Annotated in this window: 81 protein-coding genes and 14 pseudogenes (1 of these 95 running past the window's edge); 41 read left to right on the forward strand and 54 right to left on the reverse strand. The window is 59.2% G+C overall.

The genetic code is table 11. The features are described 5' to 3' along the window. Positions 1 to 278: 278 nt before the first annotated feature. Positions 279 to 479: pseudogene (locus FJ423_RS15170) on the reverse strand (IS21 family transposase); the annotation flags it as partial. A 267-nt stretch (positions 480 to 746) separates the two neighbouring features. Here FJ423_RS15170 and FJ423_RS15175 point away from each other — a divergent pair. From FJ423_RS15175 to FJ423_RS15185, 3 genes and pseudogenes are all read left to right on the forward strand, one after another. Then, on the forward strand, positions 747 to 1,994 hold the full coding sequence (locus FJ423_RS15175; protein ID WP_064994224.1) for an acetyl-CoA carboxylase biotin carboxylase subunit family protein: 1,248 nt from the start codon (positions 747 to 749) through the stop codon (positions 1,992 to 1,994). A 222-nt stretch (positions 1,995 to 2,216) separates the two neighbouring features. Next, positions 2,217 to 2,524, forward strand: a pseudogene (locus tag FJ423_RS15180) (IS21 family transposase); the annotation flags it as partial. A gap of 229 nt (positions 2,525 to 2,753) precedes the next feature. Continuing rightward, the gene (locus FJ423_RS15185) at positions 2,754 to 3,983 is read left to right on the forward strand and encodes an acetyl-CoA carboxylase biotin carboxylase subunit family protein (RefSeq protein ID WP_084015912.1); all 1,230 of its coding nucleotides are present in this window, start codon (positions 2,754 to 2,756) and stop codon (positions 3,981 to 3,983) included. A 615-nt stretch (positions 3,984 to 4,598) separates the two neighbouring features. Here FJ423_RS15185 and FJ423_RS34145 read toward each other — a convergent pair. Both FJ423_RS34145 and FJ423_RS15190 read right to left on the reverse strand, forming a co-directional pair. Then, positions 4,599 to 5,097: pseudogene (locus FJ423_RS34145) on the reverse strand (IS630 family transposase); the annotation flags it as partial. 272 nt (positions 5,098 to 5,369) lie between these two features. Further along, positions 5,370 to 5,699 (reverse strand): hypothetical protein, encoded by a 330-nt coding sequence (locus FJ423_RS15190; protein ID WP_064994219.1) that lies wholly within the window; start codon positions 5,697 to 5,699, stop codon positions 5,370 to 5,372. Between the two features lie 812 nt (positions 5,700 to 6,511). Here FJ423_RS15190 and FJ423_RS15200 point away from each other — a divergent pair. From FJ423_RS15200 to FJ423_RS15280, 17 genes are all read left to right on the forward strand, one after another. Further along, positions 6,512 to 8,119 carry an ABC transporter substrate-binding protein gene (locus FJ423_RS15200; RefSeq protein ID WP_064994218.1) on the forward strand — a complete coding sequence of 536 codons (1,608 nt, stop codon included), beginning with the start codon at positions 6,512 to 6,514 and terminating at the stop codon, positions 8,117 to 8,119. After that, entirely contained in the window at positions 8,119 to 9,060 is a 942-nt protein-coding gene (locus FJ423_RS15205; protein WP_064994217.1) for an ABC transporter permease, read from the forward strand. Before FJ423_RS15200 ends, FJ423_RS15205 begins: the two co-directional genes overlap by 1 nt. Position 9,061: 1 nt before the next feature. Next, positions 9,062 to 9,943, forward strand: a complete 882-nt coding sequence (locus tag FJ423_RS15210) for an ABC transporter permease (RefSeq protein ID WP_064994216.1) — start codon at positions 9,062 to 9,064, stop codon at positions 9,941 to 9,943. Between the two features lie 7 nt (positions 9,944 to 9,950). After that, positions 9,951 to 10,952, forward strand: a complete 1,002-nt coding sequence (locus tag FJ423_RS15215) for an ABC transporter ATP-binding protein (RefSeq protein WP_064994215.1) — start codon at positions 9,951 to 9,953, stop codon at positions 10,950 to 10,952. Continuing rightward, positions 10,949 to 12,022, forward strand: a complete 1,074-nt coding sequence (locus tag FJ423_RS15220) for an oligopeptide/dipeptide ABC transporter ATP-binding protein (RefSeq protein WP_064994214.1) — start codon at positions 10,949 to 10,951, stop codon at positions 12,020 to 12,022. Before FJ423_RS15215 ends, FJ423_RS15220 begins: the two co-directional genes overlap by 4 nt. 45 nt (positions 12,023 to 12,067) lie before the next feature. Beyond that, the gene (locus FJ423_RS15225) at positions 12,068 to 13,435 is read left to right on the forward strand and encodes a CapA family protein (protein ID WP_064994213.1); all 1,368 of its coding nucleotides are present in this window, start codon (positions 12,068 to 12,070) and stop codon (positions 13,433 to 13,435) included. A gap of 370 nt (positions 13,436 to 13,805) precedes the next feature. Further along, positions 13,806 to 14,801: a succinylglutamate desuccinylase/aspartoacylase family protein gene (locus tag FJ423_RS15230; RefSeq protein WP_064994212.1), complete on the forward strand. Its 996-nt coding sequence runs from the start codon at positions 13,806 to 13,808 to the stop codon at positions 14,799 to 14,801. Between the two features lie 81 nt (positions 14,802 to 14,882). Further along, a complete protein-coding gene (locus tag FJ423_RS15235; protein ID WP_064994231.1) occupies positions 14,883 to 16,133 on the forward strand; it encodes a methylaspartate ammonia-lyase in 1,251 nt (416 codons plus the stop codon). Positions 16,134 to 16,148: 15 nt separating this feature from the next. Beyond that, entirely contained in the window at positions 16,149 to 17,300 is a 1,152-nt protein-coding gene (locus FJ423_RS15240; RefSeq protein ID WP_064994211.1) for a CaiB/BaiF CoA-transferase family protein, read from the forward strand. A 118-nt stretch (positions 17,301 to 17,418) separates the two neighbouring features. Continuing rightward, a complete protein-coding gene (locus FJ423_RS15245; protein WP_086081362.1) occupies positions 17,419 to 18,333 on the forward strand; it encodes a CoA ester lyase in 915 nt (304 codons plus the stop codon). A gap of 116 nt (positions 18,334 to 18,449) precedes the next feature. Next, positions 18,450 to 19,376 (forward strand): LysR family transcriptional regulator, encoded by a 927-nt coding sequence (locus FJ423_RS15250; RefSeq protein ID WP_064994229.1) that lies wholly within the window; start codon positions 18,450 to 18,452, stop codon positions 19,374 to 19,376. A gap of 200 nt (positions 19,377 to 19,576) precedes the next feature. Beyond that, positions 19,577 to 21,010 (forward strand): NAD-dependent succinate-semialdehyde dehydrogenase, encoded by a 1,434-nt coding sequence (locus FJ423_RS15255; protein ID WP_064994228.1) that lies wholly within the window; start codon positions 19,577 to 19,579, stop codon positions 21,008 to 21,010. Then, a complete protein-coding gene (locus FJ423_RS15260; RefSeq protein ID WP_064994210.1) occupies positions 21,007 to 22,560 on the forward strand; it encodes a fumarate hydratase in 1,554 nt (517 codons plus the stop codon). The genes FJ423_RS15255 and FJ423_RS15260 overlap by 4 nt, the downstream gene beginning before the upstream one ends. A 70-nt stretch (positions 22,561 to 22,630) precedes the next feature. Next, a complete protein-coding gene (locus tag FJ423_RS15265) occupies positions 22,631 to 23,128 on the forward strand; it encodes an Lrp/AsnC family transcriptional regulator (RefSeq protein WP_064994209.1) in 498 nt (165 codons plus the stop codon). A 195-nt stretch (positions 23,129 to 23,323) separates the two neighbouring features. After that, positions 23,324 to 23,569, forward strand: coding sequence for a multiubiquitin domain-containing protein (locus FJ423_RS15270; protein ID WP_064994208.1), 246 nt, complete (start codon positions 23,324 to 23,326; stop codon positions 23,567 to 23,569). Continuing rightward, positions 23,569 to 23,991, forward strand: a complete 423-nt coding sequence (locus FJ423_RS15275; RefSeq protein WP_064994207.1) for an E2/UBC family protein — start codon at positions 23,569 to 23,571, stop codon at positions 23,989 to 23,991. The genes FJ423_RS15270 and FJ423_RS15275 overlap by 1 nt, the downstream gene beginning before the upstream one ends. Beyond that, positions 23,988 to 25,442, forward strand: coding sequence for a ThiF family adenylyltransferase (locus tag FJ423_RS15280; protein WP_064994206.1), 1,455 nt, complete (start codon positions 23,988 to 23,990; stop codon positions 25,440 to 25,442). Before FJ423_RS15275 ends, FJ423_RS15280 begins: the two co-directional genes overlap by 4 nt. 486 nt (positions 25,443 to 25,928) lie before the next feature. On the opposite strand, the pseudogene FJ423_RS34150 reads toward FJ423_RS15280, so the two are convergent. Then, positions 25,929 to 26,159: pseudogene (locus FJ423_RS34150) on the reverse strand (IS3 family transposase); the annotation flags it as partial. A gap of 315 nt (positions 26,160 to 26,474) precedes the next feature. On the opposite strand from FJ423_RS34150, the gene FJ423_RS15285 reads away from it, so the two are divergent. Together FJ423_RS15285 and FJ423_RS15290 are read left to right on the forward strand one after the other, a co-directional pair. Further along, positions 26,475 to 27,881, forward strand: coding sequence for an aminotransferase (locus FJ423_RS15285; RefSeq protein ID WP_064994227.1), 1,407 nt, complete (start codon positions 26,475 to 26,477; stop codon positions 27,879 to 27,881). Between the two features lie 656 nt (positions 27,882 to 28,537). Beyond that, positions 28,538 to 29,275, forward strand: a complete 738-nt coding sequence (locus FJ423_RS15290; protein WP_064994226.1) for a LuxR family transcriptional regulator — start codon at positions 28,538 to 28,540, stop codon at positions 29,273 to 29,275. A 503-nt stretch (positions 29,276 to 29,778) separates the two neighbouring features. Here the strand turns inward: FJ423_RS15290 and FJ423_RS15295 are convergent. Next, the gene (locus FJ423_RS15295) at positions 29,779 to 30,045 is read right to left on the reverse strand and encodes a DUF2285 domain-containing protein (RefSeq protein ID WP_064994205.1); all 267 of its coding nucleotides are present in this window, start codon (positions 30,043 to 30,045) and stop codon (positions 29,779 to 29,781) included. Positions 30,046 to 30,154: 109 nt separating this feature from the next. Here FJ423_RS15295 and FJ423_RS15300 point away from each other — a divergent pair, with 109 nt between their 5' ends. Beyond that, complete coding sequence (locus FJ423_RS15300) at positions 30,155 to 30,373, forward strand: helix-turn-helix transcriptional regulator (protein WP_013533400.1); 219 nt, start codon at positions 30,155 to 30,157, stop codon at positions 30,371 to 30,373. Between the two features lie 359 nt (positions 30,374 to 30,732). Here FJ423_RS15300 and FJ423_RS15305 read toward each other — a convergent pair. From FJ423_RS15305 to FJ423_RS15315, 3 genes and pseudogenes are all read right to left on the reverse strand, one after another. Further along, positions 30,733 to 31,159, reverse strand: a pseudogene (locus tag FJ423_RS15305) (OmpW family outer membrane protein). A 916-nt stretch (positions 31,160 to 32,075) separates the two neighbouring features. Next, entirely contained in the window at positions 32,076 to 34,205 is a 2,130-nt protein-coding gene (locus FJ423_RS15310) for a prolyl oligopeptidase family serine peptidase (protein ID WP_064994204.1), read from the reverse strand. Between the two features lie 1,165 nt (positions 34,206 to 35,370). After that, on the reverse strand, positions 35,371 to 36,042 hold the full coding sequence (locus tag FJ423_RS15315) for a GNAT family N-acetyltransferase (protein WP_084015908.1): 672 nt from the start codon (positions 36,040 to 36,042) through the stop codon (positions 35,371 to 35,373). A gap of 1,162 nt (positions 36,043 to 37,204) precedes the next feature. On the opposite strand from FJ423_RS15315, the gene FJ423_RS15320 reads away from it, so the two are divergent. Further along, a complete protein-coding gene (locus FJ423_RS15320) occupies positions 37,205 to 37,825 on the forward strand; it encodes a DUF2285 domain-containing protein (protein WP_084015906.1) in 621 nt (206 codons plus the stop codon). A 401-nt stretch (positions 37,826 to 38,226) separates the two neighbouring features. On the opposite strand, the gene FJ423_RS15325 is transcribed toward FJ423_RS15320, so the two are convergent. After that, complete coding sequence (locus FJ423_RS15325; RefSeq protein WP_064994202.1) at positions 38,227 to 38,991, reverse strand: HAD-IIA family hydrolase; 765 nt, start codon at positions 38,989 to 38,991, stop codon at positions 38,227 to 38,229. 501 nt (positions 38,992 to 39,492) lie between these two features. Next, positions 39,493 to 40,968: an NAD-dependent succinate-semialdehyde dehydrogenase gene (locus FJ423_RS15330; protein WP_064994201.1), complete on the reverse strand. Its 1,476-nt coding sequence runs from the start codon at positions 40,966 to 40,968 to the stop codon at positions 39,493 to 39,495. Positions 40,969 to 41,360: 392 nt separating this feature from the next. Here FJ423_RS15330 and FJ423_RS15335 point away from each other — a divergent pair, with 392 nt between their 5' ends. Next, complete coding sequence (locus FJ423_RS15335) at positions 41,361 to 41,645, forward strand: hypothetical protein (RefSeq protein ID WP_064994200.1); 285 nt, start codon at positions 41,361 to 41,363, stop codon at positions 41,643 to 41,645. A 171-nt stretch (positions 41,646 to 41,816) separates the two neighbouring features. On the opposite strand, the gene FJ423_RS33875 is transcribed toward FJ423_RS15335, so the two are convergent. Both FJ423_RS33875 and FJ423_RS15340 read right to left on the reverse strand, forming a co-directional pair. Then, a complete protein-coding gene (locus FJ423_RS33875; RefSeq protein ID WP_064994199.1) occupies positions 41,817 to 42,035 on the reverse strand; it encodes a hypothetical protein in 219 nt (72 codons plus the stop codon). A 1,915-nt stretch (positions 42,036 to 43,950) separates the two neighbouring features. Beyond that, entirely contained in the window at positions 43,951 to 44,127 is a 177-nt protein-coding gene (locus FJ423_RS15340) for a hypothetical protein (RefSeq protein WP_224655962.1), read from the reverse strand. Between the two features lie 781 nt (positions 44,128 to 44,908). Here FJ423_RS15340 and FJ423_RS15345 point away from each other — a divergent pair. Together FJ423_RS15345 and FJ423_RS15350 are read left to right on the forward strand one after the other, a co-directional pair. Then, positions 44,909 to 45,613 (forward strand): DsbA family protein, encoded by a 705-nt coding sequence (locus FJ423_RS15345; protein ID WP_064994196.1) that lies wholly within the window; start codon positions 44,909 to 44,911, stop codon positions 45,611 to 45,613. Positions 45,614 to 45,955: 342 nt separating this feature from the next. Beyond that, entirely contained in the window at positions 45,956 to 46,201 is a 246-nt protein-coding gene (locus FJ423_RS15350; protein WP_064994195.1) for a hypothetical protein, read from the forward strand. A 227-nt stretch (positions 46,202 to 46,428) separates the two neighbouring features. On the opposite strand, the gene FJ423_RS34795 is transcribed toward FJ423_RS15350, so the two are convergent. Beyond that, the gene (locus tag FJ423_RS34795; RefSeq protein ID WP_064994194.1) at positions 46,429 to 47,544 is read right to left on the reverse strand and encodes a response regulator; all 1,116 of its coding nucleotides are present in this window, start codon (positions 47,542 to 47,544) and stop codon (positions 46,429 to 46,431) included. Between the two features lie 155 nt (positions 47,545 to 47,699). On the opposite strand from FJ423_RS34795, the gene FJ423_RS15360 reads away from it, so the two are divergent. After that, positions 47,700 to 48,008 carry a hypothetical protein gene (locus FJ423_RS15360; protein WP_064994193.1) on the forward strand — a complete coding sequence of 103 codons (309 nt, stop codon included), beginning with the start codon at positions 47,700 to 47,702 and terminating at the stop codon, positions 48,006 to 48,008. A 936-nt stretch (positions 48,009 to 48,944) separates the two neighbouring features. On the opposite strand, the pseudogene FJ423_RS15365 reads toward FJ423_RS15360, so the two are convergent. The 10 genes and pseudogenes from FJ423_RS15365 to FJ423_RS34160 all read right to left on the reverse strand — a co-directional run. Next, positions 48,945 to 49,553, reverse strand: a pseudogene (locus FJ423_RS15365) (alpha-hydroxy-acid oxidizing protein); the annotation flags it as partial. Then, positions 49,553 to 49,762: pseudogene (locus FJ423_RS15370) on the reverse strand (hypothetical protein); the annotation flags it as partial. The pseudogenes FJ423_RS15365 and FJ423_RS15370, both read right to left, overlap by 1 nt. Then, positions 49,759 to 51,309: a hypothetical protein gene (locus tag FJ423_RS15375; protein WP_064994192.1), complete on the reverse strand. Its 1,551-nt coding sequence runs from the start codon at positions 51,307 to 51,309 to the stop codon at positions 49,759 to 49,761. The pseudogene FJ423_RS15370 and the gene FJ423_RS15375, both read right to left, overlap by 4 nt. Before the next feature lie 297 nt (positions 51,310 to 51,606). Next, the gene (locus FJ423_RS15380; protein ID WP_064994191.1) at positions 51,607 to 52,605 is read right to left on the reverse strand and encodes a polyprenyl synthetase family protein; all 999 of its coding nucleotides are present in this window, start codon (positions 52,603 to 52,605) and stop codon (positions 51,607 to 51,609) included. Between the two features lie 151 nt (positions 52,606 to 52,756). Next, positions 52,757 to 54,100: a cytochrome P450 gene (locus FJ423_RS15385; RefSeq protein ID WP_064994225.1), complete on the reverse strand. Its 1,344-nt coding sequence runs from the start codon at positions 54,098 to 54,100 to the stop codon at positions 52,757 to 52,759. An 8-nt stretch (positions 54,101 to 54,108) separates the two neighbouring features. Beyond that, entirely contained in the window at positions 54,109 to 54,234 is a 126-nt protein-coding gene (locus FJ423_RS34610; RefSeq protein WP_263483495.1) for a hypothetical protein, read from the reverse strand. Beyond that, complete coding sequence (locus FJ423_RS33550) at positions 54,231 to 54,659, reverse strand: SDR family NAD(P)-dependent oxidoreductase (protein ID WP_084015904.1); 429 nt, start codon at positions 54,657 to 54,659, stop codon at positions 54,231 to 54,233. Before FJ423_RS33550 ends, FJ423_RS34610 begins: the two co-directional genes overlap by 4 nt. Positions 54,660 to 54,707: 48 nt before the next feature. After that, positions 54,708 to 55,013: pseudogene (locus tag FJ423_RS33555) on the reverse strand (ferredoxin). Position 55,014: 1 nt separating this feature from the next. Beyond that, positions 55,015 to 56,307 (reverse strand): annotated as a pseudogene (locus FJ423_RS15395) (cytochrome P450). Positions 56,308 to 56,312: 5 nt separating this feature from the next. Next, positions 56,313 to 56,492, reverse strand: a complete 180-nt coding sequence (locus tag FJ423_RS34160) for a hypothetical protein (RefSeq protein WP_224684594.1) — start codon at positions 56,490 to 56,492, stop codon at positions 56,313 to 56,315. Positions 56,493 to 57,284: 792 nt separating this feature from the next. On the opposite strand from FJ423_RS34160, the gene FJ423_RS15405 reads away from it, so the two are divergent. Together FJ423_RS15405 and FJ423_RS15410 are read left to right on the forward strand one after the other, a co-directional pair. Then, positions 57,285 to 57,497: a cold-shock protein gene (locus tag FJ423_RS15405; RefSeq protein ID WP_008874821.1), complete on the forward strand. Its 213-nt coding sequence runs from the start codon at positions 57,285 to 57,287 to the stop codon at positions 57,495 to 57,497. 265 nt (positions 57,498 to 57,762) lie between these two features. After that, complete coding sequence (locus FJ423_RS15410; RefSeq protein WP_140698304.1) at positions 57,763 to 58,212, forward strand: prephenate dehydratase domain-containing protein; 450 nt, start codon at positions 57,763 to 57,765, stop codon at positions 58,210 to 58,212. An 831-nt stretch (positions 58,213 to 59,043) separates the two neighbouring features. Here FJ423_RS15410 and hemN read toward each other — a convergent pair. After that, the gene (gene hemN, locus FJ423_RS15415) at positions 59,044 to 60,399 is read right to left on the reverse strand and encodes an oxygen-independent coproporphyrinogen III oxidase (RefSeq protein ID WP_064994188.1); all 1,356 of its coding nucleotides are present in this window, start codon (positions 60,397 to 60,399) and stop codon (positions 59,044 to 59,046) included. A gap of 200 nt (positions 60,400 to 60,599) precedes the next feature. Then, positions 60,600 to 61,067 (reverse strand): MucR family transcriptional regulator, encoded by a 468-nt coding sequence (locus FJ423_RS15420; protein WP_064994187.1) that lies wholly within the window; start codon positions 61,065 to 61,067, stop codon positions 60,600 to 60,602. A 551-nt stretch (positions 61,068 to 61,618) separates the two neighbouring features. Here FJ423_RS15420 and FJ423_RS15425 point away from each other — a divergent pair. Further along, positions 61,619 to 62,620 (forward strand): annotated as a pseudogene (locus FJ423_RS15425) (cytochrome-c peroxidase). A 224-nt stretch (positions 62,621 to 62,844) separates the two neighbouring features. Here FJ423_RS15425 and tdh read toward each other — a convergent pair. The 6 genes and pseudogenes from tdh to FJ423_RS15455 all read right to left on the reverse strand — a co-directional run bounded on the left by tdh (position 62,845) and on the right by FJ423_RS15455 (position 68,962). Next, positions 62,845 to 63,879, reverse strand: coding sequence for an L-threonine 3-dehydrogenase (tdh, locus tag FJ423_RS15430; protein WP_086081359.1), 1,035 nt, complete (start codon positions 63,877 to 63,879; stop codon positions 62,845 to 62,847). Between the two features lie 651 nt (positions 63,880 to 64,530). Further along, positions 64,531 to 64,977, reverse strand: a pseudogene (locus FJ423_RS15435) (5-methyltetrahydropteroyltriglutamate--homocysteine S-methyltransferase); the annotation flags it as partial. A 74-nt stretch (positions 64,978 to 65,051) separates the two neighbouring features. Then, complete coding sequence (locus FJ423_RS15440; protein WP_086081358.1) at positions 65,052 to 66,044, reverse strand: adenosine kinase; 993 nt, start codon at positions 66,042 to 66,044, stop codon at positions 65,052 to 65,054. A gap of 109 nt (positions 66,045 to 66,153) precedes the next feature. Further along, positions 66,154 to 67,330 (reverse strand): annotated as a pseudogene (gene metK, locus FJ423_RS15445) (methionine adenosyltransferase). 54 nt (positions 67,331 to 67,384) lie between these two features. Continuing rightward, a pseudogene (gene glyA / locus FJ423_RS15450) lies at positions 67,385 to 68,047 on the reverse strand (serine hydroxymethyltransferase); the annotation flags it as partial. A gap of 84 nt (positions 68,048 to 68,131) precedes the next feature. Further along, entirely contained in the window at positions 68,132 to 68,962 is an 831-nt protein-coding gene (locus FJ423_RS15455; RefSeq protein ID WP_198327536.1) for a hypothetical protein, read from the reverse strand. Between the two features lie 126 nt (positions 68,963 to 69,088). On the opposite strand from FJ423_RS15455, the gene FJ423_RS15460 reads away from it, so the two are divergent. After that, positions 69,089 to 70,909 (forward strand): phospholipase D-like domain-containing protein, encoded by a 1,821-nt coding sequence (locus FJ423_RS15460; protein ID WP_064993351.1) that lies wholly within the window; start codon positions 69,089 to 69,091, stop codon positions 70,907 to 70,909. A gap of 123 nt (positions 70,910 to 71,032) precedes the next feature. Here FJ423_RS15460 and FJ423_RS15465 read toward each other — a convergent pair whose 3' ends face one another. The 3 genes from FJ423_RS15465 to FJ423_RS15475 all read right to left on the reverse strand — a co-directional run bounded on the left by FJ423_RS15465 (position 71,033) and on the right by FJ423_RS15475 (position 76,159). Further along, the gene (locus FJ423_RS15465; protein WP_064993350.1) at positions 71,033 to 71,491 is read right to left on the reverse strand and encodes a MucR family transcriptional regulator; all 459 of its coding nucleotides are present in this window, start codon (positions 71,489 to 71,491) and stop codon (positions 71,033 to 71,035) included. A 731-nt stretch (positions 71,492 to 72,222) separates the two neighbouring features. Beyond that, positions 72,223 to 73,269, reverse strand: a complete 1,047-nt coding sequence (locus FJ423_RS15470; protein ID WP_064993349.1) for a hypothetical protein — start codon at positions 73,267 to 73,269, stop codon at positions 72,223 to 72,225. A 115-nt stretch (positions 73,270 to 73,384) separates the two neighbouring features. Beyond that, positions 73,385 to 76,159, reverse strand: coding sequence for a caspase family protein (locus FJ423_RS15475; protein ID WP_140698301.1), 2,775 nt, complete (start codon positions 76,157 to 76,159; stop codon positions 73,385 to 73,387). Positions 76,160 to 76,552: 393 nt separating this feature from the next. Here FJ423_RS15475 and FJ423_RS15480 point away from each other — a divergent pair, with 393 nt between their 5' ends. Continuing rightward, entirely contained in the window at positions 76,553 to 76,732 is a 180-nt protein-coding gene (locus tag FJ423_RS15480) for a hypothetical protein (RefSeq protein WP_064993346.1), read from the forward strand. A gap of 16 nt (positions 76,733 to 76,748) precedes the next feature. After that, positions 76,749 to 78,152, forward strand: a complete 1,404-nt coding sequence (locus tag FJ423_RS15485) for a radical SAM protein (RefSeq protein WP_064993345.1) — start codon at positions 76,749 to 76,751, stop codon at positions 78,150 to 78,152. A gap of 83 nt (positions 78,153 to 78,235) precedes the next feature. Here FJ423_RS15485 and FJ423_RS15490 read toward each other — a convergent pair whose 3' ends face one another. Further along, positions 78,236 to 79,516: a HipA domain-containing protein gene (locus FJ423_RS15490; protein WP_064993344.1), complete on the reverse strand. Its 1,281-nt coding sequence runs from the start codon at positions 79,514 to 79,516 to the stop codon at positions 78,236 to 78,238. Then, positions 79,506 to 79,844: a helix-turn-helix transcriptional regulator gene (locus tag FJ423_RS15495; protein WP_064993359.1), complete on the reverse strand. Its 339-nt coding sequence runs from the start codon at positions 79,842 to 79,844 to the stop codon at positions 79,506 to 79,508. Before FJ423_RS15495 ends, FJ423_RS15490 begins: the two co-directional genes overlap by 11 nt. 283 nt (positions 79,845 to 80,127) lie before the next feature. Between FJ423_RS15495 and FJ423_RS15500 the strand changes: the two genes are divergently transcribed. The 6 genes from FJ423_RS15500 (at position 80,128) to FJ423_RS15525 (ending at position 90,264) form a co-directional block, all read left to right on the forward strand. Next, the gene (locus tag FJ423_RS15500; RefSeq protein WP_064993343.1) at positions 80,128 to 84,192 is read left to right on the forward strand and encodes a hypothetical protein; all 4,065 of its coding nucleotides are present in this window, start codon (positions 80,128 to 80,130) and stop codon (positions 84,190 to 84,192) included. Positions 84,193 to 84,348: 156 nt separating this feature from the next. Continuing rightward, complete coding sequence (locus tag FJ423_RS15505) at positions 84,349 to 84,669, forward strand: hypothetical protein (protein WP_064993342.1); 321 nt, start codon at positions 84,349 to 84,351, stop codon at positions 84,667 to 84,669. Beyond that, positions 84,666 to 87,788, forward strand: coding sequence for a hypothetical protein (locus tag FJ423_RS15510; RefSeq protein ID WP_140698298.1), 3,123 nt, complete (start codon positions 84,666 to 84,668; stop codon positions 87,786 to 87,788). Before FJ423_RS15505 ends, FJ423_RS15510 begins: the two co-directional genes overlap by 4 nt. After that, positions 87,789 to 88,550 (forward strand): hypothetical protein, encoded by a 762-nt coding sequence (locus FJ423_RS15515; RefSeq protein ID WP_064993340.1) that lies wholly within the window; start codon positions 87,789 to 87,791, stop codon positions 88,548 to 88,550. Next, complete coding sequence (locus FJ423_RS15520) at positions 88,547 to 89,842, forward strand: hypothetical protein (protein ID WP_064993339.1); 1,296 nt, start codon at positions 88,547 to 88,549, stop codon at positions 89,840 to 89,842. Before FJ423_RS15515 ends, FJ423_RS15520 begins: the two co-directional genes overlap by 4 nt. Beyond that, positions 89,842 to 90,264, forward strand: a complete 423-nt coding sequence (locus FJ423_RS15525) for an ASCH domain-containing protein (protein ID WP_064993338.1) — start codon at positions 89,842 to 89,844, stop codon at positions 90,262 to 90,264. The genes FJ423_RS15520 and FJ423_RS15525 overlap by 1 nt, the downstream gene beginning before the upstream one ends. 967 nt (positions 90,265 to 91,231) lie before the next feature. Here the strand turns inward: FJ423_RS15525 and FJ423_RS15530 are convergent. The 4 genes and pseudogenes from FJ423_RS15530 to FJ423_RS15550 form a co-directional block, all read right to left on the reverse strand. Beyond that, positions 91,232 to 92,356 (reverse strand): hypothetical protein, encoded by a 1,125-nt coding sequence (locus tag FJ423_RS15530; RefSeq protein ID WP_064993337.1) that lies wholly within the window; start codon positions 92,354 to 92,356, stop codon positions 91,232 to 91,234. Further along, positions 92,353 to 93,597 (reverse strand): annotated as a pseudogene (locus FJ423_RS15535) (HipA domain-containing protein). The gene FJ423_RS15530 and the pseudogene FJ423_RS15535 overlap by 4 nt, the downstream one beginning before the upstream one ends. Next, positions 93,590 to 93,925, reverse strand: a complete 336-nt coding sequence (locus FJ423_RS15540; protein WP_013533370.1) for a helix-turn-helix transcriptional regulator — start codon at positions 93,923 to 93,925, stop codon at positions 93,590 to 93,592. Before FJ423_RS15540 ends, FJ423_RS15535 begins: the two are co-directional and overlap by 8 nt. Before the next feature lie 589 nt (positions 93,926 to 94,514). Further along, positions 94,515 to 95,423 carry a hypothetical protein gene (locus tag FJ423_RS15550; protein ID WP_064993336.1) on the reverse strand — a complete coding sequence of 303 codons (909 nt, stop codon included), beginning with the start codon at positions 95,421 to 95,423 and terminating at the stop codon, positions 94,515 to 94,517. 1,925 nt (positions 95,424 to 97,348) lie between these two features. Between FJ423_RS15550 and FJ423_RS15555 the strand changes: the two genes are divergently transcribed. Further along, complete coding sequence (locus FJ423_RS15555; protein WP_064993335.1) at positions 97,349 to 98,092, forward strand: class I SAM-dependent methyltransferase; 744 nt, start codon at positions 97,349 to 97,351, stop codon at positions 98,090 to 98,092. Between the two features lie 471 nt (positions 98,093 to 98,563). On the opposite strand, the gene FJ423_RS15560 is transcribed toward FJ423_RS15555, so the two are convergent. The 14 genes from FJ423_RS15560 to FJ423_RS15630 all read right to left on the reverse strand — a co-directional run. After that, entirely contained in the window at positions 98,564 to 99,991 is a 1,428-nt protein-coding gene (locus FJ423_RS15560) for a hypothetical protein (protein WP_064993334.1), read from the reverse strand. Between the two features lie 427 nt (positions 99,992 to 100,418). Beyond that, positions 100,419 to 101,450 carry a class I SAM-dependent methyltransferase gene (locus FJ423_RS15565; RefSeq protein ID WP_064993333.1) on the reverse strand — a complete coding sequence of 344 codons (1,032 nt, stop codon included), beginning with the start codon at positions 101,448 to 101,450 and terminating at the stop codon, positions 100,419 to 100,421. 649 nt (positions 101,451 to 102,099) lie between these two features. Further along, positions 102,100 to 102,981 carry a 50S ribosomal protein L11 methyltransferase gene (locus tag FJ423_RS15570; protein WP_064993332.1) on the reverse strand — a complete coding sequence of 294 codons (882 nt, stop codon included), beginning with the start codon at positions 102,979 to 102,981 and terminating at the stop codon, positions 102,100 to 102,102. A gap of 469 nt (positions 102,982 to 103,450) precedes the next feature. Continuing rightward, complete coding sequence (locus FJ423_RS15575; protein ID WP_064993331.1) at positions 103,451 to 104,254, reverse strand: arginine deiminase family protein; 804 nt, start codon at positions 104,252 to 104,254, stop codon at positions 103,451 to 103,453. 15 nt (positions 104,255 to 104,269) lie between these two features. Next, a complete protein-coding gene (locus FJ423_RS15580; RefSeq protein WP_064993330.1) occupies positions 104,270 to 105,256 on the reverse strand; it encodes an arginine deiminase-related protein in 987 nt (328 codons plus the stop codon). Next, complete coding sequence (locus FJ423_RS15585; protein ID WP_064993329.1) at positions 105,253 to 106,326, reverse strand: ornithine cyclodeaminase; 1,074 nt, start codon at positions 106,324 to 106,326, stop codon at positions 105,253 to 105,255. Before FJ423_RS15585 ends, FJ423_RS15580 begins: the two co-directional genes overlap by 4 nt. Positions 106,327 to 106,329: 3 nt before the next feature. Continuing rightward, positions 106,330 to 107,250 carry an arginase gene (gene rocF, locus FJ423_RS15590; RefSeq protein ID WP_064993328.1) on the reverse strand — a complete coding sequence of 307 codons (921 nt, stop codon included), beginning with the start codon at positions 107,248 to 107,250 and terminating at the stop codon, positions 106,330 to 106,332. A gap of 44 nt (positions 107,251 to 107,294) precedes the next feature. Continuing rightward, on the reverse strand, positions 107,295 to 108,101 hold the full coding sequence (locus FJ423_RS15595) for an ABC transporter permease (RefSeq protein ID WP_064993358.1): 807 nt from the start codon (positions 108,099 to 108,101) through the stop codon (positions 107,295 to 107,297). Further along, a complete protein-coding gene (locus FJ423_RS15600; protein ID WP_198327675.1) occupies positions 108,101 to 108,814 on the reverse strand; it encodes an ABC transporter permease in 714 nt (237 codons plus the stop codon). The genes FJ423_RS15595 and FJ423_RS15600 overlap by 1 nt, the downstream gene beginning before the upstream one ends. Before the next feature lie 173 nt (positions 108,815 to 108,987). Next, positions 108,988 to 109,770: a transporter substrate-binding domain-containing protein gene (locus FJ423_RS15605; protein WP_064993327.1), complete on the reverse strand. Its 783-nt coding sequence runs from the start codon at positions 109,768 to 109,770 to the stop codon at positions 108,988 to 108,990. A gap of 44 nt (positions 109,771 to 109,814) precedes the next feature. After that, on the reverse strand, positions 109,815 to 110,627 hold the full coding sequence (locus tag FJ423_RS15610) for an ABC transporter ATP-binding protein (protein ID WP_064993326.1): 813 nt from the start codon (positions 110,625 to 110,627) through the stop codon (positions 109,815 to 109,817). A gap of 100 nt (positions 110,628 to 110,727) precedes the next feature. Next, positions 110,728 to 111,918, reverse strand: coding sequence for an alanine racemase (gene alr, locus FJ423_RS15615; RefSeq protein ID WP_224655959.1), 1,191 nt, complete (start codon positions 111,916 to 111,918; stop codon positions 110,728 to 110,730). A gap of 793 nt (positions 111,919 to 112,711) precedes the next feature. Beyond that, entirely contained in the window at positions 112,712 to 114,157 is a 1,446-nt protein-coding gene (locus FJ423_RS15620) for a M20 family metallopeptidase (RefSeq protein WP_064993324.1), read from the reverse strand. Between the two features lie 132 nt (positions 114,158 to 114,289). Continuing rightward, on the reverse strand, positions 114,290 to 115,343 hold the 3' portion of the coding sequence (locus FJ423_RS15630) for a CapA family protein (RefSeq protein WP_064993323.1). 218 nt of this gene lie beyond the right edge of the window; only the last 1,054 of its 1,272 coding nucleotides appear in the window; the start codon falls outside the window, past its right edge — the gene reads right to left on this strand; the stop codon is at positions 114,290 to 114,292.

Genomic DNA, 115,343 nt, shown 5'->3' on the forward strand with positions numbered 1-115,343 from the left:
CGGACCGCCCGAGCAACCCTCGGACGCGCAGTGTAGGGTGAGCCACCTCACCGGCAGAAGCGGACATACGGTCTTACACTTGACCGCAACCTTCGTGAGCAGATGCTGATCGAGAGTAAGACCGTATGTCCGCTTCTGCCGGTGAGGTGGCTCGCCCTACACTGCGCGTCCGAGGGTTGCTCGGGCGGTCCGAGCCGATCCTCATCACAGTAGGACGAGCCGTGGCAGATTATAGGGGAGCAAGATTATAGGGAAGCATTTGTCGGACTCGATGTCAGGTGGACCTTCGCCGACTTCCACTCGGGTATTAGAACGGCCGCCGGCAGCGGCTTCAAGGCGGCCCGCTCGATCTCCTCGAACAGTTCGCGGCGGCTTTGGCCGACATGGCGCATCGGCCGATTGTTCAGATTCTCTAGCAGTTAGGCGATCGCCGCGTTGAGCTCGGCGTTCGAGAAGAAGGATCAACGACGCCGCGACCGCGGGCGGACACCAGAACTCTCCGGGCCTGACAAAATGCGCCACAGCTGCTTCGCCGGAACGTCGGCACGCAGCTTTGTCAGAGCGCGCCGCGCTGCAACGGCTGCAGCGTTAATCGTTGAATCTTAAACTAAAGCTTAGCGAATCTTTGCAACCGCAGGCCGCCGACAGTGATAACTTCACCGCCAAATCTGAGGTCCGGGAGCGATAAGGAGCTGATGCTTTTTACGCTCGGACCACCGCATAGCATGCAATAAAGGTCAGGGCCAATGACAAGAAGAGCGCTCATCATGGTTGAAGGCCATAGGAGTATGGGTCTGCTATTCGTCCAAGCGGCCCAGCGTCTTGGTCTTCATCCAATTACCCTGTCGGCTGATCCAGCTCCGTACGGCTACCTTGCAGCAGAAAGCGTTGATACAATCCCTGTCGATACAGCCAATCTCGATGCGCTGATCCACGTATGTTCCCGGCTGCGTGCGACCTATAAGATTGCAGGCATTACGGGCGCCGAGGAAGAGATTTATGCGATGGTTGGCAAGCTCTGCCGGCACTTCGACCTACCGGGCCCGGACCCCGAATCGGTTGAACGATGCTGTGATAAATTCCTTCAACGTCAGCTCCTCGCTGAGGCTGGCGTGGCAATGCCTGCTTATCGCTTGGCAATGAACACCGCGGATGCAGAAATCGCTGCCGCCGAAATTGGCCTCCCAGTGATTCTCAAACCGGCCGTAGGCACCGGCAGCAGCGGTGTCCGATTGTGCCGCAATGTGGACGAAGTAGCCGAACATACCACCTATCTGTTGGGCGGTAAGTACACATGGCGGTCTTCCCCGAGAATACTCGTGGAAGAATTCGCACAAGGACCTTATTATGCCACCCATATTATGGGAAATGAGGTTATTGGGATTGAGGCTGCTGACTTCGACCGTCCACCCCATTTTGTCTTTCGTGAGGGCATCTATCCGGCACCGCTTACTGGTCACGAGCAGAAACGCATGGCCGATGTATCGCTGAGCTGTTTGCGCGCTCTCGGCCTTGGCTGGGGGCCAAGCTTCGTTGAACTCCGGTGGACGAAGGTTGGTCCAGTCGTCATTGAAGTCAATCCGCGCCTTGGTGGCGGTCCTCAACACATCCAGCTGGCTGACGGTGTCGATCTCATTACGGAGCACATCAAGCTTGTCATCGGCAATGAATGGAATTTGCGCAAAACGCACTCAAACGTTGCGGGCTGGCGGAACCTACTTCCCGACCGCGATGGCACCCTCGATTGGATCGACAACGGCAGTCAGGCCGCTGCTGTACCAGGTGTCGCTGAGGTCAAATTCTATGTTGAACCCAACAAGCCGATCGTCAGGAAAGGTGATTACCGAGACTCTCTCGGATCTGTCATGGCCGTTTCGCCCAACCTTGCTCAGACCCAGGCAATACTTCAGCGTGCCGTCGACTTAGTTAGCTGGTCGATCACACCATTTCCGAGTGTGAATGAACAGGAACAGCCTGCAGCCCCTTACTCCTAGCGCAGTTAGGTAGCGCGGAGCGGATGGAGTGTGAATCGTCCGGGCTCTTTTTTCCAGGCCTTGCAGATGATCGATATGCACCGGAACAAAGCTGTTGTCGCACTTGCCGCCAAGATGGCGCATGTCTGGGTTGTCCTGACCAAGCGCTCTTCGAACGCAGGGACCCCTGCTTTCGTCTGACGCTCCGGCTCCATTGCAATTCTCGGGAATGATGACGAAACAGTGGCGCTGACGCTATTGTGGCAGGAGTATCGCGCCGTCCATCCCGACGGCTACGGCTACACCTGGTTCTGCGAGCACTTCGCCGCTTTCGAACGCCGGACGAGCGCGACATTCAGCAATCGGCATGCGGCGGGCGCGGTGATGCAGACGGGCTATTCCGGGCACACGGTCCCGGTGATCGATCCGGCGACCGGCGTCATTTACCGGCGCAGATTTTTGTCGCGGTGCTGGGCGCATCCAATCTGACCTTCGCCTTTGGGAGCCTCATTCAAAAGCTGCCGGACGGGATCGAGGGCCAGCTACAAGCGACCCCAGCCCGCGTGTCGGACAGGCTCCTAGGCCATGCCCTGCTGTGCAGCATCACCACCGAGGAATCGACTAATTCCGTCGTGTAACAGATCTTGCATGAAAAACTCACAAGTCTTCGCGATCGCAGGTATCTGACTGTGGTAGATTAAGCCGGGGTACAGCAAAAAGCTGTGATGTTGCTTTTACGCCTCAGACGCCCAACAGCACACAACATCGGAGTTAACAGCCATGGCGAGAAGAGCGCTCATCCTGATTGAAGGCTCAAGGAGCAATGGTCCGTTATATATCCAGGCGGCCCAGCGTCTAGGTCTTCATCCAGTTACCCTTTCAGCCGATCCAGACCGGTATAACTATCTTGCGGTGGAAAACGTTGAGGCAATCCGGGTCAATACAGACGATCTCGATGCGCTGATCCGCGAATGTTCCTGGTTGCATGCAACGTACGGCATTGCTGGCATTACTGGGTTTGCGGGTGACGACGAGTCGGTCTATGCGACAGTTGGCAAGCTCTGCCGGCATTTCAATCTACCAGGACCGAACCCCGCATCGATTGAACGATGCTGCGACAAATTCACTCAACGTCAGCTCCTTGCGGAGGCTGGGGTTCCGATACCTGCATATCGCCTCGCAGCGAATGCGGCGGAGGTTGAAAGCTGCGCTGCGGAGCTCGGCCTGCCGGTAGTTCTGAAGCCTACGGTAGGCAGCGGCAGCATCGGTGTCCGATTGGGCCGTACCGTCGAAGAGGTGGCTCAATATACAGCCTTTCTGTTGGGCGGGAAGCACGTATTGCAGTCTTCGTCGAGGATACTGGTCGAAGAATTCGCACAAGGCCCCCATTATATTGTTCATATAATGGGAAATGAGGTGTTTGGGATTGAGGCCGCTGATTTCGACCGCCCACCGCATTTCGTCTTCCGTGAAGGCATCTTTCCAGCACCGCTTGCTGATGAGGAGCATGAGCGTATCGCCAACGTTTCGCTGAGTTGTTTGCCAGCTCTCGACCTTGGCTGGGGACCAACGTGCGTTGAACTCCGGTGGACCAAGCGGGGCCCGGTCGTCATTGAAGTCAATCCGCGTCTTGGTGGCGGTCCTGATGCGGTTCAGCTGGCCTACGGCGTCGATCTCATCGCCGAGCACATCAAGCTTGTCATTGGTAAGGAATGGGATTTGCGCAGAAGGCAGTCTCACATTGCTGCCTGGCGGTGCCTGCTTCCTGATCGCGATGGCATCCTCGATTGGATTGATGGCGACAGTCTGGCGGCTGCTGTACCAGGTGTCGCCGCGGTCAAATTGTATGTTGAACCCAAGACGCCGATTGTCAGGCAAGGTGATTACCGAGACTCGCTAGGATGGGTCATAGCTGTTTCCCCGCGCCTTGCTGAGACCGAGATCGCCCTTCAGCGTGCTGTCGATTTAATCAATTGGTCGATCACACCGTTTCCACCAGTTGGGGACTAGTAATAATCTTCAGTTCGTTCTTCTGGGCCGGAAGCGAAGGTGCGGCAGATAGGAGATAATGAAAGCTTTATCGCAGTAGGGGAGAAGTATTTTCTGATTTTACCAAGTCCTGACACGGAATCCAGGATCGGGGAGAGCAGCAAGGGACTTCAGCGCCTAGTTGTGCCCGCCACAAGTCTGGCCGCTAAGCAGCGACGAAGAGCTTCGCGTGAGATTTGGACCTGCAATGAGCGGTGCTTCTGAAATATGAGCCCGTACATCAAAGCCGCGGCCCGTACACTTTGGCCAGGGTTAGGAAATTCGTTGCGATTAACGGAAGGCGAAGCGCTGATGCCGCCACGCGCGCACTTTCGGTAGCTGTGAGCAAGTAGTTGTCGAGACTGGACGGCCTTGTTGGCCGGCCTTTCGGCGTTGATGTCATTGAGGAAGCGAATGAACTACTGGTGGCGGTGCCGCTGCATGTTGCGGCCGCGCCGTCGAGCAAGTTGGTCACGGCAAAGAGAGCGGTGGTGCCGTGCTACTTCTAGTCATGCGCCATGGTGCCCCCGCCTCCCAGCTTCATGGACAGGCCAGGCTGGGGCTTCGGTCCGGCGCCTGGATCTGCAAAATTTCATCAGACGGCGGACCGACGTAAAGCCCGAGACATCGCGCCGTTTGTCGACAAATGTCGGATCGTTGGAGAGCTTGAACTGCCGCGAGCGGTGTGGCTGAAGACCATACGCCTTCCCGATGCGCTGGCTGGCGCTGGCGCTGATGTCGGCTACCTTCGCCATCATGGCGGCCGTCCAGCGCGTCGTCTCGGCGGGCGGGTCTTCGAGCGTGAGCGCAACAACGCGTTCGGCGACATCCGGGCCGAGCGGGGGGTGCGCGAGGGCCGCTTCTTGTGCGCAGCAGTTTTTCAAAGCCTTCCTCTGCGAAGCGCTCGCTGTCAACCGCCAGACGTTTTGGACTTGCCGGTCCGCCGCATGATTTCGACGGTGCCAACACCATCGGCGCTCAACAGCACGGTCTCGGCACGCCAGACATTCTTCTGCGGACTGTTGCGGTCGATGACCAGGGCGGTCAGCCGCCGATGATCAGAAGGCGAGACGGCTAGAGATATTCTACCGCGCATGATGCACAGGCAGCAGGTAATTCTACCCCAGAACTCTTATGTCAGGCGGAGACCATTAGGTGCCTTCAGCAATACCAGCGTGCATTAACCGCGCCTATCAGTGAATCTTAAAAAACGACAGCATCCCGAAACAAGGGAGTTCATAGAAATCTAAACCAAGGAGCGCGCATTCAAAGGTTATGGCTCAAACTTTGTTAAGCTTCCGTAAACTATAAAGTGCCAGCCCAGAGAGGAATCTTCCGATGTACACCCTCGAAACGTCCCACCTCATCCTAAGGTGTCCGTCGCATTGCGACGAGATTCTTCTGCATGGACTGCATAGCGATCCGTTCGTGGTAAACGCCATCAGAGACGGAGTCTCTCCGACAATAGAGCAGACGAAAGCTGAGCTTCTTCAGTTCATCAATCATTGGCAGCATCATCGTTTCGGCTATTGGATAATCGATATCAAAGACGAGGGTAAGGCCAAAAAATTCGCTGGTTACTGTGGACTTGTACGGGGAGACTCCGTAGAGGAGAGCAACGTGTAAATTGTAACCCGCCTCCACCTTGCTGCCTCCGGGAAAGGCATCGCGGTCGAAGCTGGGAGAGCGGTAGTGCAATTTGCTTTCGACTATTTAGAAATTAATAAAGTGACTGCGTTCGTTCGCCCAGGTAACACTCGCTCGCTCATCAAAAATCTGAAGATTGGGTTTCACTACGTAGATGACATAGTGTTCGAGAAAGGGACTAGAAGGCGCCTAGAGGTTTCTCCTAAAACTGCTGTAAGATCCGACAGTTTACGTGTGTTTGATTGCAGAGAGACGGGAATCACTCGAAATCCGTAGCGCTACGCCCGGCCCGCATTGAACACAGTCGCACGATTGGTGGCGGCGCCTCCTTCTCGTACTCGGTCGTAGCCATTCCCCGCTGTGATTGAGGCCCGGACAACGCCAAATTAGTAGACTAGATTGTCGCCGTTCGATCTCCGTCCCGATATCATCAATTTCGCGATCCATTCGGCGTCGCTGAGTGGCCAGAAGGCGATCTGCCCCTGCTTTCGGAGCGGACCAGGAAAACTCCCTGTTCCGCAAGGTTAGCATCCAAGCGATGAAGGCCGCTGTTCTTCATCCATGATATCGGAAGATCCGCCGGAAATCGGCGCGAAGACCTAACACGCTGCGTCTTACTCTCGGTCAGGCCGAATTGTATCGCCGGCCGCGTGCCGCTTCGCAGATCGGCGCTGCGTTCGACAGCTATCCATCTCGCTTTTAGATGACGACATATACAAACTGCATTTGACGACCGCTTGCGAGTGATGCTGATTGGTAGGCGGAAAGTCGTCATAAGAGCCTGCAATTGGGAACGTCAGACTTTCCGAGATTTGCCCACAGGCGCGGATCCGCCTCGCCACTAATTTAAGGGGAACTGGAACATGACAGTCTCTCGACGCGACCTAATTAAAGTGGGCTTGGTCACCGGAACGGCTTTATCAATCCCTTCGGTCCTGCGGGCGCAGACATCGCCAGCCTCAGCGCGGACGGTGCATATGGTGAAGGGCGACCTGCGTGTGTTTGACCCGATCTGGACGGCGACGAACATCACCGCCGACCACGGGGCGGCGATTTACGACACGCTGTTCTCGCTCGACTCCAAGTTTATGCCGCGGCCGCAAATGGTAGGGAAATGGGGCGTTTCAGACGACAAGAAGACTTATACATTCGAATTGCGGGAGGGGCTCAGCTGGCACGACGGCACCCCCGTGACCGCGGCGGATTGTGTGGCCTCGATCCGTCGCTGGGGCCAGGTGCATCCCGGCGGCCAGCTGATCATGGCTCGCGCCAGCGATATCTCGACGAAGGACGGGAAGACCTTCACGATCGCGCTCAAGGAATCGCTTGGGATTTTGATCGATATCCTGGCAGACCTTACGCCGCCATGCCTTTTCATAATGCGCGAGAAGGATGCGAATCGCCCCGCGACGGAGCAGGTGACCACGAATATCGGATCGGGCCCGTTCAGGTTCAATGAAGCTCTTGCCAAGCCAGGCGCGAGCATCACCTATGATCGCAATGAAAAATACGTTCCACGCAAGGAGCCGACCGAGGGATTGGCCGGGGGGAAGGTCGTCAATGTCGATCGCGTCATCTGGGATGTTATCGCTGACCAGCAGACGGCAATGGCGGCTTTGCAAGCAGGCGAGGTCGATTACGTAGAGTCGCCACCAGCCGATCTGTTCTCGGTGATCGAGGGCGATCTCAATCTTGCACTTCAGGTTCTGGACAAGCAGGGCTGGGACGTGGTGCTTCGCATGAACTTCCTGCATCCGCCGTTCAATAACATCAAGGCGCGCCAAGGGGTGCTTCACCTCATTGATCAGGAAGCGTTCATGCGGATCATGTACCCAGACCCAAAATACGTCGACACCGTCACTTCGATATTCGGCAAGGATACGCTCGTGTCCAACGAGGAGGACACGGGATGGTACAAGAAGGGTGGTGACCCGGAAAAAGCCAAGCAGCTATTCAAGGAGGCTGGATACGCCGGCGAGAAGGTGGTCATTCTCGATCCGACCGACTGGCGCGAGTCCGACAATGCCTCGCAGTTTCTGGCAGCTGAACTGCGCAAGATCGGCATCAATGCCGAGCTTGCGCCTATGGATTGGGGCGGACTGACCGCGCGCCGAGCGAAAAAGGACCCCGTTGAGAACGGCGGCTGGAGTATGTTTATCACGGCCGAATTCGATTATTCGCTAGGTAATCCGCTCGCCAGCCCCCTTCTCCTCGCGAATGGAGACGACGCTTGGTACGGCTGGCCGAAGAACGATGAGTATGAGGCGCTGCGGGCCAAATGGGCAGATGTCGCAACGCTCGATGAGCGAAAGGCACTGGCCCGCAAGATGCAACCAATCTGGTGGGACTTTGTCGGCGACGTGAGGTTGGGAACATATGTCTCGCCGGTCGCGCACCGCAAGTCACTCACAGATCTCATCGGCATGCCGCAGATAGTCCCCATGTGGAACATGCGGAAAGCCTCCGCCTAATGGCGGCCTACATCCTGCGCAGATTGGTTTCGGCGATCGCTGTCATGGTGATGGTCGGGATCTTCGTCTTTCTGCTGCTCAGGATGGCGCCCGGCGACCCGGCAGCGATCATCGCCGGCAAGTCGGCGACGGCCGACATGATCGCCGGCATCCGCGAAAAGCTCGGCCTGAACGATCCCATGCCGGTTCAGTTCATGCATTGGGTGCGCGACATGCTGGGCGGCGATTTCGGCACCTCGATCTTTGCGGGCCGACCCGTTCTCGATCTGATGTCGCAGCGGCTTGAGCCGACCCTTTCGCTGTCGATGCTGACGATGATCCTTTCGGTGACGGTCGGAGTCTCATTCGGCATTCTTGCCGCGTGGCGAACCGGCGGGCTCATCGACCGCCTGCTCGCGGTCTTCTCGGCATTTGGCTATTCGGTCCCGGTCTTTGTCATCGGCTATTTTCTGATATATTTCTTCGCCATCAGAACACATTGGCTGCCGGTTCAGGGCTACCTGCCGATCGAGAGTGGCCTCGGGCCGTGGTTCGTGCATCTGGTGCTGCCCACCGTGGCGTTAAGTCTTGGCTTCATTGCGTTCATCGCCCGGGTGACGCGGGCGAGCATGCTTGAGGTGCTGTCGGAAGACTACATACGAACGGCGGCCGCCAAGGGCGCTTCGTCCTATGCCATGCTTATCCACCACGCCCTCAAGAATGCCGGCGTCCCGATCCTGACGGTGATCGGCATCAGCTTCGCCTATCTGATCGGCGGCGTGGTCCTCACCGAAACGGTGTTCAACATACCCGGCATCGGCCGGCTGGTCGTCGATGCTATCAGCAACCGCGACTATCCGATCATCCAGAGCGTGCTGATCGTGACCTCGGGTCTATACGTGCTCATCAACCTCACGGTCGATCTGGCCTACACCCTGATCGATCCTCGTATACGGTACTGATATGACGATTTTGTCGGCACCAGTTGAAGATGTCCCGGCGAGGCGACTGCGCCTGTCTGATCTTCCGCGTCTAGCAAGGCGTCATCCGCTCGTCCTGACAGGCGGCGGCCTACTGGGGCTTCTGATCATCCTGACGCTGGCGGCGCGGGTTTACGCCGGCGATCCGGGGAACATGGATCCGTTCAAGCGGCTGCAGCCGGCTTCCGCCGAAATGTGGTTCGGCAGCGACAATCTCGGGCGGGATGTGTTTGCGCGAACGATCTTCGGGGCCCGCATCTCGCTCCTGGTCGGGCTGCTGTCGGCGGCGAGCGCTTCCCTGATCGGGCTCCTGATCGGTGTCATCGCTGGTTACAGCCGCAGCTTCGACAATGTCGTCATGCGGATCATGGACGGGCTGATGTCGATCCCGACGATCCTGCTGGCGATTGCGCTCATTTCTCTAACAGGTCCGGGGCTCGGCATCCTGATCGTCGCGATCGCGATCCCCGAGACCCCAGCCGTCGCACGGCTGGTCCGGTCGGTGGTGCTGGGGGTTCGCGAGCGCCCCTATGTTGAGGCCGCGCTGTGCGGCGGGGCGCGCCTGACAAGGGTGCTGTGGCGTCATATCCTGCCCAGCACTATTCCGGCGCTGATGGTGCAGGGCGCTACTGTCTGCGCCAGCGCGATCCTGACGGAGGCGGGGCTCAGCTTTCTTGGCGTAGGCGTTCCGCCCGAGATTCCGAGCTGGGGCAACATGATCGCCAGCTCGCGGCTTTATCTCGCCATCGCGCCGTTGACGATCTTTGCCCCCGGTATCTGCCTGGCCGTCACCGTCCTTGCCGTCAACCTGCTCGGGGACGGCCTGCGCGACCTGTTCGATCCCCGCGCCAGGCAGAGGCGCTGACACGCAGATGCATCAAAGGCTAGGAAACGACCTGCTGCTCGAGGTGCGAGACCTCGAAACGCATTTCTTTGGCGAAGACAGCGTCACCCGTGCGCTGGGCGGCATCAGTTTCCAGGTCAAGAAAGGCGAGACGCTCGGCGTCGTCGGCGAATCCGGATGCGGGAAGAGCGTGACGGCCCTGTCGATCCTTCGCCTGTTGCCAAAGCGGGGCGCCAGGACCGTTGGCGGCGAGGTCCGCTTCCAGGGTCGCGACCTGCTTGGACTGTCCGATCGGGAGATGCGCAAGATCCGCGGCGACCGGATCGCCATGATCTTCCAGGAGCCGATGACGAGCTTAAACCCGGTCTATACGGTCGGGCACCAGATCGCCGAAGCGGTTCAGATCCACACCAAGGCTTCCCGCCCGGCGGCCATGAAGAAAGCCGAAGAGATGCTACGTCTCGTCCGCATCGCGGACCCTGAGCGTCGCGTCAACAACTACCCCCATGAAATGTCGGGCGGCATGCGCCAGCGCGCCATGATCGCCATGGCTCTGGCCTGCTCGCCGGAACTGTTGATCGCCGATGAGCCGACGACGGCGCTCGACGTCACCATCCAGGCGCAGATCCTGCGGCTGATCGTCGATCTGAAGGAGCGCACGGGAACGGCCGTGATGTTCATCACACATGACCTCGGCGTCGTCGCCGAGACCTGCCAGCGCGTGATTGTGATGTATGCCGGTCGTATCGTGGAACAGGCCAACGTCATCGACCTGTTTGCGCGACCGGCGCATCCTTACACTCAAGGGCTTATGCGATCGGTGCCCGACCGGCGGCGCGGCCGCGAGCACCGCCTGCCGGAGATACCCGGCGTGGTGCCAAACCTGCGCGAGCCCATTGTCGGCTGCAGCTTTGCACCACGCTGCCCCTTCGCGATCGATATTTGCCGCGAGAAGACACCCATCCTGCGTGATGTCGGGTCGAGCCAGGCCGCAGCTTGTTGGCGCGCCGAAGAGGTAATGGGCGCATGAACGGTCCTCTGCTGAAAGTCGAGAATCTGACCAAGCATTATCCGCTTGGCTCGGGCCTATTCAAGAAAAGCATTCCGATGATCCGGGCGGTGGAGGATGTATCCTTCAGCGTCGAGGCGGGGGAGACGCTGTGCATCGTCGGCGAATCCGGCTGCGGCAAGTCCACAGTCGCGCGACTGCTGATGCGGCTCGTCGAGCCGACCGGCGGACGCGTGCTGATCGAGGGAACCGATATTGCTGGCCTCACAAAAGGCGCGCTGCGCGCCTGGCGCCGTCGCATGCAGATGGTCTTTCAGGATCCTTACTCGTCGCTGAACCCGCGCCTTACCGCCGGACAGATCATCACGGAACCCGTCGAGAATTTCGAGCGCCTCAGCCGAAGGCAGCGCAACGCACTCGCTGCGGATCTACTCCGAAAAGTCGGAATGTCGCGCGAGATGATGCACAGGCTTCCGTCCGAATTGTCGGGCGGTCAGCGTCAGCGGCTCGGCATTGCACGCGCCCTGTCGCTCAACCCCTCTCTCATCATCGCCGACGAAGCGGTGTCTGCCCTCGACGTCTCCGTGCAGGCACAGATCCTGAACCTGCTCCTGGATCTCCAGCAGCAGATGGGCATCGCCTTTGTCTTCATCTCACATGACCTTGGCGTCGTGGAGCATATCGGCCACAGCGTCGCGGTCATGTATCTCGGGCGGCTCGTGGAGCTTGCGCCGTGCGAGGCGCTCTTTGCCAAGCCGGTCCATCCCTACACCGAGGCTCTGATCGCGGCAGCACCGGTCCCGGATCCGACACGCGTTCGGCTGGAGGCGCCCGTCGAGGGTGAGGTGCCAAGTCCCATTCATCCGCCTAGCGGGTGCGCGTTTCATCCGCGCTGCCCGCTCGCGGTCGAACGTTGCCGTGTCGAAGTCCCGGCTTTGGTGCCTATGGGAGATGGGCGGGTCGTGGCTTGTCATGTGCGCGCTCCGCTGCAAGACATCCTCCATCTAATGCCTGTGCCGGGGGATCATTCGCTCGATCCGATGGTTATGTCAGAAACTTTCGCCGCTCGAACATCTCGAGAGCGCCGCTGACATGACCACCCAATCCAATGTAGCGAAAAGAAGAGAAGAAGGACTATGGAAGAAAATTCACACGTGAGCAGTTCTCATCTGGTCCAGCAGGACGGCAACTACGATACGGTTGGTTCAATTCAAACGAACGTTGAAGATGGCTTCACGATGGTAGCAGTCGGCGACCTAATCGTGTCTCGAGCGGTGACAAAATCTCAAGATCCCGGCTTCGGCGCTATCGTCAAAATCCTTCAGGATGCTGATGTCACTTTTGGCAATCTGGAAGTCAACATCTTTGACAGCAGATCTTTCAAGGGATATCCCCAGGCTGAATACGGCGGCGCGTATCACCTCAGCTTGCCGGAGGTCGGACCCGACTTGAAGGCGATGGGGTTCGACATCGTGGGCCGCGCGAACAACCATACTCTTGACTGGGGCATTGAAGGCATGCGCGAGACGAGCCGGGTGCTCGATGAGAGCGGTGTTGTCCATGCGGGGACGGGCGAGAACCTTGCACAAGCTGGTGCTGCGCGTTTCTTCGAAACGGCACGCGGTCGCGTGGGGTTGGTGTCGTTGGCCACAACATTTGCGCCAATGTTTCGTGCGTGCGATCCCGCTGGCGAGGCCCCTGGTAGACCCGGCCTCAACCCGCTTCGCTTGGCGCAAAACATCGTGGTCCCGTCGGATATGCTGAAAAATCTAAGGCAAGTGCGCGATGGATTGCCCGTTTATTACCAATCCGAATGTGAGCCAACATGCGTCGTGATCGCTGGAGTGACCTTCAAGGCGGGCGACAAGGCGGGATACAGCTATGAACCCGACTCGCGCGATGTCGCCGACATCCTGCGGAACGTTCGCCGCGGCAAGCAGTTCTCTGACTTCTGCATTGTCACCAACCACTGCCACGAGCCTGGTAATTTGAGCCAAGAACCGCCAGATTACGAGCAATCCTTTGCGCGCAAAATGATCGACGCCGGAGCGGACGCGTACGTTGGACACGGGCCCCATCTGCTGCGAGGCATCGAAATCTATCGGGGCCGGCCGATTTTCTATAGCCTGGGTAATTTCTTCGAGGACGACCTTGGGACCCCGACCGGCGCCGACATGTTTGACGAATATGCTAAGGACCCGCGCGTCCATACTGATGCGGAGGTGAAGGTCGCCGAGATGGCAAAAGGGTTCACAGACCCGATCTTCTATGAAAGCATTGTCACGGTAAGCCGTTTCGAGCGGAACCAACTTGCCGAATTGCGGCTATATCCCATCGAACTCGGCCACTCCAAACGGTTTGCCGACCGGGGAATCCCTCAGTTCGCCTCGGCACCTCAAGCCAAGGCCATCCTAGAGCGCCTACGGATTTTATCCGAGCCGTTCGGGACCGAGATCAACATCGAAAACGATGTTGGAGTGATCAGATTGACCCCGGCGCGCTGAGGGCTCGACCAAGTTGCCGCATCTGATTGGGCATTTACATCTGCTGAAATAGAGGACGTGGCAGGCTCGGTGGTGCTTTAGAATCTGCAGAAGCCCTACAAGAACCCGCCTCGTGGCCAGACACGATGGCAGTCCTTTGTAGGCACAGGTATCAACGGTTCACCGCTCCCGTTTTCTCTTTTTTGGACATCGACTAGCCGTGGTCCCAGCTAAGCGGCCTCCATCTAAAAGCGCGATGGCACCGTGCCGGACATTATATTGGCGAATTGACGATCGTGTGGCGCATACTTCGAGCGCGGGAAAATGCAAATGCATAACGGCAACCGAACCCGGCTGCCAGATCGCCTGAATACTCGCAATAGGTTGAACAATGAGCGAAGCACCACATCTTACGTTTGATCTCGAGACGCCCGGCGTGAGCAGGGGGCATCTTGTTGTCCCGGGAGGCGCCGACTCCGGAGAGCTTTCGCTTCCGATCTTCAGTCTCAATAAAGGTGAGGGACCGCGCCTCCTTGTCACCGGCGGAAACCATGGCAATGAACTGGAGGGGCCACTTGTCGCGCGACGGCTTATTGAGTGGCTGCCAGAAGCGCAAACCTGTGGAAGGGTTATCGTCCTACCGGTGCTCAATCCATTGGCCGTGCAGGCATGGAGCCGCAATACTCCGCTCGACGGGTTGAATCTCAATCGCGTGTTTCCGGGCCGCGGCGACGGGTCAGTGACCGAACGAATCGCTGATGCGGTGTCCCGCGTATTGTTGCCAATGGCCGACACGATATTTGATCTGCACAGCTTCGGACCAGCGTGGGATTTTCCACCGGCCGCCACGACGCATCCGATTGCCGATCGCGATCTCATGGCCAGGACGGTGAGAATGGCGGAAGCGTTCAAATTGCCCGTGACTTTGGTCTGGGAATATAACGACACGGTTGGAATGTTCGATATCCTGGCCCAAAACCAGGGCAAGGTATTTGTTTGCACTGAATTTGGTGGCGGCACGGTAGGTGCGGATAATCTCGCGATCTTCGAGGCTGGAGTGCGTAACGCGCTCATCGCGCTCGGGTTGGTCGAGGGCAAAGCCGAATATCCAACATTCCTTGAAAAGAAATCCGGTCAAATACTTGAAACTCGTCCGTCCGACGAGTTGAAATCGCCTGCAACCGGTATCTTCGAACCTCGCTGCTCGGTGTTGGACGAAGTGAAGCAGGGAGCTCTCATAGGAATCCTGCATCCGATGGATTCGCTGTCCGCTAAGCCCATTGGTATCCGCGCGCCTGGAACATCCATCGTCTTAGCCATCCGATCGGGCAGGCATGTGCACGTCAACGAAGAGGTAGCAATCGTCGCGCGACCGCAGAAGATCTAAGATCAAATGCCGACCGGCCAGCGCCCCGCCGGCCAGCAGCGTAACGAATTTTATCCCCTCAGAATGAATCGGGTGACTGAATTGCAGATCAAAGACGTGGTCCTTGCGCCTGGCAACGGTGCATTCTTCTATGATGATCAAGCTGCCATCAGGTCCGGCGCCGTCCAGGATGGTTTCATCTATGTCGGCGTACCGACAACGCCTGGGTTCAAGTCGATTCGCATTCCAGCATCATCGCTCAGCGTCGGGCTTGTCCTTGCCGACGACACCGTCGTTTGGGGCGACATGATGAACGTCCAGTACTCTGGTGCCGGCGGACGCGATCCGCTCTTCGATCCGAATCAAATCTCCGATTTGTCGTGGCGGGTCGTGGTCCCGCGGCTTCTCGATGTCGATGCATCTCTTTATCTGGATGCCTGTGCGAAGGTTTTCGAACCCTACGAACATAAGCCGTTGCCACTCGCGATTCAGTATGGCGTCAGCCAAGCTCTCCTTCGCGCGGCCGCCCATCTTCATCATACGACGATGGCGGAGATCATATGCAATGAATTTGATCTGCCTCTACCGACACGTAGGGTTCCGATTTACTGCCAGAGCGGAGATGCTCGCGAAATCAATGTTGACAAGATGATTTTGAAGGGCGTGGATGTTCTTCCGCACGGATTGATCAACTCGCGCCAGAAATTCGGCGTCGACGGTCAGACCTTCATGGAATTCGTCAAATGGGTTGCAACTCGGACAGGTGAAATCGGCCACGCAGGTTATCATCCGGTCTTGCATTTCGATGTGTATGGCTGGATCGGCCAGGAAATCGGCCTGGAGCCGCGACGCGTTGCCGACTTTATCTGCAAGGTTGCAGAAACCGTTCCGGATTTCACGCTCAATATCGAGTCGCCGGCGGATTATGGTTCCACGCAAGCTCAAATTGAGAAATATGCCCGGATCGTATCGATCCTGGATGACCGGGGATCGGGCGCCCGCGTTGTCGTCGATGAGAGATGCAATACGCTTGAGGATATTCTGCTCTTTGCTGAAGCGAAGGCCGCGCACCTTGTTCAGATAAAGACGCCCGATGTCGGCTCCATGGCCGACACGGCTCGGGCCGTTCTCCTTTGCAAGGAAAATGGGGTCGGAGCGTATGTCGGCGGGAGCTGTACCGAGACAGATCTCTCCGCCCAGGGTTCGGTCCACGTATCGGTGGCAACCCAGGCCGACATGATGCTTGCAAAGCCGGGAATGGGTGTCGACGAGGCATTCTCAATTGTCGGGAATGAACAGAACCGGTTGCTGGCGGTCCTGAGGCGTCGGAATCAAAACGAAAACGTTGGATGAAAAGCACGGTGTCGCATGCAGAACTCTCTTGAGGGGATCACCGTCGTAGCGGTCGAGCAGGCCGTGGCCGCACCCTACGCATCGTCACGCCTTGCAGACGCGGGCGCCCGGGTCATCAAGATCGAGAGGCCCGAAGGTGATTTTGCCCGAAACTACGACAAGTTGGTCCAGGGACAGAGTGCTTACTTCGTCTGGCTCAATCGGGGCAAGGAGTCGGTCTGTCTGGACCTGAAGTTGGAAGCGGACCGCGCAGTCCTGGACGCGCTTATTACCGGTTCGGACGTCTTTATTCAGAATCTGAAACCGGGCAGTACCGAAAAACTCGGTTTTGGATCTGCCGATCTCCGCCGACGTTTTCCGCGGCTGATCACCTGCGATATCTCTGGTTTCGGGGACACAGGGCCATATTCCCATTTGAAGGCATATGATCTCATCGTCCAGGCTGAAACAGGTCTATGCGCGATCACGGGCAACCAGCAAGGACCAGCGCGTGTAGGGGTCTCTGTTTGCGACATCTCGGCGGGCATGACCGCGCATAGCGCCATTCTTCAGGCGCTGTATCACCGTGAGGTCACTGGCGAAGGGACAAGCATTCAGGTGTCACTGTTCGATTCCGTCGCCGATTGGATGAACGTGCCGGTTCTGCAGAACGACTACAGCGGCTATCACACAGTACGCGCCGGCGTGAAACACCCGTCGCTGGCTCCGTATGGCGCCTATCGTTGTGCCGATGACAAGGAAGTCATTTTTTCGGTTCAGAACGACCGCGAGTGGGTGAATTTCTGCGAGAAATTCCTGAAGCAGCCGTCGCTTACACGCGCACCTACTTTTGCAGACAATATGGAGCGGCTCGGACACCGTGCCCAACTTGACGAGATTATTGAAAGGCGGTTTTCCGAATTGTCCTGCCACGAAGCGATGCAGGAGCTTGAAGCGGCCGGTTTGGCATATGGGCGACTGAATGAAGTCGCGGATATTTCAAAACATCCCCATGTTCGCAGGGTTGGAATTGGCACACCTGAAGGAACTGTGGAGACGATAGCGCCGGCCGCAATCTTCAACTCTGAGCACCCGTCGCTGCGTCCAGTTCCAGCTCTTGGCGCCCACACGGAGAGCGTCCGCAAGGAGGTTTCAGCGCGTTTGCACGAAAGAGCTGTGTCAGCATGACCGCGCCGCTTGTCGGGAGCGACGCACTCGGGAGTCCGTGCTTGCTCCGGGCAAAGCACCGGCAGCCGGCCGGCAACCTCACTGGCATCGCTCTCGCTAATATCCGCGAGGCGAGTCCATGATCAAGGACAACCGTCCAGCCGCCGAAAGCTCGCTTCCCGTACCGCGCTGGAGATCCCTACTCTTTGTTCCCGCTCACGTTGCGCGTTTTGTGGCAACGGCCCATCAGCGGGGTGCTGATGGCCTCATTCTCGATCTCGAGGATTCCGTTCCGCAGGAGCAAAAAGGCGAGGCACGGCGGCAGCTTCCTGAATCTGTGGCAAAGGTGGGCAGTAAGGGCGCATCGGTTTTGGTCCGCGTGAACCGAGGTTTGCGCGTCTTGGCGGCCGATCTCGATGCAGCTGTGGTGGCCGGTGTCGATGCATTGGTTCTCCCCAAGACGGATTCGGCAGAGTGGGTTTTAGAGATCGCCAATGCGGTTTCGGAACTTGAACGGGAAAGAAATCTTCCCGTGGGACGCATACGTTTCCTCGCCCAGATCGAGACGCCTGGCGCTTTGCGAAAGCTCGCGACCATTGCGTCGGCGCATCCAAGGATGGTCGCAATGGCGCTTGGTCCTGAAGACTTCAGTGCCGCTGTTGGCGGCGTCCCGGGATTTGATCTGCTCCTGGCCCCGAGCCTTGCCGTGCTGTTCGCTGCCCGTGCGGCCGGATTGCTCCCTTTGGGCTTTATTGGAAGCATGGGCGAGTTCTCGGACACCTATAAACTTCGTGAAGCCGCGGCGCATGCGCGGCGGCTTGGCTTTGCCGGAGCTTTGGCGATCCATCCGGCACAAGTGGCCATTTTCAATGAGGCCTTTTCGCCGAGCGCACAGGAGCTCGAGTGGGCCCGTCGTGTTCTCGCGGCGCAAAAAGATGCGGCAGGGCAGGGTCGAGGCGCTTTCGCCTTCGAGGGAAAGATGGTCGATCCGCCGGTGATTCGAAGGGCCCAAGAAATTGCCGCCGCGGGTCCGGACACCGACTTGGACGTTTGAGTCTTGTGCGGCTGATTTAGAGCCGACTGGGTGCGCCGTGGCACAATTATTGCTGTCGCGCCATCGCATTTCGAGATAGATTGCCGAAATTGGAGTTCGCCCTCGGAAGAGTACCCGTGGAAATCAGACAATTAAGATACTTCGTCGGCGTGGTCGAAGCAGGCAGTTTCACGAAAGCCGCGGGCTTCCTTAATGTCGCCCAAAGCGCGCTAAGCCTGCATGTGCGTCAACTGGAGGAAGGCTTCGGGACTCAGCTGCTGATACGTGACAGGACTGGCGTGAGCGTCACAGCGTCAGGAGCCAAATTGCTCGAGCGGGCACGGGCGATCCTCAAAGAAATTCGACTTACTGAGGTGGAATTGACCAACACAGCTTCTTCCCCTGCCGGGGAGGTAACTATGGGCATTCCATCTGGAGCGGCTCGCGTTCTGAGCGGGCCGCTGCTTGAGGCAGTGAGGAACGAATTGCCCAAGGTGTCCCTCAAAATGGTGGAGGGTATGACTGGACCGCTAGAGGAGTGGATGGCTGCTGGACGCTTCAATCTGGCGGTTCTCTACCGCACCGCGGACAGTGTAGGGCGGATGACGGTGCTAGCGCGCGAAAACCTTTGTCTGGTGGTTCCGTCCGGTGAGCCACCCTTCGAAGATGCTATATCTCTTGCTGACCTGCATGCATTCCCGCTCGCGGTCCCCATGCGCAGCAATAACGTCAGACGTTCAGTCGCTGACGTCGTCGCACAACACGGTTGCGCGCTGGACGTCAAGTTTGAAGTGGACTCGCTCTCAACGATCATCAACATGGTTATAGACGGAAAGGCTTATTCTATTCTCGCTCCGTCCGCGGTTCAGAAAGAAGCCTCTCAAGGGCTGGTCCGGACCGTCAAGATCGTTGATCCGGCGATTACCCGATCCGTCGTGCTTGCTGTGAATCCGAAAGATGAGCGTTCTGCATCCGTTTGCGCGGTACGTAAGCTCATCACCAATGTGGCCAGAGAACTGATTGAGAGCCGCGGCTGGGCTGCAGTGGCTGCTGAGCCGACCTGATAACCGTTCAACTACGAAGCTGGGACATGACCGCTTCCCGCCATCAACATCAGATCGATCTGGATTCCAGATGGATTTCGGCACTAATCGATATTTGACCCTCCGCGACCATCGCGATGAAACTGGCTCAAGCGAGTTCAGTGTTTTTGACATCGAACGGCGCTTGTATGGCATGAATATTTCACTAAGTGGAGCGCGCGATGTCCGACGCTAGGAGCCACCACCTCTTTATCAACGGCAAATGGCGAGCCGGCGGTAGCAGAGCCACATTGCCGGTGGTTAATCCGGCGACGGAGAAGGTATTTGCTTCGGTGGCCTCGGCGACCGTGTCGGATTTGGATGAGGCTCTCGCTTCGACAGAACGGAGCCGCAAGGCGTGGTCCTCGCGGCCAGCCAAACATCGTGGCGAGATCCTCGTAGCAGCCGCCAGGATTCTAGCAGAGAGGGCTGGAGCCGCGGCCAGGGACCTGTCGGCCGAACAGGGAAAGACGATTGCCGAAGCGACAGGTGAGTATGTGCGCGCTGTCGAAACGCTGGAATGGAACGGCAGACATGCCGAGGAGCTGTCGACCCCGATTCCGATGGGTCCGAACCGGATGGTCGTCCCGGAGCCCCTTGGCGTCGTTGCTGCCTTTACCCCTTGGAACTATCCGGCCGTTCTCATCGCCCGCAAGCTCGCCCCTGCGCTTGCGGCAGGCTGCCCGGTGATCCTCAAAGGGGCTGAAGAGACACCGAGCGTGGCAGTCCATATTGTTGAATCGTTGCGCCAAGCAGGCGTTCCGGACGGCGTGGTCAATCTGGTCTTCGGTGTGCCGGTGCATATATCGCGGCATTTGCTCAGTTCGCCAATCGTGAAGGTTTTAACTTTCACCGGTTCAACCGCTGTTGGAAAACAGCTGGCCATGCTCGCGGCGAATAATTTGCAGCGCTGCATCCTCGAACTCGGTGGGCACTCCCCGGTTATTGTGTGCGAGGATGCCGACCTGGCAAAGGCCGTACCGGCTATTTCGGAATACAAGTTCGAGTGCGCGGGCCAGAGCTGCAATGCGCCCAGCAGGATTCTTGTCGCGCGGTCCCTCTATGAGGAATTTCTGTCCCGGATGACGGAGGCGGTCCGCAAGATCAGGATCGGCCTACCAGACGACGCTGCAACGGACATGGGTCCGATGGCGAACGCCCGGCGAATAGAAGCAATGCAGCGCCTGACCAAGGATGCGGTCGAACGAGGCGCCCGCATCCAAACCGGTGGCGCCCGCCTTGACCGACCGGGCTTTTACTGGCCGCCAACCATCCTGACGGCCGTACCGAAGGAAGCGAGAGTGCTTCATGAAGAGCCGTTCGGACCGATCCTCACTGTGGCGCCGTTCGATGCGCTCGAGGAGGCGATTGAGGAGGCCAACGCCACCGATTATGGCTTGGCCGCTTATTTCTTCACGGACGCTGCCAATACGCAGCGAAAGCTGATTAATGGCCTTTCGGCAGGCGCTGTCAGTGTGAATTACCTGAAAGGGGTCTCGGCAGACGCGCCCTATGGGGGAGTCAAGCAGAGTGGCTACGGATATGAAGGCGGCGAACAGGGGGTGCGAAGCTTCCAAATCCTCAAAATGGTCAACGGTCTCAGCTCATTTGGATGAAATCGGTGGGAAGTAGAACACGGACCATCGCCGGCAAGGATATCACAAGGAGCGTTGCCGACGCCCTTCAGTACATCTCGTATTACCATCCTCCAGATTACATCCGGTCTCTTTCGCAGGCCTACGTGAGTGAACAGAGTCGAGCGGCGAAGAATGCCATCGGACAGATCCTGGCTAATTCCCGCATGGCGGCCTTCGGACGGCGGCCGATGTGCCAGGACACCGGTCTTGTGGTGTGCTTCGCCAAGGTCGGTATGGACGTCCGCATCAACTCAGCAGCCAGTTTCGCAGACCTCGTGAATGACGGTGTCCGTCAGGCATATCTCGACCCGGACAATCCGCTTCGGGCATCAATTGTTGCCGATCCGCTTGCCCGACGGATGAACACCCGTGACAACACGCCGGCAGTCGTCCACGTTGACCTTGTGCAAGGTAACAAGATTGAGATCACCATTGCGGCAAAAGGCGGCGGTTCGGAGAACAAGGCCCGTTTCACCACTCTGAACCCAAGCGCATCCGTTGCCGATTGGGTGGTCGACACGGTGGCGACCCTCGGCAGCGGATGGTGCCCCCCCGGCCTGATCTCTGTTGGCGTCGGTGGTAGCGCTGAAAAGGCGATGCTGCTGGCCAAAGAGGCCATGAACGAGCCCATCGATATGGTGGAACTGATTGCCAGGGGAGCGTCCAGCCCAGAGGAGGGGCTGCGGATTGAGCTTTATGAGCGGATCAACGCGCTTGGTATTGGGGCCCAAGGCCTTGGTGGTCTGACGACAGTCGTTGACGTCAAGGTTGCGACCTATCCTACTCATGCGGCGTCCAAGCCCGTTGCCCTCATCCCGCAATGTGCCGCCAACCGGCACCTGAAGTTTACTTTGGACGGCTATGGACCCATCCGACTCCAGCCGCCCGATCTGAGCGAATGGCCCGAAATTGGAACGGACGAATTGAGGCCAGCCGGCGTACGCAGGATCAATCTTGATACGCTGGCGAAGGAAGAGACAGCATCGTGGCGCTGCGGGGAAACCCTCCTTTTATCCGGAACGATGCTGACGGGCCGTGACGCAGCCCACAAGCGGATCGTCGAGTTGATCGACGCCGGCAAGCCGCTTCCGTTCGATCTGCAGGGACGCGTTATCTACTACGTTGGACCCGTCCGCGCGGTGGGAGATGAAGTCGTCGGACCGGCTGGGCCAACGACCTCCAGCCGAATGGACGATTTTACGGAAAAGGTACTAGCCGAAACCGGGCTTTTCGCGATGGTGGGCAAAGCGGAGAGAGGGCGGGCGGCAATACAGTCGATTGCAAGATACAAAACGCCGTATCTCATCGCGGTGGGAGGGGCTGCCTACCTGATCTCAAAATCAATTAAGTCAGCGCGGCTTGTGGCCTTCGAAGACCTTGGCATGGAAGCTGTCTATGAATTCGAGGTGAAGGACATGCCTGTCATCGCAGCTGTCGATGTCGAGGGAAACTCCATTCATGATTCCGGACCTCTTGAGTGGCGAAAGCGCATGGCTGCGGACAGCATCGCACGCAACATCGGCGTTTGAACCCTTCGTGACCAAGAGCCGGTCGTTCCAACCCAATTCCAGTGTCGGCAACGGCATAAGAGCTGAAGTCATGAAGGCAAAACCCAATCCTCTGCGCCTGGACGCCTGGGATATCCGCATTCTTTCAGCGATTCAGTCAGACGGTAGGATTTCAAAAAGCGAGCTTGCGAAGCGCGTCCATCTTTCGGCGTCGGCTTGCTCGGAACGTCTCCGTGCACTCGAGGCCGAAGGAATTATTGAGGGATTCTACGCACGGCTCAGTCCAGCCCTCATTGGCGGCATGGTCTTTGTAATGGTGGAGGTCGTGCTGGACCGTCATCGCCTTGAGGACCAAAGACACTTCGAGGTCGCGATCCAAGATTTTCCCGAAATCTTGGATTGCTGGGCAATTGGGGGAAGGATCGATTATCTGATGCGCGTCGCAACACTTTCCATGGCTACCTATCAAGATTTTATGGAGGGGCTGCTGCAGGCAGGGCTGGGGATTGATCAATATTACAGCCTTGTGGTGACCAAACCTGTGAAATCGAATGCACCGATCCCCTTGTCCTCACTAAGACAGCGGTAGACGCCCAGGCCTGATTCCGCGGGTTTGGACCTCCATTCCGCGAATTCCGTGGCGAAACACGCGCATTCCCGTGAAACCCGAAGGAGCGCTTCCCGTATAAGAGGCAACTGGTCGAGCCTGCCCGTAATCAACGGGAGAAGAGGGATGTGCGCGCCTGAGATATCTTGAAACCAAGCAACTGCGAGAGACGGATCCATGGCTGCCAAAGAGAAGTTCAAGTTCAAAATCGAAAACGAAAATTACGATTGGGACAACCGGTTCATAACCGGCGCCGAGGTGCGAGGCGTAGGCCCTGGCATACCGGATAGCATGGACCTTTATGTGAAAAGGCCAGGCCAGCCTGGCCAGTTAGTTGGGCACGAGGACCCGATCGACTTGCTGCCACCGGGGATCGAAAAGTTCTACGCGCAGGATGCAAGTTCCGAAGCCGGAATTGAATAATGCCCCTGTTGTTCGATTCTGATTACGAGACACTCCACAAAGCCGGCGTCAATTTTGAAGAAGAGGAGGGCGCCCGTTTCCTAATATTCAAAAGATTTCCGCTGCCGAAAGGGGTTTACCTGGCAGATGCAAAATCTGCAAACGCTGTCGATGTGTTGTATGAGATTCCGCAGAATTACAATAGCTCGGGTGGGGACATGTTCTGGGTTCACCCACGACTTCACCGGGCTGACGGCAAGCCAATACCAAATACTGGCGGACCTGGTTCCAATGAGGATTCGCGTACGCACAAGGCGACAGTGTTTTGCCGGTGGTCCAGACACTGGCATAAAAATGCCTGGAAGCCAAAGGTCGACGACGTCCAGACAATTATGGACCGGATCTCATGGGCGTTTAAGTACCCGGACGCGAGGCGTTCATGAACGGATATCGGATTTCGATTATCGGTTCCCTCGACGATAGGCTCAAGAGCTGGTTGACCGGGCACCCCGACCGTGACGAGCGGGGCGCGCTCGTCCTCTTCCGCAAAATTGAGAGAACCGTACTGGGTCTGCCGCCGTCAACGCGTTTTGTGGCCGTTGACGCGATTGAGATGGATGGCGACTGGGTGCTGGACAGCTCCCCGGTGCACTTGCGCATCAATCTCCGCAAGTTCCAAGATATCTACTTTCGCTGCGAGCAGGAGCGGCTTGAGCTGGGGTTTGTCCACAGTCACCCAAGGGGCGCTCTGGATTTCTCGACGAAGGATGATCAGAACGAACAAAGCATTCTGAGGGGATACGCTGGCTGCAATGGCCCTGAGGTATCACTTGTCGCGATGATTTTGGCCGACGGACATTGGCGTGCCAGAGTTCGGACGGGTGCGGCCCCTCACGGAGTGGCTGACGTCCGGCATGTGTGTGTGCTCGGGACGCAGCTGTCAGTTCACATCGGCAAGAAGGTCGATGCTGCACCATCGGAAGTGCTAAAGCGACAAGAAGCTGCATTTGGCGAACCATTCAACGAGAAGCTCAGATCGTTGCGCGTAGCAATCGTCGGAGGAGGGGGAACAGGGTCTTCAGTCGCCACACTTATCGCTCGCGCGGGTGTAGGCGAACTCATCATTGTAGACGGCGATTTGCTCGAAGCTAGCAATCTCAACCGCGTTCGCGGATATCGCCGCTGCGATGTAGGCGAGAGCAAAGCTGCTACGTTAGCCCGATATGTTCGGGATCTGGGCCTGAGAGTGACTGTCGTTGCCATTGAGGGGTATGTGAACGAGTCTCCAGAAGCGGTCGATGCCATTTCCAGCGCCGACTTGGTGTTCGGTTGTACTGATGATGTCGCTGGGAGAGAAATTCTCAATCAGGCGGTTTACTATTACTGCCAAGGACTCATCGACTGCGGGCTCACAGGCAATATTGGTCTTGACCAGGACCGTCAGCCGTACCTACGTGATCATAGAGGGCGGGTTAGCACAGTTCTTCCCGAATCTGGTGGGTGCTTAAGATGCCAAGGCGTCGTCACCGAGGAAAAGCTCGATTACGAGAGTGCACTGAAGGCGCGTCCGGAGCTGGCGGAGCTGGATCCAGAGACGCTCCGGGAAGAGTATTATCTGATCGGGGGCGGGGAGCGGGCGCCCGGAGTAGGTCCCTTCACCAGTGCGACCGCCGACATGGCCGTAGCGACCTTGTTTGATCTGGTGCGCCCCTATCGGCGGCTTGCGAGCGACATTCGCCGCGACAATATATGGTACGATTTCGTGCACATGGTAATTTACAGCAATATGCCAAAAGACAACGCTGGTTGTTTTTGCTGCGGTCCAGACGGTTTATTGCTCGCACGCGAGAATGGCTACCGGCTCGGTATGCCGTCACTCGGCAAGCTGTGTTGATTCGCATGTGGTCTTGGTTGTTAAGTTTCCTACGGTGGGCAGAGGAAATCATTCTCGGTCCACGTGGTCCAAAAACACCGGCGGACCGAGTTCCTTCTGAGGCATCGCTCGCGGACGTATCTTTCGCTCGCAATGATGTGGTTGAAAAAACGCCGCCGAATGACGCGGTTCGGCCGGGACAGTTCATAAGCGTCGTGCATAAAGGCCGACCATACTGGGCACTCTTTAGGTGTCCCTGTGGGTGTGGCGATGTGGTTTCATTGCCAACCCACGCGCCACATAACCCCAGGTGGCGCATTGAGGTGAGCGTGGAGGGCCGGCCAACGTTGCATCCCTCCGTTTGGAGAACCAAAGGATGCCTAAGCCATTTCTGGCTCAGCGACGGGAAAGTCTATTGGTGTGAAGACACCGGTGTCGAGCCTTGGCGAGCCCGACCAGACATATACGCAAGAAATCTCTAGAGTGGGTCCTGGAGCCGCGGACGCGTTTGCGGTAAGGCCCGCGCGGCTTCACCGGGCGACGCACCCTTGTCATGGAGATGGGCCGCGCCACCGCGGGTCTCGGCAACGGCCTTCATCGGGAACTGTCCCTCGGCTGCAACAAGCGCCGCAAGTCGGTTTATTTTGAGTCCGACCCGGCCAGCGCGTCCTTGAGGATCTCCACTTGCATGGTCTTGCGGCCGGGAAGCCGCTCGAGGTCGCGAACGTGCTCTTCAAGCCCCGCACTTCTGAACTCCAAAGATTCGTCAGATCCCACCGCAGCCGCTGCAATTCAATCCGTCGATATTCGTCAGCCGCCTGTGCTTGAGTATATCTAAGCCTCCCACATTAGCCGACTGTCCGGTCCAAACGGGCCCAGTCCAGGCAAAGGTACACCAGCTCAGTTGATTTCCACGGCATCTGATCCCGATTCCGCGAATTCGTCTGCAAAAAACATCCATTCCCGCGAAATTCCAGCGGTGTTTCCGGTATACTGCTTGCCAATGAGCTGGCCGGCCAAATGCCCCCGCCATTGTATCGCGAGGAGAGGGACATGCGCTTGAGCAATCTGGGAACCGAGCAACTCCGGGAGAAGGATAGAAGCTTCGTCTTTCATCCTTCTACGCATCTGGCCAAGCACAGCCGAGGCGAAACGCCAAATAGGATCATGGCCGGTGCGGAAGGCGTTTATATCTGGGACACCGAAGGCCGAAGGAGCCTCGACGGTTTCGGAGGCCTCTACTGCGTGAATATGGGTTATGGATGCACGGAGATCGCCGAGGCTATTGCCAGGCAAGCGCACGAATTGCCGTTCGCACACGTCTATGCCAGCCAAGGTACGGAGCCGGTCGCCCTTTTGGCAGAGGCCGTGGTCGAGTATTTCGGTCAGAACATGCGAAGGGTCTATTTTGGCCTCTCTGGTTCCGACGCTAACGAAACCAACATCAAGCTGGTCTGGTACTATAATAATATCCTCGCCCGGCCCGAAAAGAAAAAGATCATCTCGCGAAATCGCGGCTATCACGGATCTGGGCTGGTCACCGGTAGCCTGACCGGCCTTCCGTTTTTTCACAATTTCTTCGACCTGCCTCTGGATTTGGTGCGCCATACCACCACGCCACACTACTACCGCCAGGCGCGCATCGAGGAGAGCGAGGAAGCTTTCTCCCGGCGCTGTGCCGATGAGCTTGAAGCCTTGATCCTGGCTGAAGGACCAGAAACGGTTGCAGCCTTTATCGGAGAGCCGGTACTTGGGACAGGAGGTATTGTGCCGCCCCCCACAGGGTACTGGACGGCCATTCAAGCGGTGCTCGATAAGTACGATATCCTTCTGATCGCTGATGAAGTGGTCTGCGGCTTCGGGCGGACCGGCGAGAAGTTCGGTTCTCACCTGTATAACATGCGTCCGGATTTCGTGACCATCGCCAAGGGGCTGAGTTCCGCCTACCTCCCCATCTCCGGGTCGATCATTGGCGACCGAGTCTGGTCGGTTTTGGAACAAGGAACTGAGAAGCACGGCGCACTTGGCCATGGATGGACATATTCCGGTCACACGCTTTGTGCTGCGGCCGCGCTTGCCAATATTCGACTGCTAAAAGAAAGAAACATCCTGGAACATGTGAAGGATGTCGGACCGTACTGGCAGGCCCGCATGAAAGCCGAACTGGCGGGACATCCCATCGTCGGCGAAGTTCGCGGAGTGGGTATCCTATCCGCGGTAGAGATGATGCGGGACCCGAAACAAAGGATACCATTCGATCCTGACCTTCAGGTCGGGGTGCGCACTGCAGCTGCTCTGTTTGAAAATGGTGTGATCGGACGGGCCATGCCGCATGGCGACATCCTCGGCTATGCGCCACCTCTGATCATTACCCGAAAAGAGATCGACATCATCGTCGGTGCGACCGCGAAATCAGTCGATGCCACATATCGCGCGCTGAAGGCTGAGGGTGCCGTATGATCTTCCAAAGGCGACGGGATTGAGCACTGGCGTGACCATGTGCCAGAATGCTGTCATATCATCCCATGAAAACTCTGCACGGACCAGTCGTAAAGATCCGGCTGCGTCAGGGGCCGTCCTTGGGTGATGCTGGCTTGACTGCATTCTGTTGCGCCGAGCAAACCAAATAGTTGAATTCAAGACATCTGATCCTGAGCATGCTCCGGACCACTTTACTCGCAAGTTGTAACCGACCAGTTCTGCCGCCACTGTCCTGTCCCCCAACAACCAGGGCCTTTGTGCGGCGCGCCCTGCCGGTGTACCTCCCCGCCGGCAGGGCGCCCTTTTTGATTCACCCCATCACCATCATTAAGGGCGGCCGGAAATCAGGCGTTCAAAGATGATTTGCGTATTAGGATGCAGATCGAAACTTAGACGCGACTTTACACCATTGCAGCGCGCCATCCCCACCATTCAACGGAGCGGCCACGCCGAAGATATCGTCCTCAATCATCGATTGCAGCAGAACAATCGCGGCGGTGAATTCTCACACCTCAAACCCAGTGTGGCCATATCTGCTGATCAGCTCCGAGACGCCTGCGAAGTCAATGACAGTTGTCCGGCCATGCACGCGGCGGCCGGGAGGCGTGCAGAAAGAGGAAGAAGCGAGCGCGACTATGACGAGGGACATGCCACTTGTTTTCGAGACATTCCTTGAAAGACTGTCACAGAGTGTCGATGAAGCAGATTTCCGGGAAGCCTTGGCTGAGGCGGCGGCAAGATTTGACCTACTCTCTTTTGCGTACCTGTCTTTGCCATCACTGCCTTCCGGCAAGCCAAGGCTAATTTCGAATTACCCACCTCGCTGGGCCATGCAGTATCTGGAAAATCAGTATGAGAAGCTCGATCCTGTCATCTTGCGTGCTCGAAATGGCGGCCGCCCGTTTCAATGGGGATCGGATTTGTGGGGCGGTAAGATGTCGCCGGCTCAACAGCAGCTATTTGATGAGGCGGCCCGATTCAGCATCCGCTGCGGATTGACGATCCCAATCGTCGATCTACGAGGCCGCACTGCCGCGGTTACGTTCGCCGCCGATGAGCCTCGTCCAGTATTTCTTCGGGTCATCGAGCGGTACGAACAAGCTCTTCAGCTGATGGCCACCTGCTTTCATCGCTGCGTTCGCCGCAAACTGCCGGGCGATCGAACCGTGGATGGGATCTTGCTGACATCGCGCGAATATATGTGCCTGCGGTCGGCAGCGCGCGGCAATTCGGCCTGGGTAACCGGCCGCATCTTGGGCATTAAGCCGCGCACCATCGCATTCCATTTGGAGAATGCCAAGAAGAAGCTGGGCGTGCGCACGCAAAATCAAGCCATAGCCCTTTTGGGGTCCCAAGGGAGCTCGATCCTCTGAGTAGCTCTTTGGTCCGCTGTGCTCGGGTCATCGGTCGCAGCATTTTAACAGCGGCGAAGGGATGCTGAGTCCCTTTGCCGCCCGGCGCAGTCAGGCGCGATGCAGTCGTATATTCCCGTCACACTTTGCACTCAAAGGGCTCAGTCGGCGTCTCGTTCCGACGCTAGTCCGCGTTGCATGGCTATGAGAATAGCTCGCCCCATACTGCTGACGTCAAGCGTCAACCGTGGCGGGCGCCCGGTATTTGAACATCCAGCTTCGCCGAAAACCTACACAGTTGTTACTCGTGGGAGGAGCGGCACTCGATGACGTGCTGCTGTGGCTACTGCCCATCCAAACGGAACGCGATTCCTTTTGTCGCATCAGACCCCCAACCGGCCAAAACCGATGCCCATGAACCGAATTGAGGCTGCCGTTGGCCGTTCCTGGATGCCTCATCAGGCGCCGAGGAGGGGGCTGTAGCCGAAGCAGTGGCGGCCACTGGGCGAGCACTGCGCAATTTCTCAGCTGTCGAACAATTCCTTGTACCCGCTTGTCATCACCCAGTTTGCACGGTCGAGATGACTGCGAACAGCCTTCCTCGCACGCTCCGGTTCTCGTCTCGGATCAATGCCGAGGATCAGATGTGCCATTTCCTCTTCGCTAGCATCGTCGCCGGATGCATCGAGGAGCCTCATGTAGGTTGTAAAGTGCTCCTTGTCGTAGGCTGTGATGCCGTCTGACCAGGGCACTTCGTCGGTAATCGCCATGTCCGATTTAGGCTGTAACATTGCTGATCCTAGCTCCAGATGATCGCCTCGGCGACTTCTCTCCCGGCAAAATGTGAATTACATATTATAGTTGATAAACTCAAGTCGCCTGATCCGGTGGCTTGCGTGCATGGATATGCGCAAGTTGATCGGACGGAATGTGCAGCGGATCAGGCAAAGGAAGCGTCTGACCCAGGAGCAGCTTGCCGACATTTCCGGCTTCAGCCAGCAGTACATCAGCGGTTTGGAGAAGGGCCGAAGAAATCCGACGATCATCACGATCTATGAACTGGCGTTGGCGCTCGGCGTCAGCCACATGGATCTGGTACGGCCCGACAAACAGGCCTGAAGTGGCGGTTCATGTAATTACTAGGAGCCAGCGCCTGACGGCGCTCACTGGCTCTCACTGGAGGTCCGATCTCCCCCGGGGCGACCAGCTATCGCCGCCAGCCCTTTGCCGATGAGTGTTCGGCGGGGCTCGCGGGCAAGGTGACTGAGAGAACCAGCGCTACGACGTTACAGTCGAGGTTACGACGTTCTGATCAAAGGTGGGCGCGACGCATGCTGATCGCGTACCTCGACAGGCGTCCTTGTGCTGGGCGTTCTGCAGAAGTCGTCACGGGAAACTGAAACTAACCCGAGGAAGGGGGAACGCTAACGGGCGCCTGAGGGGGCCCGTTGGCTCAAAGCGCTCACGAGGCCGCGGTATCATCGGTACGTGACACCTGCGCCGATCAGCCAGGGATCGAGCTCCGCCTTGCCCGTCTGGCTGTTACCGGCCACGGTGACTTCGAAGTCCGGCTTCAGGAAAAGCTTCTTCACGTCGAAGTTGACGCCCCAGTGCTGGTCGAGCTTGTAGTCGAACCCGACCTGCAGCGCGGTGCCGAAGGTGTTCTTGACCTTGAGATCATCGGCGCTGCCGGCCTTGATAAAGGATCGTATAGTTCACGCCGGCGCCGACATAGGGCTTGAAGGCGCCGAAATCGGTAAAATGATACTGGAATGTGAGCGTGGGCGGCAGCAGCCAAACCTTACCAACCTTGCCTAGCCCCATCGAGCCTTGGCCATTGATGTTGGCAAAGGTGGCGCCGAGTATGGGTTCGGCGGCGACGTTGTCCGAGAATATCGAGTTCAGGCGTCACCGTGTTCGAATAGGAAAGACCGGAGCCAGACACCCCATTGACGTAGCCCGAATCCCCAGTGATGACCCCCAAAGCGCGCAGGCGGATCTGCCAGGGCTTGGCCATTCCGCGACCGAAGGACCCTCGTCGGGGCCGCACGGTTCTGGAAGGTCTGACGCGACCGCCTGCTGTCCGATCAGCATCAGGACGACAGCCGCTGTTGCTGCCCGCGCAGGTTCATTCGCTTTGTTGACTGATATCTCTTGCTCTTCAGAACTAACGAATTATCATGCAACTAGTCTATTTGATTAAGATAGATGGAGCTGTGCGCGCATTCTGACCAACTGTGATCGCGTTATTGCTTTTGTCGCAGTCCTCGACCTGTGCTCCTTCGTTCGTGCTTGCTTTCGTCGTGCTCCCGGTCGTCCATACACGTTACCGGCGTGCCAGCCGATCGCGCCGCCAAGCAAAATGTCGCCTAAGCCAATGAACGCGCCCGGGTCGGATTCCTGCCGTAGCTGTGCCCGCCCGGGCTGGTCCCGCAGAAGCAACCGGATAGGCACCGTATTAACCTAGCCGAATGTGGTCCCCCGAGGAGCGCAGGCGGATATGCCAAGAGCTTGACTCCTAGATTGGTGTCGTAGACGGGCACGGGTAAGCGCAACGGGACGGGGGAGGCGGGGAGGCGCAGGTACTTGTGGATGACTCGTCGCGACAACCTGCTGTGCCAGCAGCATCAGGACAACGGCCGTTACTACTCCCTGCGCCAGTTTCATTTATTTGATCCCATGATATTGCTCCTTGCTCTTCAGAAAATGGTAGACTGCGATAGTCCTGCAGTATTGATTGAGGTCGACAGCGTACGGGGGCGCATTTGCGCAAACCGTGCTCGCATTATTTTGCACCTTTGCCGCACCCCTCGACCTGTACTCAGTCATCCGAAGTTCGCTCTCCCCGAGCTCCCGATCCTTTGTGAAAGCTATCGGCGTGCCAGCCGATCGCGCTGCGAAGGAAATTGATGCCAAGACTAATGAATCCAGCGCGCTCCCGATTGTCTTTACCGTGCCCGTGCCCGCCTGCGACGGGCTCGTAGAAATAAGCCGGATAGCCGAGGGCCTGCAGCTTTGCGGCCATCTTGCGCGCGTGGCCCGGGTGAACGCGGTCGTCACGCTTCGTGGTGGCGAGCAGGATCGGCGGATAGGGCTGTCCCGGCGTGGCGGCGTGATAGGCGGAGATTTCCTTCAGGAAAGCCCAATCCTCAGCCTTGTCCGGATCGCCATATTCGTCGATCCAGCTCGCGCCGGCCAGGAGCTTGGTGTAGCGGCGCATGTCGATAAGCGGAACCGTGCAGAACAGCGCGCCGAAATGCTCGGGATAGCGAGTAAGCATGTTGGCGATCAGCAGGCCGCCATTCGAGCCGCCCTCAGCGGCAATCCGCCTCGGTAGTGTGATGCCCCTTCGTACGAGGTCGGCTGCTACGGCAGCGAAATCGTCATGGGCGAGACGCTTGCCCTCCCTCCGTCCGGCATCGTGCCAGCGGGTGCCGAACTCGCCGCCCCCGCGGATATTTGCCACCACACACGTGCCGCCGCGTTCGAGCCACAGCTTGCCGAGCGAGGAGTTGTAGTGGGGCAGGAGCGATATGCCGAACCCGCCATACGCGGAAAGGTGAACCGGGGCATCTCCGTTCCCGTTCGCCGGACCGACCTGCATATAGGGAATCAATTCATCATCGATCGAGACTGCCTCGTGGCGCGTGACCACCAGTCCGGATGCGTCGAAATTCTCCGGGCTGCGCTTCAGGACCACTGGAGCGCCAAGAGGCGGCGCATCATTGAGATCGAGTAGGAGCAGTTGCGACGGTGTGATCGGGTCCTGAGCCGAAACGAGGACCTCTCCATTGGTCTCGTGATCTGCCGCATCGAGGGACCAGAGGTGGACGGTCCCTTGCGCGGGCACCGTGTCCAGGGCTCGGCGCGTCCATTCCTGGCGACCCGGGGTGAACACCTCGAAACGCGGAGCGAGGTTCTCGAGGTAGGCGACAATGAGCTTCCCGTCATTCCAGAAGAATGACTGCAGACAGCGCCTCTCGCCCGGTTCAAACAGGGTGCTGAAACGGCGTTCGCCACCGATGAAAGAAGAAAGCGAGATGCCGATCAGCGCGTCCGCGGGATGGGTGGTCCCTCTCACTGTCCAGGGCTTGCGCGGCTTTACCGCCAGCCAATCACCGAAGCTGGCCCACCAGGCATCCCGAGGAAGGTTGATCTCAAGCTTCGGCCCGCTCCTGTCGCCGATTTGGACTATCTGCTTGAAGAAGCCAGTATTCTCGATGAACCAAAGGCGCTCGTTCTCGACCGTGCGGTCCAGATGACCAGACACGCTTAGGGATTCGGAACCCGTCTTGAAGATTACCGGCGCGGTGAGGGGATCGGCGCCACGCTTCCACAACCGCACGGCCCGCGCGAAGCCGGAACGGGTGGCCATGTCATGACCAAGCGCACTGAAAAGCAGAAGCGTGTCAGGGTCGAGCCAATTTATCCCGCCCTTGGCCTCTGGGAGATTGAACCCGTCGGCGACAATGCTCAAAGAGCTAAGGTCGAATTCGCGATGCACGACCGCGTCGCTGCCCCCGCGCGACAGGCGCAAGACGGCTCTTTCGCGCGTCTCAGGCTCGATCGACGCGCCGCCCCAGACCCAGTCTTCTCCGTCGCTAGCGGCCAGGGCGTCCAGATCGACCAGTAGCTCCCACTGGGGATCCGCATTCATGTAAGCGGCAAGGGTGGTCCGGCGCCACAACCCGCGCGGGTTTCCGGCATCTTGCCAGAAATTATAGAGGTACTGACCGCGGCGCGTGACGAGCGGAATCCTGTCGAAACGGTCGAACATCACTCTAAGCGCCGCCCGGTCGCGCTCGAACTGCGTTCCCGCGAAGTGCTTCAGGGTCTTTGCCGACTGGCTGGCGGTCCACGCAAGTGCCCGTTCGCCTTCTACATCTTCGAGCCAAAGATGGGGGTCATCGTCGGGCGCATTCAGCGTTGGGCGAAAATCGAATTCGCTCATGACCGAAAGACCTGAGAAATGAAAGCGGAAGGGCTCTCGTCCGCTCGAGACGGCCCAATGTTTGCGGCGGTGTCCGCATGTTCGAAAAGCGTGATCATGGATGAGTTCTTCCCAACCGGTGGCGTCGCAGTGCTCCTGCACATAGGACCGCAGCTCTCGTGCCAACTCGGAAGCCCTTACGGAACAATGCGATCGCTCTGACAGCGCCGTGTCAGATGTCAGACATCGTCGCGAATGCGACAACGAGTGCACCGCGTAATCACCGGATCAACTCAGGCCCGATAGCTGACACCGTGCAGCTCACAAGGAATTTGGTTGGCCGCCGACATCTTCGCTCCGGAAGGCTTCGCGTATGCGAGTCAATGGCGGCCACCATGATGCGATGGACGAGTGAGCGACGAAGACCGGCTGCCACCTGTGGGTTTAGACCCCGCCGGCGGCAAAAACCGGAGCCAGGCAAGGAATTGGACGCCGCTTGGGCGATCTGAGGGTTGCCCAAGCTCTACCGCAATCTCGGCCTGCACCGTCCCCTTGATTGGATTCTTGAAGTCTGTCGATCAAGCCAGCAAGCTGTTCGGGCGAATGCAGTGGACTGGTCGCCAAGGCAGGTTGGGGTGATGTCGGGCCGCCGTCCGATATGCGATACGCGGGTTCAGGAGGGGCGGTAGAGTCCATGAGAGAAAATTCCCCCAGGAGACCTCCCGATCACTGACCTTATAGCGCTAGCGCTATGACAACTTGCCCATAACCAGCGTGCAATCCACCGCGGCGCCCACTGCCCCTCAAGGAAAATCTGGCACGGGTCTCACGAGCCGATCACGGACTTGAAATCAATTGCGTTGGCCTGCACAGGCCGGGGTGGCTGCCGCTATGCGGATGCGACGGCCTGGATGCGTGGTGCGCGCGCCTTCTACTCTCGACAGTGCCGATGGCACACGGTTCGACGAAATGCCTCTATCGAGGTCTGGTGCGCTCAGCGCCGGCATTGGCTGAAAAGGTCCAGAGGCCGGCCCAGGCTGCACGGGAGCACTCAATCCCATTCAACCCGTTCTTCGCAACGGCTTGCCCGCGGACACGTCGGTATGAAGCACGTTCCCAAGTCCTTCGAGGTTAAGCGAACACCGAAATGCCGACTCGGTCGCAGCGCTACTGTTCGGCATAAAGTCTATTTTGCGTCATCGAAAAAAAGTAATTGATCAGCTTTTACGGCTGTTTCTGGGTAAACCTCTAAATATCTCATTGTATTGTTGTCATGTATACGGTCGCGAACATAGAAAAATCCTATCTTAATGTTCTTACGAAGCGAACGTATGTTCGTTGGTCGAACGAATGAAGTCACTTTCTCCAGTTTTAAATATTCAAAAGCAAATTGGACAACCGCCCTGCCGGCCTCGACTGCTATCCCCTTTCCCGAAGCCGCAAGGTTGAGACAAGTTACTATTTCAACATTATTCGGATCTTCTGGAAGGTACAGGCCGCTGCGAGCCAACCCACAGTAGCCAGCGAATTTGTTGCCTTGGTCTGGATCTTTGACGAACAGCATCCATAAGCCGAAACGATTGTTCTGCCAATGATTAATGAACTCAAATAGTGCAGCTTTCGACTGCTCAATCGTCGGAGCGAGTCCACCCCTGGCGTTAACCACGAACGGATCGCTACGAAGGCCATGCAAAAGAAGCTCGTCGCTATGCGACGGCGGCCTCAGGAATAGGTGTGGCGTTTCTAAGATGTGCATAAGCAGATGCCTTGTTTCTAAAAACTTAAAGTTAGGGGCACCTAAAGAAGGTGCAGTATGGTTCCTAGATGGAACGTGCAGCTTGATTCCAAGAATACTCATTACTTGGATAAAATTCTGGTAAATCTCTGCAAAAATATTGTTTCAGAAATGCAGAAGGCTGATAAAACCCGCCGAGAGGCGCATCCATTTTCACGAAGATTTATCTTAAGTCACACAATGAGGTTGCGTACTTGCGCAGAAATGGAGAACGACGCCCTTGGCATAGGCCCACCTCCGACCGCTCGGTGGGCGCGCAGCTGTGTTTCGCGATTGCGTGACAGCAAACGCCTTGCTCGCCCGCTTCGGTGATCACCATCCGCGGTCACAGCTCCCGACGTCGCGAAAAGCGTCACTCCGGCCTTGCGACGGCCTCGAGACCACGAAACCGCAAGCAGATGAGATCAGTCTTCGTTTCGCCCAAGGAGCCGAATCCTTACTTCGCTTGACAGTACACCCGGACCAAGGGCAGTGGGGACAAGTCTGCCTCGGAAATCAGCGGCATCCAGGGGCAAGCGAAGCTCAGCCGCTGCATTCCACAGCGCTCTGAAAACCCCGGCGTGAGCACCACCCAAGAAGCGATTGCGGGCCTCGCCGGTCTGTTTTTCGGTCCTCTGAGCAGTCGCCTTCACCTGTACAACTATACAGGATGCCCTAGCGTGAATCTTGGTCTCCAATGGCGGGGAACTTCCCCCAGGAGACCTCCATGGCCAAGCTTATATCGCTGGCGCTACGACGACCTGCGCACAATCAACTAGAAACCCACCGCTGCGGCACGCGGTCTTCAAGGAACGTCAGGAATGCGGCGCAGGAACCGGCCACTGGCGGCGAGCCAACTCACTTGGCCAGCTCGGGCCGTGCTGGCTGCGCTGGTTCGGTCATGTCGCCGCTATTTGCCGGCGTGTTCGGCCCTGAACGGTGCCGACCGCAACAGCTTCGACGAAACGCATTCGTCGAGGTCTGGTGGCCCCTGCGCCGGTGCTTTGCCAACCGGCATGATGTTTCGACCTGCCTGGGGGCTGGCAGGGGAGCAAAATGATGCCTGCAGTTCTCGTGAATGGCGCCGATGGGGCTGATTGGCGCGATGAAAGATCATACGATTACACCTCAGCTCTGACGCCGCGCGAATGGGCCTGGGAGTTCTTACGCCGGAATCCAGCATTCCAGCCTGATGTGACCACAGCAAGCCGGCAGGCCAATACTTTGTCGTACCGACCTTTTCTCAATGTGGTCACCGTGGCCTGCGAACTGTCACGCTGGGGTGTTCTGTTTCGCCGAGTCTCATGGGCGCAATTCGGTCGTATTCTGGTCTCCGCTATGGTGCGCTCATGTGCTGCCGGTCATTGCAGAACAGCTGTCCGCGTGGTCGGGCACAGCGCCGTTCGAGCTCTCGGCATTGCCGTGCCGTTCGACGGTTCTGCTAGCCCCCGACAAGGGCCAGCATGTTCTTCTTCGGGATACCAAGCACACGCTCCAACTCGCCGTCTCTGGCGCGGATATCTTGCACCCCGTTTGCCTCCGTACCGAGGCCATCTGGCCCGAGACCCTTTCGAAGCACCGTCTTAGGGCGATCGAGTCCCTCAATCGTCTAAATGTGGGTCAACAGCTTCCTGCCCGCTTATTCCCGCCAGAAAAGCGGGGTCCTCGTTTGACCTTCGTTCTTCGTGCGCTCGACGGCTCACTTGCTGGGGCGTCACATCGCGAGCTCGCCGAAGCGCTGATTGGTCAACAGCGCGTCCATGCCGACTGGAGGGATCCTCGCGATCATCTGCGCGACCGCATTCGCCGCGCTGTCTCTCGTGGCCGCGCCCTCATGCATGGAGGGTACAGGGATTTCCTTTTTTGAAAAGTGACGGTCCGCCCCGTACATCAGCCGGCGAACAGTTCGGATCCAGAACGTCAGTTCGCCCGGTCCCACTTGGCGGGGAAAGACCTTACAGGTGCGCTCTGGTTCAACCCGTCAGTCGATGCCGAGAGGCACGTTCGAATGTTCCACAGGTGACAATGTCGAGTACGCAACGGAGAAAAAAGCTGCCGCGTCGGGTATACGCTATACGCAGCGGCCGAGCCAGTTCTTCCCAGCAACGGCAGACCGCCGGCATGGCTACGTGGGTGTAGTTCGACTAACTTGTCATGCTTATCACTTCTTTTGCGGCCAGCTTTCCACCAGATTGCGCTGGGTTGACGGCCCGGAACGTAGAGGGAGCACGTTCAGGCTTGGTGTCGGGGTGCCTTCGGCTTGTTGGTTCAGATGATCTGGCCCAGATCCGCAAGGCAATCGACCACGTAATCCGGTCTGAATGGAAACCGCTCTATGTCAGCCAGTTTGGTCACTCCAGTAAGCACAAGGGCTGTTTTCAGGCCCGATTCCAGCCCTGCGAGCACGTCGGTATCCATGCGGTCCCCGACCATGATGGTATCGACAGCTCGCACTCCCAGCCGGTCGAGCGCATTGCGCATCATGAACGGGTTCGGCTTCCCGACGAAATAGGGCTGACGGCCGGTGGCCTTCTCTATTAGTGCTGCGACTGCCCCGCACGCCGGATGGGAGCCTCGTTCGGTCGGGCCAGTCGCATCTGGATTGGTGGCGAGAAAACGCGCTCCCTTCGCCACAAGCTCGGCGCCAGTTGCGATCTGCTCATAGTGGTACGAAATTGTATCCCCGAGGACCACGAACTCGGGCGAAAACTCCGTTATCCGGCAGCCTGCCTGCCGCAGAGCCTCAACCAGACCGTGGTCGCCGATGACATAGGCAGATGATCCGGGCTTTTGCAGTTCCATGAACCGCGCAGTGGCGAGCGCCGATGTGTAGATGTGCTCTGGCTGCACGGCGAAGCCAACCGCTCTTAGACGCTCGGCATGATCTTCGGGTGTGAAGCGCGAGTTGTTGGTGAAGATCTGAAACGGCTCACCCGTGGCGATTAGCCCGGCCACATAGCCGACCGAGCCAGCAATCGGTTGGCCGCCGCGGACCAGGACTCCGTCCATGTCGAGCAGATGCGCTGTGATCATTGGATATCAACCCTCGATGTCTTTCGTGCATGCACGGCCTGAGCACGGCTTGTGTCACTGATCTTCTCCAGGCGAGAATGCCGGCGACTGTACCGATTGAGAGCGATGCGCGAAGGGCGCCCAGTTGGCCGTGCGGCAATAAGGAGGTTGCGGCGTAAACGTGTCGGGCGCACCGCTCGCCGTGCCGACGCCCTGCGCCGTCGGCTGCCGACTTCGCTGCGTCAACGCAGCTGATGGACAATGCGTCTCTAGTTCCCAGCGAACCACAAGCCTGGCGAGACGTGCCGCGCTTGGATCAGGATGCGCAACCTGCCGTCCGCTTGTGGCACCTTGCCTCGTCGCTGTAGAGGCGGTTCACGTAGCACGGCGTCTAGATCTCACTTAAGGCGCGCAGGCCAGGGGCGCGGTGAACGACCCGAAACCAGCCGGAAGAAGGTTCGCCAAAGCGTTCGATCATCCCTTTGGTTCATTCTGCGCCTGAGGCGGCCCATCCCATAGAGATCAGATGCCGCCCATGCAGAGGTATTTCATTTCGAGGTAGTCTTCGAGCCCGTGGCGGGAACCCTCTCGCCCAATGCCGGACTGCTTGATGCCACCAAAGGGCGCCGCTTCCGAAGACATACGCCCCGTGTTGATGCCAACCATGCCGTATTCCAACGCCTCGGCAACGCGCCAGACACGCTTCAGATTGGAGGCATAGAAATAGGCGGCGAGGCCGTAGATCGTGTCGTTGGCCTCACGCACTACCTGATCCGCATCGGTGAATTGAATGATCGGAGCCAGTGGCCCGAAAGTCTCCTCTTGCGCAACCGCCATGCTGCTGGAAATTTCAGTGAGGACTGTCGGTTTGAAGAAGGTCCCATCCTTGCCAATACGTTCGCCCCCGCATCGAATTGTCCCACCCTTGGCAACGGCATCTGCGATGTGGGACTCGATCTTGGCCAAAGCATGCAAGTCGATGAGCGGTCCGACGTCCACTGCCGGAGCGAAGCCGTCGCCGACCGACAAGGACCGGGCTTTCTCCACGAACTTTTCGACGAATTCATCGTGAACGCTCGATTGGACGTAAAGCCGGTTCGCTGAAACGCAAGTCTGGCCGGCGTTGCGGAACTTCGCCTGGATCGCGCCGTCAACCGCAGCGTCGATGTCGGCGTCGTCGAAGACGATGAAAGGGGCATTGCCGCCGAGCTCGAGACTGACCTTCTTGATCTGGTCCGAGCACTGGCGCATGAGCAGCCGGCCAACCTCGGTCGAGCCTGTGAAGCTGATCTTTCGAACCTTGGGATTAGAGCAAAGTTCGCGTCCGACGTCATCACCTTCAGATGCATAAACTAGGTTGACGACGCCTTCGGGAAAGCCGGCCTGGTGCGCGAGGGCGAACATTGCACCTGCCACAAGCGGCGTCTGTTCAGCAGGCTTAAGCACGATCGCGCAGCCCGCCGCCAGGGCTGGCGAGATCTTGCGCGCCACCATCGACGCCGGGAAATTCCAAGGCGTAATCGTGCCGACCACACCGATCGGCTGCTTGATCACCAGCATGCGACGGTCTGTCGACGGCGCGGGGATCGTCTCGCCATAGATGCGATTGGCCTCTTCGGCGTACCATTGCAGATACGCGGCCGCGTGCGAAACCTCCGACTTGGCTTCGGCAACGGGCTTGCCCATCTCTGCAGTGAGTATCGCGGCAAGATCGTCGGTGTGGTCAATGATCAGCTGATGCCAACGCCACAAAGCGTCACTGCGTTCTCGGGCGGCCAGCCCCGCCCATCCTGGCTGCGCCAGGTAAGCCTTCTCGATCGCAGCGCGCGTTTCTTCCACACCCATGTCGGGAAGCACCGCCAGCACTTCGCCGCTCGATGGATTGATGACTTCGAATGTGCGCTCGCTAGCCGGCGCGCCAAGCGCCGGCAAGCGATCGATGGCGCCAAACAGGTCCGGGGATTTCAGGTGGCGGATCATCGGTAGGCATAGGGGCATACCGGGTTCCTCTTAAACGCGGCGGATGAGTTGTCGGGCGGGTGTCGGTCTATTCCGCACCTGCGGGTTCCTTATAGGGCCTCCGCCAGACAGCTAGTAGACCATCCCCGAATTTGAAAGGTCGAATTGCTCAAGGCTTTAGTCTGGTTGGTGGTCTCATTAGGAGACAAACCGAACAGTGGATATGGGCTTGCCCAAGCGCAGGTATTACGTGGCGCTCTTCCGCTCTGCGTCTACGCCGCAGGGGCCCACAGTGAAGGTCACATCTTGGATGCCGAAGCCATCAGCAGTCTCGGCATCCCTCAGTGGCCTGACGGATAACCTGCGCTACTTGGCGCAACCGGCTCCCTCGGCGGTCTGGCAGAGGTTCGGACGGAGGCGGAGTCCATCACATGCAACTCGCTTATATTGGCGTTGGCGAGCTCACCTTGTCACCTTTCGACGTGCGAGACGGCAAGCGGGCGCCGGACATATCCGATGTCGTGCCGTCCATCCGCCGGCGCAGCATCCTCCAGTCGCTGTTGGTCCCAAAAACGGCAGTCCAGACACTTTCGACATCGTCGCCGGACGGCGGCGTCACCACGCCGCAAAGACAAATCGCCGATGAGCGCAAGCCGGGAAGACCTGCGCGCCATCATGAACCGGCGACGATGTGGCCGCTCTCTCACCCTCGCTAATCGAGAACATCGGGTGAAGTCGCGCAACGGGTTCGCCCAGTTGCCCAAGGCAGGCGGCGCCGTGGCGCAATCGGCAATACCTGCCGCCGCGAGCTCGAGGCCGAGAGAGCGCATAGTTGACGCTAGCGACCAAGGAACGGGTAGAAGGAATGGCTGTCGCTGTTCAACAACCTACGCGCCGCGCCGCGGGCCGAATGGAGGCATGGCTGCACGGGACAGTTGATGCCACCGAAGTTCGCGCTGTTTGCGATCTATCCCCGCCAGATCCTCCTCGATCTCTTTGGCGAGGAGAGCTATTTCACCGCCGACGTCGATACGGCGATTGCGAGGCGCCAGGCAGGCTATCTCGACGCCGGACGGTCCGATGTTGTTGTTATGGAAGCCAATCACTGTTCCATTTCTGGGAGTACAAGACGGACGATGCCAAAGACGAAGGGCGGCACAGCCCGCCTACAATTGGGTTCATACCATCTGCCAAGTCATTTGCGGTTTCTCGGCTTCTTTCAGTGGAAAGGCGCACCAAGAGCGGGGCATACCTCAATACAAGCGTCCGCAGCCTTCAACATACGTTCACTTGGGTTAAATCCTGGCAGCATTTGCCCCAGGATCATAGCGTTGAGGAACAGCGAACCGCCCAGACGCGGATGAGTCGTGTGCCCTATCGCCAAACTGTAGTTTGAAGGCCTACCACCATAGCGGAATGCAATATTCCGCGCATTTGAGAGGCCAGATACACCGCGTCTCTTTTTACCTTCAGCACTCATTGTTTTCTCTTCTGTTTATGCTCTCATCGAGAGATGGGTAACCAAAAGACAAGAAAAATTGTGCAGTAAATTACGCCAACGTAATCAACCGCGTATGCTACCGTGCTCGTTCTCTTCATCCTTGCCGGCAGAGAGAACGCAATTATCCTTTGAGTTCCTTCCCGCTGAAACCTTCCGAAGCTTTGACTTCGCTGTCCGGCAACAAGGCGAAACACCTCGCTCGATGTTGCCACCTCCAATTTGCAAAGGCCGTGCCAACACCTCAGCGCCCAATAAGCGCCGTTTGCTTTGAAAACCTCGACGGTGCTCAGATATAGGTTGTAGTGAACCTGACATTTTGCCTGCCGCAGAGTCGCGCTCGTTGACGCTCATTCCGGAGAGAAGCTGGCCCGGGCTGCGATCGACCGGCTCTGTCATTGGTGACCGCCAGAACCGAAGCGGTGGTCGCGAAGGTCAGCGCCGTCGCAAAATGTGGCCTTGTGCACCCAGCCAGACCGAAGTTCCACGTTACCGGCGATGGGCAAAGTTCGAGGCGAAGTGTGAGTTGCCCCTCATTTCGCCGATGCTGCGTCCTCGACGCACTTGCGGGACAAAATGGATGCGTGGGCAGCGCAGGGCCAGCTGAGCCATCAGTATTTTGCGAGACCTGACGCGAGCGTCATCTTGAGTGAATCAATGTGAGCGCATTCTTTGGTGGGTGATCATCGGATGACTTCTCTTTAGTCTGTGAGGCGTTTGCGGGATCGCACATGCCGTGCCAAACAGGAAACTCGTCTCGGCAACGTGAGTAATCGGACTCTGCTATGTTGCCGATCCAACATTGTCCGACATCGAACGCCAGTTTAAGGGAAGCGCTTGCCGCTTAAGGTGATATCGTCGTACCGGGGCATAGCGGCGCTCGCCGGCAGCATGAGTAAAATTCACGACAGAAGGATCGCCGACCGCGTGGCTAGCGCTGGGCCCGCAACACCGCGCTTCGGACAGGACCTTGGCCAATCGACCGCGTCGCCACCATCGTAAGTTCGCGTACAGCCGCGAGGTTTTTGGCCTCGGTCGGATAATATCGCCGACAGGGTCAAGACCCAGAAGAGTTGCCGCACGCCGTCGCGATGGGAGCAGCCTACATGCCGGCATAGACTAGAGGTGCCGCTGAGCGGTTTGAGGGAGTGGCATACCTTGCGCGTCTGGTGCAGAAATTGCTTGCGTCACGCCGAAGTAAGGTCGGCCACGCTAATCCGCCGGCATGGCAAAGGCGCGCTAATCGGCACGGTCGAGGGCAGTTGACTGCCCGGGAATTGGGCCGGCTCCTCGCCAGCGACAATGCCAGCGAGTTCATCTCGAATGCCATCCTTTCCCGAGCGGGTCAGAACCGGTCGAATGTCATTACATTGCGCACGGCCCGTCGCCATCGCCATGTGGCGCGCCGAGCTGCAACACCGCGCGGCGGTACAGGCGTGAGAGCTGGAAGCATGCAGCGATCCGCCGATATCGACCGCCGGGCGGTCCAACTCGCCGGCGGCATGATTGATCGCCGCCGCCAATCAGATGCTCGAGGAAATGCCCGTTCGCCGAATTTCCCGGGCGGGCTCGTCGGCGCTGCCGATCTTGTACCGCACCATATGGGTGATAGTTGGCGCGCGGTGATCGGGGACTAGGACCACTTCCATGCCTTTGTCGAGCAGAAAATTCGTCGCCTTGATGTCATCGCTGGCCGCCATAACCGAAGCGCCAGACCGAAGGTTCATCGACCGCCTAGCTTGTAGTTGCCGGGCGATGCGCAAAGTTCGAGGCAAAGGAGTTGCCCCTCATTTTGCCGATGCTGCGTCCTCGACGCCCTTGCGGGACAAACTGGATCGGTGGGCAGCGCAGGGCCAACTGAGCCATCAGTATTTTGCGAGGCCAGACGCGAGCGTCATCTTGAGTGAATCAATGTGAGGGCATTCTTTGGTGGGTGATCATCGGATGACTTCTCTTTAGTCTGTGAGGCGTTTGCGGGATCGCGCACATGCCGTGCCAAACAAGAAACTCGTCTCGGCAACGTGAGTAATCGGATTCTGCTATGTTGCCGATCCGACATTGTCCGACATCGAACGCCAGTTTACGGGAAGCGCTTGCCGCTTAAGGTGATATCGTCGGCGTCACCGGGGCATGGCGGCGCTCGCCGGCAGCATGAGTAAAATTCACGACAGAAGGATCGCCGACCGCGTGGCTAGCGCTGGGCCCGCGAAACCGCGCTTTGGACAGGACCTTGGCCCAATCGACCGCGTGGCCACCATCGTAAGTTCGCGTACAGCCGCGGCCAAGATCCTTGCCGTCTTCGACGAGCGTAGTGGCATCAGGGGGGCCGGGCGACAGTTCGAGGGCGGAGTCTTTCTGAACGTGACTCTACGCTCAACGCCGCGTGACGCAAATGTCCTGAGGTTGTCAGGCTGCTGTCAGGTCCGGGTGTCACAAGCCGGCTGTTACTGCCCTGCCATTCACCGTTAATTGGAACTCCCCATGATTAATCTAAAAGCCGGCCGGATCGCCCTTTCAGCCCTACTGCTGCTGGTTTCCCTGCTGGCGAAATATGGTCCAACTGTCACACACTTAGTGCTCCAGCACGAATACAATAGCCAGCTCCGCAAGGATAGGGAGAAGGTCATTTCAGACCGGCACGACGCACTCTTCAACGACCCAGCTGCGCCAACTGCTGGCAACCCAAATGGCGACCACCATATCGCCGTATTTTTGGACTCCAACGACCCGCAGCGCCGCGCGGTAGACCGTACGATCCAGCAAGCCCTCAAGCATGATCCCGAGCTGAAGGTTTACTACATACCTTATTCGAGCACGAGACCGGGTTCCAAATTTGCTGCACGGGCGGTGCTCGCCGCCAGCAAACAGGGAAAATTTGAGGCGTTCCATCACCGCCTAATGGCTACTAGCCTCCGGCTCAGCGGATCCGACATTTTGGATATCGCACGAGACGAGGGCCTCGACGTTGAGCGACTCAAGCGGGACATCAAGGACCCCGGAATCGTAAACACCGTCAAGCACAATTCCGCGCTCGCCAAGAAGCTGTCCATCCACGGCGGGCCGGCGGTCGTTGTCGGCAAACGAGTGGTTTCAGGTGCGGCTAACATGCACTATTTGGACCGCTACCTCGCCAACGAGCGGGAAAAGCATAGGCGTCCTGCCGGATCACCAACTTCGGCATTTTGACAGGGCTGGCCGCCGGTGCAACCTCTCTGGCCACGAGTGCCGCCTCTCGTGCCGGGCCAAATCTCAATATGGCCCGGCAACGCGGTAGTGGGCGGCCCGCGCGGTGCTATGCAACGCACCGGGCAAAGGGCAATGACTAAGCCGTCCTGAACATCGCATCGGAGTTCAACGTCTTTGCACCAATGCCCAGGAATGGTCGCCGCGACAAACAACGTCTGCGAACGGTCGCTGAGAGCCGCCGTCGTTCAACGAGAGATCACCAACGGCTATCCTGAGGAGGCGGCCCCATGAATCGCTGCACATCATCATTTGCTATTCTTGCTTTCGGCACGTTCTGCACAAATGGCGGCGCATTCGACCATCTATTCAGTGCCCGACAGGAGCGTCGTGTTTCTTGGTGGCGTTGGCTACACCTGGCCGAAGGGCAACGAGTTTGTCTATGACGAAGGGGGCAATCGTGTCAGCAAATTGATCTGGGAAACCGGCGCGCCGGTGCTGACTAGGGCTAAAGGCCGAGGTCTGGAACAACTGGATCATTTCAGCAAGCCGTCTTCGGTTCTCCGGCAACAGCCATATGGAAGACTATGATTAGCTCAAGGAAGCGCCGAGCTCTGCCGAACGGGTTGGCTTGGGGCGGGGCCGTGGCATGCTTGTCTCACGCCAGTGGATTGGGATGTGGTGTGCCCCGCCAAAGCTGCCTTCCTCTGGCGAGCCGGCCCACCGCGGGTTTGGTTACCGCCCCTGTTTGACATTCCCGTTGCCCAGCAGCGTACAATGCTTCCTACGCCCAACCTGGTCGCTGCAGCAAACCAGGGTCATCGAGGGATTCGAATAATCGCCTCAAAACCATCCCCGCGACCCGTGGCAGGCGAGGCAAGTTCAAGGCTGCCACCGACCTTCTTGATAACATAATTAGCGACGGGTAGACCCTGGCCTGGGACAGTTGCCCGAGTCGCCAGACGCACAAAACGCTCTGTTATCTCGTCAAGGTCTGGGAGGGGCACCACCGGTCCTGCGTTTACAATGGCGATGGTTCCATCAGCTCTGACGGAAACTGTCGTCGGGATATCGGGCAGTCCATGTGTGAGTGCGTTGTCGATGAGGCATCGAAGCACGACGGGAATTCTAACGGCGTGGTCTGCTTTGCACTCCCAGGCGGGGCAGCCGTCGACGTCAAGGATTAGCCGTCCGGCAAACCACGGCTTTTTCAAGAAGTCATCAACGACTGACCGAACCTTTTGGACAAGATCGACAGGGTCTCCGAGGCCGTTCCGTGATTCTTCCACGAAACTGTACCCCAAGCCACGCAGTGTCGCTATTCGGTCCCTGCCGATCTTCTTGCGGAGCCGGCTAACATAAACCTCCACGGTATTGCTCTCACTTTCCGAACCTAAGGAAAGGAGTTCTTCCTCGATCTTCCTCTTCAAAACTACCGCTCCGGGTCGGGATAGAACGCAGTCGAGAATCGCCCATTCGCGTGCAGTCAGGTTGACCGGCTGCCCGTCGAGGGCGACGCGCCGCTCAGCCGCGTTTATGGACAGCGCCCCGACAGAATATGGCTTCGGGAAGTTCCCGTGACTACGCGCCACGGCATGAATGCGCGCGGAAAGTTCGCGGGGATCGAACGGCTTGACCAAGTAGTCGGCGGCACCAGCATTGAGCCCCTCGATGCGGTCCTCGACCGTATGGCGAGCTGTCACGATGATGACGGGTGTCGAATCACGCCCCTTCCTCATCTCCCGCAAGTAGTCCAGGCCGTTACCGTCTGGCAGGTTAATATCGAGCAGAACAAGCCCGTAGGGAATCCCACTTGCGTGATACCGCGCTTCGGACAGGTCCTTGGCCCATTCAACCGCGTGGCCATCAGCTATCATATGTTCTCGTACAGCGCTGCCAAAGTCCTCGCTGTCTTCAATGAGCAAAATTCGCATGCCGAGCTCCAATAATTGGGCAGGGTTCGTGCCCTATTGACGGAACCTGACAATAGGCTGAACGCCGTAGCGCAAATGTTCCGGCGGCTTTCAGGCTGCCGTCAGGTGCGCGTGCCAGAAGGGCGGTGATTATAACAACCGATTAGAGGCAAGTTATGAACGTCATCTTGATCACGGCACTTTCTCTTTATGCGACCATCGTCGGTGCTGCACCGGCCGCCGGGAACTTAGAGGTTGGGATCGCCGAATGGCAACCGCGCCAAGCCGTACTGACCAAGCCTGAAGCGGAGCAAAGGCACCTCCGTTTGATTAGAGGGAAGACGGCGGGTCAGATGGCGTCGAGTCGATGGGCAACCGTCGAAACGCACTTCGACCGCGTAGCTTCGCGCGTGTGGGTGGTGCCGGCGCAGGGGGCTAAGGATAAAGCGATGCGTCACCTACAATGTCTGGAAGCCCTGTCTTAGGATTGTTCCACTGTAGCCTCGAGATTGGCCTAGTGGTGTTATTCTTCGTGGATGAAATATGATCAGCACGAGCGAACTGCCAATGCCCGCTGCGGCCCTCATCATCGAAATCCCGCCTTATTCATGCGCCCGCGATGCCAAGGATGCACTGTCATATCCTGAGTGCAGGATCTTCAAGTCCTGAGTGCATGACCAAGCGTAAATCGCGCTACCTGGCCACAATCCGTCGGGAGCATGGAAGAGGATCTTGCTAACCTAGACAGCACTCGTGGCCATCACCGGCTGGCAGCATCCGAAGGGGGCGAGGGGGCCCGTGTCTGCTTGCAAATCCGTCGGCTCAGATCGCGCTTTTTTATCGGCGGCGGGCTCGGAAGGGTCAGTACAACGAGAACTTCGTTCGAGCCATCACCATTCAATGTCTGAATGCGCCGCCCACGCGTGCGTCGCTTGACAGGAAACCGTCGTCAGAATGCGGCCAAAGCAAACGTCCAAAATTCGCAATTGCATTGGAAGGAGCGTTGTTCCGGCCTGCCTTCTCTTGGGTCCCATCGCGTTGGCCCTAGGACTGCTGCTGCTGCTAACTGCCTAGGAAAGGGACAATGAATGCTCGCCCGCTGCTTCAGGATTTTCGTCGCCGAGTGTTCGCGTTCCCAATCATGCTTCCGCGTCGCTCGCCACTTCGCAGCGGAAAAAGCTCTTGCCGGAGCCAATCTCCGTTCGGGCAGGTGGCAGTGTGCGCCGCCACCGCTGAATGAACCGACAGGGCAGGGCGGCGAAGATTACCCGGCTCCTTCCTGCGACGCGGCGGCTTCCTGCCGTCTCTTAAGTTGGATGTGCACGTATTCGCGCTTCATTGACCATAAGCCGGATCGGGCTGGCGTAGGTATTTCAGCGGCCTTCTAGGTGCCCCGCCGCCACGTGCGGACGACGCCCGCATCAACCGGCGGGCAGATGCGCCGAGGGCAACAAGCGCGCCTGACGTAATGCCGCCAGATCGGCCGAGCCGGTGCAGAAACAGGCGACGGCCAACTGGCGGATGACGATCTCGAAATGCGCGACAACCGCCTCGGTGGACACCGTCGCCGCGCGCAGCACGCCGGCCGCCTGCCCAGCGATGTCCGCGCCCAGGCGAATGGCCTTGGCCACGTCGACGCCGTCGCGGATTCCGCCCGACGCGATCAGCTTCACCGCCGGCAGCGCCCGACGTACCGCCTGCACGCTGGCCGGGGTCGGAATCCCCCAATCGGCGAAGGCCAGCGCCACTGCACGGTCGGCGGCATCGCGGGCGCGCTCGCCCTCCACCGCGGCCCAACAGGTGCCGCCGGCGCCGGCGACATCGATCACCGCCACGCCCGCCTCGACGAGCACACAGGCCACCGAGGCGGACAGGCCCGACCCCACTTCCTTGGCCACGATCGGCACGCCCACGCAACGCGCGGCGCGAGCGATCTGCGCCAGGACGCCGCGCCAGTCGCTGTCGCCCTCCGGCTGTACCGCTTCCTGCAGCGGATTGAGATGGACGATGAGTCCATCGGCCTCCAGCGCAGCGCCAGTTCGCGATAGAACGTCACGATCAGCATTTCGTCCTGCGGATCGCGGCCGGTGCGGGCGCTGGTCTCACGCAGGCTCGGGTGGATGCGCTGCAGGATGTACTGGCCGCCCCTGACCGCTTCCATCGCATGCTCGTCGGCGAACCCGGTCAGGGAACGCCCCCACTCCAGCACCTGCTGCAACGCCCGTTCGGTCTGGATCATGGCGACGCTCCTGCTCCCCCGGCCAGGACGCGCCGCCCCCAATGAAGCGCCAGCCACAACCCGGCGAGTTCGGCCACGCGCACGACCCGGATGGGGCAATACAGTTCCTTGCCGATCCACAGCGGCGTCTGCGGTAAGGCATGCGCCGCATGGCGGGCGAGCATCCACTCCAGCGCACGCCCCACCGCCTGCGCGATGCGCCGGCGCTCTGTCGGCTCTTCGCTCCCGTCCATCACGTGCAACGCGAACAGCGCATAGGCGGTTTCCTCGAATGTGGACGCGCGACCGGCGCCCCAGCCGCCGTCGTCACGCTGCGCCTGCAGCAGCGCCGCTAGCGCGCGCTCGTCGCGCCACTGGGGCTTGCCTTGCGCCAGCGCAGCGACCGCATGCGCGGTGGGATACAGCCACGAAACGTGCCATTTTTCGTTGTCCCATAGACCGTGTGGGTTGCGATTGGCCTCGACGTAGGCGCCGGTGCCGGCGTCGGGCTTTCCCAATAGTCGCAATGCATGCAGGGCATGTATGTTGGTCGACACTGAGGCATTGCGCTCGCCGGGAAAGGTGACGAACAGCTCGCCGATTTCGAAATGGCGCAACGCATCGACCGCCGGGTCGCGGCCTGCAAGGCGCAGGACGCACAACGCAACGGCGGTGTCGTCCGCATCGGCCGCGAAGTGCAAGGCCGGGCCCAGACCGCGCACGCCCAGGCGGGCGTCGAGCTGCGCGACGATCACGCGCATCGCCTCGGCGAGCGCGGGATGCGCGAACAGCCCGGCCAGATGCAGGGTGTACAGCGACCAGCATGGCTCAAACACATTGATCGGCCAGACGCTGGGAACGACACCTTCGATGCAGCTGCGCGTCGCCCGCGATGCCGCCTGCAGATACGCGTCGGCGCACCCGACCTGCGGCCTGCTCCCTTGTGTCACGGCGTGCGCACGCCACGCGGCGGTGGCCGCCGGACTGATGCCGATGCTGCCGTCTTCATCCGGGCATGCGGTGGTCGGCGACGTCCCCCAGGCTTCCCAGGAGTGCAGCAATGGATGGCCGCTCGGCAACGTCGCCACCGCCCCCAGCTTGACCAGGCAGGCTTGCCGCAACGGCAACAGCGCCGGGTGGCGCGGAAACGCCATGCTGCCCAGCAAGGATGCGGCCTCGCCGCACAACTGCGGCAGGATCAGCTCCGCGCCGATCGGCGCGTCTTCCGGCACCGCATGCGCGTAGGGATCGGGTTGGCGTTCGAGGAACCGGGTTGCAGCCTGGACTGCGTCGGCAGCGCCGGGAAGAGGGTCAGCGCGCTGCAATGCCAGCAACGCCGCCCACGTGGGCGCATGGCGAAACAGCGGGAAGTCCGCGCTTCCCCATCCGCCATCGGCCTGTTGCTGCGCGATCAGCCAGGCGTATGCGTCCTGCCGACCGGTGACGTTGCCGTGGAACTGCAGCGCTCGCGCCGTGTCGTAGACGGACGGACCGACGCTGCCGCCGTCGCTCATCTCGCTCAGCAAGTGGCGCAATTCGGAAAGGATCTGTTCGGACAGCGCGTTCACGCGGGATGTTCCTTCTGCAGAAGGTTGACGAGAACCAAGATCGGGCAGACGCCGCGCACGTCGCCGCAGGCCCGTCGCGGCCAGGCGCGTGGGCAGCGCCGGACGGCCGCCCTGCTCCGGCGCGGCGACGCGCGGCTGGCGTCGGTTCGCCCAATAGGCTAGCGCCGCGCGCCGCGTGACACGGCCGTGCTGGGCAACCGCTGCGATCGGCGCCGCGGACTCGGACAGAGTGCAGCATCCACCGCTGTCGCCGGCCGATCGCGCGGCACAGGGGCGACTCCATGCGGACGGGGCGCCTCATGCGCATGGCGCGTGCTTTAACAGATACGCGGTGGCCCGCTGCAGCATCTGCGCCAACGGTTCCGCACGCGGCCCCAGCGGGGCGATGGCCTCCCCGGCGTCGCGCAACAGATCCAGCGCAAACTGGCGCGCTGCTTGCAGCCCCATGATCGACGCGCAGGTCGGCTTCTGCGCCGCAGCGTCCTTGCCGGGTGTCTTGCCCAGCGTCGCGGCATCCGCTGTCGCGTCGAGAATGTCGTCAACCACCTGCAGCGCCAGGCCGAAACAGGCGCTGTAGCGATCGAGCGCACTGTACAGCGCGGCGTGCGCGGCATCCTCCGTGATGGCGCATAGCGCGCCCATGCGAACGGACGCGCGCACCAGCGCTCCGCTCTTCATCCGGTGCATCGCCACGATCCTGTCCAGCTCGACATGCTTTCCGACCAGCGACAGATCCTTGGCCTGCCCGCCTGCGGCACCCTCGGCGGACACCGCCTGTGCCAGTTCGTGCACGAGCGCGATACGGTTGTCGCCCGGCGCATCCAGGCTCGCCAGGGTGAGGAAGGCGTGCGCCTGCAGCGCATCGCCGACCAGGATCGCAGTGGCTTCGCCGAACTTGACGTGCACAGTCGGAAGGCCGCGGCGAAGCACGTCGTTGTCCATCGCGGGCAGGTCGTCGTGGACCAGGGTACAGGCGTGGATCATCTCGATGGCGGCGCCGACGTCCTCGAGCACGTGCGCCGGCGTATCGGCCAGTGCGCCGGCAGCCAGACAGAGCAAGGCGCGCGTGCGCTTCCCGCCATGCAAGGTGGCGTAGCGCATCGCCGCCATCAGCTCGGTCTCGCCATCGTCTTCGGCGCACAGAAGACGCGCCAGCGCCTGTTCGACCCCCTTTGCGCCGTCCTGCATCCAGATCTCCGGCAGCAGCCTGCCGGATGCGCCGCGCGCCTGCGCGCCCAATCCCCCGATCGCGGAAACGCCAGTTCGGTCGTCATGTGGCTTGGAACCGGCTTGCATGTTGTTCATGTCCTTGTGCCTGACAGGAGACGGCCTCGGAGAGCGGCGACCGCCGCGCTGTTGCCGGCGTCGCACCGAGCGCGCGCGCCGAGTGCAGCAATGCTGCGCGTCGCTCGCCGCTGCCTCGCCACACGGGGCATGCGATGCCAGCTCATGAGAATCCGATGCGGATTTTCATGGACGGATTTGCGGTCGGGTAATAGCGCCGGCCTTTTTCGACGTCGCTCAGCAACCGCGGCCGCACCCCGGCCTTGTGCATGGTCAGGGCCAAGGCGATGCAGAACTGCACTAGTTCCAGCCATACCAGGTGGTAGCCGATGCAGACGTGTGGGCCGGTACCGAACTGCAGCATGTCCACCGGCCGGATCGGGTCCGTGCGTTGCAGCCATCGCGCCAGGCGGAACTGATCAGGCGCCTCGTGCAGCAGCGCCGAGGTCGAGAAATGCAGCAGCGGGATGCACAGATGGGTACCCGCGGGAATGCGCCATTGGCCGAGTTGCAATTCCTGCAGCGCTTGACGCGGCAGGAGCGTGACCGCCGGATGCAGGCGCAGCGTCTCGCGGAACAGCGCCTCGGCGACCGGACACTGCGCTAGGTCCGCGTGCCGGGTCGGCACCGCGCCCACGCGTTGCGCCTCTTCGACCAGGGCGTCCCACAGCACAGGCTGCCGCGCCAGCTCGATCACCATCCAGGCCATCGTCGAGGCGGTGGTCTCGTGACCGCCAAGCAGCAGCAAGCGGATATTGGCGACCAGGACGTCATCGGAGAGCGCATCGTCGCTGCGATCGAAGGCGCTCACCATGTCCTTGATCAACCCGGTGCGCGCGGCATGCGCGCGCGCGTCGCGGATGAACTGGCGCAACTGCGCGTCGATCCAGTCGCGGGCGGCGCGGCCGCGCCGCAAGGGCAGTCCGGGCAGGTCGATCGGGGGCGCGACGATCAACTGCACCAGGTGCCGGTACTTGCGATGCCATCCCGGCAGGTCCTGCGCGGGGACTCCCATGAGGCGGAAGATGAGCTTTAGCATCAGGTCGCCGGTTTCACGCAGGATGGCTACGTCGCCGCGGTCGCGCCACGCCTGCACACGCGCCCGGATGACGGGCTCGAACAGGTCGCCGATGCCGGCCTGGGTCAGCCCCTTGGGCAGGAACGCCGGCTTGATCGCATCGCGCGCCTGCCGGTGCGCGCCGCCGTCCTGGGCGACCATCGTTCCACCAAGCAATTCGGGCGCGATCCCTTCGATCAGCGCCGAGGACACGTCCTTGTGCCGAAGCAGTGCGAACGCGTCCGGATCCATGCAGGTCATCAGGTGTCCGGCAGGGCCGAAATCCAGCCAGAAGTAGCTGCCCAGCGTCCGTTCCGCGCGCCGCAGCAGGCGCGGCAGGTCGCAGATGATGGCGGGAAGATGCCCGACCAGGGGGAAAGCGCCGGGCACGACCGGGATGTCGTGCCGCAGCCGGTGGCGACGGTTCAGCGGGTTGAGCAGCATGTTCATCAGCTCCATCAGCAGCGCGGCGCCGCGGCCGCTTCGACGGTGTCGCCGGCAGGCCGCGCGGCGCGGCTGTTGCCACCGTCGGCGTACGTCCGCACATGCGCCAGCATGGCGTGCGAGGCCGACAGCATGTTCATCGCCGCCTTCGACGCGGGGTAGGACGTCTGGGCGGTGTCACCGCTGAGCCCTGGCACGACGACATGTTGACGATCGCGCCACCGCCGCGGGCGATCAGCCGTCGGATGGCCTGCCGGCAGCAGAGCAGCGTGCCGCGCAGATTGGTCGCCATGGTCTGATCCAGACCGCCAGATCCAGGTCGAGCATCGCGCGCTCGCGCGGGGTCAGATGCATAGCTCGCGTTGTTCACGCAGCCGACCTCACCGAAATGCCGCTCCGCCGTCTGGAACAGCGCTGCCACCGCCTGCGCATCGGCGATGTCCATGGCCAGGGCCAGCGCGTGGCCCGCTTCGGCCGTGATCTGCGCGGTGCAGGCGATGGTCGCCGAGCCATCAATGTCGGCCACCACCACTCTGCCGCCCTCGGCGCGATGGCGAGGGCGCATGCCTTGCCGATGCCGGCGCTGGCGCCGGTCACCACGGCCACCTTGCCTTCAAACCGTCCCATCGTGTCCTTCTGGATTGTTGGTCTTTCGCGGCATGCCGCTCGGGTTCCGCCGAGAAGGCGCAGCGTCGGCGCTGGCGCGCTCGTCATCGCCAGCGTCGCTTTCGATGACCCGAATGGCGGCGACCGGGCACTGGCTGGCCGCGAGCCGCACGGCGACGTGCAACGCCTGCGGGACCGTCGCCACGCACACTTCAGCCACGCCGTCCGGTTCGCGCTGGCGAAAGGTGCCCGGCAGCGTAAGCACGCACTGCCCGGTGGTTCCGCACAGATCCTGGTCGACCACGACGCGCATCTCAGCCCCCTGCCTGCGCATTCAGCCGCACCGGCAGCGCGAGGAACGTCCTAAGGAACGCGGAGGGCTCCCGGGTCGGCTGCTCGGCCAATGCCAGCGTGGGGAAGCGCGCCTGGATCCGCGGCAGGCTCTCGGCCAACTGCATCCGGGCCAGTTGCGCACCGGGGCAGAAGTGGATGCCGTGGCCGAAGCTGAGCATGATCTTCCCGTCGGTCGACATGCCCGGATTGGTGCCGTAGAACCGCACGGCATCGAAGCGGTCGGGATCGGCGAAGGCGTCCGGGTCGCGATTGCCGGCCGCGATCAGCACGCGAACGTCCGCGTTCTTCGGGATCACCACGCCGCCCAGTTCGATGTCGCGCTGGGCGATACGCGGAGTGGCGCTGAACAGGACGGGCGCGTCGCGGCGCAGGACTTCTTCGACGAATGCCTTCACCTCCACGGCGTCTCCCTGCAGCCAATGCCGCTGTTCGGGATAAGCCAGCATCGCCAGGACCGCGTGGTCGATGGCCGCAGCAGTGGTGGTGAAGCCGCCCAGCAGCATGCCCCACAGCATGCTGATCAACTCTGCATCCGATAGCGTGTCGGCATCGTCGTCGTGTGCGCCGACCAGCATCGACACGATGTCATGGCGGGGATCGGTGCGCTTGCGCTGTATGAGGTCGCCGAAGTAGGCCTGCACCCTGGCGCTGCCTGCGTCCGCCGCGGCGAGCTGGGGATCGCTGGCGTGCGGGCTCAGGCCTTCCACAATGGCGCCGATGCCGGCGGCGAGCCCGAACATGTCGTCCTGGGGCAGGCCGAACAGTTCGGCGAAGACCAGCATGGGCAAGGCCAGCGCGAATTCCCGATGCAGATCCACCGCCTCCCCGCGCTCCAGCGCGGGCGCCATGCCGTCCAGGCGCGCTGCGACGATGCGCGCGATGCTCGGCCGCAGGTTGTCGATCTGGCGCATGGTGAAATCGCGAGAGATCAGCCGGCGCAGACGCGTATGCGTCGGTGGGTCCTTCATCGCTATCGTGGACGCCATTAGATTGAGGGACAGGCTGGTCGCCGCACGCGGGAAATAGCGCGCCAGTTCGCCAGGCGCCGGTCCCCGAAATGCATCGCCCGTGGCCGTGAGCGCCCAGTAAATGTCGGCGTGGCGGCTCAACAGAAAGAGGCCCGAGGCCGCGCGATGCACCGGATCGTGCTCGCGCTACCACCGCATAAACGGATACGGGTCGTGGATGCACGCTGGCGACGCCAGTTCGGCGAAGGCGTCCCGGCATGCTGTCTTGGTTTCTTGCACGTCCATCTTAGTTACCTCTTGGCTGGCTGATCTGACCGGCGCGCGCCAGGGTGGTAGGCAGTATAGTCATAGGAGGTGAAGGCGTCGTGCGAGCCACCGATCTCGGCCACCGCGCGGTCAAACTCGCCGGCGACGTGATTGGCCGTCGCCTTGATGTCATCGGTAGCCGCCAGAACCGGAGCGGTGCTCACGAAGGCCAGCGCGGTCGCAAAAAGAGCCAGACTGAAGGTTTGCTGACGGCGTCTCTTGGTGACCGGCCGATGGGCAAGTTTTGAGGCAAAGTGAGTTGTCCCTTATGTTGAGGGTGCTGCGTGCTCGTCCCTTTAGTGGGAGATAGTGGAGCGGTGGGTAGCCCCGAGCCAGATGAGGCATCAACATGTTTCGAGGCCTGACACGAGCGTCATCTTTGAGCTAATCTGGGAAACGTGAGACGGTATTTTTTTGGGGATCATTGGATGACTCTCCTCGGCTCGTGACGTGTTTGCGATGACTGCGCACGAACCGTGCCAAATGAGAAAACCCCGTTTCGGCGATGTGATTGTCGGACTCAGCTATGTGACGTATCCGACATTGTCGGACATCTTACACCGCCCGAAATGGGAAGCCCTCGCCGCTTAAAAAGGTGGCTAGGTGAGCTACCCTTCGGAGATGTCCAATATCGTGGCGTTAGCGCGCGCCTGTAGTTGCTGGTCGTCCGCGTACTCCTGCCCACATCGGCCGATCGCTGGTCCCCTAACACGACTCCAAACAGCGATAGACGCGGTCTGGAATTTACCGGAGCGTTGCAGGACTTGTTTTGCCATTCGGAACGCCAGCGCGGGGAGACGCTTCCGCGAGAGGCGGTCATGATGGAGCTTGCGAGCCGATTTGCGATTTGACCGGGGCTTTTGCTATTTTCGCTTTTGCTGCCCCTAAAATCTCAGATATGAAGCGGACCTGGCCTATGGCCTGCCTACATTGAATGGTTACAAAGGAATACGACTATGGCGACTGGAACGGTGAAGTGGTTCAACAGCACCAAGGGATTCGGTTTTATCCAGCCTGACAACGGAGGTCAGGACGTTTTCGTTCACATTTCCGCTGTCGAACGAGCGGGCCTTTCGACCCTTAATGAGGGCCAGAAGATCAACTACGAGGTCGAACAGGACCGCCGTACCGGCAAGTCCTCCGCAGGCAGTCTCAGCAAAGCTGGCTGATCTTTTTCTGCCTCTGCCCGGCAAGAGCCGGGCAGAAGTGCCACTGACCGCGCCATAGGAGCGGGCAAGAAACGGATCTCCCGCTGACCGGGCGGCGGTTTGCGGGAAGCTGCCAAGTTCTACTGAAATAAGATGTTTGCAAGTGAGGAGGGGCGGGTCCCAGCCCTCTTATTTTTTCTGCTGTAGATTCTCACGTAGCAGATGCCGACGGCGACCGCGCGCATCAGAACGAATCTGGACAACGAGACCAAGCTGCGAGCTTCTTGTGGGTCCGCTCGCTTCCACCGATCAATGCTATATTTTCGGTCATGAACCCGTGCGTGTGATTTTCATGAATGAGGGCTCTGACGCATTATCGATCGAGCGTGCCGAGGAAATGAACCAGCAATTCAGCCAGCCTCCAGCGGTCGACACCTCCGCGATCAAGCGGGTAGGGTACATTGGCCCTGAGGGGACCTGGACACATCAAGCCTCGCTAGACCTCTTTGGCGACCAAGTTGAACTCGTTCCGTTCAACGACGGATTGTTCGAAGCATATGAGAATGGCTGCGTCGACGTTGCATGCGTTCCAGCTACGACCTCTCTGGTCGGAACCACTCTCTACCTCGACCAAGTCCTGCGCTTGAGGTCTCCCAGGGTCATCGCCGAGTACCCGAAGGTCTTGAGCTATAGCCTGATGGCCAGCAAGGATGCGAGTTTCTCGATGAGTCACTAAGGTGCTTGGCCACGCCGTAGCCTTGCAGGAGGTGGCCGGGTCGCTCGACGAGAACATGCCCAATGTCGAGCGAGAGAGCCGTAAGGGAGCGACATCTTTAGTCGCTAAGCCTCGCCCTCGACAGCGGCATTTGGTCCTGCGCTTGGTGCCAAGCTGTACAATCTGCAGATATTGCGAACAGGAATTGAAGAAGGGCTGCATAACGTTAAGCGGTGGTGGGTGCTCGGGGGCAGGACCCCTGCGCCGACAGGATTTGACCGGACGACACTTCACCTCCGCGTTTCAGAGCAATCTCAGTTGTGTCCTGAACATGTTCTCGAAGGATAATTTAGCCGTTCTCAATGTCTATGAGCGTCCGACATGCGAGCGGCTGGACACCCATAAATATGTCATCGATGTCGCTGGCCATGTTTTGACGCACCCGGCGCTGGCTGCGTTGGCGGATATTGATGGCTTTAGAATTCTCGGGTCCTCCCACGTTGCTATTAGCTAAGGCTAGGGTAGTTTCTGCCCATAACTCCAAAACTGTTGATCCTCATCACTGATGAGAAGACACGACCGTGCCGCGCGTCCACGAGATCATCGCGCCGACGATCTTGTCGTTTTCGCTCAGTTTTCTTGCCTGCGAAAGTAGTATTCATAAGCACAAGACGTCGACCGGCCGGGCATCTCGCAAAACAAGTCACCATCGATGACTGTGTCGCGTTATCGGCGACACGCTCGTCCATTCGGGACCGTCAAACACTTCAATCCGCGCAGGGGGCGCCGTGACCGGGGCCTGCGGCGGTTTTAGGAGCTTGCCGTTCGGCACGAGCTTATCGCTTTGGCACCTCACGCTGATTGGCTGTGCTGTGGAACAACCCGGTCGAGAAAAGCATCGAATGCGGCAGCAACAGCGCGAACTACGAAACGATGCTCCTGCCGCACCCGGATGAAACCGTTTTCAATGTCCACTATCCCATCCTCAGCCAGCTTCGCCAAGCGTTCAGCAGCCGAATCGAGAAGGCGAGTTGGATCGAATCCAAAGGCCGCACAAATTGCCGGCACATCGGCCCGCAAATCGCACATCAGCCGCTCTATGATCACGGCTCGCACGCGGTCGTCGTCTGTGAGCCGGTAGCCTTTTGACGTCGCCAAACGGCCAGCTGCTATGTGCCGGCTGTAGGACTCACGTGTTACCTCGTTCTGGACGTAACCCTCGCCGACCCGCCCGATAGCCGACGCGCCGAAACCGATCAGGGTTTTGCAGGTGTCGGCCGAGTAACCCAGCGAGTTACGCCGTAGCCGACCACTGGTCTGCGCCAGCGTAAGTTCGTCGTCCGGCAAGGCGAAATGGTCGAGGCCGATCTCTTGGTAGCCGGCGGCGACCAGCGTCTCGGCCACGGCCGCAGCCTGTTCGGCGCGGGCGACGCTGTCCGGCAGCGCAGTCGTCTCGATCAGGCGCTGATTCTTTATCACCGATGGAATGTGCGCGTAGCCGAACACCGCAAGCCGGTTGGGGCGCATGGCGACAGTTGCCGCCGCAGTCTGGACGCAGGACTCTACTGTCTGATTCGGAAGACCGAAAATGAGATCGACGTTGATGCCGCTTACCCCATGCCGGCGCAGCTCTTCGACGGCAGCGGCCGTCTGCGCCTCGCTCTGGACGCGGTTTATCGCTTTTTGAACAATCGGATCAAAGCTCTGCACTCCGAGACTCGCGCGGCTCACATTGGCTGCTCCCATTGCTTCGGCAATCTCGGCCGTGAAGGTGCGCGGGTCAATTTCGACGGCGATTGTCGCGGACTCCCTGAACGCGAAGCGGCGGCGCAGGAGTTGGATCATGGCCAAGAACTCCGCTGCTCCGATCAGGGTCGGGGTTCCACCGCCGAAATGCACGTCGTTCACGACGAGCCCCTGCTGCACTTGCTGCCAGACCAAACGGATCTCGTCACGCAGAACGGCCAGATAATCGAGGATCGGACCCTGATTGCGGGCAATCGTGGTTGGGAAGCCGCAATACCAGCAAATCGATCGGCAGAACGGAATGTGGAGATAGAGAGACACCGGATCGTCAGCCGGCAGACCTCTTAGCCATTCCTGATAGCTTTCGGGCCTGACGGTGGCGGTGAACTCCGGCACAGTCGGATAGATGGTGTACCAAGGCAGGAGAGCCTCGCGATATTCTTTCAGGATAGAGGTCTGCAACAGTTTCCGTCCCAAGCTGAAAAGTTGGTCCTTTTACCGCCGCGGTCTCCTGTGTCCCTGCGCTATGTCAATTCCATTCCGCTTCGCGCGTGTAATCACGCCCTGCAAGGAAAAGGCGGGATTTGATCCCGCCTTTCTATGTTTCGCTCGCATCATGCCGATCGAGCTGCCAGCCCCTCAACGGGTCTGGATTGAGGAAGTCACGCTGGTACCTTCTTTCTAGACCGCTTCTCGGGCGCCGAGACTTCAGGCTCTTTCGGTTTGCGCCCAAGTCCCATTGTCTTGGCCAGGGCAGAGCGCGCAGCCGCATAGTTCGGCGCGACCATGGGATAGTCCGCCGGCAGACCCCATTTGGCGCGATATTCATCGGGTGTCAGCCCGTAATGGGTCGACAGATGGCGCTTTAGCGATTTGAATTTCTTGCCGTCCTCAAGGGAAATAATGTAGTCCGGCGTCACCGATTTTCTGATCGGGACGGCCGGCGTCAACGCCGTCGGCTCTTGTGCGGAGACGCGACCGGCCGCCGTGCGTTTCAAAGCTTCGTGCACTTGGCCGATCAGGGCAGGCAACTCCCCCACCGGGACGGGATTGTTGGAAACATAGGCTGAGACAACATCCGCGGTAAGGTCGATGAGGTTGTTGGCGTTTTCGAAGTCTTCTTCTGGCATGAAACTCTCCAGTGGATTGGTCTGCGGAGCGTGGCCTTCTAGTGATGATTTCCGACGAACGCAACAAATCTCGCGACAGGATTGTTCGGTGCTCGTCCAACATCGAGGTCTATAGCGCCAGTTACAAGCTGTCGCGACGCTGATCTCCTCGGAAATCGCCGTCCATAAGCGCCCGGTATCCGCCGTTCAGTCGCGATCTTGTCGGTTGAGTTGCGAGAGGACGACGCAGAAAAATTGTAAGCACCAAGAGCCGTGCACCTGGAAGACCTTGCGCGTACGAAACAGGTCGGCGTTGCGCCAGCGTGGGGCGACAGGCAACAGAACCGACCAAGCCCTCAGCGAACAAATAGCGATTGCGCGCCCGCCACTGTTGGTATCGGGGGCCGTCGGGGATAAATCGCAGTCACTATTTTCGCCGCTCGATCATCTTGGTCGACAGGCACCATTCCCTTGATCCACGGATCTAGCGCAGGGCGTTCGCAGGCCGCATGTGGAGAATGGTTTCCGTGCACATAGTCGGACTCTATCTATGAAAATTCTATTGCCTGGCGGTGGCTGTTGCGCTTGTGGCGGCCACAGCTTTGCTGAGCAGTCCCTTCCGCCAGACCTCAGGGAAACGGCACTGGCCATCTTCAAGCCCTTGCCATCCATACTGGCAGTCACCAACAACCCAAGCACACCGGAGAAGGTTGCCCTCGGCAAGGCGCTGTACTTCGATCCACGCCTCTCGTCCCCAGGCGTTTTCTCCTGCACTTCGTGCCACAACCTGGCCACCGGGGCGACGACAATCGTGAAACTTCGATTGGCCATGGTTGGCAGAAGGGGCAGCGCGACGCGCCGACGGTGTTTAACTCTGTCTTCAACAAATCACATTTTTGGGACGGTCGCGCCGAAGACCTGAAAGCTCAGGCCAAAGGGCCGATACAGGCCGGTGTCGAAATGGCCAACACACCGCATCGAGTGGTCGAGACGTTCAAATCGATGCCGCAATATGTGGAGTTGTTCCAATCTGCTTTCCCGGAGCAAGCCGATCCCATCACCCTCGAAAACGTGGCCATTGCACTCGCAGCCTACGAGGCGACACTGGTCGCGCCGGCCCCCTTCGACGCCTACCTCAATGGCGATGACACCCCCATTGATCCCGAAGCGAAACAGGGCTTGGCCCTTTTTATGGAAAAGGACTGCTCCTCCTGCCATTCCGGTGGGGAAGGCTATTATCCATTCGGCCTCGTAGAGTAGCCTGGCGCCGACATCCTGCCGGAGAACGACAAGGGACGATTTGCCGTCACCAATGTACCAGATGATCCTATGTTTTCCGCGTGCCATCGCTGCGCAACGTAGCAATCACCGCGGTATACTTTCATTCGGACAAGGTCTGGGACCTGAGCGAGGCGGTCGCCATCATGGGCACCACCCAGCTTGGCCAAGAGCTAGCGCAAATCGAAATCGATCGGATCGGTGCCTACCTTCATTCGGTGACCGGAAAGCGACCGGAGATCACAAATCCCGTCTTGCCAACTGAAACGCCCACAACACCTCGACCTCGATCCTAGGCATTGCGAAACAGGTGATCGCGTCGGAGCCAGTGAGCGTTCCTTGACCCATCTGGCGAATTGCCACAGGCGCTGCCGTCCGATTGGGCCGTGATAGGTCGCGGCGCGATTGAGCGTCGCACGTTGATGGCAGGAGCCATGGTTTTGCACCAGCCATGCTCCCGCTCTTGGAGATCTTCGGCAGGCCAGGGCGCTGTCCGTCAGCATTAGGCCGGCCAATCGCCTCACCAGTCCATCACCACCTTGCCCGAACTACCGCTGCGCATCGCATCGAAGCCGGCCTGAAAATCGTCGATTCCGATGCGGTGGGTGATCAGGCCGGAAACATCCAGCGGGCCCTGCACAAGCGCGATCATCTTGTACCAGGTCTCGAACATCTCGCGGCCGTAGATGCCCTTGAGATGCAGCATCTTGAAGATGACCTTGTTCCAGTCGATCTCGAAGCCGGTCGGCGCGATGCCCAGAATGGCGATCTTGCCACCATTGTTCATGGTGTCGATCATGTCGCGGAAGGCGGGGGCTGCGCCCGACATTTCGAGGCCGACATCAAAACCCTCGGTCATGCCGAGTGCCGGCATGACATCGCGCAGCTTTTCCTTCGAAGCATCCACGACATGCTGGACGCCGAGTTTTTTGGCAAGCGCCAGCCGCACCGGATTGATGTCGGTGATGACCACTTTTCGCGCGCCGACGCATTGGGCGACGAGCGCGCCCATGATGCCGATCGGCCCGGCGCCGGTGACCAGCACGTCCTCGCCGACCAGATCGAATGACAAAGCGGTGTGAACGGCATTGCCCAGCGGATCGAAGATCGCGGCGATCTCGTAGGGCACATCATCGGGGATCGGCACGACATTGTGCTGCGGGATCGCCAGATACTCGCCGAAGGCACCCGGCCGGTTGACGCCGACGCCGAGCGTATTGCGGCAGAGATGCCCTCGCCCGGCACGGCAGTTGCGACAATGACCGCAGACGGTGTGGCCTTCGCCCGACACGCGCTGGCCGAGCTTGTATTCGGTGACCGCCGCGCCGAAATCGGCGACGGTGCCGACGAATTCATGGCCGGTAACCATCGGCACCGGCACCGTCTTTTGCGCCCACTGGTCCCAATTGTAGATATGCACGTCTGTGCCGCAGATCGCCGTCTTTTTGATCTTGATCAGCACGTCGTTGGGGCCGATCTCCGGCACCGGCACCTCTTCCATCCAGATGCCCGGTTCGGCCTTGGCTTTCACCAGCGCCTTCATCATGTTCGACATCAGATGCTCCTTACACCTTGGTTTGATTCCACTCTCGCCTCTCCTCTGGTAGCCGCACAACGGAAAGGTGGGGTTCGGAGAGCACAGCTGAGATTTCTGGACCGATGGGTATGTCGAGGCTGCCATGGTGTCGAAGCAACACTCCACCGCGAGCGGCGCGTGAAGATCCAGTTCCAGCGAACCTCAGCGGAAACCGAGCAAGCGCCGCGCCAGATGCAGCGAAGTTTCAATTCAAACGATGAGGAATGAGAGTAGCTTGCGGCTCGGGCTATGTTGTCGATGTCCGCCACATGCGGCGCAATCACTCTACACGATGCTCTCGATGGTCGATCTCACCGCGATATCTCAATAGTGCGGACGCACAGGCGGCATCCGCAAACGTGCCCCTCGGTGAAGTGTCTGCTGACCGCTGGCTGTGTCAGAGCCAGAAGCTCATGGACGAAGCCGCCTTCTCCCACCTCGTGCTCTAGATCATCCGTCCTCTGACCAGAAGCGGCTTCCCAGATAGCCCCGCCGCTCAGTCGTCCAGCGGGCCTTCGGCTGGACGACAATGCCGAGCCCCCCTCGTGTCTACCGACCTGCGCGCGGCTTCTCGATGGCGTCCTTTCTGCCTCAAATTATCCGCGAAGCCCGCTGGTCACATATTTGCCGTCACAGGGACCCAGCGGCCTGCGCCTGGGCCTTCTCCCGCAGCGCCCCTGCTGCAGCGACCATGTTGATGAGGGCAGGGCGGATCTCCTCCCATTTCCTTGTTTTGAGACCACAGTCCGGATTGACCCACAGTTGGCTATCCGACAGTCGCTCGCGGGCAAGTTGGGCGAGATGCAAAATCTCGCCGACTTCTGGGACACGTGGTGAGTGAATGTCGTAGACGCCAGGACCGATTTCGTTCGGATATTAGGACTTCGTGAAGGCGTCTAGCAGTTCCATTTTGGAGCGCGACGTCTCGATCGAGATGACGTCCGCGTCCAGTTCAGCGATAGAATCGATGATCATTGAACTCCGAGTAGCACATATGCTGTGAATTTGGGTCGCGTCCTCCACGCCGGTAGAAGCGAGGCCGAAGCATTCGACAGCCCAGCCGAGATAATGTTTCCATAGGTACAGCCGATCTCCCCCCTTGAGGGTCCCTTGAGGGGGAGATGCCCGGCAGCACCTTGCCGATATGCCCCCTACAACAACCCCGCCTGCTCAGCCTCGCGGCACAGATTCTGCCGAGGCCTGGGGCCGATCTGCTGGATCACCAAGCCGGCCGCCAGTGAGCCAAGGTCGCCGCAGGTCTGCAGGTCGCGGCCTTGCGTGTAGCCATGCAGGAAGCCGGCGGCATAGAGATCGCCGGCGCCCGTCGTGTCGACCAGTTCCTTGATGGCGGTCGCCTTGATCACCACCGTCTCGTCGCCGCGCACGATCACGGAGCCTTTTTCCGAGCGGGTCACGGCGGCGATCTGGCAATCCTTGCGGATCTGCGCCAGCGCCTCGTCGAACGAGGATGTCTGGTAGAGCGATTTGATCTCGTGGCTGTTGGCAAAGACGATGTCGACCGTGCCCGAACGCATCAGCTCGAGGAATTCGTCGCGGTAGCGGTCGACGCAGAACGAATCCGACAGCGTCATCGACACTTCGCGGCCTGCCGCGTGCGCCAGCTTCGCCGTCTGGCGGATCGCTTCCTTGGCGCGCGGCGGGTCCCACAGATAGCCTTCGAAATAGGTGACCTTGGCGCCAGAAGCCTTATCGGCCTCGACATCCTCCGGCCCAAGCTCGACGCAGGCGCCGAGATAGGTGTTCATCGAACGCTCGCCGTCAGGGGTGACGAAGATCATCGACCGCGCCGTCGGCGGCTCGCCCTTGAGCGGCGTGGTGTCGAAGGCGACGCCCTGTGCATGGATGTCGTGCGCGTAGATTTCGCCCAGCGCATCGTTGGAGACCTTGCCGAAGAAGGCGGCGCGGCCGCCAAAGCTGGCGACGCCGGCCGCCGTGTTGCCGGCGCTGCCGCCGGAGGCTTCGATCGCCGGGCCCATGCGGCTGTAGAGCAGTTCGGCGCGGTGGGTGTCGATGAGGTTCATCGCGCCCTTGATGATGCCGTTGGTCTCCAGGAATTCCTCGTCGCACTGGGCAATGATGTCGACAATGGCATTGCCGATGCAAAGCACGTCATAATCCGGCATCAAAATCTCCGCCAAAAACCCGAGCCGGCTTCTTGCCACGCCGGCCCGGGGTGTTTCTTTCGAGTGTGGAATGGGTCGTCCTTTGCCGAAAGGATCCAATACCGACGCATCAAGCAGCTGCGGGTCCTGCCTCACGCGACAGGTCGTCAGCTCTGTCCGTCTTTTCCCAGGTGAACTCCGGCTCTTCGCGGCCGAAGTGTCCGTATGTCGCGGTCTTGCGGTAAATCGGCCGTAAGAGATCCAGCGCCTTGATGATGCCTTTCGGCCGGAGATCGAAAAGCTCAAGGACGGCGCGTTCGATCCGTTTTTCATCAATCTTTGCGATTCCGAATGTATTGATGAGGACTGAGACCGGTGCGGCCACACCGATCGCGTAAGCAAGCTGAACCTCGCACACCTCCGCAAGTCCGCTGGCAACGACGTTTTTTGCGACGTACCGCGCGGCATAGGCGGCCGACCGATCAACCTTGGACGGGTCCTTGCCCGAAAAGGCACCGCCGCCGTGACGCCCCATGCCGCCGTAGGAATCGACGATGATCTTGCGGCCGGTAAGCCCGCAATCGCCTCGCGGCCCGCCGACCACGAACCGGCCGGTTGGATTGACCAGGAACCTTATTCCCGTCGTATCCAGGTCATGGGGCAAGACCGGCCTTATGATCTCCTCAATGACGCCTTCGCGGACGGTGGCCTGTGAGACCTCATCATCATGCTGCGTCGACAGGACTATGGTATCGAGCGCTACCGGTCGCAAACCTTCATAGCGGACGGACACCTGAGATTTAACGTCCGGGCGGAGCCAGCCAAGGCGTCCAGTTTGGCGCACCTCTGCCTGTTTTTTCGTCAAATCGTGAGCAAGTTGGATTGGCAAAGGCATTAATGTTTCGGTCTCGTTGCATGCGTACCCGAACATGAGGCCCTGATCTCCCGCTCCCTGCTCGAGATCCTGCCCTCGTCCCTCGTCGACCCCCTGGCTGATGTCAGGCGACTGCTCGGTCAGGGCCAAGATCACCGCGCAACGACGGCCCGTCAAAGCCGATCGCATCGTCGTCATATCCAATGTCCAAAATGATATCGCGGGCAACTTGGCTGTAGTCGATCTGCGCGTGGCTGGTGATCTCGCCAGCCAGAACGACCATCCCTGACTTCACCAACGCTTCACAAGCAACGCGAGCCTGAGGATCCTTGCGAAGAATCGCATCGAGGACGCCATCTGAGATATTGTCGGCCATCTTGTCGGGATGTCCCGCGCCGACGGATTCGGAGGAGAACACGAATTGTCTGGTCATGGAATATCCTCGCTTCAAACGTTGGAATTAAATGTGACAGCTGATCCGGCCATCTTATCTGTCGGAGATGCCAGGTACGTCGAACGCAGCGCAGAAGTCGGCCGTCACTGCTGGCGTGCCTAACCGAATGCCGCTGGTGAGCGCGGGATGCCGCCGGTCGCCCGGCACCATGTTGAAATTCGTGATGATACCTGCTTGCGACAAGCGCTCGGCATAGGCTTTCCCGGACAGCGGCCGGTCCCGTAGATCAAGGATCAGCATGTGATTGTCAGTGCCCCCCGTGACGAGTTCATAACCTCGCTCCAGAAGCGCCTGGGCCAGAGCCTTGGCGTTGTTGACGATCTGCTGACCGTACACTCGGAACGACGGATTCCCTGCTTCGTGCAGAGCGACAGCTAGCGCTGCAATCGTATTCATGTGCGGTCCGCCCTGCAGGAGAGGGAACACGGCACGGTCTATGCGTTTGGCCAGATTGTGTTTGCTCTTGGAATGATAGAGTGCCTGATAGCGGTCTTCATTCCTTGACAGTATGAAGCCACCGCGGGGACCGCGTATCGATTTGTGAGAGGTGCTGGTGACCACATCGCAATGGCCTACAGGATTGGGGTGCACTCCTGCGACAACGAGGCCGCTGATGTGGGCGATGTCGGCCACCAGGTAGGAGTTCACCTCCGAAGCAATTTTGGCCATTGCCTCGTAGTCAAAGATACGCGGATAGGTGCGGTACTTTTCCGAATGTCATGATTTTGAGCGCCTTCTTGAAATCCGCCCCAGGCGTCATTGGCGTCGAGCCGATCGCTCTCAGTCCAACTGGCCCGGAAAATTCACTTTTCGCCCAGCTTCGAGATTGCGCACGATATTTTCGACTGCGATCTGGTAGAACTCACCGACATGGAAGGCCATGGCACCATCAAGGTTTCGTTGGTGATATGAAATGATGCCGATCACGCAATTCACCAGAGCGACTACAGCGGACTCGTCCAAGGGGTAGTCGGCGTAGATGGCATTCGGATCACTGAAATAGCGCTTATCGAGATGCGCGAAGAACTTGTCCCGCCGGCCCATGATCATCGCAATCGTCGTCCTGTGGGCTTCCAGCTCATTGAGCTGTTCCTTGATCAGGCTTGGAGATGGTGTCCCCGATTTCCAGGCGATGTGCATCTGGTTGTCGAGGCAAAACTCGAGGAACCTGAATAAGCTGCGGTCGCTGCGCCTTGGACTTTCAAGCAGCTTGGCAGTGGCAAGATGGAGATCGACTTCGATCGAGCGCATGATCTGGTAAAGTAGTGGTTCTATTCGCCAGAGCCTGTCCCCGTGCTCTTCGCATTGTTTCAATAGGGACGAATACGTTGCCAGCTTGATCACCAGACCCGGTGGGTTGTTCCCATGGACAAGCGCGGCATAGCGCCCGAGGCGCTCTTCATAGTTGGCCTGAATCTGTGCCTTCATCGATCGTCGTTCCTTCCGGAAAGAACCGGCAATCGCACGCACAAACCTGTTTCGGCGCAACCGCAATGAAAATTTGCCCGCCACCACCCATGCCGAGCGGCGGCAATTATTGCTGACGTTGAAGTGTGAGCCCGCTGTAGTGTCGCCATATTCTGCGCCATCAAGTATCTGGCTAACTAACATGTGGTCACATGCCACAAATTTTTGCCATAAGCATGATTGATTCCATTCAGAACTTGAAATTCAATGTCATGGTTTGGGAGAGATAATCCCGTTCAGCATTGCCATGAGGAGGGAAGAATGCGGAAAATGGGGGCATCCGATAACGGCAAGTTGAAAGTGCACGCCATTGCGGGGACACGCGTCGTGTTGCTGGCGCTGGATCTGTCCAAGGCGGATGCGCGGGGGTTGAGAGGCTTCGCGTTTCGACGCCGCGTCAATGGTGGTGAATGGTCGTGGCTGACAGGACTGAAGATATTCGAGAAGCTGTTCCCGCAGGGCGTCAAGGCTGCGGAGGATGGCAAGATACCGCGGTTCTTCACGAACGAGCATCCGATTCAAAGCTTTATGTGGAGCGACTATCAGGCCAATCCGCAGACCAGATATGAATTTGAAGTCTCGGCCATGTTCGGCGAGCCGGGTGCGCTTGAAGCCCGCCATACCGCAAGTATCGACATTACCACCGAGGCAGAAGACGACGGCAGACATGGTATCTGGTTCAATCGTGGTGCCATCGCCAGCCAGGCCTTCGCCGAAAAGTTCGGCAACAAGGCGCTCGGCGACGACGAGTATAACGATCCGGAAAACAAGGAGGTCGCGTGGTTGTCGCGCGGCCTGCTTGAAGCGTGTATCGCCCATATTCGGGAGACACCCGCGGGCGATGGGCTGCGCGTGGCGGCCTATGAGTTCACATATTTGCGCTTCGCGAAGGAGTTGAAGGCTGCTATCGACCGTGGCGTCGACGTACGCATAGTGTTCCACGACACAAAGGTCAACAACGCGAACGCAGAACTGGCTGGGCTAGCGGAGAAGGTTGGCAACCGCACGATACTGTTTCGGCGCACGAAAACCAAAATCCCCCACAACAAGTTCATCGTGCGTCTTGCTGGCGGGACCGACCCTGTCTCGGTCTGGACAGGCTCGACCAACTTCACGCCCTCCGGCTTTCTGGGGCAGACGAACGTCGGACATAAGGTGACCGATGCCGGGGTTGCAAAAACCTATTTTAAATTCTGGACCGGTCTCACCAGCGATCCCGATGACGACCACGCAACGGTTGCAGCTGTCGGTCTGACCCCCAACCCAGCCAATCTTGTCGGTCCTGGCGTCACGCTTGTGTTTTCACCGCGCACCAGCACGCGAATGCTCGATTGGTACGGCGCGCGTATCGCGGACGCAAAAACGTCCTCCATGTTTACGGGTGCCTTTTCCGTCGATCCCAAGATTCTGGCGCCCATGGCCGCGAAAGGGCCGTCGATGCGGTTCATTTTGCTCGAGCGGCCTCCGACCGAGGCAATCGAAAAGGCACAGCAGGAGAATCCAGCCGATCTGCAATTCTCGTACGGCGCCATCCTTGGCAAAGAGAAGATGGAAGTTGAAGAGCGGACTGGGCGTAGCGCCACGGGAAAAAAAGTCACCAAGATCGTGCCGATACCTCATTTCAAGATCGAAAGTTGGTTTCTCGATGAGGAACTGGAACGCCAGAGCGGCGATGGATTCGTCTTTTTCATCCACACCAAATTCCTGCTGATCGATCCTCTATCTCAGGATCCGCTGATCTGCACAGGATCGGCGAATTTTTCCGGAGGCTCCCTTACCGCAAATGACGAGAACATGCTGTTGATCCGCGGCGACACCCGGGTCGCTGATATCTACCTGACAGAGTTTGACCGGATATTTCGCCACTTCTACTCTCGCGACATCATCAACAAGATCGAAAAGTTGGGTGGCGAAGCCAAGGTTGGGATACTTGATCCATCGGGCAAATGGCTCATCGCCTACTATGCCGACGACAATGCCAAGTGTCACAAGCGACAAATGTTCTTCGCCGATCCGGACGCAAGTTGGAGCCAGGCGGCACCGGACGATCACGACATATTCAAGGGCGAAAAGAAGCTGCCTGTGATTTGACCTGAAATGGGCCCAAGCGTTCACCAGGCGAGCGCCACCTGCACGTCTGCGCACCTTCTGAAGCGATTGGTCCCGCGGGCCGCAAAATTTTCGTTGCGGCCTATCAAGACCGTTCGCGTAGCGCTAACGGCGCGGTGATGTTCGCTTGGTCGTTGCCTTTTGCGTCGCCTTGGCCCCCGGCTTCCGCCCAAGCCCGCTGGACTTTGCCAATGCAGAGCGTTGGGCCGCGTAATTCGGCGCGACCATCGGGTACTCTCGCGCCAGCCCCCACTTTTCACGGTATTGCTCAGGCGTCAGCCCGTAATGAACACTGAGGTGGCGCTTCAGCGACTTGAACTTTTTCCCATCCTCCAAGCAAATGATGAAGTCAGGCGTCACCGATCTCTTTGGATTGACCGCAGGCTGCGCGATCGGCTCTTGGGCTGCCGTTGGATGACCGATGCCCGACAGTGTCGAATGAACTAGACTGATGAGATCTGGGAGACCGGTCACTGGCAGGGCATTTTTGGCAACGTATGCCGAGACGATATCCGCGGTCAGTCCGACCAGATCGGCTTGCTCAGCTTCTTTTTCCTCGCTCAAAATATATTCTCCTGATGATACGCAATTGCCCAAGGGTGAATATGTAGTGCAAGTTTGAGCGCGCGCCAATCGCGGCAGCCAGAACCTCCTAAAGGTGCGGTCTATCCCCTAAGGCCGACCTAGTCGGCCTCTGCCGTACTTGTGCGCGCAGGCTGTGTGATGGTTGGTGAAAGCAGCGCGGTCATTTGCAGAAGCCAATGGGAGCGATGCGCACATGTAGAATTGCTCGGTCGAACCAAAGATGGGTCGGCGAGTCGGCATTGGCGGCGTTTCATTTGGCGCCCCTCGCCGGGGGCTGTCGGTCCCGCATCCCGCCTTGCGTCGGCGCTATGCTGATGCTCCTTCGGCCGCCCTGTTAAACCGTCTCAGGGTCACGAACTTTCTCCAGCACCGCACTGCCTTTGGTCGCTATCGCGGTCATTTCGGTGCTTCCGTCTTGTACGCCATTGTCCCTCGACGAAAGCGCGGTTCCGTTGATGACCCCGCGCTGACGTCGGCGCTTTGGCAGGCGCTTGGGATTGCTTGCCCAGAGATGACAACCGCTTTGGCGCCAAGATGGCATCCATGAGTTTGGCATAAGCAGCGTGTCTGGCCTCTTTCTGGACAAACCCTTCGCATCTTGCCCGATATCGCTTTTGCTGCGTTTGGGGTGATAAACGTGAACCAGCTTGTCGCCGCGCCGGCACACTCCAAAATGCGGCTGGCAGTGTCCCCGGCGTGAACCTTGCTGATTAAATGACAGCCTGCCGACGCTTGGGTGGCCAAGCAAATGCGAAACCGCCATCCTTGATCGGCCACGCTAGGCCGAAACCGTTGTCGAACGCCAGCGCTCGATCATCAGCGTTCGTCACTTCAGTCTCTACAACTATCAACTGTTTGCCGTTCCACCGCTGGTGCTGCCGATAGTCAAGAAGTTGCCCAATGGCTGTTCGAATCGCGAACCTAAGGGTCGACGGTTCGGTTGGTTTGATCTCAACCATGACCTCATCTCGCTTGTCAGCTACGTACCTTAAGTCGTCGCAGAAGGTGGCCGGGAAGGTCACGCCAGGAAACCGATCCTTAAGATAGGCTTCGAACCGTCTTTGCAATCTGTTGTGGCGGGGATGGACCACGGCTTCATATTTTTCCACATAACGCGAATACGCATTGGATGCAGCTTCCCCAGCTCGTCGTTTTCTGCGGGTTGCCGACGACGGGCGCCTAGTTTCACGCTCGCCCTCAAGAAGTTTTCTGACAGACCGGACAAAATCGCGCGCATTGCGGTTTTTCGTATCTTCCGCGTACCACCAACTGACCTGGCCGCTCCAACCGGGACCTCGCTCAAGCTTCATGCGTCGTTCCGATGAAGGCAACAGCCTGACGTCCTTGATCCTGGCCTTGACACGGAAGCTGGTGATTTCATCCTCCACGTGCCGCACCGATGGGAATTGGCCGTTGAATTTTTGTCGATGACGGTAGATGCGCGCGTTTCGGTACCAACCGACCACACAGCGCGGATCGCTCCCCTGTGTCGGAGCCGTCCAGACTATATCGACGCCATCGAGGAAGTCGTCCTCGGGACCGGCCCCAAGGCGCTGGATGTTGACCTGCCGATCCTCTTCGCCCTTGATGGTTTCGAAGTGGCCGTAGACATACCCATCTTCACAGGCAACGAAGTTCAACTCCTCACCGCAAAAGCCTTCCAGAACTGGAAACCCGCCGCCGCCTTTCGGAGGATCGTTCGGATCCCTGCCGGCATAGTGGTTCATCCATGCAATGTTGCAGAAGAGCAATGGCATTCGTTGTTCCTTATGACTGATGCATTATCGCTTTGACTGGGAGAAACCGGGGCGAGCCAGATCCCTATGGGATGAAGCTCCTTCGGCTGGCGCGCGGCCAAAATCGTCGCCGTTGCTACTCGCAATATTGGTCTTCTTCAAATTGGTAGTCGCCAAGTTGGCGGCGCGCGGCAAGAACCGCATCGAGACGCCAGAAGACCGATCCATCCGCGATGCGCGCGTCGGTAAGCAGACTGCGCGGTCTTGTAATTGACAGGGCCCGCAAAAGGACCGCTCTTGCTTGTGCGTCCGGTGCGAAGTCCTGGAGCGAGCGCACAAGGTCGAATCCGCTTGGGTCGCCCGTCGGTCGCAGTTTGTGCGCCAGCGCGCGATAAAGGACATCAAGGCCTGCGTAAGAGAAGTGGTTGGAGGCGTACCTTACGAGGAGGTTGATCGTTGCTGGCGAACTCCCATGATCGCTCCTCAAAGCCGCCGACAGCGCCTGCGCGACTGACACATCCGTCACCTCAACGATTTGGACCCCGGTAAGCGGATCGGCGCTGCGTGGCGGTGCTATCTGAATGTCGTACTCAACGCCTTTTTCCAACCCTGAAACCCATCGATCTGGCATGGGCGTCCAACATGCTAGGTCTACCATCTCGGACGCGTATGCCGCGACATCACGGTCTTGCTTGATGCCGTTGTCCAGTCGAAGGACCAATTGAGCTAACGCCTCGGCACTGAGGAAGCGACCTTGAGCCGCTAGCACGCGCGCAGCAAGGCTGGCATCAATCGGCAAGCAGGACGAATTTTTACCAGACGTGCCAAGTACACAACCCCACAACGGTGTGCTCCACTCCTCGCTTAGCGGAAGCACGCGCGCGAAACGTGGCAACCAGGTCGGGTCCACCCAGAACATGTCGTGGTTGATAACGAGCAAGCCGTATCGCCGAATGATCAGATCGAGATCACGTCCGTTAAGTTCGCCGCGGCGGGCGAGCAGCAATATTGGTGGAAGTGACCAGGAGCTGGTGGCGGAGCCCTCTGCGGCTTGTCTTTCGGAGTCCTTTGCCATCAACCACATCATCATTCCGGCTCCGTTGCCCATGCCCGACGCTTGCGGGCCAGCAGCGAAGTATTCGACGATTTTTGTCGAAAGCTCGCACCAACTCGCCGCGCACCTGGCCAAGCGTGGAAAGACCGCGGCGTTCGGCGCCAAGGTGAGTTTGGGACTTCCCGCCACATCCTCGACGAACCGTAGAAAGGCGAGCCAGTCCGATGGTCTGACAACGTCGCGTTCTGCCCGAACGGAGGTCAACAGGATAGCGGCCTCCAACGAGCGTCGCCGCGCGTCCTCGTCCCGGAGCTCACCAAAAGCCAGGGCAAGCCCGGCGAGGTAAGTCCGCACAGCCTGATCGGAAAGCTCCGATAGGCCATAGTCGGCGACCGTTCGCACGTCGTCGACGTTGTAGAGATCATCGATTTCTGGACCGTTCAAAAGGAAATATGTCGCGGGGCAAGACCGCGCTCGATCAAGCAGCGCAGCTTCGAGCGCAAACTGGTAATCCCACAATCGGTCGCGCTTGACGTCCTTGGAATCACAGACGTCAATCACACCGCTGCGCGAAGAGACAAAATGCAGCCGTCGACCGGCGTCCTTAGACAATTCGGACGATAGCCGGAATTCCCAGTTTTCCTGGTCGCCTATCGGGTGACTGACAAGCCCACCTACACCGCCGCGCATCAGGGCTGTCCGCGCCTTGATGCGTTGCTCGTCCCAACGCGGCGAAGCAGGTTCGAGATCGTCGGCGGCAATCGCCAACTGCACTCCCGATCCCATCGCGCTCGGAAGCAATGAGGACATCCATGGCGGGCCGGGGCGTACCTCGATCCAGCCGTTCGGCTGCACGGCGATGTGATATTGCAGGAAGTACAGGAGCATGCAGATGGCGACTACAAGCGCTGCACTCCAACCGAAAACGCGCCGTACCCTTCCAGCCAAGGCTCGTCTGGGTTCGGGGGCTAAGGGCGGCCCAATGGTCTTGTCGGACCATTCGAGCGCAAGATGGCCGGAGCCACAAAGCTCCGGCGACTGCCTGCGACCGCCGGCGAAGAGGTAGGCAAGTTGCTCGGTACGCTCCCTCGCGAAAACAAAGAGCCGCGCCAGGTCGCTCGACGCCGATCCCCCGGGCGACGGCTGCGTAGCGGTCCCGGGCATTGCGGCCAGTGCAAAGAGCCGCTTGTCTACGAGCGCTTCGTGCAGGGCAATCGTGAACAGGCCTCGGCCGAGAGCAGGGTGCTCGTAAGCCAATTGCTGCGAAGTGGCGCCGGAGAGGACCAGGATGTTGTCGTCGCCAAGTCGACCCGATAGCGCTGCCCGAAAGTCCTTCGCAACGCCGCCGGCATGGCAAAAGTCAAAAACCGCCGAGACCTTCGCCGGTCTGGCAAGCATGACAAGATCGGCAAGCCCGGCGCCGGTGAGGTCTATTTGGTCAGGATTAGCCTCATAGGTGCAGAACCAGGTCTGGTCCGTGCTCTGGTCACCATGACCCGAAAGGACCAGGATGAGTTCGCAGCCTCCGACTTCTTCACTCGCGCCAATCTCTCGAAACATCGCTTCAAGCGACTTGCGGGTAAGGTTCTCGTCGTAAAGCCCTGTGGGGGCATCGCTGGAAGCCAGAACGGCGATCGCATTGGCCAGCGCGGAGGCTCCCTCCACAGAATAGCGAAGCCGAGACCGTGAACTCATGTAGATAGGGCTGGAAAAGCGATCGGCAGCTATACTACAAACGCTTCCGGAAGGATGCACATCGCTGGAGGATTGATCATGAGCGGCGGAGTAGCTTTGACCACTGCGCTCGGCGTTTTCCTGGTTGGTATTTTCGGAGGGTTCGTCGCTGAGCTTGTTCATTGGTATGGCCTAAGGACAAATCCGCGATTTCCAGAATACCTGAAAAGTGCACTCTACTGGATTATCACAGCGCTGATGATATTTGTATCCGGCGCTTTCACTTGGTTGAATTTTGGCAGTCAGGCGCAAGCATTGACTGCATTCCAGATCGGGCTCTTGACCCCGCTAATCCTGCAAAAGGTCATTGCGGGGGCCGCTGGCGCGGAAACGGCTCGCTCACCCCGAGCCAATGTGACCGATTTCTTCCGCGGCTAACAATCTTCGACGATCCACGAAGCATTAGCCGTCCGGGGCTCTGCATCGCGAAATTAGCGCGACTCGATTTTACTTGCCAAGTCGCCAGTTCGGGCAGACTATGCGGGTGTGGGTCTTCACGAGGAGGGATCGTAAGTCATGACGAAGATTACTCTCATCGAATCTGCTGACCGCGAGCCTACAATCAAGGTCAAGCCGGGCGTAACCATAGAGCAGGTTGAAGTCAGCGTTTCCGACGAAAAGGGCAATTCAAAGCCGCTTGCGACACTTTGCGGCTATGACGCAACCTACTGCGTGGCCCTGATCGAGCAGAGCTGACGGTTGGCAGCGTGCCATGTACTCCACATCACGCTACAATTTCTCGATCCCTACAAAGACCGGCAGTATCATTCTTTACAATGCGCGAACGGGAGCGTCGCGTCATTTTGCGGGGAGCGATGCTGCCGATCTCGGCTTCGCTCTTTGCAGGCACCCCGCAAAAATCGATCTCACCAATCTAGGGGAAGCGCTGTCGCAATCCTTGCTGAGCGGTGGATTTGTTGTTGAGCCGGGGTTCGACGAAATAAAGCAAATTCGGGAGCTCTTCCTGCAGACCAAGGCAGAGTCCCCAATCATTGTGACCATCACTACGACCAACAATTGCAATCTAGGGTGCTTCTACTGTTTTCAGAAGCGGGACGAATCCACGCTTGAGTTTGGCAATGTCGATAAGATCGTCGAGCGCGTTGAAAACATTCTGACTGCTTCCGGCAAGCCAGCCCTACACATTGATTGGTATGGCGGCGAGCCGATGTTGAATCGGGCCTTTCTGGAAAAGGCATCGTCACGGCTCCAGGCACTCTGCAATCAGTTGGGACGGCGGTACTCAGCGTCGATCTTGACCAACGGCACACTGTGGCCTGGCGATCCCTTGGCTTTCGCCCGCATCCACATGATTGAGCGCGTTCAGGTCACCTTCGACGGATTTGGCAAATCCCATAACAAGGTACGGCGCTACCGTCGCGGATTTTCCGGCGAGGATCAGTTTCAGGGCGCTATCAGACTGATTGAAGCTCTCAAACGGGATGTGACCGTTGATATCCGTTTCAACCTGGGTACGAAGAACAGTGCGGATCTCGTTTTGCTCGCCGAATTCGGGATGACAAACGGCTGGTTCGAGAAGGGGTCAAAGGCAACGCTGCAGATCGCTAAACTGACGCCTTACTCAACCGAGGTCGATTTCATCCGCAAGACTGAGCTGGCTTATGCGGAATTCGAGGCCGCCAGGGATGTCGTGCGCGCCATCGTCCCAGAAATCTATCTCGACAAGACAGCCGCATTGGATCGCTACCCCCACCCAAGAAGATCCGTGTGTGCTGCGATTGCCGAGGATTCGATCGTCATCGGCGCTGATGGATCCCTGTACAATTGCGGCCTCCAGGTTACCGAACCGCACCGCGCTGTCGGACAACTCGATCGAGAATCCACCGCACAACAAGCCACGCAGGAACAATGGTGGGACGGGTTCGATCCGACACGCAACGAAAAGTGCAGCACATGCTCCTTTCTGCCGCTGTGCTGGGGGGCTTGCCCAAAGCTTCACCTGGAGCGCGATACGGCATCGCTCGATCAACAGAGCGAATTCTGGCGGACCATGCTGCCGAGGCGATTGACATCCTCGCTCGGACTGCAGCTACCAACCGATTTTGCCTTAACCGCAACGGACCAATTCAAATCCGCGCCGCCCGATCGTCGCTAGGCTTGTGAGAAGTCAAGGCGGGGGTCGTGTCAACACTGATCGGATCGCGGGTCTTGCGAACTCCGCGCGACGGCGAATTTGCTCTACTGAAGCAGGGCTCTCAGGCTTTCTGGAGCGCCCTCGAGCGCGAAGGGGTTGAGGATCTGCCTTCGCCAAAACAACTGACGATCAATGACGCTAAGATTGGCTTCCTCGCAGACGCGATCCCACTGATCGCGGATCGTTGTGATCTGTGCCGCCGCGATCGCGGTGGCGTCCTCTTTAGACAACTGGAACACCGCATGTGCCTGAAGGCAGACCGCAACCTGGCTTGATCGGTTGTTGCCGAGGATCAACATCGCTTGGCCCGCCTCGTTGCCGGCGCGCGCCTGCGGGCAGATGTCGTAGGCAGGGGTCAGCTCCAGCTCGGAGCCATTCCAAAATGCGGCATGATTGCGGGCATGGTCGTCCGTGTTGCCGCAAAGGATATTGAAGACTACCCGCGAATACAGCTCCTTCAGCGTTTTCTTTGGATCGCTAAAGCGATGGCGGATGATCGGCGCCAGATCTTCATAGCTGGCATAGCGCGCCATCATCTCATCGAGGCCGAGCATCGTCAGTGCAGAAACCATGCTGCGGCGGCGCCATTGATCGCCTGACTTTTGCCGGTCGAAACGGGTGATGAGCAGGACATCCTTCCCTACGGTCTGTGTCAGGCGCACCGGTGCCGCATTGATCCCGACCATGCCGGCAAGCCGCATGGCGATGAACTCAGCCTTTACCACGCTGTAGACGTCGCCTTGAGAGGAGAATTTCGCGATGAATTTTGCATCCGCGTCGGCGATCAGTGCTTTCGGCCGGGCTCCGCCGATGGAGCTTCCATGAAACAAGGCCTGGTCCAGCTCGGACGTCAGCGGCACACCCTCTTCGACGCGGGCGGCAGCGCTCAAAAGCTCCTCCAGCGATGCGCTTCGCGATTGGCGTGGAACGTATCTGCTGGGCGACGCCTGGAAATCGAGCGCGCCTATGCGGTCAGATCCAGACTCCAACAGGTAAGTGAGCTCGTCCAGCGCCGCGGGATCGATCGCGTTGCCCTTTTTGCCCAGGATAAGGTTGATGATGACGCGCCGGCCCCAGGCATCAGGCGCTGCGTCGCGAATGCTGTTGGGCATCGAAAGACCAGGCGACAGCGGCAATCCGCCTGCCTTCAGCGGCAATTCGGGGTCGTAGATCGCGATCGCGTCTTCGCGGGCCAGGTAGGAACGGCCATAATTGAATAGCAGCTTGTCGCCGTCACGCGTCAACAGTCCGGCAACAACCGGCTCCGTCGCTTGTGGCAGCCAAATCCAGACAAAAGCCTCGCGGGGTGCGTTTTCAGAAGTCATCTTTCACCGGACCGGTTGACGTGCGTACGGCCTGGGGAAGAAGCGTCAGCGTTGCGGTGTTCGCCGCTATGTGCTGGGCAAACGTTGCCAGGTCGCTATCGAACAGCCTTACTCCCACGACGGCCGCGGCCTCGAAGACAGCGCCGATAGCGCAGCCGAGGTCGCCCCGTTCAATACGGTGGACGAGACCACGCGATAGACCGGCACGCTCACCGAGCTCCTCGACAGTTATGCGACGCTCGATGCGTGCGCGCCGGATGAGTTGCCCTAGGAGCAGCGCGGCGTCGCGGCTATAACGCGAATAAGACCTCGATGCGGGCTTAGCCATGATCATGTTCCATTAATGGTACTTTTTACCGCTTTGCGCTCCATTTATAGCGCAAAAATCCCTCTGACAAGCCATTGCTCGTCACGGAGTCTCATAAATAGGACGAAAAATAACTTTGCGACCTATTTATGGTACAATTAAGCTGCGGAAACGGCCTTTTTGCGGCCCAACATTAGGGCCTGCTAACGCGAAAGCGTCGACAACGGCAGCCTGCTATGCGTCACTGACGTCAGGGCGACTCATGGTGATTTTGAAGCTGAAATTTCTCCGCAGGAAACTTTAGATGACAAGCGGTTTTCCCCAGCCCTCTGCAAAAGATGCGGCCGCGGCCTATTTCAAGCGCCGGCTGACGATCAGCGATACTTCCAAACTCGACCCCGGGGTTGATGAGCCGGGGCTTCTCGCTCTTGCCGGTAACAAGATCGTTCTTGGCGAGCCTGGCATGGGCAAGAGCGAGCTCATGCGCGAGCTCGGACGGCAGTTAATCGTTGAACCGGTGACCGCGATCCGGTTCATCAACAGCAAGAACCCGGCCAAGCTGGTGGCGATGGGCAAGCCGATTTTGATTGATGGCCTCGACGAGGCCATGTCCAAGCGCGAGGGCGACGCCGTCGATGCAATCCTCGCCCAGCTCGAAGAGGCCGGTTCGCCGCCGTTCATCCTCTCGTGCCGCTCGCGCGAATGGCAGGCGCGCAGCATAACGGACCTGCGCCAACTCTACGGTGCCGATCCCATTGTGCTGACGCTCGAACCCTTCAACCGTTCAGAAGCGCGCGCCTATCTCGTTGCGCGGTATTCAACCGTGGATCCCAACCATGTGCTCGACCATCTCGCCTTACACGGATTGGAAGAGCTTTATCGAAATCCCTTGACGCTTGGCCTGACTGGACGGGTCGCCGAGACCGACGTGCAATTGCCGGGGACGCGGGCTGCCTTGTTCGAGCGCGTCTGTACATTGGTCTGGCCTGAGCACGATCCGGATCGCCAGAATATGGGATTGGCCCAACTCACTCAGGATGAAGCGCTTGATGCTGCAGGGGCAATTGCTGCTGGCCTTTTGTTTTCGGGCGCTGAAGCTGCGAGCGCTGCGGGCGCATCGCAGGTTCAGCAAGGTGATCTGCGACTGTCAGATTTGGAAAAGCTGCCGAGCGCCAAGGCCGCGCGGGCGATTTTTTCCTGCAAGCTATTTCACAGCGTTGGTCCTTCGCGGGCCAAACTTATTCACCGCGTCATCGCAGAGTATCTCGGCGCACGTTGGCTCTCGCGACAGGCCACCACTCCGCGGACGCAGCGCCGCGTTCTGGCACAATTGCAGGGCAGCGGCGGCGTTTCCGCAAGTCTGCGCGGCATTCATGCCTGGCTTGGCTACCATAGCCCGCCAATGGCCGAGCGGATCATCGCCGAAGACCCCTACGGTGTGCTTCGCTATGGGGAGACCGCTGCGCTGACCCCGCATCTGGCCGATTGTCTTTTCGAGGCGCTGCGCAGGCTCGCTCACGACGATCCGTATTTCCGGTCGGCCGATTGGGACATCAAGACGGCGGCGGGCCTGATGATCGCGGCCCTCAAGCCCAAGATCAAAGATATCATCGCGGCGGCAACGAGCAGTGTGCATCTGCGTTCGCTCTTGATAGAAGGATTGAAGGGCACATCCCTGGCCGCCGAGCTGGCCGACACGCTCGAAGTAATCGTCCTGTCGAGAGAGCGCTTTTACGCCGAGCGCGCCGACGCGGCGGACGCCCTCATGCCATATCGCGACCGCGCCTGGTGGCAGGCGACGGTGGCAGCTTTGGCTGATCAGGGCGGCGACACCTCGCGCCTTGCGCGCAAGCTGATCCAAGCCATTGAGGGCGATGTGCCAGACGCGGTGCTGGTCGCAACATTGTTCGGCGAATTAGGCTTAACAAGTTGTCCGCTGCCACGCCGCAGGGATCGGCGCGTCCACACAATCCGCCCATATCGGCGCCTGTTCGACACGATAGCTACGGCACGACTGGCCGGAATACTGGATTTGATCGCCGAATATGCGGAACTCTTGACCAACGACGATTGGCGGCAGGCCGGCGAAGTAGCAGACATCGTGGCTCAGCTGATCGTCCAGGCAATTGATAAAGGCATTACCGGACCGGCCCAAGCTCCTGCGCTGTGGCGCTGGCTCAAGATCATTGAACGGTCCCATCGCTCCCATCGTGAAGAATACCAGAGCCTGGCCGACCGATTGTCGACGCACGATGCGTTGCGACGCGCGGTCCAGGAGCACGTTCTTGCGACTGACCGCCGCAAGGATAGCCTGTGGGCGACCGAGCACCATTTACAACACCGTTTGGTCGGGCTCACAACACGACCAGGCGACATTGTCTGCGCGCTCGCTCGCTTGGCCGAAGGCGACACAAAAGACGCTGGCCTGCGTGAAGATTGGAAGGACTTGTTGCAGATTGCCAGGGGCCCAAGCGGGCTCGATCCCAATGTGCGGCTGGCCGCGGAAGCGTTCCGGCGCGGCGACAAGCAACTGGCTAGGTTCCTGCGCAAGCTCGAAAATCCCAAGAAGCCCGCCTGGAAGGTCCGTCACGACAAGAAGGAAGCCATTTGGGTGCGCGAGCAGAAGGCGGCCTTCGAAGTGGTACGCCACCAGTTGGAAAAGGTGCGCGACGATCTGCGCTCCGGCGGACTCACGGCAATCTTCGAGCCCGCCGAAGCCTATCTTGGCATGTCATCCCGCGATTTGCCGAATGACCTGCCGCCGGCCGAGCGTCTGGTCAGCCTCCTTGGACCGGCGCTGGGTGACGACGCACTGACCGGATTCGAGGCCGTTCTTCATCGCCCCGATCTGCCCACCGCCGCTGAAATCGCTGAGGGTTTCGCACATGGGACGTTCTATAACTACAGCGGCCCGATCATGGCCGGACTTTATGAGCGTCTGCGCACCGGGAAGAGCTTGGCCGACCTTCCGGGTTCTCTCAAACTGGCGGCCCTGCTGCTCAGCTACGACGATCACGGCTGGAGCGTTGAGAATGAACAGGAGCGGCTGCAAGCCGCGCTGGAGGCCGAGGTCATCCCCACTGCCGAATCCCGCATCGCATTCGCGCGGCTCTGGATGGAACCGGCGTTGGCAGCCGGCAGCGATCATGTCAGCGGGCTCTACAAGCTCGCCCACGATCCTGCCTGGCAGGCGACCGGAGCTGCGCTGGCCGCTGAATGGCTGACGGCGTTTCCCAACGTTCCCGAGCAGGTCGAAGTAGGGCTGGTCGACTGCCTGACCCAGGCTGGCGCGGTCGATGCACTGCGCGATATCGCAGAGGCGCGCGCCGCGATGGTGTTTCGCAATTTCGATCATATGCTGTCGTGGCTTGCAATTGATGTGCTGGTGCGTTTTGAGTTGGTGAGGCCGGATCTCAACACGATCGGTGCAGGTCATCCTAGGTTCATCTGGTTCCTGCGCAACCGAATCCAATTCGAGCGGGGCGGCGGTATGATGCCGCTGTCGGTCGCACAGGCGGAATGGATCATTACCGAGTTTCGTGGGCATTGGCCCTACGCAGTGCTCAACGGCGTCGGCTCGGGCGACACAAACGACTATGACGCAACTGACTTTCTGCGCTCCCTGCTTGGTCTGATCGCTGGCGACACCAGCGTCGAAGCAAGCCAAGCCATGGCGCGCCTCGTTGCCGGATCCAATGACGGCTATGCCGAGCTGATCCGGCACATGGCAGCAGAACAGCGGCAGAAGCGGGCGGAAGAGGATTTTTCAGGGCTGGCGCCGAGCGATTTGACAGCGCTCCTCGACGACGGACCGCCCGGCAATATCGAAGACTTGAAGGCGATAGTGCTGGAAGAGATGGACATCGCGCGGCGCAAGCTCGCCGGTGATGATCTCGATACGGTTGTAGAATTCTGGACGGATGCTGGCGTTCCGCGCGACGAGAACCGCTGCCGCGACCGGCTGGCGGCGATGATCGGACCGGAATTGGCCCGCTACGATATCCAGCGGATTACGGAGGCGGACATGCCTCAGACCAAGCGGGCGGATCTCGCCTTCGCGCGCGGCACGATGCAATTGCCCATCGAGGTCAAAGGTCAGTGGCACCCGAATGTCTGGGATGCGGCGACCGACCAGCTCGATGTTCAATATCTCGTCGACTGGCGCTCCGAACAACGCGGCATCTACTGCGTCCTGTGGTTCGGCAATATGCCCTCGGCGAGCGGTAGGCGATTGAAGGCCAGGCCCAACGGGCTTCCCGCGCCCGCGAGCGCCCAAGAGATGAAAGAAATGTTGAAGGCCGCGATTCCCGAGGCGCGCCAGCCACTGATCGAGGTGGTTGTCCTCGATCTAATCAGCGGAAGACGCTGAAACGGCGCTTCGAGCCATGTGAGAATATAGTGGAGTCAGGTTCGGTCGCTTCTATTCGCGGAAAGACACAGCATTAATACACAGCGCCACTGAGACTTAAATTGCTGGTCAGAGTGCCGAAGATATAGTAGAGGATGTTTAGCTGGGAGGGAGCTTATGGGGATCATCGAGACAGCAGCGCTGGGCGCCGTCGGCGGCATTCTGCCGGATATCATCAAGGCCATTCGCAAGCGCTTTGAGTCGACGCCGTCATATATCAAATCAAGCTACTATTGGTTCAGTGTGGTGTTGTTGGCGATCATCGGTGCGGTCGCGTCGATAGCGGCTCATGCCGGAACCGCTCAGGAAGCGCTGGCCTACGGAGCCAGTTCGTTCGCACTCCTCACACAGGTCGTGGGACAGACTGAGGAGAAGCATCTGGGAGGCGCGGACGAGGCGAGCCTGATACGCCAGATTCGCACCTGGTGGGGTTCGTGAAGCTCGCTGAAGCTTCCTCCCCGTCAAACCTTTTTCGGCGCTTCATTCGATTGACGGGTGCAGGTCCGGATCGCGACATTGGGCTTCCCTGGTTGCGGCTGCCATTCCTGGACCGCCCGTTCGACCTTTGGTCGCGAGATTCCAGATTGGCACTCAGGTCTGCTTTTCCAGCAGGCGAGATTGCCGCGGCGCTCGACGAACGCATGTTTGAGGATCGCGAACCGCTCTTCTTAAGGATCGGCGCGGGCGCCAGGGAATCCGCCGTCCCGTGGGAAGCGTTCCAGGCGGAAATCAGTCCGCTCAACCGCCACAAGCTCGCGCCCGTGCGGACTGTCGATGATGATCGCAGCTTCGGGTTCGCGGCGGTGCCGGAACGTATGAGAGTGCTTGCATTGGTCGGGCATCCAGGACCCGAACGCGCTTTTGACCCGCAAGCAGCCCATGATTTCCTTGCTGAAACCCTTGCGGCAGCCGCTACCGCGAGCGGCCGTATCGACGAATACGACCTGCTCCAGCTTCGCGCTGATGACCTCGACGCAGCAGTGGCGCTGGCACGGACGTTGAGGCCGAATGTGGTCATCTTCTTCGGCATCGGGCAAAGGGCACCCGCGCCGCAACTGCGCACGGCAGATGGCGACGACGGCTGGATGGCCGTTTCCGCGCTAGCGCAACGATTGTTTCCAACACCTCATTCGGCGCCGCCGTTCTGGATTTTCTGGGCCTGCTCACTCGGCGAACATGATGAGCAGACCTCCCAAAGTGTCGAGGGAGGTGCGGCGCTAACAGCGCTGCGCCAAAGCGGGGGTATTTCGGTCCTCGCCATGCGCTCGCGTATCCGCGTGCGCGCGGCACGCATCATGATCGAGGCGCTTTTGGGATCTTTCGCATCGGGAGAGCCTTTGGAGGTGGCGGCCGCCGTTAGCCGTGCTGCGGCTCTCAACGCCGATGTGATCTCTGACGGCCGGATGGACTACGCCGCGCCCGCCGTCTGGTCGCTTAGCGAGCCCGTGGACGCCGTCAGCTGGGGTGACGAGCCAGCGTTTCCGGCGTCCTGGGTGGCAGTGCGTCTTTTGTCAGGCGCCAACGAACTTCCCGCGCTTGCAAACGGGGTGGCTCCGATCGATGAGACGTCGTCGGCGCTCGCCCGCACCTGGACCCGGCCCGGTCGATATTTTGCGGTAACCGGTTCCGCGTCAATCGATCCGGGATCGCGCGCGCGGCTGCTTTCAGTTGGCGCAGCCCTGCGTCGTGATACAGGTCGGCCGGTCGTTCCGGTTTTGCCACGCTCAGGCGCGACTTTTGATCAACGCCTGCGGTTGTGGGCTGAGGACGCCTTTCGCCAGCTTGACCCCCGGCACCATGATCGCGAGATCGCCCAGGCAATTGCCGCCATTCGGGACACAGGTCTAAACGGGCTTGCCCGACTCCTTGCAATCCCCGACATTGTCGTTTTGCTGGGGGAAGTTCCCGATTCAGCGGTCGCATGGGACGTGCTTGTGACTGCGGCGGCGCTGAGTTCGGTGGTAGTCGCAGGTTCCGCTGTCCCTGACGCGGCCCGGCAATGGGCGATCGATCAGCTTATGATGGACATGGCCAACGAAGAGATCGAAGCCGCGGTGCGCGCGGAGCCATTGGTGTCGGCTATCCTGAGCGTCTCCGAGCGGGCGCTGGCCATGGGTGATGTCGGGCGCATAACTGGCGTGGAAGCAGCCCGACTTACCCGGCTCGATCCCTTTTGCGTACGCGTTGCAGGACAACGGGTGCTTGCAGAGACGGTTCGGCGCACCATGCTGCGATTGTTGCCGTCCGAAACAGTTGATGCAGCCCATCGCTCCTGCATAACAATGCTGCTTGATCGGCCGGTAGAGCACGATTTCGGCGCGCTGGTCGAAGTTGTTCGTCACTATGCTTCACTAAGAGAGGGAAGTCAGGCCGCAGAAGCGATCAATGCCGCTTGGCTTGCGGCTGGCGCTGGCTGGTCGATCTCGGATCGGGCACGACTGTTTGATCAAGCAACGCAAAGCCGCGTCTTGGTCGACGAGCTCGCCGCCGCCCCGTGGTTCTCAATCTGCGAAGCCGCCATTGTCTTGCAGCAATTCGCACTGGTCCGCACCATGCTTAGCGGCCGTAACTTTTCCACGCCTGTCGAAAAGGCGCGAAAACATGCGATGTTGTCGGAGTGTTTCAAGGCTGACGCCACGCAACCGCCAGCGCAACAAGCGATGCGCCGCGAGGCTGCGGCAGCGGTGGCCGAAGCCCAGGCGGCCGTCGACGCTGGTATCGCCGATGCCGCCGTCCAGTTGTCACAGTATCGCAACAACCTTGCCCGCATCAGCCAGTATTTTGATCATGACTATGATGGCGCGCTTGCGGTCTATGACACGATCCTCAAGGAGGTCGGGCCCTCAGCCTTCGCGAATCCAATCTTCGGGCACCTCTTTGCGGCGGCCAGCCGCAATGCTGCCGAATGCGTTCTCGATCCAGCCATGCGTCCGCTCGATCCGGTTATCCGCGACCGCGCCGAAGCACTTGTTCAGCAGGGCCTCGAGGTGGCCCGAGCGCTTCACCTTGCTGAAGTGGAAATGGAACTTCGCTACACTAGGGCACGCATCGCGGAGGCCGCCAATGACGATCAGACCGCTGCCCTTATTCTAGCCGGACTGTCCGATGGCGAGGCGCAACGCCGCTATCCGCTTCTCGCAGCCATCGCGGCGGACAGGTTGGCTTGGAACGAGATGCGCACCGGTCATCGCCGGTTCAGTTGGGACGATGCGCGCGCCAGGCTTCGGACATTGCGCTTGTTCGAGCATGCCTGGGCGCAACGGGTTGTCATAAGGAACCGCATAGATTGCGCGGATTGTCTGGCAGCAAGGGGCGCGCCGGATCGCGAGACCGCGATCGAGCTGCTCAAGGACAATGTGGCCGACATCAGACGCCTGCCAGGGCTGACAGGAGACGAAGACGCGCAGCGCGCGGCAAAAACCCATGCCGGCCTGGATGTCCTCACCGCGTCCGGGGGGACGGTTTGGGCCGCTTTTCTAGAATCCCCCCTGGCCGCCAAGGTGCCCGAGCCGTGGAAGCGGGGGACCGCCGAAGAAATCTGGCAAGGGAGGATCTGAATGGGAACGGGGGGATTTGGGGGCGGCAGCGGCTCGCTCGGCGGCGGAGGCGCCGGGTCGGCAGGATCGGGCGGTTCCCTGTTGCGGGCCATCACGTATCTGCGCGACATCGCACGAATGCTGACGGCCGACGGCGATCAGGCACGACTAACGCGCGAGATCAATGCATTGCTACGCGAACGAGGACGCGCGGGCTTCATGGCGGGGCTATTTCAAGACCCCTTTGCGACCACACTGCTCGACAGGTTGATAGAACTCAGCAGGGCAATGCAAGGGCAAAGATGGTCTGGCATCTTGGATCAGAGCGGCGTTGCCAAAGGTTCAGGATCGATCACCGCCTATTGCGACGTGGCGATTGACCAAGCTTTGCGCGAGCATGGCGACGCCGTCGATGAAAGGCATATCGACCGCGTCGGTCTGGCGTTTCGCTCGTTTCTTGCAACCGCCCTTGCGGGCGATAACCTGGCGGTGGCCGAACGAGGCGATGCGGCAGCGGTAGAAGTGGCCTTCGATCGGACCCGCTTCGCCGACCCGAATGACATTCGTCGCGGCTTTCTCGGGCAAATCATTGCCAAAAGCATTGTCGGTGAATCCTGCATAGACCTCGGGGCGTCGGAGTTGTCGGTCGAGCGCGCCGCCAATACGATCGCCGCCGCTATCCAGCAACGCTTTGAGGAGAAATTCGTCCGCACCCGCAAGGCTGCCAGCGGCGATCTGCTGGCGACCATAGGTGCCAACTATTCGAAACTGGTAATCGGATGATGAGCACGCCTCGGACCATTCCCGCCCATATCGAGATCGTCAAGGCGCCGCGGCGGGAGACACAGGTCATCGACCTCGACCTTGCAAGCATCCAGTGGCACAACGCGGCCGGCCTCGGTCCGCTTGGGCTCGATCCCCGAGCGCTTGATCTCCTGGAAGTGGCGCGCCTCGTCTGGGAAGTGGAGCGCTATATTCCCAAGCGTATTTCGAGCCAGCGCGTTCGATCGGTAAAGGTGGCTGTTTCGGTGCGCGAACCCTCAGCATGGACGACCGCAACCCATGCAGCCCTAACGGCGATCCTGCGCTTATTGGGCAACGCTGAATGGACGTTCGCGGTCTCCAAGCGAAAGACCTCGAACGCGCTCGATCGGCTTTCGTTGAATGGCTCACACACAGATCGCGTTCAGACCACCGCGTTGTTTTCGGCGGGCCTCGACAGCACCAGCGGGCTGGACTGGCTGCGCCGCAACGACACCGACGCTGCGCTCGCTTCCTTTTATGGCGCCAAGGCAAGGCAAACGGAGTTGGCCGATCAATTCGCTTTCAAACGCCATGTCCAGGTAGGATGCACGTGGTCCAATGGACGACGACGCATCGGCGGGCAGTTTCAATATCGCTCTTTCCTGTTCCTTGCGCTCGGCGCGTTGGTCGCGCGTTCCTATGGCGCCACGACGTTGCTCCAGTTCGAAAACGGCCCTTTGGCGATCGCGATGCCACCGGCGGCGACCTATCGGATGACCCGCCATGCACATCCCATGCTGCACACCTTGGCGAGCGGTCTGTTCTCAAACCTCTTCGGCGAACCGTTGTCGGTTCAGAACCCGTTTTTGACCACAACCAAACGCGAAGCCGCCGAGGCGATGAAGGCGCATCTTGGTGCCAAGCGGTTCGATAAGGCCATCCTCGAAACCGAGACCTGTTGGAACCTGGCGTCGCGCCAGGTGCTCGGCGCCATTACCAAGCGCATCGGTCAACCATGCGGACTTTGCATTCCCTGCGCGGTGCGCAGAACCGCTTTGCGCGGCCGAGATGTCCCGCACGCGGTCGATCTGACATCCAAAAAGGACCCGCACTTCACTGACGGCGATGCGCGTATCCATATCGACGCTTATCTGGCATGGGCACGAAAGCTCACCGCATCGTCCTATGGACCCGAGCGCTTCGCGTTCGAAGCGCCGCAGATCGTGCGAGAGGCGGTTACACATTCCCAGGGCAAGCTGACGATGGCAGAGATTTTTGACATCGAGCAACGCTTCGCCCGCGAGTTGATCGAGACGTTTCCGGTGCCTTGATGACCATTATCGGCCTACCGAATTTTCTTGTAGCACTCAGCATCAAGCAGCCCTGGGCGGAACTGATTTTGCTGGGCCGCAAAACCATCGAAGTGAGAAGCTGGCCGACCGACTTCCGGGGGCCGTTGATCTTGCACACCGGCAAGAAGCCGGAGCTGGAAGCCCTGTTTCGATATCCCGATATCGACGCAAGCTACTTGGGTGGGTTCGTCGGCGTGGCCGAGCTGGTGAACGTCGAACTGTTCACCCATGCCAGCTGGAGCCGTCTCAGGTCGGAGCATATGGTGCCTGGCCCTATGCCAGGCGAAGCCTTTGGCTGGCGTTTTCGGCATGTCCGCCGGTTGAAACGGCCAGTAGATGCCAGCGGCAGTCTCAAGTTGTTCCCAGTTTCGGAGAACGCAAGACAGGCCATGGAATTCTGACACGCGGACCGTCACGCCTGCTTTTGGCGCAGCGCAAACCCCGGTTCCGTCGTTTAATTCGCCTCGGACGCTGGCCACCGCAATGGCCGTTCCTGGTGCCTATCGAGAAGCCCGCGGCGTAGACCTATACAGGCGATGCGATGAAAGGGCTTGAGATCGAAAATCTCGGGCTCTGCAGGGCAGAAGTTGATCGCAAACGCTCATGGTCCCCTTACGCCCCAGCATTTACACGGGGCGCGAGCGCATGGCGTTCGTAGTCGAGGAGCAACCCGCATCTTCACTAGGCGTGCCTGCGATAAAGTCTTCAAGAAGCGCCCAAGAGAACAAACCTGGGAAGGAGTTGCGCGACCTCACCGGAGTGGTCGAGTCCGAATTTGTCCTCCCGCTCTACGCCGGTGACAACACGAACCGGGGCGCAGCAGATCGTCGTGGTCCTTGTGGCAAGAGCGGCTAGTCCCAGCAGCCCAAATCGGATTGCATCCAGGTTGAGCCATTGGTGGGATCGCGCCGAATCGTATTTTTCGATGGGACACCCCGGCCGGATGTCTCATGCCGTCTAAATCAATAGCATCCCGCATGATGGGCGTTTTGGCGGGTAAATTCCGGAAGTTTACTCTAAGTTTTTGATTTTATTGATAATATGGCGGAGAGAGCGGGGCCTGGCGATACAACTCCTCGGATAACTGATGTCAGCCTCCGAGGCTTCGTATCTAGCCTGAACCCGGGCGGCCGCCATTTTGGCCTCAAGGCGCGGCCTTCCCCAGCGTATCGGTATACGACACTACCGGACGGGGCCGAATACGTTTCGGCAGACGATCTGAATTTTCGTCCCCTGTCGGTGGTGATAGTGGGCATCAGCGCGGCGTGGCCGCGTTCAGTCTCCTGCGTTCCATCTTTCTGCCTAATCGTGCCGTGTCTGGTGTCGCCGGCCGTTTCCCCACGATGCTCATGTTCGGTGGTCACCGGATCAGTTGCCTCCTCTGATGCGTCGCTCCTCACCGATCGGGATGATCCAGCCGCCAGCGCGGTCAGGCCGAGAAAAATCATCGGGACCCCCTATCTGCGTCAGGCGGATGCGAACGGTTTGCAGCTCCGCGTCGATAGCGGCACGGATGAGATCGCGCTCGATGCCGACGAAGACCGGCCGGAGATTGAGGCGAGCGAGCGCCTCCTGATCGGCGGGCGCAACGTCGGTGTCAGCGACGGGTCCGGCACGGGTGACGATCCCTCCGATCAGTCCGCCCATGGTCGTGGCCTTTTCCAGCTCTCTCACCAACGTGGCATCCAGCAGCGCTCGGGCGCGTTGGAGATCCCCTTGGAGTCTTCGCGCGAACGGCTGGTGTGTGAGGCCGCGAAGCGCACTGGCTAGCTCAGCGTGCCCAAGCGACTTGATGAGATTGGCGATATGGAGGCGGAGAAGCCCGATGAAGAGCGCGTCTTTCTCCTCCGGCTTGATCGGCTCGCCTTCATCGATCGGATCGCGGACTGAGAGGTGGGCGTCCGTCGGATTTGGCGCCGCCATCCCCCAGCGGGTCGCGATGGCAATGCGCTTCACTGTGATCTTGCGGCCTCCAGCGGTGATATCTATCCGTCCGGCCTGAGCCCAGGCGCGGTTCAACGCTTTGGCCGGGCCGCCATTATCGTGGCAACCTTTCGCTTCGGCCACGGTCAAGGAGGACAGGTCGGATGCGCAGGCGATCCAGTCGGGCAGATCGCCGCGGGACAAGCGCGTGACTTTGACCTGCCGGCGGCGATCGAGGTCGATGATGCGGCTGCCGAGATGCGCGAAGATCGAAAGGTTGAAGTAGCGTTCCAGATAGGCGCGGGCAACGAAGCGGCCGAACAAGCCGGATAGCGCGACCTTCACCTCGCGGGCTTGCCCAAGCGGTTCCCGGAAGATGAAGGGCGTACCCGCGCCGGTTGGCGTCAACAGCGCGTCCAGGATAGACCACGCGCCATATGCAGCCCCTGGCGTCTGCAACACTTCGCGAATCCCGGCGTCCTCGATCTCCGAGACGTCGAGGTCGACGGTCGCGCCCGCGACAGGGCTGAATGTTGGCGGATCGAAATTGTGGAGGAAGGTCCTCGTCATAGCGCCAGCGCCAGCTTGGGATCGTCATGCTCGAAAGCGCTGGCCATTCGGCTGATTTCCGCCGATCGAGCGCCGACCGCCTTGGCTGTATCGCGCCAGGTCGCTGTCACGGTCGCGACCTCTTTGATAATCGCGCGGGCCTGCGGCAGGGTGAGCGCGAAAAATATCGACGCGTTCAAGCAGATCGAGCGAACAGGTGCCCTCATCGAGATCGATGTTCGTCGTCAGCACCCGGGCCTTGAGATCTGTCGGGACGGGATTGAGGTCGTATGCCGGCGAGAGAGACCACCCCGCCTTTCCCAGCCATAGGAAACCGTGATTGCGGAGGTGGTCGTCGACATTGGAAACCAGCACATTGAAGACGACCCGCCGATAGAGGGCATGCGCGTCCGTCTTCCCCTGGGCGCCGTGTTGAGCAAGGGCATCGACGATCTCCGGATAGCTGCCGCGCTCACCGTCCTTGGCGCCCATCATCGCCATCGCCGACAGGAACGGGATGCGGCTCGCACCGTCACGATCGAAGCGTCGCGACAACATGACTGGCTTGCCGGCGACCTCGATCAGCTCGTGTTGAGGCGTGGCAATACCTGCCTGGCCGGCCAGCCGCAGCGCGATCTGTTCCCAGGTCTCCATACTGTAGTCGTCGGTCTCCTTCGGGAATTTCGCTATGGAGAGGTGACCATGTTGGTCGATAACCGAGGCCTTCGGTCGGGCACCGCCCAGGGAGGAGCCTGGGGCAAAGATGAGCTGCAAGTCTTCATCCGTTTCCTCGTCTCGGAGGATCGTTCGGTGATCTGGAGCAAACGGCCAAGCTCGATTAAAGCAGGAACGCCCGTGCGGATCGGCGCTTGGAAAATCTCTTCGCCGACCCAGCGGAAGCGGAGGGCGCCAAGTCGCGTCTCGTCGGCGACGCTGAGCAGGTAGTCGCTTTCTACAAGCGTGCGAACCGCGCGGCCTTCTTGGTCGGCGAGGCGGCGTTCGGCGCGCTGCATGAGGCGCCGGCCCCAGGTATCCGGCGCTGAGTCGCCGATGGAGCCGAAAGTCACAAGACCTGCAGGGGGGGCGAAGGCTCCGCGGGTCAAAGCAAGAGCTGGCTCTAGCGAGAAGCGGTCCGGATCCTCAAGCCATGCTCCGTCATACTCGAAGAGGATGGTCTCGGTTCCCCGGACGCGATTGCTCCTCGCCAGTCCGATCGGGCGTGTGCGGCCGTCCAAATCGATATGGACCTCGAAGTCAGCCATCGCGCGACGATCCGGTTGGCCGCTGGAGGTGGACATGCTTGGGCAGGTCGGCACTGGCGAGCGCCTGACCGACGCTGTCGTTGCTGATGTCGGCGACCTGGCCCAGGCCCTCAAGGAGGCCGAGGGCCTGCAGGACGCCGGCATAGATGCCGACGCTGACGTTGGTGTCCCCGGCTTCGACCCTTTGCAGAGTCGAGCGAGAAGTGAAGGCGCGCTCGGCTACCACCGCCATCGGCAGCCGTCGGCGTCGACGGGCATCATGAATGTCAGCCCCAAGCTTGCGCAGCACGCGCCGCACCGCAGCCGGAGGGTTGTGTGGAGTGGGCATTATGTCACCTTCGCGCTACAGATTGGTCCGTTATGTAGCACGAAGACTACAATTCATCTAGCCCTTGAAGCCTCATCTCAATGGAGAACGAAGTTCTATTACCGCCGTCGTGACGGCATCGACGGGACCCCCCAGTCGTCGGCGATCGCGGCGAGCGTGGTCATCACGTCATCGAAGCTCGTTCGGACGACCTGAGTGAAAGGAGCGTCTGTCTCCGTCACTATGCGGTCGATCTGGGCAAGTGCAGGCGAGAGAGCGGCCGCGATGCGAACGGGTCATCTCGGCATGACGGAGAAATAGCATAGCATCGGCGCACATCGAGCCTCGCTTTTGCTTCGGGTGAACCAGTGAAGCACGACCGTGCCGCGATGCTGTGGGAGATACGACCGTGCCGCGATGCTGTGGGAGATATTGTTCGTGCAGGTGCGGCCGCTGCCCGCCTTAAAAACTGTCAAGAAAGGTGGCGAGCGCCCAGACCCGTATCAGGATCCACTAAGGCTCGGGTATTCAGGCTCCGCGCCTCCGACGCGACCATGCTCTGAAGCCGCACCTCCAAGATAATAGGTTTTCCTTCGCCGGATGGAGGCGGTCAGAAATCCAACGCTTTGGCCAGCATCGGTTCAAGAACCAGATCCGGCCGACCTCCCTTTTCGCGAAGCTCCATTGCCCTTATGATCTTCGTGCCTTCATGGCTGTGCTTCCAGTCCCGAGACGCTTCGGCCGCGACGACGAGGTAGTCGGTCTGGCCGCAGACGGTTTCCTTCCAATCACCGCCGCGTTCGCAAATCATCTCAGCGATTACCTTTCGCGGGCCAATGGCGAATTTTCCCGTGAGGACGAACATCCGACTCGGAATTACGAGCCGGCTTGCATCCTCCAAGGCGCCGTCAATGACACCCACATTGCCGAAGGTAGGCAGCCCCGTATCTGTCGCGCTGTCGCCGACAAGATGGGCAATCCACCCGCATATGTCTTCTGCCTCCTCGGCGGTTATGCGACGGTCAGAAATAGACCTTCTGGCAGTTTCTCCGAGAGACGCCACGCGGCTGTCTCTCTGCAGGACCACACTCGAGTCCAACCTGGACAGCAGTCTTTCGACCTCTGCGGGCGTGATGGAGTTGTCGCAGGCGATACCGGCACAGAACCCGTAGAACTCGTTGACTTCGTCCTTCTCGTCAGCGGCGATAAACTCCCGCGAGCGTATGCCGACTATTGTTTCAAGGATGGCGTAGATCTCTTCGGGCGCGTTACCCCACACATCCAGATCGCGAATGAGCTCGGCAGCATCGTCGTCGTGAAGAAGGGACAGGAACTGCTCAGCTTCGACCCTGAGTGGCGGCATCTCCGCGCTCTCGACCCGCTCGCTGGCCATCACGCCCTTCAAGAACCCGAGCCAGTACCCCAACGCCTTCCGGTGATTTGCCTGCGCATGGATTCTACCGAGCGCGGCCCCTTCGTGTTCGAGTTTACCGCCCCTTCCGCGGAACACTTCAACCATTGTCGCCCCCTCGACTCTTGGTTTCGATCTTAGCAGACATCAGAACACTCATCTATCCGCCGACCAGACAACGCGTGCCTAAACCGGAAGGCCTATCCCGTTAGCTCCCTGCTTTCGAGATGGTAGGGCCAGGTTGCCACCCCAGGAACGGCGTTTCGGCCGAGCGGTCGACCAAAGAAGACGCTCTGGACTCACCAAGGATCAGGCGCCTGAACCCGCTGCCTCCGACGCGCTCTGTCTCTCGCCCAGCCGTGCTCGTCCGCAAGGGACGCTCCGCTCAAGCCCTTGCGGACTGCGCGCGCCTGCGCATGGCGGGACGCGCGACGGCGGCTCCGGAGATCAGGCTTGGTTCCAGACCGCTTCGTGCGGGGAGCTAAAGCTCGAGATCGCCCTTTCGCCTACTGTGCCGACACCGTTCTGTCCCTGGCGCTGCCGTGCTCTTTGATTAAATCTGCCGAATTCTCGCGTATCCTGCGGCCGCGCATGTGAGCACAAGGTGGCGCCGGCGCTTCGACGAGCCACCCCACAAAAACCAGCGTCGGGATGGCGACCGAAATGCTGAGGCAAGAGACCGCCACTCCAGAATGAAAAGTTCGTCATGCATTCCCATGCCGTTATTGCGTCCCTGCCAGTCGCCGGGGCCGACCGTACTGTCCTTATCGAGGCCGCCAACACCGCGCTCGAAAGAGCCATAAGCGCATTGAGCCCGCCAACGAGAAGCTGACTCGCACCCTTTGGGATGCCGAGTCCTATATCCATAATGAAATCACCGCAGACATGTTGCCGATTTCACGGGACGACGCTGCGTACTTCGTGGACGTGTTCCTGATGCATCATGTCATTGGATTGGCTGTCGCAGCAGACGAAGAGGCCGCTGATATCCCGGCCGTGACCTCGCCGGAGGTGGCTGGACCTGCCTGCTGCAATCTCGCGGGCAGCGCAATCAATACAGCGGTCTATTGTAGCAGACGCTTTATGAAGGCGAACCTCGACGATCTCGTGCGGCGCTGCGCCGGCCCGACCCGCCGATTCAAGCGGAGTGGTGCTGAGGTTGCAGGAAAATGCCCCCCGCAGGACTCCTGGAGGGCAGGCACGGGCTGGGTGCCGTGCTCGTGGGCTGGAGGCGCGTCACAGCGGCGCAGGCCCCGCACCCGGAGGGCGTCATGACGATGACGGAGGCCGCCCCCCTTCCTTGGAGTCCATCACTACACCCTGAGATTCCTGGTGGATTCGGGATACGTCGAAACGACCTCGTGAGAGGGAAACTGGGCGCAAGAACACTCGGGCCGAATTCACTACGGCCGTGGCAGCACGGCCGCTCCAGAACGATTTCGTCCAAGCCAGGAACGGGCCAGGAGACTGGGACGCGGTTCGAGTCCTTGCCCCCGGCTCTCGGAAGCAGGATTTAACCCTGCGATCCGCACCTCGATGGGGAACAGTCGCAAAGTGCAACCGAAGCTTTTGAGCAAGTGCTCACGGCTGAAATCGGAATCCGCCGGGGACTATGGATGTATCTTCGGCACGGCGACTTCAAAGGAACCGCCTCGTTATGGGCCAAAACGTTTGTGATGACGTAAAGGTCAGGCCAGAGTTGCCACTCCCCGCACGCGGTGTCCCTCAGAGGCGCCTTTCGCGACCAGAATCGTCTGATCTTTTGTCGGAACCCTGACAAAGCCGTGTCGTTGCAAACAGACAGAAGCGGAGACTAAGAGCCAATATAGTGAACTAAACCGACTCTTTGAATTGGCTTGGCTCTTGCATTTTGAATCGGCGTTCATTCCGCAACGGAGCCGTTCGATGTCCGGAGCCCGACCAGAGCGACACCCTTCGACCATTTCCTGTTGCGGAACGAGCGGCGTTATTTCCGAGCCGATTGCATACGAAGTAATTGCTAAAATCTTTAAATCAATCTCACAGGAGGAGAAATGGCTGACGAATTCATCTACGACGAAAATTGGTCGGCAATGTATGAGCTACTTACATTGCTGCGAGGTAAGAATGATGAGGTCGGCGAGACTGTCGCCTTTCTTCAGCGATTTTCCAGCGGAGGGAGTGCTCTTGAACTCGGCATTGGCGACGGACGCGTGGCGGTGCCGTTGAGCGAGCGAGGCGTCAAGGTCGAAGGTATCGACAATTCGGACAGCATGTTGAACCTTCTCGCCAAGCGTACTGGCCTGATTAAGTTTTGGAAGGCAGATATTTCAAGATTTAGATCGGAGCACCGCTACAACTTGGTGTATTGCGTTTGGAATACATTCACGCAGGCCGTCACGCGCGAAGCGCAAATAGCTTGCCTCCGATCTGCCGTGGAGGCGTTAGATGATGGAGGGAATTTGGTGATAGATGTAGGCGTGCCGCCCTTGGATGGTTTCGTCAACGGCCAGAAAATTTCCACGCTCGTTGTGGATCATGAGAATACGATCATCGCTGCTGATGTGCACGATCCGCTAACCCAAAAATTGGTCTCAACCCTCCTCTGGTTTTCTGGTACGTCGGTCAAACGATTGCCCAATCGCGTTCGTTACGTCTATCATCAGGAACTCGATACCATGGCCGAATGCGTAGGGCTCAAGCTGGCGGAGCGTTGGGGAGATTGGGCAGGAGGTGCGTTCACCGAACAGTCCAAACGTCATATCTCTGTTTACCGCCGAGCGACGACCGGTCTATAAAATGAGTTATCTCCAACTAATGTAAGGCAACCCCCCCCCGGGCGGGTGATAAAGCCTGGCAGAGCCTCATTGAAACGACCGTGAGGTTGATGTGAGCGGAACAAGCGAGCTTGGCGGCATAAGAGTCTATGATCGGTTCTACCTATTCGCAATATGGTCTGTAGGAGTCAGCAGCGCGAAGCGCGAACGTGCATCAGCGAACAAGCGCGGCTCACGAACTCCGATGCCTTAACAACTCGATCGCGCGCCGAACGACCTCGCTGGCTTCCTGCAAGCACTTGACCACCTGACGCCGAAGGCCACTTCGATCGGAAAGTGCTGTCAGCATAATTCGGCCGTCGGCAATCGCCAATGCGCACGCATGGCTCGCACAGGTCTTCAAAGCGCATCGGCGATGGAAGGCCCAACAGCGATGTCCATGCCTTCAGTGAAATGACCAAATCTGAACGGCGTCAGCTTCGCGCTCACAGATCAACGGGAGGGTCCAATTACATCCTGTTCTGGCTGCTGAGCGCCAGCGAGCCAAATGGGGCGATCCTCCAATGCTGTTTCCTTTGCAAGCCGTTTGCACAACGTTTGCCAGAGGGGATCGCCGGCGAATGCTGGCAAGCTGCCCCATGCCTCCCTCAAAGGTATCTCGCCATAGCAGTCGATTAACCGCCCAAAATCGCAGCCAAGCTGGGTCATAAGACTGAACGGATCGATTCGACCCGGCGAGATCGTGCGATGCCCCCACAGACTCGGCTCTTGGTCAGACCCCAGCGAGACGGACAAGCTACTATTTGCAGGTGACGGAAACTCAGAGAGAGTAGACAGCAAGGCATAGCGCATAATCGGATAGTAAACGATCTGGCGACTGCCGCCGAGCACCCGCACTCCAGGGAGTATCGATGTTACAAAGAATGACAGGAGCATACTGGGTATGATTTCATGCTCGTTCAACGATTGGAGAAGCGCGTCAGGTGCGCACTGTACAGAGAAGGTCCCGCTTTCGTTCAAAAACAGGCCATCGCGCAGCCGCAGGGGAAATATGCGCCCCCCTAAAAAATGCCAAAAGAAGTCGGTTGTCGTCTTTGCCCAGCCGGCCCATTGGCCGCAATCAAACGACACGAAATGATTGAGCAGCCTCTTCGCAAAAGAGCTTGGTCCAAACAGCGTTGACGAAAGCCACGATGACGGGTCGCGAAGATGCTGGGCGACTAGGTCGCCCACGTCCAAATCATCGAACTGCAACAACTGTAGATCCGATGCGAAGAAACGGCGCCAGAGGCTCTGATTGGCTGTCTTGATAGCATCGGCGGCCGAGAGAAACTCATCATCGGGCAGGGCTCTTTTCAATTGCGCGGCCAGTTGGCTCGCGATCCTCGTCTGTTTGGCGCTCGTCAGAGCAAAGCGCTGCGGCGCATGACGTCCGCAAACACTGAGTCGACCCATTTTTCTGTTTGACAGCCCGAAGAGATTGAAGTGCTGACCTCCAAGCCGCAGCCAACCGGGGCCTTTCTTGTCGCTTTCTTGGAATTTTACAGTTGAACTCGAATGAGTCACATACCAGCTGTCTTTATGGGAGCGCAGCCCCATGGCACTAAAGATATGCGTGTAGAACGCATCGGGTTCAAAAGCCAGGTAACAGTGTGGGCCGGTCTGAATGACCGGTCGGCTTCGAAGCTGTGCACCGAGTTTTTCAATCTGCTGATGCCCATAGCCCAGACGAGAGGCACAATCTGCAAGTCGTAACTCCATCTGCTCTAGAGCATGCATACGGACAGGATCGGCGGCGGCGGGCTTAGCGTCATAAGCGGCATGCGCATACGCACGTGTCGGAAGCGTCGAGTAACGCGAGATGTGTGGCATAAGCCAAACCAATGCTTCAGCGACGGGTTTTGGAGATGGCGATTTCATAACACGTCATCCGGTGGGCTGTTGGGCTACCGTTTTGCTTGGTGGACAGATGAGAATACCGACTGTCCAAACCACGACGATGACAACTCCGAAATACGGGAGCCCGGCCGAGGGCAACAGCGTATCGCCGGCAAGTGCAGTCAAACCATACACAACCAATCCAAACCCCGTTGCAAGGGTTTGGATGCGCGCTGGCCGATCGACGGGAACCGCAATAAAGCCGACTGCGCCGCTGGTAACAATTGGATCATCCTTCCCGACAAAGTAATGAGGTGACTGTCTGTACGCTGTTGGTTTCAAGAAGCGCGAGCCATGTCGCGGACATGAAATACGAGTACCTGCCGATATTGGAGGCAAGCCACTGGCCAAGAATGTACTGGTCGTAACAATGGCATTTTAGGACGCGTTGGTCGTTGGCCGGCTTCGCTCAGCTTCCGGACGCTGCCAGGCGGCGGAACGGCGGGGGTTCGAAGGCCAATCCCGGCAGCGAAGCCGGGGTTTCTGTATAGACGTATTCATTTGGAATGCAGGGTGGGGCCATCGCCGAAATTACACGCCGAAGATTGTCCGCGTTGTTGCTAGCGGCAAGTGTGTAGAAATTGCCAGAATTCCATGTCACGCATCCGTATTTGAAGTGCGCGGCCACCGACTCTGACATTTCAGATAGCGTCGTCTCATTGAGGTTCATTTGCTTAAGAATGGATTCAGTTTTCTTTTTGATATCATCCTGAGTGAAGAAGCGCGCTTTATATCCGTAGTCTTTCTGGAGCTCCCGGCTCAAGTATGAGATGTCGTCGTCTTGCCGAAATTTTTCGAAGAAGAAGAATATCCCACCGTCTTTCAAGTGACGTTTCACAAAGCCAATCTGCGCCTTTCGATTGGGCGAATACATTTGAAATGTGGTGTCCTCCAAGATGATGTCGAATCCGTCGGCAAAGTGCCTGAGCGCCAACGTCCCAACCATTCGGCTCCGGGTCAAGTGATGAAATGGGCCGAGGAAGAATGTTGCATGCGCGGGCCGTCCGTGCAGAAAGAAGCTTTCCTCGTTTTCCTTATTGGGACTGCATGAAAGGGTCTGAATCTTGCCGTTACCCAGCTGGGCAAGCGTTCGAGCGAGTGTGCCTTCGGCGGCCCCCAGCAGATAGAACCGAGCCGGGAGGGTCTCATCCGCGATAGCGTCTGCATATCGCAAGAAGGCATCGCCAACTCGAACCTCCTCCTCAAGACGATAAGGAATGCTGGCATGATAGTGAGGGTCGAAGCGGCCCCAGATCTGGCGATGCGCGCCGGTGAAGCTTTGCAGCGACGCATCCCCTTGGAAAAGGCGCGCATCAACGCTCGGAACTTTGATCGGGGCTCCTGATCGCCCTGCTGCGGTCGCCGAAAAGAAATCGGCCATTTCATTCAATCGTGGTGCCTTATCGCAGTCCTTGAAAAAGTCTCCCACCCGCTGTTCCATTCCGCTCTTCCCAAGTGAATTGTTCGACGCACAGCTCCGGTACTTCGCGCATGGCTCCGTCACTAGACGCATCCGAGGCAGGCCGGCTTCGCCATAGTTATATCACATCACAATAAGTACTAATGTAAAAGTTAAGCTAAAATCAAATATAGGTCGCGACTTGGAAACAACACACTCTGGACATTAATTAACAATCTGCGCAAGGAGTGTTAGACTTAGTCCGCAGACCTCAAAATTGGATGTGCACATGAGTTACTCACGCGTTGACCGGTATCGCCTGGTCGAGCTTGCCGGTCCCGGGCAATGATCACGTTGTCGCCAACATGGGGTGATCGCTTTGATCTCCCGCGTCAGCATCCTCCGCGTTGAAGCACTGATTGAGCTCGACACCGGAGAAGCGACCGGCGCCTGCATCGCCGACAATCCCAGCATGTTGACCCGTTATCAGCATGCGACCCAAACAGGCGGAGCGGTAGCCGAGTCTGCCCGGTAAAAGGTCCGGTCAGAGGTCGTATATTCAATACTGGATCGTGATGGCCTGTGCTCACGGGGGATCAGGTAACGTTAGCATCACCAGCCCCCCTGCAGCCGCCCTGTCAGCAGAACCTTCACACATGAACCAAGAGCCGCTTGTCGCTTGCCCTGAACTTCATGTCGAAACCAAATCGATCGACCCAGATTTATCGCCTCTCAAATAATATCTCCGCCCAGATTCGACCGGCATAGGTACTCGTAGAGGGTGAAAAGCCGTTCGCCAATGACTCTTCCGCTCCCTAGAAGAGATGAGAAATTTCCCAAATTGGGCGACAAAATATGAGGTCATTCCATGGCAGAGGCCAGAACTGTGAACGGTAACTTGGTGTTCTACCGGGTCCAGAGCGCTTGGGTCTAGATAATCATAGCTCCTGAAAAGCACGGTTGGCGAGAGACATACCGGATCGTGTAGCGTCTGGATCACCGAGAAATATGAACGTTCAGCAAACAGGTTAAATCCCGAAAGATCAAATCCGCATTGGTTAAAGACGGAATTTTCCTCAAAGGCTTGCACGTCGGTGCAGAGGAACCCGAATTGCTGAATCCGATATGGCATCACTACTGTAGCAGGACTGGCGATTTGGCGGATGTCTTCCGCTATCGATTCATATCCCTCACCAACTACCCCAGAATCCAATGTTTCCGTAAAAATTATGTCAGGCGCCGAAGGAAGGTCGCCGTCCAGAATTGCTTGCCTTGAGGACTTTGCAATCACCGCGATGCGATCCTGCAAATCGTTGTTCCGGATAATCTCCCGCGCCGCCTCAGCAATTCGCTCATCCATCTCGCATGTGAATACCTTTCGGGCGCCATGCCTGGCGAAGAGCATCGCCGGAAGGCCAGCCCCGGTCCCGATTTCCACGACGGTCTTTCCTCTGAGATTACAGGATGCAATGGCCGCCTCTATTGCTGCATTTCGTGCGGAGTCGCGCATCATTCTGAAATGCCAGTTGGGAACCTGGGAATCTGCGTGAGCGCGGGATGGGATTTCGTGCATTTTTAATACCCTCTAAACCCCTATGGTGGGTGAATAAAAGCCAACGATCTCATCGCGAACAGCGATCGAGGGCGTCGCGCGCATTGTAGGGCTGCCTGTCAATCCTCTGAGACGAGCGAATGAGTGTTGCAGCTTGCGAAGGGGAAGCAGCAAGAATGGTGCCAAGGCACGCAAGCGCTAGAGACCCGGCCTGCCAATTCCGTCGCCTACAAAGAGTGCGTGAGTCTGCACCAGTTTTGGGAATGCGCCGGGTACCTGAACTCAGTGCCGATTTGTCGAATCCCCGACACGGTCATCTTTCGGCCTGAGTTCCTTAGCTGGTAGTCGCCCCGAGCCTCGAGCGTGTCGCCGAATACTCCGTCGCTTTACCCGGAGAGAAAGCGTGGCGGCGCGACAATCACGATCGAGGGGAAAGCACGAGTTCTGTTTGTCGTCTAGACGTCTGGGGTAACAAGGGGGGTTGAATGACCTACCTGCAATCCCGGTACCAGCGCAGCGACATACAGGAAAGCCCGGCATCGATCCTCTCGATCTCGGCGGTCTTCAGAGGCACGACCTTGTAACTCGCCTTTTCGAGCATCTCAATCGTGCGCGGGTAGCCCGCGCTGACCATGACGATGTCGTTGACGCGCAGCACGTTCGCCGCAGGCTCTTCGCCTTCCGGGACGATGAACTGGCGGAATTCCTTGAATACGGAAGCCTTCGCGAGGGCAGCGGTCGAAATCACGGTTTCATCGTCGAGCAGCGAGGAGGCCGTCTTGAAATGCAGAACGCCTTTCGGAGTCTCGGCAATCTGGGCCTTCCCGCCGAGTTGCTCGATACAGGAGACAAGGGCCTCTGCCCCGGCCTTGTCGGTGCGATCGGAAAGGCCTATCAGGACGCTATTTGGGGTGTACATGATATCCCCGCCGTCCGCTTGTCCCGGGGTAGGGAGTTCTAGCACGGTGTCGAACATATCGCGCAGGATCGGCGCGATCTCCGCGGTCTCGGCGACCCGGCTTGGCGTGCCGGGACGGAGCAGGATGGCGCCCCCGGTGAAAACGAGCGCCGGGTCTTCGACAAACAGGGAGTCTGGAAAGGCCTCAAGAGACGGCAGGACGCTCACTTCGACACCTGCATGCCGCAAGGCCGCAACGTATGCGTCGTGCTCGCCCTTGACGCCTTCATAGGTAGGACCGCCCCGATCATCGGCGCGTAGGCCGTTGACGACCGAGATCGAGGGTTCGCGAACGATTGCCGAGTTGAACTGATAGACCGATCTGGTTTGCGACATTTCCAATCCTATTTGTCAGTAGTGTTTCGCTGTGCGGCTTGCTTGGGCGGTGAATGACGTCTGTGCGGGCTGCGCCCTGCGCTTCGACAGGTGAATCCCTGCAAGCATGCACCGGACCGATCCACCCGCGAGTTCGATTGTCGAGACATCGAACGGCAATAGTCGCGCGGACTGCTCGATTGCCGATATCTGCTTCGCCTGCAGCGCCGCATGTGCTCGCCCGGAAATGGCAACAATGCGACCATCCGTGCCCTCCAGTTCAATGGCATTGCCGGCGAAGTCTTCGATCTGCTCGATCGAAAGCTCCACGATCTGACGACCGGTTTCCTCCAACCTCGCGACGACTTCCCGCCGCCGCCAGGGATCAGGGATCGACTGCGCCCCTAACAACGCGAAATCGGTGCCGACGCACATCAGGACATTGGTGTGATAGACCGCCTTGCCGCTGCGATCGACTGCGTCAAAGATCATTGGCTCGAAATTGAAGTGCGTGCAGAACCGTTCGAGCGCAACCTCGTTTGCCCTGTTGGAACGCACCACGTAGGCGACACGGGCAATGTGGTCGAGCACCATCGCACCGGTCCCTTCGAGGAAGACCCCGTCCTTCTCGAGGCCGGAATAATCGATGACATCCTGAACCCGGTACTCAGCCTTGAGCATCTCGATGATGTCGGTCCGGCGCTCTTGCCTTCGATTCTCCGAGTACATCGGATAGATCGCGACATGCCCGCCAGAATGGGTCGAAAACCAGTTGTTCGGAAAGACGGAGTCGGGTGTTGCGGCCGACTCATCCTCATAGAGGTGGACAGTGATCCCGGCCTCAGCGAGGCCGTCCGCCATACGCGTGGCTTCTTGATATGCCAGAGCGACCAGATCATCCGGCTTCCGCGTTTCATCGCGCACCTGGAACGTATTGTCTGCCGCAGTGACCGGATTCGGCGTGAAGTGATGAGGGCGGATCATCACGACGGCCCTCGGCGCCTGCATGGATACTTTGCTCATCCCAATGCACCGCTCAGCCGCACTGGAGCCGGTTGGGCGGCGCGCAGGATCATGCCGTACAAGTCGCGGGGTTCATCCGGGTCGGCGAGGAGATCGAGTTCTTCGTAGAGTCCGGTGTCCTTGAGGCGGTCGCGCACATAGCGCAGGGCCGAAAAATCCTCGATCGCGAAGCCCACGGAATCGAACAAAGTGATTTGGCGCTCGTCGCGGCGGCCGGGCTCGTTGCCGGCGATCACCTGCCAGAGCTCGACCACCAAGTGCTCGGGCGCGAGCTGTTGGATTTCGCCTTCGATGCGGGTCTGTGGGGCGTATTCCACGAAGATGTCGGAGCGCAGAAGAATGTCGCGGTGCAGTTCGGTCTTGCCTGGACAGTCGCCGCCGACCGCGTTGATGTGGACGCCGGGGCCAACCATGTTGTCTGTAAGGATGGTGGCACACTGCTTGTCGGCGGTGACGGTGGTAATGATATCGGCGCCTTCCACGGCCTCCTGCGAGGAGGCGCAGGCGGTGATGTCCAGGCCGATGCCGGCGAGGTTCTTCGCGCAGCGGCGCGTGGCAGCAGGATCGACGTCGTAGAGGCGCAGTCGATCGACGCCGACGATGGCCTTGAAGGCGATCGCCTGGAACTCGGACTGTGCGCCGTTGCCGATGATCGCCATGGTGCGAACGCCCTTCGGCGCGAGATGCTTCGCCGCGACCGCCGACATGGCCGCGGTGCGGAGCGCGGTGAGGATGGTCATCTCCGTGAGCAGCATTGGATAGCCGCTTCCGACATCGGCCAGAACGCCGAAGGCGGTGACGGTCTGGCGGCCGGAGCGCGTGTTCTTGGGATGGCCGTTGACATATTTGAAGCCGTAGGTTTCGCCGTCGCTCGTCGGCATCAGCTCGATGACGCCGTCCACGCTGTGGGACGCCACACGCGGCGTCTTGTCGAACAGCTCCCAGCGGCCGAAGTCTTCCTCGATATAGCCGGCGAGGTCGGTCAGGAAGCGCTCCACGCCGATCGTCAGAACCAGCTTCATCATATTGTCCACGCTCACGAAGGGAACGATGTTTAGCTTCTCGGGCATGGTTCAGTGGTTCCTTGTCGGGCGGTCCATGATGCGGCGGCCCATTAGACTGGCGGTGAGGTCGACCATCAGGATCGCGGTGCGGCCGCGCTCGTCGAGGAAGGGGTTGAGCTCGACGAGATCGAGGCTGGTGACGAGGCCGGAATCGTGCAGCATCTCCATCACCAGATGCGCCTCGCGGAAGGTCGCCCCGCCCGGCACGGTCGTGCCCACGGCCGGGGCGATTGACGGGTCTAGGAAATCGACGTCCAGGCTGACATGAAGCATGCCGTCCTCAGCCAGGATGCGCTGGAGAAAAGCGCGTAGCAGAGGAGCGATCCCGTGCTCGTCGATCATGCGCATGTCGTGGACTGTCACCCCGGCGAGTTTCAGCGCCTCACGCTCGGCCGGATCGACGCTGCGCACACCAAGCGTGCAGATGCGCGCCGGATCGACCGCAGCTGGCAGGTCTGGGAAATAGCCGTGAAAGCCTTTTTGCCCGCTGGCGTAGGCGAGCGGGACGCCGTGCAAGTTGCCGCTGACCGTAGTGTCGAGCGTGTGAAAGTCCGGGTGGGCATCCAGCCAAAGCACGAAGAGCGGCCGGCCCAACTCCTTGGCACGACGGGCAACTCCGGACAGCGTGCCGGCAGAGATACTGTGATCGCCGCCGAGAAAGATCGGCATTGCTTCTCGGCTCGCCGCATAGGCAGCTTCGGCGATCGCTCCGGTCCACGCCGAGACCTGCGGCAGCGCCTTCAGGCCGAGGTTCTCATGCGCCACGGGCGGAAGCGGTCCGGGCGCGACCGCCCCTGCGTCCTCCACTTCATGGCCGAGTTCCGTCAGCGCCTGCGCGAGTCCCGCGGCGCGCAACGCGCTCGGTCCCATATCACAGCCCATGCGTCCGGCCCCGTCCTGGACCGCCGCGCCAACGATCCTACACAGCATGTCGCCGCTCCCTATTGCTGCTGGCAGCGCGCTGGTTCGGCGCGTCACCCCACTCGAACCGGGATGCGAGCCTCGATACGGCTGAAAATCCATACGAGCAATCCCGTGAGAACCATGTATGTCAATGCAAGCAGAAGCAATGGCTCGTATATCACCAATGTATCCTGGCGAACGCGAGCTGAAACTGCATAAAGGTCGACAACCGTGATAGTAGCGACGAGCGGTGTCGATTTGAGTTGCATTACTGTTTCACCGGCCAACGTGGGCAACGCCTTGTGGATTGCCTGCGGCAACCAGACCCGGCGAAAAAGCTTCCAGCGGTTCATACCGAAAGCGCGTCCCGCCTCGAGCTGGCCGCTCGGCACGCCGGCAAAAGCACCGCGCATAACCTCGCCTACATAGCCTGCGAAGGACAGCGTTAGAGCCAGTACAGCGTATGGCCACGCCTGGCGAACGAGAGGCCAGATATCGGATTCGCGAATCCATGGATATTGCGGGAAGAGCGAGCCAAGCCCGTAATAGAGCAGCCAAATTTGCAGAAGCAACGGTGTGCCTCGAATGACGGTGCAGAAAGCTTTCGCTGGAAGACTGAGCCAACTAGGGCCCACTACTTGAGCGAGCCCAAGTGGCAATGCCAGAACGAAGCCGAAGACGCAGGTCACGATGAGGATCCAGATCGAACGCCATAAACCAGCAATCGCAAGCATGTAGTAGTCGGCCAACCAGTCCCAACGCATGAAGACGGCTGCTGCGGTGATCAAGACAAGGCCGATCACGATCAATACGACGCGGTGTGGCTCCAACCGTGCGAATGGGCGGCAGTTTGCCGCAACAGTCGTGAAATAGGCCATCAGCGGCTCTCCGCTATCGGCTGCCGGCCGCGCCTTGCCCAATGCTCGACCCGTCCGATGAGGACGTTGGAGATCAAAGTGAGCAGTAGATAAAGCACGCCAGCGGCCATGAAGAAGGTGAAATAGGCCTTTGTAGTGCCCGCAGCCTGCCGTGTTTCCAGAGTCAGTTCATTGAAGCCCACAACGGCCAGAAGTGCTGTGCCTTTGAACGCAACCAGCCAGAGATTTGCGAGACCCGGGATCGCGAAGGGCAGCATCGCCGGCAGAGTAATGCGTCGCATCAGCATCCTTGGGTTCATACCAAAGGCTCGCCCGGCCTCGATTTGGCCTTGCGGCACCGCGAGGATCGCGCCGCGCAGCACCTCCGTTGCGTACGCGCCCTGTACGAAGCCGAGCGCAACGATGCCTGCCATCGGCCCGCTGACGTCGATCCGTCCGTAACCGAGAGTTTCCAGGAGGCGGTTGATCAGGTCCGGAACCGCGAAATAGATAAGCAGAATTAGCACAAGTTCCGGTACCGCGCGGATGAGGGTGGTGTAGACTTGAAGCAAGTCGCGGCGCACAGGTCCGCCGTAAAGCTTGCCAAAAGCACCGCCAATGCCAATAACCAATCCCAAGGCGAATGCGCCGACACCGATCCCAATTGAATTAATGAATCCGCGAACCAGATTTCCGCCCCAGCCAGGCGGCGTAGGTGCAAGCAACTCGAACATGCTGGTCTGCGCCAGCGACAAAAAGACAGAATCGGTCAAGAACGCCTCCACCTTGAGGATTGACCCTCGCCAAGAGCCTGCCGTTCACTGGTGCGTGACGAAGGAGGCCGCCTGCCTCCGACTCAACAGGCAGAAGTATTTCGAGGGTCTACGTAACAGGAGAATTTCGTCTGTCATTCGCCGTAAATGTCGAATGAGAAGTACTTTTTCGTAATTTCATTGTACTTCCCGTTCGCGCGAATCCCCTTGATTGCGGCGTTTATCTTTTCCTTGAGCATGGTGTCTCCCTTGCGCAGACCCGCGCCCGCGCCCGGCGCGAAAATCTCGGGGTCATTGGCAACCTTGCCCTTTATCTCGCAGCAGGCCTTACCCTGGTCAGTCTTCATGAATTGATCAATGGTAAGCGGGCTAGCCAGAATGGCGTCGATCCTGCCGGCGACCAAGTCCTGGTTGGCCTCATCCTGTGTCTGGTACGTCTTCATCTCGGCCAAGCTGTCTTTGAAATGCTTGCTGGCATAGACCTCGGCATTGGTCGAGACCTGAATACCGAGGATCCTGCCCTTGAGGCCCTCAGGGGTAGGATCCACTGCAACGCCCTTGGGACCGGCAATCGTGTACCCGTTATCGCTATAGTACTTGTCGGAGAAATCGATCGTCTTCTTGCGCTTCTCTGTGATTGACATCGAACTCATGATGACATCGATTTTCTTTGACGTCAGGGAAGGAATGATCCCGTCCCAGGCGACCGGAGTGATGACACAATCGAGTTTTGCCTCGGCGCAGATCGCATCAATGATCTCAATTTCCCAGCCGACCCATTTTCCAGAGGCGTCCAGGGACGAGAATGGAGGGTAGGGCTCGGCCGCGATTCCGACCTTCACCTGTTCAGCTTGCGCCATCAAAGTAGATGCGCAGAAGATTGCCGCTGCGGCCGTCAATTTGGAAAGTATTCTCATTGTTTTCCCCTATAAGTCAGATGGTTTAGTCTGTTTTTCAGGCGCTAGCCCACTCTGCGGATGAATTGTTGAAGCCGCTCCGATTTCGGAGATCCGAAGATTGCGTCTGGTGGCCCTTCTTCCTCGACGCGGCCCTCGTGGAGAAATACCACGCGGGTCGCGACCTCGCGGGCAAATTTCATTTCATGCGTGACCAGGATCATGGTGCGACCTTCGCGGGCCAAATCGCCGATTACGCCCAGAACCTCACCGATGAGTTCGGGATCGAGTGATGAAGTCGGTTCGTCGAAGAGCATCACGCGTGGCTGGACCGCGAGAGCGCGCGCGATCGCGCCGCGCTGCTGCTGTCCGCCGGATAAAAATGCCGGGTATACGTGCCGTTTTTCCAGAAGCCCCACTCTCGCAAGCAGTTTCTCGGCTTCGATGATCGCCATTTCACGCTTGACGCCAAGCACATGGACCGGAACCTCGATCACATTTTCGATCAAGGTCATGTGGGTCCAGAGATTGAAGCTCTGAAAGACCATGCCGAGCCGGGAACGTACACGTTCAATCTGCTTTCGGTCCGCCGGGAGGGTGCTGCCATTTCCGTCAGGCTTGAGACGTATTTCCTCGCCGTTCACCCTGATAACGCCGCTGGTGGGGTTTTCCAGGCAGTTGATGCAGCGAAGTAAAGTGGATTTGCCGGAGCCGCTGCCCCCGATAATCGCCACCACATCGCCGTCGCGCGCAGATAGCGAGACCCCCTTCAACACATGAAGGGCGCCAAACTTCTTGTGCAAGTCCTCGACATGGATCGCCTCCGCGGCCGTGTCCGTCACCGCGTGGCGAGGAATTGCCATGATCGTGGCCGTCATTGCTGTGCGCCTGTATCGCCGAGCACAACATGAAAGGGCGAGACCAACAGCACTGTTCTGAGCGCCTTCATTTCGTTTCCTCTATTTCTGCGCCAATGTCTCAGACATAGACGCGCGGGATGTGGTCGCGGAGCTGGGCATAGAGACCGATGAGGTCCGTGCCCCATTGAGCGGCGACTTCCTCGTGAGTGATGGTCTGGTGCGCTTGCTGTCCGAGCAGGAGCACTTGGTCGCCAAATCTTGCATCAGGCACGTCCGTCAGATCGATGCGCAGGTGCTCGAGATGCGCGGGAGGGAGCAGGCGCGCGCGCTGCCCCCTCACCAGCGCCTCGGCCTGGGCTGGCACGTGACGCGGAAGGCCATCCCCCCACCCCATACCTAGGACGCCGATGGTCATTCCCGACCGAAAACCGGGTATGTCTGGTATAGGACCGAGAGAAGCGTCGATCCGCTTGACGGAAACGAGGCATGTCGAAATGGCCTTGAGCGCCGGCCGCAGGGTGACGGCCCGCATGGGTCGATCCGTCTCGGGAAGACCGATAAACAGGGCCCCGGGATCGACGGCATCGAGATCCATCGCGGGATGCCGAAGCACACCGGCAGTACTCGACATCATAATGATCGGGGGACGGGTGCCGGACGCCTCGGCATCCTGTAGAATCCGCTGCAGGCGGGAAAATTGCTCGCTAGCATCCGAAGTCACTGATGTGGGCAGCTCGCTGAGATGGGCGTAGAGCCCCTGTACTTCAACGTCGTTGCAGACGTGCGCGGCTGCGAGAAGCCGGCCTATCTCCTGCGGCGTGGCCCCAGCCCTGAAGAACCCGAGATCCGCCTTGACGAAAATACGGGTGACGCTCATGGCGGCGCGCCAGGACTCCAGCTCATTGAGGCTGGAAACGGTAACGGTGAGTCCGAGCGCTTCAATTGTTTTCGCCGATGTCGGTAGGGGACCGGGATAAAGCAAAACCGGGAGATCGATGCCCATTTCCCGGATGGCCATAGCATCGGGCAAGGTTGCGACAGCAAAGCCGTCAGCCCCCTCTGTTGCCAGTGTGCGGGCGACAGGTCCCGCTCCACAGCCATATCCATTGCGCTTTAAGCAGGCGAAAATCTTCACTGTCCGGGGAAGATGCCTACGCAGCTGACGGTAATTGTGCCTGATCGCGCCGAGGTCGATCTCGTAGCAGGCCTCCCGGGACGCCGCCTTTTTGCTCTGCACCGTCGCAATAGACGTTAACGCGCACATAGGTTCTGACGTTTTTCCCAACCGCTTTTTATTGCTTGTTTGCATGCGAAACGATGCGAGGAATCGCCAAAACCGTCAATTTATTAAGTTTTTGTGACACCCTATTAATTTTACTGATATGGCCACACACACGAGGCAGGCAAATGGCTGGATGACGCTCCGCGATGCAGGGCTGCTGCCTGGCAGGCCTGATCAGCAGCCTGCAAGCATCTTTGAGCGACGGCTTGCCGACACCTTGCTTGTTCCTCATTATGGACGCGGCGCTTCGGGCCCGCCTGGCCGGGTCATCCAGCCAGGCGGTGCTGTGGGCGATCAGAATGGACTGGGGGCTGCGCTAGGTGCTGGTGGTCGAGCTGGCTACGGGAGTGACAGCACCATTACAGGCGCGGGTTCACGACAGGGCTCAAGCAGCGCGGACTTGCCAATGTCGAGTTCGCGGTCTCCGACGGCCATCCGGCCCTCAGGGCGCGTTCAGGAAGTGCGGCCCCAACGGATAGCATGTGCACGACTTAGCCTAGCGCTGTGGTTCGCCAAGCGGAAAACCAAAAACTCGAAGCTTGGCGCAGAGCTGGGGTGAGAAATTCATGAGAGGTGGCCGAGGCGAACCGCTACTTCAATACGGACCATTTGCGCGAGCGCAGAGAAGGAAAGGCCTGGGGACATTCATCGCTTGAACGCGCTGCGGTTCCCTGTTCTGCTAACCCCCGGGGCGCAGCAGACAGTCGATGTCATTGCGACGCCATTCGCGGAACTTGATGAACCCAACTGTGACGGAGCGTTGTCCGCCAGATAATGAAACTCTGCAAGCGAGGCCGCCGAGCGTAAGGTCTTCTTGCACCTATGCAAAAGCCGCTGCCTTACCGCGCAAGTTGTCGACCGTGATCTCGGGCGGAATTGGGCAAATGTAGCGTCGCCCGCCAGTACGCTCCTTCAATTCCGCTTTTGCCCGGGCGATAAGATCGGGATTGCGCAGGCAATCTGCCGCGGTGGTCGCCATTGCTTTCGCCGCGAGCACCATTCCTTTATGGGCTGCTGGCAGATTCCCTTGCGTGACGAGCTGCCAAGTGTGGAACGGCGTACCTATAGCGAAGCAGGCAGTGCTGCACTGAACCGTGGGCACGATCCAGCTCACGTCGCCGACGTCAGTGCTGCCCATCATCATCCCTTCGCGCGCAGGAATGGGAAGTAGCCCGTCATGCAGCACCTGGCTCGCCAGCGAACGGTCGTAGAGCGCAACGCTCGCCACAATCTCCTCGTTCGTAAACGCGTTCTTCCGCAGTTGTTCGGCGAAGGCATAATCCGTATCGTCGAAGCCCGGGCCGCCGAGGCGACTCATGTTTTCGTACATAACCTCCTGCAGCACTTTGTTAGGCAGAACGTTCGAGTTTGCATCCATGATCTGCACCTCAACGGTGGTTTCCGTCATCAGCGCGGCGCCATCGGCGATCTTCTTGACGCGCTGGAACAGGTGCTCTGCATCCGGCAAATGCGGCGAACGCACCAGGTAGAGTGATTCCGCAAAAGCCTGTACCACGTTCGGCGCATCGCCACCCGTATTCGTAACGGCATAGTGGACGCGCGCATCCGAGGCCATGTGCTCGCGCATGTAATTTACGCCCACATTCATCAGCTCCACCGCGTCGAGCGCGCTGCGGCCAAGATGGGGAGAAACCGCCGCATGCGACGCCTGACCCGTGAAGCGGAAGCTAGCCTGAATGCACGCGAGAAACGAGGTGGACTGCACCTCGTTGACGACGTTTGGATGCCAGCAGAAGGCGGCATCGAGATCATCGAAGAGACCGGCCCGTGCCATGAAAGTCTTGCCCGATCCGCTCTCTTCCGCCGGGCAGCCGTAATAGCGCACCGTGCCCGCGATGGCGCCCGATGCAAGCGCATCCTTCAAGGCCACGGCTGCGAGCGCAGATCCGGAACCGAGAAGATTGTGCCCGCAACCATGCCCAGATGCGCCCTCCGTGGTAGGCATGCGCTCGGTAATGCCCGAAACTTGCCCGAGAGCCGGCAGCGCATCGAACTCCCCCAGAAAACCGACTGTTGGGCTACCGCTTCCATGTTCCGCCACGAAGGCAGTGGCCATGCCGCAGAGCTTTTTGGTAATGCGAAAGCCCTCGTGCTCCAGCAAGGCGATCTGCTCGGCGACCGCGCGATGCTCCTCGAAGGCGAGTTCCGGCATGGCCCAGATGCGGTCGCTGAGCGCACAGTAGTCGGCGCTCTTGGTGTCCACGCGCCGGGCGATTTCATAGACGCCCAGCCCATCGTTATGCATGTTCGGTTCTCCTCATTGTCCAAATGCGCATTTGGAACCGTTCGGCTGTAAGGGGGCGCCCCGTCATCAGTGCATTGGCACTATACGACACGATCATCAGGATGCGGGCCAGGTTGACGTGCATGGACGACGCTACCTGTTGGCGGCGACCTCGACGCTGCGGGAATTAGCTTTTGGCAGAAGAACGCGAGCATCTTCCAGCACTATTTCGGTTCCATACTTTTGCGAGCGTCGAGATAGGTCTTCGAGCATTGAACCAGCCAGCTCTTTTGATGCGGGCACGGGCACAAGACGCTCATGATACCTGTTGCTGCTCAGCCGCTGCTCCCCTCCAATCACGATTGGAGCGAGGTCGATTGACTCCAAGTGGTTGTTGCCATCGAAGCTGCACGTCGCGACGATACTTTTCCAGATATCTGGTGAACTCCATTCGTCCTCACCTTCGGGTAGATGAAACAGGAAATTTCCCAATCCGTAGAAGATCGGAGCCCCGCGGTAGATTTCGATCGGCTGCAGCACCGGTGCGCCGTGGCTGGCGAACGCATTCGCTCCCGCATCAATGCAGGATCGCGCGAAGAATTGAACCCATTCGGGAACCTCGCGCCAATCTGGTTCCCAATGATGATGATGAAGATAGGCGATGACAAAGGCACCGGCCAACGAGGCCTTCCGGATTGCGGCGAGCTGACCTCGTAAACTTTGCTCGTTGAAGATGATCCTTCGGCAGTTCTCGGAGGATCGGCGAAAAATGGTTCCGTAAAAGTCGATTTCATCGGACGATGTCAGTTCGCGAGGATCGTCCGGCTGCGTGTAGGTTCCGCGCTCCATAGAGTTGCTTAAAAACGTTTCCTGAATGGAACGCAGGTTCGCGAATTTCTCATCGTCAACCTCGAATACCCGCGAGACATCGAGTTTGTTCACCCCCGGTCGAGCGGGACGGGTACCTGCCGCATTGTCAGCGTACATTGTGGCTGGCCCTGGTCCGGCATCCATCGCGATGAGGGCGACCTTCCTCTTGCCGAGTTGCTTGATGCCGGCTTTGCTCGCGTCACTGGCGTCAACGCCAATTCCTGCACGCAGAAACTCACGCTCGTCTACTTCCTCAAGTGTCGAAAGCACTCCTGCGGGCCCAAGATCGAACGCATGATTATTGGAAAGAGCCAGTGCGCTAAAGCCAATATCCTTC

Origin of the sequence: Mesorhizobium sp. B2-8-9 (genome assembly GCF_006439475.1) — a bacterium.
Lineage (GTDB): Bacteria > Pseudomonadota > Alphaproteobacteria > Rhizobiales > Rhizobiaceae > Mesorhizobium.

Bases quoted from the DNA above. Each gene is read 5' to 3' on its own strand.
- FJ423_RS15175 (WP_064994224.1), top strand. From the start codon at position 747: ATGACAAGAAGAGCGCTCATCATGGTTGAAGGCCATAGGAGTATGGGT.
- FJ423_RS15185 (WP_084015912.1), top strand. From the start codon at position 2,754: ATGGCGAGAAGAGCGCTCATCCTGATTGAAGGCTCAAGGAGCAATGGT.
- FJ423_RS15200 (WP_064994218.1), top strand. From the start codon at position 6,512: ATGACAGTCTCTCGACGCGACCTAATTAAAGTGGGCTTGGTCACCGGA.
- FJ423_RS15205 (WP_064994217.1), top strand. From the start codon at position 8,119: ATGGCGGCCTACATCCTGCGCAGATTGGTTTCGGCGATCGCTGTCATG.
- FJ423_RS15210 (WP_064994216.1), top strand. From the start codon at position 9,062: ATGACGATTTTGTCGGCACCAGTTGAAGATGTCCCGGCGAGGCGACTG.
- FJ423_RS15215 (WP_064994215.1), top strand. From the start codon at position 9,951: ATGCATCAAAGGCTAGGAAACGACCTGCTGCTCGAGGTGCGAGACCTC.
- FJ423_RS15220 (WP_064994214.1), top strand. From the start codon at position 10,949: ATGAACGGTCCTCTGCTGAAAGTCGAGAATCTGACCAAGCATTATCCG.
- FJ423_RS15225 (WP_064994213.1), top strand. From the start codon at position 12,068: ATGGAAGAAAATTCACACGTGAGCAGTTCTCATCTGGTCCAGCAGGAC.
- FJ423_RS15230 (WP_064994212.1), top strand. From the start codon at position 13,806: ATGAGCGAAGCACCACATCTTACGTTTGATCTCGAGACGCCCGGCGTG.
- FJ423_RS15240 (WP_064994211.1), top strand. From the start codon at position 16,149: ATGCAGAACTCTCTTGAGGGGATCACCGTCGTAGCGGTCGAGCAGGCC.
- FJ423_RS15245 (WP_086081362.1), top strand. From the start codon at position 17,419: ATGATCAAGGACAACCGTCCAGCCGCCGAAAGCTCGCTTCCCGTACCG.
- FJ423_RS15255 (WP_064994228.1), top strand. From the start codon at position 19,577: ATGTCCGACGCTAGGAGCCACCACCTCTTTATCAACGGCAAATGGCGA.
- FJ423_RS15260 (WP_064994210.1), top strand. From the start codon at position 21,007: ATGAAATCGGTGGGAAGTAGAACACGGACCATCGCCGGCAAGGATATC.
- FJ423_RS15265 (WP_064994209.1), top strand. From the start codon at position 22,631: ATGAAGGCAAAACCCAATCCTCTGCGCCTGGACGCCTGGGATATCCGC.
- FJ423_RS15270 (WP_064994208.1), top strand. From the start codon at position 23,324: ATGGCTGCCAAAGAGAAGTTCAAGTTCAAAATCGAAAACGAAAATTAC.
- FJ423_RS15275 (WP_064994207.1), top strand. From the start codon at position 23,569: ATGCCCCTGTTGTTCGATTCTGATTACGAGACACTCCACAAAGCCGGC.
- FJ423_RS15280 (WP_064994206.1), top strand. From the start codon at position 23,988: ATGAACGGATATCGGATTTCGATTATCGGTTCCCTCGACGATAGGCTC.
- FJ423_RS15285 (WP_064994227.1), top strand. From the start codon at position 26,475: ATGCGCTTGAGCAATCTGGGAACCGAGCAACTCCGGGAGAAGGATAGA.
- FJ423_RS15290 (WP_064994226.1), top strand. From the start codon at position 28,538: ATGACGAGGGACATGCCACTTGTTTTCGAGACATTCCTTGAAAGACTG.
- FJ423_RS15295 (WP_064994205.1), bottom strand. From the start codon at position 30,045: ATGTTACAGCCTAAATCGGACATGGCGATTACCGACGAAGTGCCCTGG.
- FJ423_RS15300 (WP_013533400.1), top strand. From the start codon at position 30,155: ATGGATATGCGCAAGTTGATCGGACGGAATGTGCAGCGGATCAGGCAA.
- FJ423_RS15310 (WP_064994204.1), bottom strand. From the start codon at position 34,205: ATGAGCGAATTCGATTTTCGCCCAACGCTGAATGCGCCCGACGATGAC.
- FJ423_RS15315 (WP_084015908.1), bottom strand. From the start codon at position 36,042: ATGAGTATTCTTGGAATCAAGCTGCACGTTCCATCTAGGAACCATACT.
- FJ423_RS15320 (WP_084015906.1), top strand. From the start codon at position 37,205: ATGTGGTCACCGTGGCCTGCGAACTGTCACGCTGGGGTGTTCTGTTTC.
- FJ423_RS15325 (WP_064994202.1), bottom strand. From the start codon at position 38,991: ATGATCACAGCGCATCTGCTCGACATGGACGGAGTCCTGGTCCGCGGC.
- FJ423_RS15330 (WP_064994201.1), bottom strand. From the start codon at position 40,968: ATGCCCCTATGCCTACCGATGATCCGCCACCTGAAATCCCCGGACCTG.
- FJ423_RS15335 (WP_064994200.1), top strand. From the start codon at position 41,361: ATGCAACTCGCTTATATTGGCGTTGGCGAGCTCACCTTGTCACCTTTC.
- FJ423_RS15340 (WP_224655962.1), bottom strand. From the start codon at position 44,127: ATGGCGGCCAGCGATGACATCAAGGCGACGAATTTTCTGCTCGACAAA.
- FJ423_RS15345 (WP_064994196.1), top strand. From the start codon at position 44,909: ATGATTAATCTAAAAGCCGGCCGGATCGCCCTTTCAGCCCTACTGCTG.
- FJ423_RS15350 (WP_064994195.1), top strand. From the start codon at position 45,956: ATGGCGGCGCATTCGACCATCTATTCAGTGCCCGACAGGAGCGTCGTG.
- FJ423_RS34795 (WP_064994194.1), bottom strand. From the start codon at position 47,544: ATGCGAATTTTGCTCATTGAAGACAGCGAGGACTTTGGCAGCGCTGTA.
- FJ423_RS15360 (WP_064994193.1), top strand. From the start codon at position 47,700: ATGAACGTCATCTTGATCACGGCACTTTCTCTTTATGCGACCATCGTC.
- FJ423_RS15380 (WP_064994191.1), bottom strand. From the start codon at position 52,605: ATGCAAGCCGGTTCCAAGCCACATGACGACCGAACTGGCGTTTCCGCG.
- FJ423_RS15385 (WP_064994225.1), bottom strand. From the start codon at position 54,100: ATGAACATGCTGCTCAACCCGCTGAACCGTCGCCACCGGCTGCGGCAC.
- FJ423_RS34610 (WP_263483495.1), bottom strand. From the start codon at position 54,234: ATGAACATGCTGTCGGCCTCGCACGCCATGCTGGCGCATGTGCGGACG.
- FJ423_RS33550 (WP_084015904.1), bottom strand. From the start codon at position 54,659: ATGCGCCCTCGCCATCGCGCCGAGGGCGGCAGAGTGGTGGTGGCCGAC.
- FJ423_RS15405 (WP_008874821.1), top strand. From the start codon at position 57,285: ATGGCGACTGGAACGGTGAAGTGGTTCAACAGCACCAAGGGATTCGGT.
- FJ423_RS15420 (WP_064994187.1), bottom strand. From the start codon at position 61,067: ATGCCAGAAGAAGACTTCGAAAACGCCAACAACCTCATCGACCTTACC.
- tdh (WP_086081359.1), bottom strand. From the start codon at position 63,879: ATGTCGAACATGATGAAGGCGCTGGTGAAAGCCAAGGCCGAACCGGGC.
- FJ423_RS15440 (WP_086081358.1), bottom strand. From the start codon at position 66,044: ATGCCGGATTATGACGTGCTTTGCATCGGCAATGCCATTGTCGACATC.
- FJ423_RS15455 (WP_198327536.1), bottom strand. From the start codon at position 68,962: ATGTTAGTTAGCCAGATACTTGATGGCGCAGAATATGGCGACACTACA.
- FJ423_RS15460 (WP_064993351.1), top strand. From the start codon at position 69,089: ATGGGGGCATCCGATAACGGCAAGTTGAAAGTGCACGCCATTGCGGGG.
- FJ423_RS15470 (WP_064993349.1), bottom strand. From the start codon at position 73,269: ATGCCATTGCTCTTCTGCAACATTGCATGGATGAACCACTATGCCGGC.
- FJ423_RS15475 (WP_140698301.1), bottom strand. From the start codon at position 76,159: ATGAACAAGCTCAGCGACGAACCCTCCGAAAATACCAACCAGGAAAAC.
- FJ423_RS15480 (WP_064993346.1), top strand. From the start codon at position 76,553: ATGACGAAGATTACTCTCATCGAATCTGCTGACCGCGAGCCTACAATC.
- FJ423_RS15485 (WP_064993345.1), top strand. From the start codon at position 76,749: ATGTACTCCACATCACGCTACAATTTCTCGATCCCTACAAAGACCGGC.
- FJ423_RS15490 (WP_064993344.1), bottom strand. From the start codon at position 79,516: ATGACTTCTGAAAACGCACCCCGCGAGGCTTTTGTCTGGATTTGGCTG.
- FJ423_RS15495 (WP_064993359.1), bottom strand. From the start codon at position 79,844: ATGGCTAAGCCCGCATCGAGGTCTTATTCGCGTTATAGCCGCGACGCC.
- FJ423_RS15500 (WP_064993343.1), top strand. From the start codon at position 80,128: ATGACAAGCGGTTTTCCCCAGCCCTCTGCAAAAGATGCGGCCGCGGCC.
- FJ423_RS15505 (WP_064993342.1), top strand. From the start codon at position 84,349: ATGGGGATCATCGAGACAGCAGCGCTGGGCGCCGTCGGCGGCATTCTG.
- FJ423_RS15515 (WP_064993340.1), top strand. From the start codon at position 87,789: ATGGGAACGGGGGGATTTGGGGGCGGCAGCGGCTCGCTCGGCGGCGGA.
- FJ423_RS15520 (WP_064993339.1), top strand. From the start codon at position 88,547: ATGATGAGCACGCCTCGGACCATTCCCGCCCATATCGAGATCGTCAAG.
- FJ423_RS15525 (WP_064993338.1), top strand. From the start codon at position 89,842: ATGACCATTATCGGCCTACCGAATTTTCTTGTAGCACTCAGCATCAAG.
- FJ423_RS15530 (WP_064993337.1), bottom strand. From the start codon at position 92,356: ATGACGAGGACCTTCCTCCACAATTTCGATCCGCCAACATTCAGCCCT.
- FJ423_RS15540 (WP_013533370.1), bottom strand. From the start codon at position 93,925: ATGCCCACTCCACACAACCCTCCGGCTGCGGTGCGGCGCGTGCTGCGC.
- FJ423_RS15550 (WP_064993336.1), bottom strand. From the start codon at position 95,423: ATGGTTGAAGTGTTCCGCGGAAGGGGCGGTAAACTCGAACACGAAGGG.
- FJ423_RS15555 (WP_064993335.1), top strand. From the start codon at position 97,349: ATGGCTGACGAATTCATCTACGACGAAAATTGGTCGGCAATGTATGAG.
- FJ423_RS15560 (WP_064993334.1), bottom strand. From the start codon at position 99,991: ATGAAATCGCCATCTCCAAAACCCGTCGCTGAAGCATTGGTTTGGCTT.
- FJ423_RS15565 (WP_064993333.1), bottom strand. From the start codon at position 101,450: ATGGAACAGCGGGTGGGAGACTTTTTCAAGGACTGCGATAAGGCACCA.
- FJ423_RS15570 (WP_064993332.1), bottom strand. From the start codon at position 102,981: ATGCACGAAATCCCATCCCGCGCTCACGCAGATTCCCAGGTTCCCAAC.
- FJ423_RS15575 (WP_064993331.1), bottom strand. From the start codon at position 104,254: ATGTCGCAAACCAGATCGGTCTATCAGTTCAACTCGGCAATCGTTCGC.
- FJ423_RS15580 (WP_064993330.1), bottom strand. From the start codon at position 105,256: ATGAGCAAAGTATCCATGCAGGCGCCGAGGGCCGTCGTGATGATCCGC.
- FJ423_RS15585 (WP_064993329.1), bottom strand. From the start codon at position 106,326: ATGCCCGAGAAGCTAAACATCGTTCCCTTCGTGAGCGTGGACAATATG.
- rocF (WP_064993328.1), bottom strand. From the start codon at position 107,250: ATGCTGTGTAGGATCGTTGGCGCGGCGGTCCAGGACGGGGCCGGACGC.
- FJ423_RS15595 (WP_064993358.1), bottom strand. From the start codon at position 108,101: ATGGCCTATTTCACGACTGTTGCGGCAAACTGCCGCCCATTCGCACGG.
- FJ423_RS15600 (WP_198327675.1), bottom strand. From the start codon at position 108,814: ATGTTCGAGTTGCTTGCACCTACGCCGCCTGGCTGGGGCGGAAATCTG.
- FJ423_RS15605 (WP_064993327.1), bottom strand. From the start codon at position 109,770: ATGAGAATACTTTCCAAATTGACGGCCGCAGCGGCAATCTTCTGCGCA.
- FJ423_RS15610 (WP_064993326.1), bottom strand. From the start codon at position 110,627: ATGACGGCCACGATCATGGCAATTCCTCGCCACGCGGTGACGGACACG.
- alr (WP_224655959.1), bottom strand. From the start codon at position 111,918: ATGCAAACAAGCAATAAAAAGCGGTTGGGAAAAACGTCAGAACCTATG.
- FJ423_RS15620 (WP_064993324.1), bottom strand. From the start codon at position 114,157: ATGCATAACGATGGGCTGGGCGTCTATGAAATCGCCCGGCGCGTGGAC.